The sequence below is a fragment of the Pseudarthrobacter defluvii genome (assembly GCF_030323865.1).
GTDB lineage: Bacteria > Actinomycetota > Actinomycetes > Actinomycetales > Micrococcaceae > Arthrobacter > Arthrobacter sedimenti.
The window spans coordinates 790,076-903,305 of the sequence record NZ_CP066362.1 but is presented as its reverse complement, the minus strand read 5'-3'; the positions used below and the strand labels follow the sequence as shown (position 1 = coordinate 903,305).

At 65.7% G+C, this 113,230-nt stretch carries 105 protein-coding genes, 1 tRNA gene and 2 riboswitches (2 of these 108 cut by a window edge); of the genes, 36 read left to right on the top strand and 70 right to left on the bottom strand.

From position 1 onward, the window contains the following. Positions 1-61: the start of an adenosine deaminase gene (locus tag JCQ34_RS04260; RefSeq protein WP_286402192.1), read on the bottom strand. It extends 1,001 nt beyond the left edge of the window; 61 of the gene's 1,062 nt are visible here — the first part of the coding sequence; it begins with the start codon at positions 59-61; the stop codon falls past the left edge of the window. Between the two features lie 309 nt (positions 62-370). Between JCQ34_RS04260 and JCQ34_RS04255 the strand changes: the two genes are divergently transcribed. Beyond that, a complete protein-coding gene (locus JCQ34_RS04255; protein ID WP_286402189.1) occupies positions 371-1,027 on the top strand; it encodes a transglycosylase family protein in 657 nt (218 codons plus the stop codon). A gap of 174 nt (positions 1,028-1,201) precedes the next feature. On the opposite strand, the gene JCQ34_RS04250 is transcribed toward JCQ34_RS04255, so the two are convergent. After that, positions 1,202-1,789: a hypothetical protein gene (locus tag JCQ34_RS04250; protein WP_286402187.1), complete on the bottom strand. Its 588-nt coding sequence runs from the start codon at positions 1,787-1,789 to the stop codon at positions 1,202-1,204. Between the two features lie 156 nt (positions 1,790-1,945). Between JCQ34_RS04250 and JCQ34_RS04245 the strand changes: the two genes are divergently transcribed. The 6 genes from JCQ34_RS04245 (at position 1,946) to JCQ34_RS04220 (ending at position 7,854) form a co-directional block, all read left to right on the top strand. Beyond that, positions 1,946-2,866: an MSMEG_6728 family protein gene (locus JCQ34_RS04245; RefSeq protein WP_286402185.1), complete on the top strand. Its 921-nt coding sequence runs from the start codon at positions 1,946-1,948 to the stop codon at positions 2,864-2,866. Positions 2,867-2,869: 3 nt separating this feature from the next. Then, positions 2,870-3,730 (top strand): SDR family oxidoreductase, encoded by an 861-nt coding sequence (locus JCQ34_RS04240; protein ID WP_286402182.1) that lies wholly within the window; start codon positions 2,870-2,872, stop codon positions 3,728-3,730. Between the two features lie 69 nt (positions 3,731-3,799). Then, positions 3,800-4,195: a DUF1622 domain-containing protein gene (locus JCQ34_RS04235; protein WP_286402180.1), complete on the top strand. Its 396-nt coding sequence runs from the start codon at positions 3,800-3,802 to the stop codon at positions 4,193-4,195. Positions 4,196-4,377: 182 nt separating this feature from the next. After that, positions 4,378-6,168, top strand: coding sequence for an HNH endonuclease signature motif containing protein (locus tag JCQ34_RS04230; protein WP_350310805.1), 1,791 nt, complete (start codon positions 4,378-4,380; stop codon positions 6,166-6,168). A gap of 35 nt (positions 6,169-6,203) precedes the next feature. Continuing rightward, on the top strand, positions 6,204-6,983 hold the full coding sequence (locus tag JCQ34_RS04225) for an isocitrate lyase/PEP mutase family protein (protein WP_286402175.1): 780 nt from the start codon (positions 6,204-6,206) through the stop codon (positions 6,981-6,983). A gap of 154 nt (positions 6,984-7,137) precedes the next feature. Next, a complete protein-coding gene (locus JCQ34_RS04220) occupies positions 7,138-7,854 on the top strand; it encodes a YqjF family protein (RefSeq protein WP_434738944.1) in 717 nt (238 codons plus the stop codon). Here the strand turns inward: JCQ34_RS04220 and JCQ34_RS04215 are convergent. Together JCQ34_RS04215 and JCQ34_RS04210 are read right to left on the bottom strand one after the other, a co-directional pair. Continuing rightward, a complete protein-coding gene (locus JCQ34_RS04215; protein WP_286402170.1) occupies positions 7,851-8,204 on the bottom strand; it encodes a hypothetical protein in 354 nt (117 codons plus the stop codon). The two genes, JCQ34_RS04220 and JCQ34_RS04215, sit on opposite strands and share 4 nt — an antisense overlap. 46 nt (positions 8,205-8,250) lie before the next feature. Further along, complete coding sequence (locus JCQ34_RS04210; protein ID WP_286402168.1) at positions 8,251-10,752, bottom strand: Tex family protein; 2,502 nt, start codon at positions 10,750-10,752, stop codon at positions 8,251-8,253. 131 nt (positions 10,753-10,883) lie between these two features. Between JCQ34_RS04210 and JCQ34_RS04205 the strand changes: the two genes are divergently transcribed. Further along, the gene (locus JCQ34_RS04205; protein WP_286404304.1) at positions 10,884-11,201 is read left to right on the top strand and encodes a hypothetical protein; all 318 of its coding nucleotides are present in this window, start codon (positions 10,884-10,886) and stop codon (positions 11,199-11,201) included. 233 nt (positions 11,202-11,434) lie between these two features. Here the strand turns inward: JCQ34_RS04205 and JCQ34_RS04200 are convergent, their stop codons facing one another. The 4 genes from JCQ34_RS04200 to JCQ34_RS04185 all read right to left on the bottom strand — a co-directional run bounded on the left by JCQ34_RS04200 (position 11,435) and on the right by JCQ34_RS04185 (position 16,164). Continuing rightward, a complete protein-coding gene (locus JCQ34_RS04200) occupies positions 11,435-12,505 on the bottom strand; it encodes an alkene reductase (RefSeq protein WP_286402165.1) in 1,071 nt (356 codons plus the stop codon). 110 nt (positions 12,506-12,615) lie between these two features. Further along, on the bottom strand, positions 12,616-13,062 hold the full coding sequence (locus JCQ34_RS04195; protein WP_286402163.1) for a PKD domain-containing protein: 447 nt from the start codon (positions 13,060-13,062) through the stop codon (positions 12,616-12,618). A 491-nt stretch (positions 13,063-13,553) separates the two neighbouring features. Then, positions 13,554-14,237, bottom strand: coding sequence for a DUF6318 family protein (locus tag JCQ34_RS04190; RefSeq protein ID WP_286402161.1), 684 nt, complete (start codon positions 14,235-14,237; stop codon positions 13,554-13,556). Positions 14,238-14,436: 199 nt separating this feature from the next. Next, a complete protein-coding gene (locus tag JCQ34_RS04185; RefSeq protein WP_286402159.1) occupies positions 14,437-16,164 on the bottom strand; it encodes a purine-cytosine permease family protein in 1,728 nt (575 codons plus the stop codon). Between the two features lie 190 nt (positions 16,165-16,354). On the opposite strand from JCQ34_RS04185, the gene JCQ34_RS04180 reads away from it, so the two are divergent. Both JCQ34_RS04180 and JCQ34_RS04175 read left to right on the top strand, forming a co-directional pair. Next, entirely contained in the window at positions 16,355-16,789 is a 435-nt protein-coding gene (locus JCQ34_RS04180) for a pyridoxamine 5'-phosphate oxidase family protein (protein WP_142130942.1), read from the top strand. Between the two features lie 19 nt (positions 16,790-16,808). Beyond that, the gene (locus tag JCQ34_RS04175) at positions 16,809-17,252 is read left to right on the top strand and encodes a very short patch repair endonuclease (protein WP_286402156.1); all 444 of its coding nucleotides are present in this window, start codon (positions 16,809-16,811) and stop codon (positions 17,250-17,252) included. Between the two features lie 128 nt (positions 17,253-17,380). On the opposite strand, the gene JCQ34_RS04170 is transcribed toward JCQ34_RS04175, so the two are convergent. Then, on the bottom strand, positions 17,381-18,607 hold the full coding sequence (locus JCQ34_RS04170) for a glycosyl hydrolase (RefSeq protein ID WP_286402155.1): 1,227 nt from the start codon (positions 18,605-18,607) through the stop codon (positions 17,381-17,383). A 228-nt stretch (positions 18,608-18,835) separates the two neighbouring features. Here JCQ34_RS04170 and JCQ34_RS04165 point away from each other — a divergent pair, with 228 nt between their 5' ends. Then, positions 18,836-19,246 carry an Hpt domain-containing protein gene (locus JCQ34_RS04165; protein WP_286402153.1) on the top strand — a complete coding sequence of 137 codons (411 nt, stop codon included), beginning with the start codon at positions 18,836-18,838 and terminating at the stop codon, positions 19,244-19,246. Here the strand turns inward: JCQ34_RS04165 and JCQ34_RS04160 are convergent. Then, positions 19,219-19,983 (bottom strand): response regulator transcription factor, encoded by a 765-nt coding sequence (locus JCQ34_RS04160; RefSeq protein ID WP_286402151.1) that lies wholly within the window; start codon positions 19,981-19,983, stop codon positions 19,219-19,221. The two genes, JCQ34_RS04165 and JCQ34_RS04160, sit on opposite strands and share 28 nt — an antisense overlap. A gap of 94 nt (positions 19,984-20,077) precedes the next feature. On the opposite strand from JCQ34_RS04160, the gene JCQ34_RS04155 reads away from it, so the two are divergent. Then, entirely contained in the window at positions 20,078-21,733 is a 1,656-nt protein-coding gene (locus JCQ34_RS04155) for a sensor histidine kinase (protein ID WP_286402148.1), read from the top strand. A 30-nt stretch (positions 21,734-21,763) separates the two neighbouring features. Here the strand turns inward: JCQ34_RS04155 and JCQ34_RS04150 are convergent, their stop codons facing one another. The 11 genes from JCQ34_RS04150 to JCQ34_RS04100 form a co-directional block, all read right to left on the bottom strand. Then, positions 21,764-23,017 carry a 5-methylcytosine restriction system specificity protein McrC gene (locus tag JCQ34_RS04150; RefSeq protein ID WP_434738932.1) on the bottom strand — a complete coding sequence of 418 codons (1,254 nt, stop codon included), beginning with the start codon at positions 23,015-23,017 and terminating at the stop codon, positions 21,764-21,766. Beyond that, a complete protein-coding gene (locus tag JCQ34_RS04145) occupies positions 23,004-25,235 on the bottom strand; it encodes an McrB family protein (protein ID WP_286402142.1) in 2,232 nt (743 codons plus the stop codon). The genes JCQ34_RS04150 and JCQ34_RS04145 overlap by 14 nt, the downstream gene beginning before the upstream one ends. Before the next feature lie 69 nt (positions 25,236-25,304). After that, entirely contained in the window at positions 25,305-25,607 is a 303-nt protein-coding gene (locus JCQ34_RS04140) for a PLD nuclease N-terminal domain-containing protein (protein ID WP_434738931.1), read from the bottom strand. Positions 25,608-25,699: 92 nt separating this feature from the next. Further along, a complete protein-coding gene (locus JCQ34_RS04135; protein WP_286402140.1) occupies positions 25,700-26,116 on the bottom strand; it encodes an acyl-CoA thioesterase in 417 nt (138 codons plus the stop codon). Positions 26,117-26,154: 38 nt separating this feature from the next. Then, positions 26,155-28,218, bottom strand: a complete 2,064-nt coding sequence (locus JCQ34_RS04130) for an ABC transporter ATP-binding protein (RefSeq protein ID WP_286402138.1) — start codon at positions 28,216-28,218, stop codon at positions 26,155-26,157. Further along, on the bottom strand, positions 28,215-29,948 hold the full coding sequence (locus tag JCQ34_RS04125) for an ABC transporter ATP-binding protein (RefSeq protein ID WP_286402136.1): 1,734 nt from the start codon (positions 29,946-29,948) through the stop codon (positions 28,215-28,217). Before JCQ34_RS04125 ends, JCQ34_RS04130 begins: the two co-directional genes overlap by 4 nt. 219 nt (positions 29,949-30,167) lie before the next feature. After that, entirely contained in the window at positions 30,168-32,384 is a 2,217-nt protein-coding gene (locus JCQ34_RS04120; RefSeq protein ID WP_286402134.1) for an MDR family MFS transporter, read from the bottom strand. Next, a complete protein-coding gene (locus JCQ34_RS04115; protein WP_286402131.1) occupies positions 32,377-32,871 on the bottom strand; it encodes a MarR family winged helix-turn-helix transcriptional regulator in 495 nt (164 codons plus the stop codon). The genes JCQ34_RS04120 and JCQ34_RS04115 overlap by 8 nt, the downstream gene beginning before the upstream one ends. Before the next feature lie 146 nt (positions 32,872-33,017). Further along, entirely contained in the window at positions 33,018-34,709 is a 1,692-nt protein-coding gene (locus JCQ34_RS04110; protein ID WP_286402129.1) for a thiamine pyrophosphate-binding protein, read from the bottom strand. A 4-nt stretch (positions 34,710-34,713) separates the two neighbouring features. Further along, positions 34,714-35,778, bottom strand: a complete 1,065-nt coding sequence (gene speB / locus JCQ34_RS04105) for an agmatinase (protein WP_286402127.1) — start codon at positions 35,776-35,778, stop codon at positions 34,714-34,716. A 242-nt stretch (positions 35,779-36,020) separates the two neighbouring features. Continuing rightward, positions 36,021-36,596: a helix-turn-helix domain-containing protein gene (locus tag JCQ34_RS04100; RefSeq protein ID WP_286402124.1), complete on the bottom strand. Its 576-nt coding sequence runs from the start codon at positions 36,594-36,596 to the stop codon at positions 36,021-36,023. A gap of 260 nt (positions 36,597-36,856) precedes the next feature. Between JCQ34_RS04100 and JCQ34_RS04095 the strand changes: the two genes are divergently transcribed. Next, on the top strand, positions 36,857-38,377 hold the full coding sequence (locus tag JCQ34_RS04095) for a sodium:solute symporter (RefSeq protein WP_286402121.1): 1,521 nt from the start codon (positions 36,857-36,859) through the stop codon (positions 38,375-38,377). A gap of 91 nt (positions 38,378-38,468) precedes the next feature. Here JCQ34_RS04095 and JCQ34_RS04090 read toward each other — a convergent pair whose 3' ends face one another. Further along, a complete protein-coding gene (locus tag JCQ34_RS04090; RefSeq protein ID WP_286402120.1) occupies positions 38,469-38,696 on the bottom strand; it encodes a hypothetical protein in 228 nt (75 codons plus the stop codon). 265 nt (positions 38,697-38,961) lie between these two features. On the opposite strand from JCQ34_RS04090, the gene JCQ34_RS04085 reads away from it, so the two are divergent. Continuing rightward, entirely contained in the window at positions 38,962-40,107 is a 1,146-nt protein-coding gene (locus JCQ34_RS04085; protein WP_376979113.1) for a VIT1/CCC1 transporter family protein, read from the top strand. Between the two features lie 40 nt (positions 40,108-40,147). Here the strand turns inward: JCQ34_RS04085 and JCQ34_RS04080 are convergent, their stop codons facing one another. Next, positions 40,148-41,284, bottom strand: coding sequence for an LOG family protein (locus JCQ34_RS04080; RefSeq protein WP_286402118.1), 1,137 nt, complete (start codon positions 41,282-41,284; stop codon positions 40,148-40,150). A 275-nt stretch (positions 41,285-41,559) separates the two neighbouring features. Here JCQ34_RS04080 and JCQ34_RS04075 point away from each other — a divergent pair, with 275 nt between their 5' ends. Both JCQ34_RS04075 and iolB read left to right on the top strand, forming a co-directional pair. Further along, a complete protein-coding gene (locus JCQ34_RS04075) occupies positions 41,560-42,300 on the top strand; it encodes a GntR family transcriptional regulator (protein WP_286402117.1) in 741 nt (246 codons plus the stop codon). A 17-nt stretch (positions 42,301-42,317) separates the two neighbouring features. Beyond that, complete coding sequence (iolB, locus tag JCQ34_RS04070) at positions 42,318-43,211, top strand: 5-deoxy-glucuronate isomerase (RefSeq protein WP_286402115.1); 894 nt, start codon at positions 42,318-42,320, stop codon at positions 43,209-43,211. Between the two features lie 6 nt (positions 43,212-43,217). Here iolB and JCQ34_RS04065 read toward each other — a convergent pair whose 3' ends face one another. Further along, positions 43,218-44,426, bottom strand: a complete 1,209-nt coding sequence (locus tag JCQ34_RS04065; RefSeq protein WP_286402113.1) for an MFS transporter — start codon at positions 44,424-44,426, stop codon at positions 43,218-43,220. Positions 44,427-44,594: 168 nt separating this feature from the next. Here JCQ34_RS04065 and JCQ34_RS04060 point away from each other — a divergent pair, with 168 nt between their 5' ends. Then, positions 44,595-45,044, top strand: coding sequence for a MarR family winged helix-turn-helix transcriptional regulator (locus JCQ34_RS04060; RefSeq protein WP_286402110.1), 450 nt, complete (start codon positions 44,595-44,597; stop codon positions 45,042-45,044). 78 nt (positions 45,045-45,122) lie between these two features. Here JCQ34_RS04060 and JCQ34_RS04055 read toward each other — a convergent pair whose 3' ends face one another. The 8 genes from JCQ34_RS04055 to JCQ34_RS04020 all read right to left on the bottom strand — a co-directional run bounded on the left by JCQ34_RS04055 (position 45,123) and on the right by JCQ34_RS04020 (position 54,855). Then, a complete protein-coding gene (locus JCQ34_RS04055) occupies positions 45,123-46,571 on the bottom strand; it encodes a sugar porter family MFS transporter (protein WP_434738930.1) in 1,449 nt (482 codons plus the stop codon). A gap of 222 nt (positions 46,572-46,793) precedes the next feature. After that, positions 46,794-47,807: a Gfo/Idh/MocA family protein gene (locus JCQ34_RS04050; protein WP_286402104.1), complete on the bottom strand. Its 1,014-nt coding sequence runs from the start codon at positions 47,805-47,807 to the stop codon at positions 46,794-46,796. A gap of 57 nt (positions 47,808-47,864) precedes the next feature. Continuing rightward, positions 47,865-48,776 carry a sugar phosphate isomerase/epimerase family protein gene (locus tag JCQ34_RS04045; RefSeq protein WP_286402102.1) on the bottom strand — a complete coding sequence of 304 codons (912 nt, stop codon included), beginning with the start codon at positions 48,774-48,776 and terminating at the stop codon, positions 47,865-47,867. 14 nt (positions 48,777-48,790) lie between these two features. Then, positions 48,791-50,305 carry a CoA-acylating methylmalonate-semialdehyde dehydrogenase gene (locus JCQ34_RS04040; protein WP_286402101.1) on the bottom strand — a complete coding sequence of 505 codons (1,515 nt, stop codon included), beginning with the start codon at positions 50,303-50,305 and terminating at the stop codon, positions 48,791-48,793. A gap of 32 nt (positions 50,306-50,337) precedes the next feature. Beyond that, on the bottom strand, positions 50,338-52,314 hold the full coding sequence (gene iolD / locus JCQ34_RS04035; RefSeq protein ID WP_286402098.1) for a 3D-(3,5/4)-trihydroxycyclohexane-1,2-dione acylhydrolase (decyclizing): 1,977 nt from the start codon (positions 52,312-52,314) through the stop codon (positions 50,338-50,340). A gap of 2 nt (positions 52,315-52,316) precedes the next feature. Then, positions 52,317-53,255, bottom strand: a complete 939-nt coding sequence (locus JCQ34_RS04030; protein WP_286402095.1) for a Cgl0159 family (beta/alpha)8-fold protein — start codon at positions 53,253-53,255, stop codon at positions 52,317-52,319. Then, positions 53,252-54,262, bottom strand: a complete 1,011-nt coding sequence (gene iolC / locus JCQ34_RS04025) for a 5-dehydro-2-deoxygluconokinase (protein WP_286402093.1) — start codon at positions 54,260-54,262, stop codon at positions 53,252-53,254. Before iolC ends, JCQ34_RS04030 begins: the two co-directional genes overlap by 4 nt. A 188-nt stretch (positions 54,263-54,450) precedes the next feature. After that, positions 54,451-54,855: a tautomerase family protein gene (locus tag JCQ34_RS04020; RefSeq protein ID WP_286402091.1), complete on the bottom strand. Its 405-nt coding sequence runs from the start codon at positions 54,853-54,855 to the stop codon at positions 54,451-54,453. Positions 54,856-55,008: 153 nt separating this feature from the next. Here JCQ34_RS04020 and JCQ34_RS04015 point away from each other — a divergent pair, with 153 nt between their 5' ends. Both JCQ34_RS04015 and JCQ34_RS04010 read left to right on the top strand, forming a co-directional pair. After that, positions 55,009-55,371: an ArsR/SmtB family transcription factor gene (locus tag JCQ34_RS04015; protein WP_286402089.1), complete on the top strand. Its 363-nt coding sequence runs from the start codon at positions 55,009-55,011 to the stop codon at positions 55,369-55,371. Further along, entirely contained in the window at positions 55,371-55,853 is a 483-nt protein-coding gene (locus JCQ34_RS04010) for an SRPBCC family protein (protein WP_286402087.1), read from the top strand. The genes JCQ34_RS04015 and JCQ34_RS04010 overlap by 1 nt, the downstream gene beginning before the upstream one ends. Here JCQ34_RS04010 and JCQ34_RS04005 read toward each other — a convergent pair. The 15 genes from JCQ34_RS04005 to JCQ34_RS03935 all read right to left on the bottom strand — a co-directional run bounded on the left by JCQ34_RS04005 (position 55,830) and on the right by JCQ34_RS03935 (position 71,224). Next, positions 55,830-56,630, bottom strand: coding sequence for a triose-phosphate isomerase family protein (locus tag JCQ34_RS04005; RefSeq protein ID WP_286402084.1), 801 nt, complete (start codon positions 56,628-56,630; stop codon positions 55,830-55,832). The two genes, JCQ34_RS04010 and JCQ34_RS04005, sit on opposite strands and share 24 nt — an antisense overlap. 30 nt (positions 56,631-56,660) lie before the next feature. Further along, positions 56,661-58,007 carry an MFS transporter gene (locus tag JCQ34_RS04000; protein WP_286402082.1) on the bottom strand — a complete coding sequence of 449 codons (1,347 nt, stop codon included), beginning with the start codon at positions 58,005-58,007 and terminating at the stop codon, positions 56,661-56,663. 101 nt (positions 58,008-58,108) lie between these two features. Then, positions 58,109-58,876 (bottom strand): SDR family NAD(P)-dependent oxidoreductase, encoded by a 768-nt coding sequence (locus JCQ34_RS03995; protein WP_286402081.1) that lies wholly within the window; start codon positions 58,874-58,876, stop codon positions 58,109-58,111. 58 nt (positions 58,877-58,934) lie between these two features. After that, positions 58,935-59,888: a 3-hydroxyacyl-CoA dehydrogenase family protein gene (locus tag JCQ34_RS03990; RefSeq protein WP_286402079.1), complete on the bottom strand. Its 954-nt coding sequence runs from the start codon at positions 59,886-59,888 to the stop codon at positions 58,935-58,937. Continuing rightward, a complete protein-coding gene (locus tag JCQ34_RS03985) occupies positions 59,885-60,379 on the bottom strand; it encodes a ribose-5-phosphate isomerase (RefSeq protein ID WP_236801208.1) in 495 nt (164 codons plus the stop codon). Before JCQ34_RS03985 ends, JCQ34_RS03990 begins: the two co-directional genes overlap by 4 nt. Positions 60,380-60,389: 10 nt before the next feature. After that, entirely contained in the window at positions 60,390-62,111 is a 1,722-nt protein-coding gene (dhaL, locus tag JCQ34_RS03980) for a dihydroxyacetone kinase subunit DhaL (RefSeq protein WP_286402075.1), read from the bottom strand. Positions 62,112-62,149: 38 nt separating this feature from the next. Continuing rightward, positions 62,150-63,148: a sugar phosphate isomerase/epimerase family protein gene (locus JCQ34_RS03975; protein ID WP_286402073.1), complete on the bottom strand. Its 999-nt coding sequence runs from the start codon at positions 63,146-63,148 to the stop codon at positions 62,150-62,152. Between the two features lie 140 nt (positions 63,149-63,288). After that, positions 63,289-63,978, bottom strand: coding sequence for a GntR family transcriptional regulator (locus tag JCQ34_RS03970; protein WP_286402071.1), 690 nt, complete (start codon positions 63,976-63,978; stop codon positions 63,289-63,291). Between the two features lie 109 nt (positions 63,979-64,087). Beyond that, the gene (locus tag JCQ34_RS03965; protein ID WP_286402068.1) at positions 64,088-64,864 is read right to left on the bottom strand and encodes an SDR family NAD(P)-dependent oxidoreductase; all 777 of its coding nucleotides are present in this window, start codon (positions 64,862-64,864) and stop codon (positions 64,088-64,090) included. Positions 64,865-64,873: 9 nt separating this feature from the next. Beyond that, positions 64,874-66,223: an MFS transporter gene (locus JCQ34_RS03960; RefSeq protein ID WP_286402066.1), complete on the bottom strand. Its 1,350-nt coding sequence runs from the start codon at positions 66,221-66,223 to the stop codon at positions 64,874-64,876. A gap of 183 nt (positions 66,224-66,406) precedes the next feature. Beyond that, positions 66,407-67,138, bottom strand: a complete 732-nt coding sequence (locus JCQ34_RS03955; RefSeq protein ID WP_286402063.1) for a FadR/GntR family transcriptional regulator — start codon at positions 67,136-67,138, stop codon at positions 66,407-66,409. Positions 67,139-67,324: 186 nt separating this feature from the next. Next, positions 67,325-68,227: a succinate--CoA ligase subunit alpha gene (sucD, locus tag JCQ34_RS03950; protein ID WP_286402061.1), complete on the bottom strand. Its 903-nt coding sequence runs from the start codon at positions 68,225-68,227 to the stop codon at positions 67,325-67,327. 10 nt (positions 68,228-68,237) lie between these two features. Beyond that, positions 68,238-69,407, bottom strand: a complete 1,170-nt coding sequence (gene sucC / locus JCQ34_RS03945) for an ADP-forming succinate--CoA ligase subunit beta (RefSeq protein WP_286402059.1) — start codon at positions 69,405-69,407, stop codon at positions 68,238-68,240. A 224-nt stretch (positions 69,408-69,631) separates the two neighbouring features. Further along, positions 69,632-70,342 carry a hypothetical protein gene (locus tag JCQ34_RS03940; RefSeq protein ID WP_286402058.1) on the bottom strand — a complete coding sequence of 237 codons (711 nt, stop codon included), beginning with the start codon at positions 70,340-70,342 and terminating at the stop codon, positions 69,632-69,634. Positions 70,343-70,546: 204 nt separating this feature from the next. After that, positions 70,547-71,224: an NADPH-dependent F420 reductase gene (locus JCQ34_RS03935; RefSeq protein WP_286402057.1), complete on the bottom strand. Its 678-nt coding sequence runs from the start codon at positions 71,222-71,224 to the stop codon at positions 70,547-70,549. Between the two features lie 132 nt (positions 71,225-71,356). On the opposite strand from JCQ34_RS03935, the gene JCQ34_RS03930 reads away from it, so the two are divergent. Then, positions 71,357-71,935: a TetR/AcrR family transcriptional regulator gene (locus JCQ34_RS03930; RefSeq protein ID WP_286402054.1), complete on the top strand. Its 579-nt coding sequence runs from the start codon at positions 71,357-71,359 to the stop codon at positions 71,933-71,935. A gap of 48 nt (positions 71,936-71,983) precedes the next feature. On the opposite strand, the gene pcrA is transcribed toward JCQ34_RS03930, so the two are convergent. Together pcrA and JCQ34_RS03920 are read right to left on the bottom strand one after the other, a co-directional pair. Next, on the bottom strand, positions 71,984-74,533 hold the full coding sequence (gene pcrA, locus JCQ34_RS03925) for a DNA helicase PcrA (RefSeq protein WP_376979207.1): 2,550 nt from the start codon (positions 74,531-74,533) through the stop codon (positions 71,984-71,986). Between the two features lie 72 nt (positions 74,534-74,605). After that, complete coding sequence (locus JCQ34_RS03920; protein ID WP_286402049.1) at positions 74,606-75,436, bottom strand: inositol monophosphatase family protein; 831 nt, start codon at positions 75,434-75,436, stop codon at positions 74,606-74,608. A gap of 32 nt (positions 75,437-75,468) precedes the next feature. Between JCQ34_RS03920 and JCQ34_RS03915 the strand changes: the two genes are divergently transcribed. Beyond that, a complete protein-coding gene (locus tag JCQ34_RS03915; RefSeq protein WP_286402046.1) occupies positions 75,469-76,095 on the top strand; it encodes a hypothetical protein in 627 nt (208 codons plus the stop codon). Here JCQ34_RS03915 and JCQ34_RS03910 read toward each other — a convergent pair. Beyond that, complete coding sequence (locus JCQ34_RS03910; RefSeq protein ID WP_286402043.1) at positions 76,092-76,859, bottom strand: DUF998 domain-containing protein; 768 nt, start codon at positions 76,857-76,859, stop codon at positions 76,092-76,094. The genes JCQ34_RS03915 and JCQ34_RS03910 overlap by 4 nt on opposite strands. A gap of 83 nt (positions 76,860-76,942) precedes the next feature. Here JCQ34_RS03910 and JCQ34_RS03905 point away from each other — a divergent pair. From JCQ34_RS03905 to JCQ34_RS03895, 3 genes are all read left to right on the top strand, one after another. Further along, positions 76,943-77,015, top strand: a tRNA-Arg gene (locus JCQ34_RS03905). Between the two features lies 1 nt (position 77,016). Continuing rightward, positions 77,017-77,505 (top strand): DUF6314 family protein, encoded by a 489-nt coding sequence (locus tag JCQ34_RS03900; RefSeq protein ID WP_286402041.1) that lies wholly within the window; start codon positions 77,017-77,019, stop codon positions 77,503-77,505. Beyond that, positions 77,502-77,921 carry an NUDIX hydrolase gene (locus JCQ34_RS03895; protein WP_286402038.1) on the top strand — a complete coding sequence of 140 codons (420 nt, stop codon included), beginning with the start codon at positions 77,502-77,504 and terminating at the stop codon, positions 77,919-77,921. The genes JCQ34_RS03900 and JCQ34_RS03895 overlap by 4 nt, the downstream gene beginning before the upstream one ends. Before the next feature lie 22 nt (positions 77,922-77,943). On the opposite strand, the gene JCQ34_RS03890 is transcribed toward JCQ34_RS03895, so the two are convergent. Then, entirely contained in the window at positions 77,944-79,857 is a 1,914-nt protein-coding gene (locus JCQ34_RS03890) for an ABC transporter ATP-binding protein (protein ID WP_286402036.1), read from the bottom strand. A gap of 2 nt (positions 79,858-79,859) precedes the next feature. Next, positions 79,860-81,521, bottom strand: a complete 1,662-nt coding sequence (locus tag JCQ34_RS03885) for an ABC-F family ATP-binding cassette domain-containing protein (protein WP_286402033.1) — start codon at positions 81,519-81,521, stop codon at positions 79,860-79,862. Positions 81,522-81,795: 274 nt separating this feature from the next. Here JCQ34_RS03885 and JCQ34_RS03880 point away from each other — a divergent pair, with 274 nt between their 5' ends. After that, positions 81,796-82,527, top strand: a complete 732-nt coding sequence (locus JCQ34_RS03880) for a hypothetical protein (protein ID WP_286402030.1) — start codon at positions 81,796-81,798, stop codon at positions 82,525-82,527. After that, positions 82,524-83,261, top strand: coding sequence for a hypothetical protein (locus JCQ34_RS03875; protein ID WP_286402028.1), 738 nt, complete (start codon positions 82,524-82,526; stop codon positions 83,259-83,261). The genes JCQ34_RS03880 and JCQ34_RS03875 overlap by 4 nt, the downstream gene beginning before the upstream one ends. 293 nt (positions 83,262-83,554) lie before the next feature. On the opposite strand, the gene JCQ34_RS03870 is transcribed toward JCQ34_RS03875, so the two are convergent. From JCQ34_RS03870 to JCQ34_RS03825, 10 genes are all read right to left on the bottom strand, one after another. Further along, complete coding sequence (locus JCQ34_RS03870) at positions 83,555-86,587, bottom strand: alpha-mannosidase (RefSeq protein WP_286402026.1); 3,033 nt, start codon at positions 86,585-86,587, stop codon at positions 83,555-83,557. 127 nt (positions 86,588-86,714) lie between these two features. Beyond that, a complete protein-coding gene (gene fdhD / locus JCQ34_RS03865; RefSeq protein WP_286402023.1) occupies positions 86,715-87,608 on the bottom strand; it encodes a formate dehydrogenase accessory sulfurtransferase FdhD in 894 nt (297 codons plus the stop codon). A 142-nt stretch (positions 87,609-87,750) separates the two neighbouring features. Further along, a complete protein-coding gene (locus JCQ34_RS03860) occupies positions 87,751-89,229 on the bottom strand; it encodes a molybdopterin molybdotransferase MoeA (protein ID WP_286402021.1) in 1,479 nt (492 codons plus the stop codon). Beyond that, positions 89,226-89,519 carry a DUF6457 domain-containing protein gene (locus JCQ34_RS03855; protein WP_286402019.1) on the bottom strand — a complete coding sequence of 98 codons (294 nt, stop codon included), beginning with the start codon at positions 89,517-89,519 and terminating at the stop codon, positions 89,226-89,228. The genes JCQ34_RS03860 and JCQ34_RS03855 overlap by 4 nt, the downstream gene beginning before the upstream one ends. Beyond that, complete coding sequence (gene mobA, locus JCQ34_RS03850; RefSeq protein WP_286402018.1) at positions 89,516-90,241, bottom strand: molybdenum cofactor guanylyltransferase; 726 nt, start codon at positions 90,239-90,241, stop codon at positions 89,516-89,518. The genes JCQ34_RS03855 and mobA overlap by 4 nt, the downstream gene beginning before the upstream one ends. Positions 90,242-90,297: 56 nt before the next feature. Then, the gene (locus JCQ34_RS03845) at positions 90,298-90,798 is read right to left on the bottom strand and encodes an HNH endonuclease (protein WP_286402017.1); all 501 of its coding nucleotides are present in this window, start codon (positions 90,796-90,798) and stop codon (positions 90,298-90,300) included. Between the two features lie 266 nt (positions 90,799-91,064). Further along, entirely contained in the window at positions 91,065-91,850 is a 786-nt protein-coding gene (locus JCQ34_RS03840) for an NlpC/P60 family protein (RefSeq protein ID WP_286402015.1), read from the bottom strand. A gap of 162 nt (positions 91,851-92,012) precedes the next feature. After that, entirely contained in the window at positions 92,013-92,618 is a 606-nt protein-coding gene (locus tag JCQ34_RS03835) for a C40 family peptidase (RefSeq protein ID WP_286404299.1), read from the bottom strand. A gap of 154 nt (positions 92,619-92,772) precedes the next feature. Continuing rightward, positions 92,773-92,950, bottom strand: a riboswitch (cyclic di-AMP (ydaO/yuaA leader). 128 nt (positions 92,951-93,078) lie between these two features. Further along, a complete protein-coding gene (locus tag JCQ34_RS03830; RefSeq protein ID WP_286404296.1) occupies positions 93,079-93,900 on the bottom strand; it encodes a M23 family metallopeptidase in 822 nt (273 codons plus the stop codon). Positions 93,901-93,911: 11 nt separating this feature from the next. Further along, positions 93,912-94,123, bottom strand: a riboswitch (cyclic di-AMP (ydaO/yuaA leader). Positions 94,124-94,262: 139 nt separating this feature from the next. Continuing rightward, on the bottom strand, positions 94,263-94,964 hold the full coding sequence (locus JCQ34_RS03825) for a metal-dependent transcriptional regulator (RefSeq protein ID WP_286402013.1): 702 nt from the start codon (positions 94,962-94,964) through the stop codon (positions 94,263-94,265). A gap of 325 nt (positions 94,965-95,289) precedes the next feature. On the opposite strand from JCQ34_RS03825, the gene serC reads away from it, so the two are divergent. After that, complete coding sequence (serC, locus tag JCQ34_RS03820; protein ID WP_286402010.1) at positions 95,290-96,420, top strand: phosphoserine transaminase; 1,131 nt, start codon at positions 95,290-95,292, stop codon at positions 96,418-96,420. 135 nt (positions 96,421-96,555) lie between these two features. On the opposite strand, the gene JCQ34_RS03815 is transcribed toward serC, so the two are convergent. After that, complete coding sequence (locus JCQ34_RS03815) at positions 96,556-97,101, bottom strand: DUF3027 domain-containing protein (protein ID WP_286402007.1); 546 nt, start codon at positions 97,099-97,101, stop codon at positions 96,556-96,558. A gap of 6 nt (positions 97,102-97,107) precedes the next feature. Further along, the gene (locus tag JCQ34_RS03810; protein WP_142131045.1) at positions 97,108-97,491 is read right to left on the bottom strand and encodes a cold-shock protein; all 384 of its coding nucleotides are present in this window, start codon (positions 97,489-97,491) and stop codon (positions 97,108-97,110) included. 227 nt (positions 97,492-97,718) lie between these two features. On the opposite strand from JCQ34_RS03810, the gene JCQ34_RS03805 reads away from it, so the two are divergent. From JCQ34_RS03805 to JCQ34_RS03775, 7 genes are all read left to right on the top strand, one after another. Then, the gene (locus JCQ34_RS03805) at positions 97,719-97,952 is read left to right on the top strand and encodes a hypothetical protein (protein WP_286402004.1); all 234 of its coding nucleotides are present in this window, start codon (positions 97,719-97,721) and stop codon (positions 97,950-97,952) included. Positions 97,953-97,962: 10 nt separating this feature from the next. Further along, entirely contained in the window at positions 97,963-100,440 is a 2,478-nt protein-coding gene (locus JCQ34_RS03800) for a helicase-associated domain-containing protein (RefSeq protein ID WP_286402001.1), read from the top strand. A gap of 13 nt (positions 100,441-100,453) precedes the next feature. Further along, a complete protein-coding gene (locus tag JCQ34_RS03795) occupies positions 100,454-102,100 on the top strand; it encodes a DNA repair helicase XPB (protein ID WP_286401999.1) in 1,647 nt (548 codons plus the stop codon). A 44-nt stretch (positions 102,101-102,144) separates the two neighbouring features. Continuing rightward, positions 102,145-102,645: a DUF427 domain-containing protein gene (locus JCQ34_RS03790; RefSeq protein WP_286401996.1), complete on the top strand. Its 501-nt coding sequence runs from the start codon at positions 102,145-102,147 to the stop codon at positions 102,643-102,645. A 73-nt stretch (positions 102,646-102,718) separates the two neighbouring features. Then, a complete protein-coding gene (locus JCQ34_RS03785) occupies positions 102,719-103,429 on the top strand; it encodes a response regulator transcription factor (protein ID WP_142131055.1) in 711 nt (236 codons plus the stop codon). Between the two features lie 2 nt (positions 103,430-103,431). Further along, complete coding sequence (locus JCQ34_RS03780; RefSeq protein ID WP_286401994.1) at positions 103,432-104,943, top strand: sensor histidine kinase; 1,512 nt, start codon at positions 103,432-103,434, stop codon at positions 104,941-104,943. Positions 104,944-105,051: 108 nt separating this feature from the next. After that, positions 105,052-105,339 (top strand): WXG100 family type VII secretion target, encoded by a 288-nt coding sequence (locus JCQ34_RS03775; RefSeq protein WP_286401991.1) that lies wholly within the window; start codon positions 105,052-105,054, stop codon positions 105,337-105,339. 36 nt (positions 105,340-105,375) lie between these two features. Here JCQ34_RS03775 and JCQ34_RS03770 read toward each other — a convergent pair whose 3' ends face one another. Next, positions 105,376-106,530, bottom strand: a complete 1,155-nt coding sequence (locus JCQ34_RS03770) for a ribonuclease HI family protein (protein WP_286401988.1) — start codon at positions 106,528-106,530, stop codon at positions 105,376-105,378. A gap of 273 nt (positions 106,531-106,803) precedes the next feature. Here JCQ34_RS03770 and JCQ34_RS03765 point away from each other — a divergent pair, with 273 nt between their 5' ends. Next, positions 106,804-108,123 carry an ABC transporter substrate-binding protein gene (locus JCQ34_RS03765; RefSeq protein WP_286401986.1) on the top strand — a complete coding sequence of 440 codons (1,320 nt, stop codon included), beginning with the start codon at positions 106,804-106,806 and terminating at the stop codon, positions 108,121-108,123. A 79-nt stretch (positions 108,124-108,202) separates the two neighbouring features. On the opposite strand, the gene groL is transcribed toward JCQ34_RS03765, so the two are convergent. The 5 genes from groL to JCQ34_RS03740 form a co-directional block, all read right to left on the bottom strand. Then, positions 108,203-109,837, bottom strand: a complete 1,635-nt coding sequence (gene groL / locus JCQ34_RS03760; RefSeq protein ID WP_142131065.1) for a chaperonin GroEL — start codon at positions 109,835-109,837, stop codon at positions 108,203-108,205. 290 nt (positions 109,838-110,127) lie between these two features. Next, entirely contained in the window at positions 110,128-111,396 is a 1,269-nt protein-coding gene (locus tag JCQ34_RS03755) for an ABC transporter substrate-binding protein (protein WP_286404294.1), read from the bottom strand. Next, positions 111,396-111,602 (bottom strand): cold-shock protein, encoded by a 207-nt coding sequence (locus tag JCQ34_RS03750; protein ID WP_286401980.1) that lies wholly within the window; start codon positions 111,600-111,602, stop codon positions 111,396-111,398. Before JCQ34_RS03750 ends, JCQ34_RS03755 begins: the two co-directional genes overlap by 1 nt. Before the next feature lie 6 nt (positions 111,603-111,608). Next, positions 111,609-112,244: a LytR C-terminal domain-containing protein gene (locus JCQ34_RS03745; RefSeq protein WP_286401977.1), complete on the bottom strand. Its 636-nt coding sequence runs from the start codon at positions 112,242-112,244 to the stop codon at positions 111,609-111,611. A 50-nt stretch (positions 112,245-112,294) separates the two neighbouring features. Further along, on the bottom strand, positions 112,295-112,624 hold the full coding sequence (locus JCQ34_RS03740) for a DUF3263 domain-containing protein (protein ID WP_286401974.1): 330 nt from the start codon (positions 112,622-112,624) through the stop codon (positions 112,295-112,297). Positions 112,625-112,719: 95 nt separating this feature from the next. On the opposite strand from JCQ34_RS03740, the gene JCQ34_RS03735 reads away from it, so the two are divergent. Beyond that, on the top strand, positions 112,720-113,230 hold the 5' portion of the coding sequence (locus tag JCQ34_RS03735; protein WP_286401971.1) for a uracil-DNA glycosylase. The gene runs 260 nt beyond the window's last position; the window shows 511 of its 771 coding nt (coding positions 1-511); it begins with the start codon at positions 112,720-112,722; the stop codon falls past the right edge of the window.

The following is a 113,230-nucleotide window of genomic DNA, read 5'->3' as shown; positions in this document are numbered from 1 at the left end:
CAGTTTCCACGGGTTCCATTTCGGTTTCGGGCATGGTGCTGCCGCCGGCAAAGTTCTCCATCCGGTCAGGATAGTGCCCCTCCCGGTTTCGCGCCTGCCCGGGAACCCGCAACCTCTGCGAACCACAGCGTTACGTGCTTCATGCCACACCCAACACGCCCACTCCAATCTCGATTTGATAACGGCCAGATGATGTCCTAGCGTGAAATGCATGCCCGTTCGGCGGGCTTTTTGATTGCCCGGTGCTGCCTCCACCAGAACTGCCCAGCGGCAGCCACCGATAGTGACCTCTATTCGTCAGGGGCGGGCAGTGGCGCGACGATCTCCGGGGACGGAGCCAGCGCCGGTGGCCTTCAGGAGCATCACCACCATGAAAATCACCAAATTCCGTACTGCCGCACGCCGCGGAGTCACCCTGGCCGCCGTCTCCGCGGCAGGTTTGGCCCTTTCAGCCACGGCGGCCAACGCAGCGACACCCACGTCCACCTGGGACGCGCTGGCCCAGTGCGAGAGCGGCGGCAACTGGTCCATCAACACGGGCAACGGCTTCTCCGGCGGCCTGCAGTTCACCTCCAGCACCTGGTCGGCCTACGGCGGAACCGGGTCTCCCCAGAACGCCAGCCGCGAACAGCAGATCGCGGTAGCCGAGCGCGTCCAGGCATCCCAGGGCTGGGGCGCATGGCCGTCCTGCTCATCCCAGCTCGGGCTTAGCGGTGGCGGCGGGGCCCCCGTCCAGAGTGCACCTGTCCAGAGCGCTCCCGTGCAGAGCGCCCCGGTCCAGAGTGCACCCGTCCAGGCCACGCAGGTCCAGAGCGCTCCGGTCCAGCTTCCGCCGGCCCCGAGGCACGCAACCTCCGTTGCCCTCAGCGGCGAGACCTACACCCTCCAGGCCGGAGATACCTTGAGCATCGTTGCCCAGAAGCTGGGCATCCAGGGCGGCTGGCAGCACCTTGCAGACGCCAACCTGGACACCATTGCAAACCCGAACCTGGTGTTCGCGGGCCAGGTCATCCAGCTTCCCGCGTAACAGCGGTCGGAGTACTAAAAGCGCCCCTTGGGCGCTCCGCCTTTCCAAGGCGACACAGACAGGTCGGCGATAGACAAATTCCGTTGACCAAATAACGACGCCGGCACACCCTTACAAGGGATGTGCCGGCGTCGTTCTTTAATTCCTCAGCCGCTGCCGTGGTGCGGCTGGCGGTCAGTTGGCGGGCAGCTCGCGGACGATGCGCACCTTCCAGGCGGAGTCGTCGCTGGTGTCCAGCAGCGCCACGGTGCCGTGCGCCAGGTTCAGGGCAACGCGCTTGACGGCGAGCAGCTCGAGGTAAAGGTGCTCGTTCATGCGGCTGGGGGTATCGATCATGTACTTCACGGCGTCGCGCACTTTGCGGTAGTTGACGCTGCGTTCGCGGTGCATGTGCAGCTCCAGCGCCGACCGTTGCTTGAGCCGCGGCTCGTGCCGGTTGAGCAGGGTTACTGCGGTGTGGACGGCAACGACCAGGGTGAGCGAAACGCCGTAGATCCACCAGCCGCTGGAGAGAAGGAACAGGGGTAGGTTGGCGATGGCTACCAGTGCGATGACCACGCGGAGGGCGGCAATGCGGCGGACCGTCCGGGCGACGGCGGCCATGCCGTCACGGAAGCGGTGCTGGTCCTTGCGCGCCGCGGCGGGATCGATGATGAATTCGTCGAGAACCAGGACGCCCCGGGCTTCGGGGCCGAGCATTTGTCCGTAGCGGGGCAGGGCAGTACGGGCGGGGGTGACGGCTTTGTCAGGTGTAGATGTCATGAGAGAGCTTCCAAAATGCGGGGGTGGTTGCGGTGATCTTAGTGGTTTAACCTGAAAGCCGTATGCAGGCGTCCATTATTTGGACACGAGCACTCCCCGCTTGTGGCCGCAGGCACAGCAATTGGCAGTTCCGCCGGGGACCGTCAGACTGAATGGATGCAAACCTTTCTCCCGTACCCTGACTTCCGCCAAAGCGCCGCAGCCCTAGACACCGCGCGGCTGGGCAAGCAGCGGGTTGAAGCGCTGCAAACCCTCCGCGCCCTGGTGATTCCGGGCTACGGCTGGCAGACCCACCCGGCAATCCGGATGTGGATGGGCCACGTGCCCGCCCTCACCATGTACGGGCTGGCGATGGTGGACGAATGGACTGAGCGCGGCCACCCTGACAACACCCGCGCCAACATTGCGGAGTTCGCACCGCAGGCGGCCCACCCGGACTATGCCGCCAAAATCGTCATGCCGCCGTGGCTCGGTGATCCGGACTTCCACCTGAGCCACCGTTCCAAACTGGTCCACAAGGAACCGAAGTTTTACACCTCGGTGTTCCCGGATGCGATTCCGGATATGGACTATGTCTGGCCCGAGCCCCGGCATGAGTTCCTGCCGGAGGAGCCGGAAGGGGACATCCTCTGGATACTCCGGGAACCGTACGACGACGTCGACCCCCAGTCCCTCACCACGGTGGCGCTTCCTCCGGTGAACCGCGCCGCTGCTGCCGCGGCAGCCATGTCCGCGAGCGACGACGGCTACTCCCCCGTTTATGTGGACGACGGCTCCCGCCGTCCGTCCCGCGCGCCCAAGAAGGCCCCACCCAAGCCCCAGGCGAAGAAGCCCACGCGCAAGCGGCTGGCACAGGAGGAAGCGTTCCGCACCCTTCCGGGAAAGACGCCGGTAGCGGTTCCGTTCGAGAACGGGGCCAGGTTCGCTGTGGGACAGGTGGTGGGCCGGCCCATCACACTCGATGACGGCCGCTTTGGCAGGAATTTCGAAGTCACGGAAATCATCGACCGGTCCGCGTTCACGTACCCGGCGTTGCTGCAGGACCCCCGCGTGTTCTTCCCGGTGGAGGCCCCGTAGGCCATGACGATTCTCCTGGCCGGGTGCGGCGACCTGGGTACCGAGGCGGGCCTGCGGTTCGCCGCATTAGGCCACCGCGTCGTGGGGTGGCGCCGCTCCCCCACGAAACTGCCCGCAGCCATCGAGGGTGCCGCGGCTGACCTGGCGTCTCCGGACCTGCCGCCGGTCCCGGCGGATACCTCCGCCGTCGTCATTGCCGTGGCTGCCGACTCCCCGACGGAAGAGGCATACCGCTCCGCGTATGTACGCGGAGTGGAAAATGTGCTGGATGCACTCGAACGCGATGGGGTGGTGCCTCGCCGCATCATTTTCGTCTCGTCCACCGCCGTATACGGCGATGCGGGCGGCGGATGGGTGGATGAAGCCACGCCGCCCCACCCCGGCGGGTTTTCCGGCCGCGTGCTGGTGGAGGCCGACGATCTCCTGCAGGCCAGGCTTGCCGGCACCGGTTCTGTGGGCATCTCGCTCAGGCTGGGTGGCATCTACGGGCCGGGCCGGACGCGGTTGATCGACCAGGTGAAGTCGGGCTCGGCCGTCATTCCGGAGGACGTGCGCTACACCAACCGGATCCACCGCGACGACGCCGCGGCGGCCCTGGTGCATCTGGCAACAATGGACGCCGTACCCGCTCCTGTATACGTAGGCGTGGACAACGAACCGGCCGATCTGGGAACCGTGTTGCGCTTCCTGGCGGCCGAACTGGGCCTTCCCTCACCCCGCGTGGGCGACGCCGGACCTGCCCGCGGGGGCAACAAGCGCTGCGGCAACCATCTCCTGCGCAGCACCGGGTTCACCTTCACGTTTCCCACCTTCAGGGAAGGGTACAAGGAGGTTATAGCGGGGAACGGCGTGCGCCATCCATGAGCGAGTCCGCCGTTCCTTGATCGCTGCCAGGCTGGCTATGGGGACGCCTGGCCCGAGTTGAGGCAGGGCATGGAATTCCGGCAAATCATTGAGACGGTTGGGCAGCTGGTCGACTTCGCAGGCGTTGCGGTCATGGTGATCGGGGCGGTGGTCTCCCTCCCGATGGCAATCCGCGGCCACCAGCCTCGGCAGCTTCCAGCGGGGGCGGAGAAGTTGAGCTTCTACCGCTCCTACCGCCAGCTGCTGGGCCGGTCCATCCTGCTGGGCCTTGAACTGCTCGTCGCTGCCGACATCATCCGCACCGTTGCCGTAACGCCGACGTTCGTAAGCGTCGGGGTGCTGGCCATCATCGTGCTGATCCGGACGTTCCTCAGCTTCTCGCTGGAGCTGGAAATTACGGGGCGCTGGCCGTGGCAAAAGGAGGCACCGCCGGCCCGTTCTGACTCCACCGCAACAGCACGCTAAGGCTCTTGACGGGGTTTTCCACATAGGGGTTTTGGGGTCTCTTGATTGTCGGTGGTGGCTGGCAGAGTTGGGTTATGGAGGCCATTGGGGAAGATCTGGGGAGGGCGTACGACGCCGGCAGTCGGCTGCCGCGCCCGGCCCGCCTTCGCCCGGTCCCCAGTGAGGATCCTCTGACAGGTCCTTTGCAGGCATCAGCCTCAGGGCCCGGTGAGCAGGACGTATTGGACCGGCTGGCCGCACAGCTGGCAGCCGCCGCCCTGGCCACCCCGGACCTGCTGGCAACGGCCTCTTATGTCGAGGCTGCCGATTATGCCGCCCAGGTCGAGGGCCTCGCCCGCTCCGTGGAGTACCTCCAACTCGTCTCAGCCGGGGCCGTGGACCGCACCCGCACCCAGGCCATCAACGACGCCGCCACAGCCAAGACCCGCGCAGGCCGGTCCCGCGCAGGCCGGTCCCGCGCAGGCGGGTCCACGGGCTGGATCACCGGGTGGGACGCCACCGGCTTTGAAACCCTGCGCACCGCCCCAGCAACAGCCAGCGGGACCGGTGTCGTGCGTGAGACCGACGCCAACTGGCCCGGGCCGCCCTCCACACGAGGCCTGATGCGCCCGGTGGTGGTGTCTCCGGCCGATGACGGGTGCCGGAACACCGCAGAGTTCCTCCGCCTGCGCCTGCAAATCCCCATCCGCGAAGCCCGGCGCCGCCTCGCCCTCGCCCAGCACGTCCTGCCCGTCACCACCATCACCGGCGAACCACTCCCGCCAACCCGGCCACACCTCGCCGCCGCCCTCACCCCCGCCACTGAACTCCACGCCAGCACCGAGGCCGGCGCCTGGCCCGGGCCGGCTCAGGGACCTGCGGTGTCCTCGCACGCCGCGACCATCATCACCGCCACCCTGGACCGGCTCCAACACCACACCACACAAGAAACCCTCGACACGATCGAGCACCACCTCACTACCGCCGCCACCAGCTGCGACCCCGACTTCCTCACCCGCCTGGCCCAACGCTGGACCGACACCATCGACGCCGACGGCACCGAACCCACCGAAGAAGCCCTCCGCCACACCCAAGGCGCCTTCATCCGCAAACCCCGGCACGGCCTGCACCGTGTCGAAATCTTCGCCACCGGCGACCAATACGAACACCTCCTCACCGTCATGAACACCGCCACCAACCCCCACACCACCACCCCCAACACCGGAACCAACAACACCGGCACGGGCACGGGCACTGCAGAGGGCACCGGCAGCGGAGGCAGCTGCAGCGGTAGCGGCAGCGAAGGCAGCACGCCGGCAGGCGATGCCAGGGGGCACATCGCCCTGCCGGACCTGGACCGGCGCACCCGCGCCCAAAAACAACTCGACGGCCTCGTCACCGCCGCCAAAGCCGCCCTCACCACCAACACCCTGCCCACCACCGGCGGCAACCGGCCCCAAATCATCGCCACCATCCACTACCAAGACCTCTTCCCCCACACCCAAGCCAACACAGCGGCATCCGCAGGAACCGGGACATCCGCAGGAACCGGGACCGGCACCTTCATGTTCACCGGACCCGTCGCCGCCACCACCCTGCGCAAAACCGCCTGCGACGCCGACATCATCCCCGCCCTCCTGGGCACCAACGGCGAAATCCTCGACCTCGGCCGCAAAACCCGCCTCTTCACCCCCGCCCAACGCCTCGCCCTCACCGCCCGCGACCAAGGCTGCGCCTTCCCCAACTGCACCATCCCCGCCCCCTGGTGCGAAGCCCACCACATCACCTACTGGTCACACGGCGGACCCACCACCACCAACAACGGCGCCCTGCTCTGCAGCCACCACCACCACCTCATCCACAAAGAACACTGGAAAATCACCACCACCCACGGCACACCCACCTTCATCCCCCCACCCCACCTCGACCCCACCCAAACACCCCAACAAAACCACTACTTCAAACCACCCCCACCACCCCACCCACGGGAATGAAACCTGCCCAACAGGCGTCGGGTTAGGCTTCACCCATGACTGAAACGAACAGTGCCAAAGCCTCCGAACTGCTCCGTCTCCACCAGGCCCCGGAGATTCTCCAGGTGGTCAACGTGTGGGATGCCATCACCGCCAAAGTCATTACGGATGTACCGGGAACCGCTGCCCTCGCAACGGCAAGCCACTCCATCGCCGCCACCCTTGGCTACGAGGACGGTGAGAACATCCCCGTCGACGAAATGATCAGCTTCGTGGGCCGGATAGCTGCGGCCACCCACCTGCCTGTGAGTGCCGATCTTGAATCCGGTTACGGCAATCCAGGCGAGACCACGCGCAAGGCGATTGGCGTCGGAATCGTCGGGGCCAACATTGAGGACCAGATGCGGCCGCTGACAGACGCCGTGAACCAGGTGGCAGCCGTTGTTCATGCCGGCGCTGCAGAAGGAATCGACTTCGTCCTGAATGCACGGACCGACGCGTTTTTGAAGGGCAAGGACCGTGCGTCTGAAGATGTACTTGCGGATGCCATCGAACGCGGCAAGGCATTCCTGGACGTAGGCGCCACCAATGTCTTTGTGCCGGGACTCCTGGACGAGCGCACGGTCACAGCGCTGGTTGAGGGCATCGGCTGGAACAAGATCTCGGTCATCAACGTCCCCGGTTCCCTGCCGCCGGCCAAGCTGCAGGAACTGGGCGTTGCCCGAATCTCATACGGCCCATGGACGCAGAGGGTGGCCTTGACAGCCCTCGCCGACGCAGCCGCAGAACTCCTCGCGGGCGGCCAGCTTCCTGAGAACACGCGGCCCTTGAACTAGGTGAAACCGCAGCGTGCGAACTGCAAATGTCAGCGGTTCGACTGAGGGAAGGAGTGGATGAACCTTGACGGGGAACTTGAGCGCCGCAGAACTGTGGCCGCGCCCGCCGGAATTACCTAGGCCGATATTTTCCGACCAGCGCTGGCTTGACGCCGTGTTCCTCCACTGGCGAATTCCCGAGGAATTGGCGGCCACGTTCATGCCGACGGGGGTTCAACCGGATGTGTTCGACGGCAGTTCCTGGGTCGGACTCATCGGTTTTCGCATGGTCCAGGCGGGAGTCGGACAGGGTCCTGGCATTCCCTACCTGGGAAGCTTCAATGAGGTCAACGTCCGGCTTTACTCCCGCGAGCCGGACGGGACCCGCGGGGTGGTGTTCCTAAGCCTGGACGCTAACCGACTCCCAGTCGTTGTCGCAACGCGGACGGTAGGAATACCCTACGTGTGGTCGCGGATCCGGCAATGGCCAGCCTTCCCAGGCAGCGATTGGAGAAGGCAGCATGATGGTCCCAGGACCGCTCCCGGCATCACGCGTGGACTACCTGTCGGCTATTCCGTGCACCGGTTCGGTGCCAACGCTGCCCGAAGCCACTTCGGCGTGGTGCCCAGACTGCATACCGTTGCCACCGATCCACTGTCGATCTTTCTTACCGCGAGGTTCGGCATGCATGGCCGCTTCGACGGCAGAACCGTCTACGTTCCGAATAGCCACCAGGAGTGGCCGCTCTTTGGCGCAGACGTTCACCGGCTCAGCGACCGATTGGTCCAGGCTGCCGGCATCAGCGTGAGCGGGCCACCGGAGTCGGTTCTCTACTCGCCGGGAGTCCGGACACGCTTCGGCAGGCCTCGCCTGCTGGGAACTGACGGCTAGAAGGTTGCGTCCTGGGGTTCCGGCGCCCCCGGGGCGTCCTGCCAGCCTTCGCCTTCGGTAAACGTGCTCACCAAGGTTCCCACTCCCGTTTGCAGGGAGTTGGACGGGTCGAAGTACAGGGATGCTGCCGATGCCCGGCTGTGGGTGATTAGCTGCTCAGCCTCGAGCTTCGCTTCTGGCACGGTTGCACCGATGATGCCGGTGCGCGCCGGGAGATCCGGCGTGTGCACTACTTCTGCGTTCGTCTGGGTAAGCGGGACCGTCTCGCCGGAATTGATCTCGTCGTGGGGGAACTCGAACTCGTCGTCACCAGGGGCGGCAGGAACGGTGTACTCCAGGAAATAGGTCATACCCCACCCTTGCAGAAAAGCCGGCCTTGCCAAAGTCCCCGGGGAGCTACTTGCCCAGCCCGGCCTTCCTCAAAGCCTCGGCCATTGCAGTGTTAATGGGTTGGGGTTTCGGGGTTGCACGGTTATTACCGCCGGCGGAACGCGGAGACTGATTGCCTTGCTGTTGCCGGTCCTGGCGTCCGGCCCGCTCAACCTTTTGGCTACCTGCTCCCCCGCGGTTGCCTTGCCGGTCCTGTCCGGCACCGTTCTGTCCCGCCCCAGGTCTTCCTGCACCGCCAGGTCCTGCAACGCCATGTCCTGCCCGCCGCCCGGAACCTGCACCACCGCCGGCTGGTTCGTCGTCGAGCCTCAAGGTCAACGAAATCCGTTTCCGCTCCGGGTCAGCCTCCAGGACCTTTACGCGGACCACCTGGCCGGACTTCACCACCTCGCGCGGGTCGGACACAAAGCGGTTGGCCAGGGCAGAGACGTGCACCAAACCGTCCTGGTGGACGCCCACATCCACGAAGGCGCCGAACGCCGCAACGTTGGTCACCGTTCCCTCAAGGATCATGCCCGGCCTCAGGTCCGAGATCTTTTCAATCCCCTCCGAGAAGGTGGCGGCAGCAAAGGCGGGCCGGGGATCCCGGCCCGGTTTGTCCAGCTCAACGAGGATGTCCTGGACCGTGGGAAGGCCGAAGGTGTCGTCCACGAACCTCTGCGGGTCCAATGAGGACACCGGCGCTGACCCGGCAGCAGCGCGAATCTTCCGCGCCACCGCGTAGGCCTCCGGGTGCACACTGGACGCATCGAGTGGCTCGGCTCCCCCGGTGATTCGAAGGAAGCCAGCGCACTGCTCGAATGCCTTGGCGCCCAATCGCGGCACCTTCTTGAGGTCGGTCCGCTTGTTGAAGGGGCCATGTTCGTTCCGATAGGCCACGATGTTTTCGCTCAGCAGGGGCCCGACGCCGGCCACCCGGCTCAACAGCGCGGGCGACGCGGTGTTGACGTCCACCCCCACGGCGTTCACGCAGTCCTCCACCACCGCATCAAGGCTCCGGTCCAGTTTCGACGCTGTGACGTCGTGCTGGTATTGGCCCACGCCGATGGACTTTGGATCGATCTTGACGAGTTCGGCGAGAGGATCCTGCAGGCGGCGTGCAATGGAAACGGCGCCGCGCAGGGAAACGTCCATTCCCGGCAGTTCGGCGGCGGCGAGCGCCGATGCGGAGTAGACGGAGGCACCGGCCTCGGACACCACCAGTTTCTGCGGTTTCCGGTCCACCTCCGACAGCTGCTTGATCAGTTCGGCAGCCAGTTTGTCCGTCTCGCGCGATGCCGTCCCGTTCCCGATGGCCACAAGTTCGACGGCGTGCTGCCGCGCCAAGTGCACCAGGGTGGCCAGGGCTTCGTCCCACTTGCGGGCAGGAGCATGCGGGTAGACCGTGTCAGTGGCCACCACCTTTCCGGTGCCGTCCACCACGGCGACCTTCACACCGGTGCGCAGCCCGGGGTCCAGGCCAAGGGTGGCGCGGTTTCCGGCCGGGGCGGCCAGCAGCACGTCACGAAGGTTGGCGGCGAACACCCGTACCGCTTCGTCCTCCGCCGCCGCGAACAACCTGGCGCGGAGGTCGGAGGTGAGGCGGGCCAGCACACGGGAGCGCCAGGCCACCTGGGCTGTTTGCATCAGCCAGGCGTCGGCGGGACGGCCGCGGTCGGCGACGCCGAGGAACCTGGCCACCGCGGACTCATAGCGGGCACGGGCGGCGGTAAGGGCGGCGTCGTCCGCGGGATCTGCTTCGGCGAGGTCCAACTCAAGGACGCCATCCTTCTCCCCGCGGAACAGCGCCAGCACCCGGTGCGAAGGCATCCGCTCCGGCGCCTGCGCGAACTCGAAGTAGTCGGCGAACTTCTGCCCTTCCGCCTCCTTGCCCTTCTTGACGCGCGACACCATCCGGCCCTGCGTCCACATCCGGTCCCGCAGGTTCGCCGCGAGATCCGGATCCTGGGCAACCCGCTCCACCAGGATGGCGCGGGCGCCTGCCAAGGCCGTGGCTGCGTCACCGATGGAGTGCTCATTGTTGAGGTACTTGGCGGCTTCGCGTTCGGGGTCCAGGTCCGGCCGCTTCAGCAGGGTGTCCGCGAGGGGCTCCAGGCCGGCCTCACGGGCGATCTGGGCCTTGGTCCGGCGCTTGGACTTGAAGGGCAGGTAGATGTCCTCGAGCCGTGACTTGGTATCCGCAGCCAGGATTGCCTTGCGCAGTTCCGGTGTCAGCTGCCCTTGCGCTTCAACCGCCTCAAGGACGGCACGACGGCGGTCCGCCAGCTCGCGGAGGTAGCGGAGCCGCTCGTCGAGGTTCCGGAGCTGGGTGTCGTCCAGCGTCCCGGTGGCTTCCTTACGGTACCTGGCGATGAATGGAACCGTGGAGCCGCCGTCGAGCAGGTCAACAGCCGCCTTGATCTGCCATGCCTTGACCCCTAGCTCGGCGGCGATCTGGGCAAAGACGGCGTCCTCCCCTGACGCGTGGGAAAGTGCGGAAACAGGGGAAGGTGCAGGCAGTTGAGTCACCAGAACATCTTGCCTTACCGGCCTGCCGGGCTCCACCGGAGGGTGTGTTCATGTGAATATCGCGGGGTTGGCAGAGGGTATTCCGTTGGGGCCTGCGAAGTGCTGTAGTGGACATGCCGTTACTGGTGCCGATGCTCGAGGAAGAGGCCATCATGCGGGAACTGCTTGTTGTTTTCCAGGAGGGGTTCGACGAGGCCAACATCACCGTGACTGTCAACGGCAAGGAGGTGCGCAGGGATCTGGGCATCTCAACGAATCCATTACTCGGCATAGCATCCGAGGTATCGGTGGAGTTGCCAGCCAAAGGCGCCCAAGTCGGAGTGGAGGTCACCAACCGGGGGCTGAAGGCGATCACCAAGGTCAGCGGCAAACCCAAGAGCGTGCTGGTATCCATCGAGGACGGGCGGCTTCTGATGAAGGAAGGCACTGGCCGGGAAGCTGTACTTTAGGCGGGTTAGCCGGCCCCGAAAATGGCTCTGGTAAGAGTCCATTCGTTGGAGTAGCATCTGATCACCGCCGGCTTCCGATGGAGTCCGGCGGGCCACATAAGTCTTCAGCCGGAGGTCGTCGGATGGCCTCCGGCGCCGCTGCCCGGGACCAGCACCCCAGACAGCCAACGACGGCGGCACCCAAGATGGGTGCCGCCGTCGTCGTTTGGTCCAGGAATGCCGGCGGGGCGCTTTTAGCCCTGGTACATCGGGTAGTCCGTGTAGCCGGTAGCGCCTTCCGCATAGAACGTGGACGGGTTGGGCTCGTTGAGCGGAAGGCTTTCCTTCCAGCGGCGGGCAAGGTCCGGGTTGGCGATCGCGGGCCGGCCCACAACTACGGCGTCGGCATGACCCTCGGCCACCAGGTTCACGGCTTCTTCCCGGGTGGTGATGACGCCGAAGCCGGTGTTGACCAGGAAGGTGCCGCCGAAGCGAGTACGGAGATCCTGGACAAGTTCACCGGTGGGTTCGTGGTGCAGGATGCTCAGGTATGCCAGGTTGAGCGGCGCGATGCTGTCCACGAGGACTTCGTAGGTGGCGCGGACATCAGCGGCGTCGGTCTCGGCGATGCCCTGGACGTTGTGCTCGGGGGAAATCCGCAGGCCCACCCGGTTCGCGCCAAGGGCTGCTACCACCGCGTTGACGGTTTCGATCACGAAGCGCGCGCGGTTTTCCGGGGATCCGCCGTAGCTGTCCGTCCGGATGTTGGAGTTCGGCGCCAGGAATTCGTGCAGGAGGTAGCCGTTGGCCGAGTGCAGCTCCACGCCATCGAACCCTGCCTCGATGGCATTCAAGGAAGCGTTGACGATTTCCTGGATGACCATGGGAAGCTCGTCGGTGGTCAGGGCGTGCGGCACCGGGTACGGCTGCTTGCCCGCAGGTGTCCGGACATCGCCGTCAATGGCTACGGCACTGGGGCCGACGATTGGCAAGCCACCAGTGATGTCTGAGTGGGAAACCCGGCCGCCATGCATGATCTGGGCGAACATGTGGCCGCCTTCGGCGTGGACCGCGTCAGTGACCTTCTTCCACCCGGCCACCTGTTCCGGCGTGACAATCCCAGGCTGTCCCGGGTAAGCCTGCCCCGCGGGCGTGGGGTAGGTGCCCTCGCTGACGATGAGGCCCAGGGAAGCGCGCTGGCGGTAGTGCTCGACGAGGAGCGGGCCCGGGATGCCCTTCTCACCGGCACGAAGGCGGGTCAGCGGGGCCATCACCAAGCGGTTGGGAAGTTCAAGTTCGCCGAGGGTGAGCGGGGAAAACAGCATGCGCAGTTCCTTTCGAAGGCTGAAGACGTACTGCCTTTGCCAACTGTGGGGCGCGTGCAACTATTCCAGAACCTTCCCGGATGCGACTGGGATCACAGTCCTGTCTGAACTTAGCGCATCCCGGCACCCGGGCAACCCTGGCCCTGCGGATTGGTGTGGCAGTCGTCCGCATAGTTGCGGGTAAGGGAGCGCCAGACGCTGATGGTTTGCGGGGGCGCACTGAATTGTCCCTGGCCCGGTATCGGCAGGGGTGGGCCAGAGTTCACGGAGTAGGTGCCCTGGAAGGTCGTGGTCATGACGACTTGGAAATCCCCGGTGGATGCGTAGGCGTGGCTGGTCCGGGTCTTTTCGCCCCAGCGGTCCTGCGGCAGGGCCCCTCCCATCGACGATTGGGGGCCGAAGACCGTGCCGTCCCCGTAGTTCCACGTGTACTGGACCGGTGTTGCCACCACGTGAACCTTTTGGCCGAACATGGTGATGTCGAACTGCTGTTCGACCGCTTCCGCGTAGAAGTTCGTCTCGGCGCCGCGGAGAGTGTTGGGACTGGGCTGCGCCACCACTTTCCCGGCGTTTACCGGAAGGTTCTGGAACTGCCGCTGGATATCTGCGGCGATGCGGGGCAGGAGGTCCTCGGGCTTGGCATCAAAGAAACATGTGGGACCTGAATGATATGTCCAAGTTGGGTTGGTGATTCCGGCCGGGGCTCGATACCAGACTACGGGGATTCCGTCCTCGCCCTTGGGACCCCCCTTACAGGTAAGCTCTCTGCCAAGACACGGAGTAGCGAATTCTCCTCCCTCTAGGTCACATTGGTATTCGTATTTGTACTGATAGGGATCAGTTACAGGGGTGCCGCCCTCATCCTGTTCAAAGAGGCCAGTCGAGGGGTTGGGTCGCCAACTTCCCCCTACCGTGGCGCCGTTACCGCCCCATCCTGACCCTATGGAGGGCGACTCGTCTTCAGCTGCAGCAGGAGACGGAGCGGAAACTAGTATCAAGCACCCCACAATTGCCAGCAGCGGACGAACCACCCCGTCAAGTGTCTTCATCACTTGACCATGTGCTCGACCGTTTGAGCCTTCCAACTATTACCGTTGTAAGTCGCCACGACTATGTCGGGTGTTGTAGGTAGCGCGGCGACGCGACCCTTTACGCTCCCATCGGACAAGTGGTAAGCAATAGCCTCCTGCTGGACCTGTGCAATAGCTTGATATGTGGAGGGTTGAGATTGAACGAAGTTGCTGTCGACAGCGTCAACAGAGACGCGACCACCTTCAAGCCAGCGGCCGCTGGAGTGCCAATCGATAACCTCTTGCTTGACCTTTTTGCAGCTTGCACATGTTGAACCCGAGACAGAATCAAGCGCATTGATATCTCCAGTTTCGTATGCGTAACTCAGCGCGGCGTACCAATACCGTGTAAATGCTTCGAGCCCTTCCTTCGTCTCCGTCTTCGCCACCTCGGGAAGCACGGGAACCGGGACGTTTTGGGCGGGTCCGGACGCGTCGGCGGGCTTGTAGACAGCACTCGGAGTTGGGGTGGGGGTGACCGTGGCGCTGGCCGTGGGCGTCTCGGCGGCCACTGGAGAAGAAGTGCCACCGGGACCAGGAGAATCACCCGGGTTGCAGCCAGACAAAGCCAGCGCAAGCCCAACAACAAGGGCGGCCACACCGGATTGCACAGTGCGTGACGAAACAAATGCGCGAGTCGAATGAAAGTTCTGCGATGTCATGGGCCGCTATTCCCCCAGTAGTTTCAAGACGGCTTGCTCCGGACAGTGACTTAAGGGTAGCCCACGTCACAATTTCACAGAGGAAGTTATCCACAGGCACCAGGCCCCCGATGCACTGTCTACCACCAGCAATCCGACAAACGAAGTCACAAAGAAAGCCGGCGCACCAAAGTGCGCCGGCTTTCTTGATCAAAAGACGTTACTTCTGGGCGGGCAGCACCAACTCCCCTGTCTTATCGGTAGACAGGGCGAGCGAAGAAACAAACTGCGGGCCGCCGTCGGACGCGTCTTGTGCCGAACGCACCATGTCCGGACGCTCGAACTCCAAGCCGGTCACGTGGCAGAGGAGCTTAACGTCGCTGGGGTTCCCGTCGGCGTCGAACATCGGCAGGTCGATCCCGTCGTCAAAGCGCCGAAGGTAATACCGCCCGCGGGTCAGCACGGCCAGGACCGGCGGCAGCACGAGCGCCAGGCCAACTGCGAAGATCGGCGAGTAGGGCTGGATGGCGGCACCGAATGCCCCGAAGAACACTGCGATGGAGACACCCGCAGACGCCAGCATGGACACAAACCCGACGGGGTTCACGGCGTACAGCATGCCACGGCGGAACTCCGGCACCTTGGGAGAGATCTTCAAAACGTACTTGTTGATGGCGATATCGGAGGCCACGGTGACCACCCAGGCCATGGCGCAGTTGGCATAGAAGCCAAGGATAGTGTTGAGGAAGTCGAACATGTTGGCTTCCATCAGGACCAGCGCGATCAGCAGGTTGACCACCACGAACACCATGCGTCCCGGGTATGTCTTGGTGATGCGCGTGAAGGAGTTGGTCCAGGCCAGCGAGCCGGAGTAAGCGTTGGTGACGTTGATCTTGATCTGCGAAATGACCACCAACACCACCGCCAGCGTCATGGCCAGCCAGGCCGGCATCATCTCCTGGTACACGCCCAGGAACTGGTGCACCGGCTCGTTGGCGGTGGCAGAGGCGGCGGGGTCCAACGAAGCGATCAGGTAGATGGCGATGAACAAGCCCACGATCTGCTTGATGGCACCGAAGATCACCCAGCCAGGGCCCGCCAGGATCACGGACCTCCACCAAGCGCCACGGTTCGCATCAGTGCGCGGCGGCATAAAGCGAAGGTAGTCGATCTGCTCGGCAATCTGCGCCATCAGGGACAGGCACACGCCGGCGGCGAGCATCACGGATGCGAGGTTGGGCCCGCCATCGCCGGTCGCCCCGGTATAGGCAAAGAAGCTGTCGATGCTCTCCGGGTGCGAGACCAGCAGGTAACCCACCGGTACCACCATCAGGAGCAGCCACAGCGGAGTTGTCCAGACCTGCAGTTTGGCCAGCGTGTTCATCCCGTAAATCACCAGCGGGATGATGATGACGGTGGACGCGGCATACCCCAGCCATTGCGGGATCCCCAGCCCCAGCTCCAGCCCCTGCGCCATGATGGAGCCTTCCAGCGCGAAGAAGATGAAAGTGAAGGTGGCAAAGATGACGTTGGTGACCACCGAGCCGTAGTAGCCGAAGCCGGAACCACGGGTGATCAGGTCCAGGTCGATGTTGTAGCGGGCAGCGTAGTAGGCCAAGGGAAAGCCCGTCGCGAAGATGACGACGGCGGCCACAAGGATTCCCAGCAGCGCGTTGACCGTGCCGTACGAGATCCCGATGTTGGCGCCGATCGAGAAGTCCGCCAGGTAGGCGATGCCGCCCAGCGCGCTGGTGGCCACCACCCCGGCGCTCCACTTGCGGTAGGAGCGCGGCGCGAACCGGAGAGTGTAATCCTCGAGGCTTTCCTTGGTGGCGTTCAGTGCCGCGCTGTTGCCCGCCGTCGAAATCGCCGGAGAACGTCCGACGACGGCGGCATCAGCAGGTGCCGCCGGTTCCAGCAGTTGCGTTCTGTCTGTGTCATTGCCCATTGGGTGCGTCGCTTTCTTTTCGCATTCAGCCGCCATGGCCCTGGGTGCGACGCTATCCAGCTGGAAAGACAACGGCGTCACAGGCCTGTTTCCGGTCTGTTAAGCATTGACGGAGCTGTCACAAAAGGCGCCGAGAATTGCGGGTACAAAGCCTCTGGCGCATTTCTACTTGAGGTAGAAGAATGGCGGCATGATGTTTGAACACGCGGACGGCAATCCCGTCCTGGAACTCGATGATGAGCAATCGTGGCGTCTTCTGGCGGCGACGCAGCACGGGCGGCTGGTGGTCTCGGTGGCGGGAGAACCGGATATCTTCCCTGTGAACTATGTGACCTCGAACCGGAAGGTCTACCTGCGCACCGCTCCGGGAAACAAGCTTGCGCAGCTGACCATCAACTCCAAAGTGCTGTTCGAAACCGATGGCATCCTGTCGCAGGAGGCGTGGTCCGTGATCCTCCGCGGGACGGCACGGGTCCTCAGCAATTCGGCTGAGCTTGCGGCCATCGAGGAACTTGGACTGAAGACCTGGGTTCCCACCCTGAAGGACTTTTACGTGGAGATCGAGCCGAAGTCAGTCAGCGGCCGCCACTTCGTGTTCGGCGAACAACCGGAACGGGAGATCTAAGGCCTCCTAGACTGGAGGAATGGCGGACAAGCCCACTGCAGACAAGCTCACTCCCGAGCAGCGCAGCTGGAACATGTCCCGGATCCGCGGCAAGAACACCAAGCCCGAACTGCTGGTGCGCCGGATCCTGCACGCCAAGGGCTACCGCTACCGCCTGCATGGCAGGTCCGGCGGCACCAAACTGCCGGGCAACCCGGATCTCGTCTTCGCCGGGCGGCACAAGGTGATCTTTGTGAACGGCTGCTTCTGGCATTTCCACGACTGCAGAGTGGGTTTGCACGCACCGAAAGCCAACGCGGAGTTCTGGGTTGCGAAGCGCACCCGGACCCGCGAGCGCGACGCCGGCCAGCGCCGCCAACTGGAAGACGCCGGCTGGGAAGTGTTGACCGTTTGGGAGTGTGAGCTGAAGGATCGTTCAGCCCTCGAGTCCCAGTTGGTCCACTTCCTCGAAGCCGGCGCCTGACAGATGAATCTTGAGGCAATCTTTAGCTGATTCCGCCACCGTCCTTGATCCTGAACGGACAAAATGGACGGGTTGCCGCGATCAGGCAGCCCACCACTGACGGCTTCGGAGCAGCTATCCCCTATCCCCTAGCTTCTCCGTGCCAGCAGTGCGGACTTGAAGGCTGACGCCGACGAGTCGCTGCTGTTGATGCGCCAGTCTGCTTCCTTCTGCATGTGGAACCAGACGAACCCCATCACGTCCGGCTGGGCAGCCAGGTAGGACACCAGGTCCGTGTTCCAGGATGCTTTGGAACCACCCATCTCGCTGGACGCTGTCTCGGCGATCAGGACCGGCTTGCCGGGCGCCAGGGCGCGGAGCTGGGAGATGCCGGGGGCAAAGAGGTCCACCGGGGAAACCCAGCTGCTCCAGGTTTGCGAGGTGCCCCAGTTGTAGCCGTCCAGGGCCACGACATCCACGTAGCCTGCGCCGGGGTACAAGCCGGCCAGGTCAGTCGATCCCCAGTAAGGCACGTTCGGCGACCAGACCCATTGGACGTTGCTGGCGCCCGTGGCGGCAACAACGTCGTGCACGTGCCGCCAGGCTGCCACGTATTCTCCCGACTGGTTGCCGTTAACGCCTTCGGCCCACGGATACCAGTTGCCGTTCATTTCGTGGGCGAAGCGCAGCATGACCGGCTTGCCCCAGGCCGCCAGGGACTGGCCCCACTGGCTGATGTACCCGTCGAAGTCCCCTGCAGTAATCCGGGACGGCGAATAGGCGGGCTGGTCCACGCCGCCTCCCCATGCCCACGGCTCCCACGTGACAAGGGGTGTGGCGCCGCGCGAACGGACAGCGTCCAACTCGCTGATCGGCGGGGCCTGCAGGAAGTCCTTGTAGCTCATCACCACGGACGGGACCTCCCCTGCCACGGTGGCCACCTCGTCCAGCTCAGTACTGGCCATGGGTCCCCCAGGCGTTGCCACCCCGAAGCGTAAGGGGGCGGAACTGATGGTTGGTGCCGGCGCAGGCGCAGGAGCCGCTTGGACCACGAACGTGGCTGACGCCTTGATGGACGATGTCTTGGCAGTGATGGTGAGGTTTCCGGTGGATGCCGCCGGAATGGTGATGCCGGTGCTGAAAGCGCCGGTCGATGTGGTTTGGAACGCGAAAGTGGTGGAACCCACAATCACAGTGCCAGTGGTGGCGGCTTTGAACCCGGTTCCGGTGACCGTGACCGCGGAGCCGGCCGGGCCGGAACCAGGATTGAGCGTGATTTGCGGTGTTGTGGCTGCGCTGGCCGGCTGGACGATGGACAAAGCCAGCCCGGCCCCGATTATGAGCGCGACAAATAAGGTCCTGAGTGTTCGGAACACGGCAATCTATCCCCAGGTTGAAAGGCGGCTATGGCCGCTGATGACGTCAATGCCAAAAAGCACTGGCATCGATTTTATTGCCCAGAAACCGCAGTCCCATCAAGAAAACCACAATTCTTCCCGAGTCTTCTGCGAGGTCGCAGGAACGGTCCTAACCTGAAACAGAACAAGATCCCCCGCTCAAACACCCGGTTTTCGAGGTCCCCAAATCCAGCAGAAAGGAGTGTCATGAGCACGTCGGATGATGCGCCAAGGCCGCTGGTGGACCAGTCCGTCCTGGACCGGCTTCGGGATGAACTCGAGGAGGAAGAAGGCTACAGCCGGGTCTTCGTCGGCAATTTCATCGACTACCTGCCGCAACGGCTGGGCCGGCTGCGGCTTGCCCTGACCACCGGTGACCTGGAGGGCTCCATGGACGCGGTCCTGAGCCTGAAGACGTCAAGCCAAATGGTTGGGGCCGAACGCCTGGCGGGACTGGCCCTGGAACTGGAAAACGAGATCCGTGCCGAGGCGCGCCAAGCTGATATGGCGGTGGCGTTGCCCAGGCTGGCCGCAACCTACCTGCGGCCCATCACCCAGTGCAGCAGGCAAACCATGCACCGGCTGCAGGCTCAGTGCTGCCCCGGCGCCAAACGGTAGCCCACGCCGCGGACTGTCTGCAGCCACCGCGGCTGCTGCGGCGAGTCACCCAGTTTCTTGCGCAGGTTTCCCATGTGGACCTCCACGGACCGTTCGTCGGCCTCGCTGATGTAGCTGCCGACGTCGTAATCCTCATCGCGGAGCCGCCGCACCAGGTCGGACTTGGTCCGGACTGTCCGCCCCGCTTCCAGGAGCGCGTACAGCAGCTCGAACTCCGTGCGCGTCAGGTTCATCTCTTTGCCGTCAACGGTGACGGTGCGTGAGGCGTAGCTGAGTTCCAGGCCGTTGTGGCTGAAGTTTCCACGCTCCGGGTGCGCAGCGCTGTCCGGGGAAGCATCAACGGCGACGTCGCCGGGATCGGGGACGGACCGCGGCCGGCGCATCATGGCAGCAACCCGCGCCCTCAGCTCCCGCGGGCGGAAGGGCTTGGTGAGGTAGTCGTCCGCGCCGGATTCCAGCCCGATGAGGGTGTCCAGTTCTTCTGTCCGCGCCGTGAGCATCACGATGTAAGCGTCCGAAAATTCGCGGATCTGCCGGGAAACCTCAAAGCCATCAATATCCGGCAAGCCCAGGTCCAGCGTAATGACATCCGGATTCAGGCTCTTGGCCATCAGGACGCCCTCGGCGCCGCCGCTGGCGACAGTGACGTCAAACCCAGCCTGGGTCAGCACAGTGCGAACCAGTTCCCGAATATCGTGGTCATCCTCGATGACCAGACCCACACGTGCCTCACTCATAGAGCCCCCTCAGTGCCAACGTCAGAAGTATAGCTGGCTGCGGATATCCTGCTGGTATGGTCTCGCACAGCCCGACGTCCGCGTCCTCCGCGCCATGAGCAACCCCCCGGCTTGGTCCTCCGGACGGCTGCGTTTCTTCAAGCGGCCCTTCCATGAATACCGGCTGACCGACCGCGTGGCCATGAGCCAGATGCCGCTGTTCGTGACCACTATCCTGACGGCCCTGCTGATGTGGGCATTCTTCCCGGTCACCATGAGCAACCCCCTGTTCGTCGCGTTCCTCGTTTCTCAGCTGGCCATCATGGTGCTGTGCTACGTCATTCCCTGGGAACGGCTGCCCTACACCAGCTTCCTGGCCATCCCCTTACTGGATTTCGTCTCCATCTCGGCGGGCAGGGAAGGCGGCCAGGAAAGCCTCACCGGGATCAGCCTGCTGGCGGTGTTTCCGGTCATCTGGCTTTGCGCCTCCGGGTACTACCCACGCACTGCCCTGTGGCTGTCCTTCCTGGCACCGCTGGCGATCATCTGGGTTCCGCTGTTCCTGAAGGGCAACTTCACCCCGCAGGACTTTGCCCGGTCCCTGCTGCTGCCCGTCATGATGCTGGGCATTGGAGTGTCGGTCAGCGTCCTGACATTGAGCATGATGCGCCAGCAGCAGCAGTTGGAGGACAAGGACGAGCAGCTGCGGGCCAACCTGCGCACCAGCAAGCGCCAGGAATCGCTGCTCAACACCATCCTGGACACCGTGCATCTGGGCGTCCTGGCAGTGGACGCCGACGGCCACGACGTCCTGATGAACCGCAAGCAGCGCGCCAACCACGAGCTGGCCCGGCCCAAAAATATTGCGGATCCCAACGAGTCGCAGCTGTTGGTCTACGGGGCGGACCGAAATACCCTGATCCCCGTTCAGGAGCGTCCCGTGCGGCGCGCCGTCCTGGGCGAAACCTTCACCGACTACCTGGTGTGGCTCGGTGAGGGGAACGATCAGCGGGCACTGGTGACCACGGCGCGCGCCATGAAGGACTCCGACGGCAAGTTCACCGGCTCGGTGATCGTCTTCAGCGACGTCACGGACCTGGTGAACGCGCTCACCGCCAAGGACGACTTCGTTTCCAGCGTCTCCCATGAATTCCGCACCCCGCTGACCTCCATCCTCGGTTACGTGGAAATCCTGCTCGCCGACGAACCGGACGAGCCGCAGCGCGAAATGCTGGAAATCATCCGCCGCAATTCCGAGCGGCTCCTGACCTTGGTATCGGACCTGCTGTCCAGCCGGAACGGCCAGCTGGTCGTCACGCCGCACGCCGTGGATGTCGCCGACCTTGTCCGGAGCAGCGTGTCATCCGCGATGCCCCGGGCGGCCGCAGCGGGCGTCGAGCTGCGGGCAGAAACCCCGGAGCAGCTGGAGGCGCACGTGGACAGCGCGCGCATCTCGCAGGTCCTGGACAACCTGGTGTCCAACGCCATCAAGTACTCACCGGACGGCGGCAAAGTGGTGGTGTCGCTGGCGCGGGAGGACGGCCACGTGGCCTGCCGCGTCACGGACACCGGTATGGGCATGACTCCCGAGGACGCGTCAGAGGTTTTCGCCAAGTTCTTCCGCACCAGCAGCGTCCGGCGCACTGCCATTCCCGGCGTGGGCCTGGGGCTGCCCATCAGCAAGGCCATTGTCGAAGCGCATGGCGGCACCATCGATGTCGAGAGCACGCTGGGCAAGGGAACGACGTTCACCTTCCGCGTGCCGGTCTGAAAGGACGACGACGGCGGGCGGCCGGGCGCGTCAGCCGTTCCGGGTTTGACGGACCACTTCGCCCCACGACTGGCGGGCGAGTTCCTCGACTGAGGCAAGGATGGCCGACGGAGGCTGGCTGAGGTCCAGCGGAAACTCCACGATGTCGATGTCGGTGTTCAGGATGCGGCGGAGTTTCACTTCGCCCTGGCCTGCGTAGACCAGCCAGGCGGTGGGCACGGCGAGCGCGGTGCAGTGGGCCAGCATCTGGTAATGGTCGGCTGTCAGGGACGCACCCGCGTCCGAGGCCGCCCGGTACTTGGCGTTGTAGGCCACCACGGGGCGCCCGCCCAACAGGTGGACCGCATCCGGCCTGACGGACAGTCGGTCGGAATCCCGCACGGCCTCGCTGAGGAGGGCGTTGTACCGCAGCCTGAGCTCGCCGGGATAGGCCGCCATGGCACTGCGCAGTGCGGTTCCCACGAAGTCCTCGAACACCTGCGCCATGTCCACCACGAACGAGGCCGTCTGCTGCCTGCCCTCACCGGCTTCCGCGGACGCGTTCCGCAGGATCAGGTCGGCCAGGCGCAGCACTGCCTGGTAGCGCAGGTTCATCCTGGTGGGCTTCCAGGGCGGCACCGGAGCGCCGGCTGGAAGGCGCGTGACGCCGTCGAGCTTTCCCTTCAGCTGGCGGAGCCGGCCCAGCACTTCGGGCCGCACCCCCGGCACCTGCCCCATCCGCTCCAATGCGGCGCGCAGGATGCGGTTTTCGGCGATGTCCTCGGTGAACTCGTCGTAGGAGACCTCCAAGGGAACCAGCATGCCCGGGCGGCGGGAAATCTGGTCCGAAATCCGGATCCGCCCCTTGACGGTCCGCAGGGACTCGTCCACGGTGAGGTAGCCCTGCAGGACGCCGCGGCCCAGTGCCCGTTCGGCCAGTTGGGCCAGCGACTCGGCCAGCGCGCTCCACAGGTCCCGGTCCTCGCTGGCCGCCACCAGCTCCGGCCGGAAGCCCTGCTCCCCCGCGTAGCTGAGCAGGAACAGGAGCCGGCTCAGTCCCAGCCGGTCCTTGGGCCGGACATCCAGCTGGACCGTGGCTGTCCGAACGGAGCCCACCTTGCCCACGGGCTCGATCCGGTACAGCCCCATGCCCATCGGGGAAGCTTTGGCCAGGCCGCTGGAGTTCAGGGCAGAAGCACTGGGTGCATCCAGCCGCTCCACGAGGCCGCCGGAGAGCTCGTCGAGAACCAGGTGCTGCACGGGGCCTCGTGAAGTGCCGGGCGGCCGGGGATCAGCGCGCTGCAATGCGTCCCAGCAGCTGATCCAGCCCGAAGCGTTCCTCCAGCTGGGCCCGGGTCAGCTGGCCGTGGTAGTGCTCCTCCAGCAGGGGCATGAGCTCGTACTTCCAGATCCGGCGCAGGCCGGCGGGCGTCTGGGCGGCCGGCTTCATGAAGTAGGAAGGCCCGATCATCAGGTCCCGGTCCCACTCATCGATGGCCCCGTTCAGCTCATCCAGCAGCAGCGCCGGCGTTGGATCAAGCTGCTTGGCCTGCAGGAACCGGGCCAGGGAACCCTTGACCGGTTCGGTCTGCGGGTGCAGTTCGATGAAGGAGAACCGGCGGCGGATGGCAGCGTCCATCATGGCAATCGACCGGTCCGCGGTGTTCATGGTGCCGATGATGTACAGGTTGTCCGGCAGCGTGAACGGCTCGTTGGGACTGTATTGCAGGTAGATCCGGTCGTCCCGGTATTCCAGCAGGAAGTACAGCTCGCCGAACACCTTGGCGAGGTTGGCGCGGTTCATCTCATCGATGATCAGGAAGTACGGCTTCTTTTCGTTGCCGGGCTTGGCGGCTTCCTCTGCCAGGCGCCGCAGCGGGCCGGCCACCAGTTTGAAGGACACCTGCCCGTCGTCGGTCTTGTCCGGCCGGTAGCCCTCGAAGAAGTCCTCGTACGCGTAGGACGGGTGGAACTGGACCAGCTTCACGCGCTCGTCAGTCGTGTCGTCCGCCAGTTCGGCCGCGAGGTGCTTGGCCAGGTAGGTCTTGCCGGTGCCGGGCGGGCCGTAGAGGACCAGCTGCCGGTTCTCCTCCAGCAGGTCGGCGATCTCCTGCAGAGGTTCCAGCTCCATGTGCAGCGACGCGGCGAATTCCTGCGTCAGCGGACGGAAGCCCTCCTGGGCAGGGAGGACGACGGCGGCACCGTCAGCATCGGCGTCGGGCTCGTTTTCCGCTTCGGCGGGCAACAGCGCCTGCAGCGCCTGCACCACCCGGGTGGCATCCACCACGATGCCGGGCGTGGCCAGCTGCCGCTGGACGTGACGGGGAAGGCTGGTGGTGGTGTGCCCGTCGTCGAACCAGCGCACCTTGCGCCGCAGCCGGCGGTTGTCGTCGTTGTACTCGGGCTCCCCCAACACGCCGCCCAGCCGCACCGTTCCGGCGTGCTGGTAGAGCACCAGGTCCCCGGGCTTCATGACGGTGAGGAAGGCGAACACCGCGGTCTTGGTGTCCTCGCGCTCCACGTAGCCGAGGTGCTTGTAGTCCTCATCCACCGCGTGCTGCACCACGCCGGCGGTAACGCCGGGTTCCAGCAGGCGGAGGTGTTCCACGTCGAGCGTCACCTTTTCCTCGCCGTGCCACGTGGTGAGGAGGTCGGCGTGGTCGCTGTGCGTCCGGAGCAGCCAGGCACGCCGCCCGGGGTCGCCCACTTTGCGCCACTGGCTGACCAGCTGGCGGGAGTACCAGTCGATCCGCTGGCCCGCCTGTTCGTCCAGGTGCAGCCGGATGCGGTGGATATCGGCCGTGATGTCCTCTTCGCTGTCCCCCTTGGCACCGCCCACGAGGGAGGCGAAGGCGTCCCGGATTTCCTGCCGTTCCACGTCCGCCACCACCGGCTCGAAGTAGCTGGGCCAGGCCAGGAACTCGATGCTGCGGCGGATGGCGGGCTGGTCATCGGGCGTCGATGCGGCGAGGCGGTGGAACTGCAGCGGATCCTTGATGGCTGCCTGCACCACACTGGCTGGCCGCTGGGCCACGTTGCGGACGAACCGGCACAACCACTTGAGGTGGTCCCAGATGGTCCAGTTGAATTCGGCGGTGCGGTCGCGGATGACGCCGTGGTCCGTCATGCCGGCATACAGTTCTTCGGGCAGTTCCAGCGGCGGCTCCAGCCATCCCGCGGCCTCCGCCACCCGGGCGCGCTTGACCTTCAGCGACTTCACCTCGTGTGCCAGCGGAAGGGACTGCAGGAAGAGCAGCTCCACGGCCAACTGCTTGGCCCCGCGCGTGGCACCGTCCAGGTTCTCGCGGAGGTTGGTCATCATCGGCGCCTTGGAGTCAGCGATGCCCCGTTCCAACCGGTCAAGCAGCTCGGCGGCAGCCGGAACGGACCACGTCCTGGTGCGGCCGTCCAGGGGTGACGCCTTGCCCTGCAGACCGGGCCCCAGGACGAACCACGCCGCATCCTCGATCTCCTTGGAGATGCCGAGGGCGCGGGTCATGGCAACAGTGGCAGTGGGGGTCATGCCCCCAAATTTACAGGGTCTGGCTGGGCGCACGCTCCACGGTGGCCGAACCGGGCACCGCCAGGCCGGCTATTTTCCGGTGGCGGAGTGCTTCCTTCCGAAGATGAAGTAGCCCATGGGCCCAATGAAATTAACGAAGGACGCTGCCCGCCACGCAGCTTTCGGCCCGTTGATCAGCTCAGCAGGCCTGCGAGAGATATCGCGCTGGGCGGCAACCAGCAGGGACACCTGCATGATGGCAGTGACGATGGTGCCCACCTTGCCGGCCGGGGACATCTCCTTCCAGGTCTTCTTTTTCCTGCCACCATGCATCTTGTTCTTGCGGCTCATGTCGTGCGCCTTCTTGTTCAGGGCCTTCTTGTTCCTTGCCATCAGGCTTCCTTTCGCTGTGGGTCGTGATTCCAGCCGGGTGTTTGCAGTCAGGTGTCTACAGTCCAGCGTTACGTGCAGCCCTGACCAGAGTCTTAGTGCCTGTAGGGAGCCATCCGCTCTTTTTGCTCCGGGGTGAGCCGTTGCACCCGGCCCGTGGCTTCATCCACGAACGCCAGGTGGCTGCTTGCCTGCACGCAGTTCTCCCGGGTGACGGGGTCCTGGACAACGTAGTGGATGTCAAAGCTGGCTCCCTTGACGGCGCCGATCCAGACCTGGACTACGGCCGGAACGTTGCGGTACTCCAGGGTCCTGACGTAGCGGATCTTGTGGTCAACAATCAAAGCAAGCGTGCCCTCGGGGACGTCGTTGAACAGCGACACCGGTGGCTCGACGCCAGGCAGGCCCGCGCCCCGTGGTGGCCCGAAGGCTGCGATCCGCGCTTCCTCCAGCATCCGCACGATCTGGACGTTGTTGATGTGGCCGTAGGCGTCCATGTCGCCCCAGCGCATCGGTACCTGGACCTCGATGCGCTGGCCACCGTGCGCGCTCAGCTGCGCACCGCCGTCGAATCATCAACTGCCGTTTCCCCGGCGTCCGCACCTGCGAACTGTGACATGTAGAGGCGGTGGTAGGCCCCGCCTCCGGCGAGCAGCACCTGGTGGTTGCCTTGTTCCACGATTCGTCCGTTTTCCATGACCAGGATCGTATCGGCATCACGGATGGTGGAGAGCCGGTGCGCGATCACAAAGCTGGTCCGGTCCGAGCGCAGCGCCGCCATGGCTTTCTGCACCAGCAGTTCCGTGCGGGTGTCCACGGAGCTGGTGGCCTCATCCAGGATCAGCAGCGAGGGGTTGGCCACGAAGGCGCGGGCGATAGTGATCAGCTGCTTTTCACCCGCGCTGACGTTGTTGCCTTCCTCGTCGATCACCGTGTCGTAGCCCTCCGGCAGGGCCCGGACGAAACGGTCCACGAAGGTGGCCTTTGCAGCTGCGATGACCTGTTCTTCGGTGGCGTTGAGGTTGCCGTAGCGGATGTTGTCGTAAATGGACCCGCCGAAGAGCCACGCGTCCTGCAGCACCATGCCCACCTTGGAGCGCAGCTCGGAACGGCTGAGGTGGGTGACATCCACGCCGTCCAGCATGATGGAGCCCGAGTTGAGCTCGTAGAAGCGCATCACCAGGTTCACCAGGGTGGTCTTGCCTGCCCCCGTGGGCCCGACGATCGCCACGGTATTGCCAGGCTCTGCCGTGAAGGACAGGTTCTCGATCAGCGGCTTGTCCGCGGTGTAGCTGAAGGTCACGTTCCGGAAGTCCACGTGGCCGTCAGTCTTGGCCGGAAGGTGTTCGGTGGCGGTTTCGGCGTCCTGTTCGTCGGCGTCCAGGAACTCGAAAACGCGCTCCGAGGACGCTACGCCGGACTGGAGCATGTTGGCCATGCCCGCCATCTGGCCCAGGGGCTGCGTGAACTCGCGGGAGTACTGGATGAACGCTGTGGCGTCACCCAGGGACATGGCGCCCGATGCCACGCGGAGGCCGCCCACCACCGCGATGCCCACGTAGCTGAGGTAGGACACGAACTGCATGACGGGGAAGATGATCCCGGAGACGAACTGCGCGCCAAAGCTTGCCCTGTAGAGTGCCTCGTTGCGTTCCTCGAACCGTGCCAGCATGTCCGCGTCACGGCCGAAGACGCGGACCAGGTCGTGCCCCGAGAAGGACTCCTCGATCTGGCCGTTCAGCGAACCGGTGTTCTTCCACTGGGCGGCGAACAGTTTCTGGCTCCGGGCTCCGATGAGGCCGGCGGCCACCCCGGAGAGCGGAAGGGCGATCAGGGCGATCAGGGCAAGCTGCCAGGAGACGATGAACATCATGATGACGATGCCCAGCACGGTGAGCACGGAGTTGACCAGCTGCGCGAACGCCTGCTGGAGAGCCTGCTGGATGTTGTCGACATCGTTGGTCACCCGGGAGAGCACGTCGCCGCGCTGCCGGGTATCGAAGTAGTTCAGCGGCAGGCGGTTGAGCTTGTTCTCGGTGTCGTCACGCAGGCGGCGGATGACCTTCATGACGATGCGGTTCAGGACGTAGCCCTGGAGCCACATGAAGATGTTTGCCACGAAGTACATGAGAAGGACGATGGCGATGAGGGTGGTGAGCTTGTCGAAGTTGATGCCGGTACCGGGCACCAGTTCCATGCGGGCCACCATGTCCGCGAAGTTGTCCTGGCCCTGCTGGCGAAGCCCGGCTACGAACTGCTCCTTGCTGGCTCCCGCGGGCAGCTGCTTTCCCACCACGCCGGCGAAGATGACGTCCATGGCCTGGCCAAGGATCTTGGGCGCAATGACGTTGAGGACCACGGAGACCACCACCAGGCCCACCACGGCATAGATGCCCAGGGCTTCGGGCTTCAGCAGGCCCATGAGCCGTTTGGCGGATGGCCAGAAGTGCTCGGCTTTTTTGGCGGGCATGCCGCCAAACATGTCCCCGTCCGCCTCGGAGGGGGTGAACTCCTCCTCAAGGAAGTCGTCGTCCTCAAGTCCGGCGCCGGCAGTCACTGCGGATTCCGGGGCTGTCTCTTCAACGGCGGTGGAGTCCTTCTTGCGGGGGCTCATGCCACTTCCTCCACACTCAGCTGGGATTCGACAATTTCCTGGTAGGTGGGCGAGGTTTCCAGGAGTTCCTCATGCGTGCCACGATCCACGATGCGTCCGTTGTCCAGCACTAAAATCTGGTCGGCCTCGGTAATGGTGGAGATCCGCTGGGCAACAATGATGACGGTGGCATCCCTGGTGATGCCCTTGAGTGCCGTACGGAGCCTGGCATCAGTGGCCACGTCCAGGGCGGAGAACGAGTCGTCAAAGAGGTAGACGCGGGGTTTTGTCACGAGCGCACGCGCAATGCAGAGTCGCTGGCGCTGACCGCCTGAGACGTTGGTGCCGCCCTGCGAAATCCTTGCGCCCAGCCCGTTCTTCTTCTCGCGGACAAAGGACTCACCCTGGGCCACCCGGAGGGCATCCCACAGTTCCTGGTCTGTTGCCTCGGTCTTGCCGAACCGAAGGTTGTGTTCGATGGTGCCGGAGAACAGATAGGGGCGCTGTGGCACCAGGGCAACCCTCTTGGTGATCTCGGCACGGTCCAGCTTGTCCACCGGGACACCATCCAGCAGCACCTGCCCTTCCACGGGGTCATACAGCCGCGGGAGGAGGGACAGCAGGGAGGTCTTGCCGGCACCTGTGGATCCGATGATGGCGATGGTCTGCCCGGGACGGGCGGTGAAGCTGATGTTGCTGAGCACCGGTGACTCGGCGCCCGGGTAGGCGAAGGTGACGTTACGGTATTCCACTACCCCGGTGAGCGCGGCCGGAGCCTGCGGCTGCCGGGGGTCGTGGATGGAGGGTTCGACGCCGAGCACCTCGCCGATGCGGTCTGCGCAGACGGAGGCGCGCGGGATCATCATGGCCATGAAGGTGCCCATCATGACGGCCATCAGGATCTGCAGCAGGTACTGCAGGAACGCGGTCAGCGAGCCCACCTGCATGGCGCCGTCATCGACCCGCTGACCGCCAAACCAGAGCACCGCTGCCGTGGACAGGTGCAGGATCATGCTGATGGCCGGGAACATCAGGACGAACAGTGCGCCGATGCGGAGCGAGACGTCCGTCAGTTCCTTGTTGGCCACGCCGAACCGTTCGGTCTCAAACGGCTCACGCACGAAGGCCCGGACTACACGGATACCGATGATCTGCTCGCGCAGCACCGCGTTAATGCGGTCGATTTTCCGCTGCATGGACCGGAACAGCGGCATGAGCCGGACCACCAGGTACCCCACCACCACAGCCAGCAGGGGAACGGAAACCCAGACCAGCCAGGACAGGCTGATGTCCTCGCGCAGCGCCATGATGATCCCGCCGATGCACATGATGGGGGTGGCCACCATGAAGTTCAGCCCCATGAGGAGGAGCATCTGCACCTGCTGGACATCGTTGGTGCCCCGGGTGATCAGCGTGGGCGCGCCGAACGCGTTGACATCCTTGGCGGAGAAGCTGGTGACCTTGCGGAACACCGCATGGCGCAGGTCCCGGCCCACGGCCATGGCAGTCCTGGAGCCGAAGTACACGCCGGCGATAGCCGCGGCCACCTGCGCGAAGGCCACCACGAGCATCACCGCACCGGTGCGCCAGATGAAATCGGTGTCGCCGCGTGCCACGCCCTGGTCGATGATCTGCGCGTTCAGGCTGGGCAGGTACAGCGCAGCGATGGTGGCAGCGAGCTGGAAAATGACGACAGCCAGGATGTACGGCAAATACGGTTTGGAGTAGCGCCGTATAAGGGTGAGGAGCATGGACTCAACTCTAGTGATGGGCACCGACATTGGGGCCCCCTCGTCGGCATCTTTTCCACCGGTGACGAGCATGCTGAAAAGGGCATCGAGCCGGGGCAGTACGAGGCGGGTACCGCCAACAGAAAAGCCGCAGCCCGCTCCCGGAGGTCCTCCGGGAGCGGGCTGCGGCTTTGAACTTGCCTTGGCTTTAGCCGCGGCTGGGACGGACTGCCGTCCCTGCTACTGTCCTTGGCCCGGTTCAGAACCGGCACCGGCAGACGGTGCGTCCAGCGGGGCGGCGGCGCTGTGCCTGCCGTGGCCGACCAGGTAGAGCGCGGCTGCTGCCTGGATTTTGCGTTCCTTCAGGAGCTTGCGCTGCAGCCTGCTGAGCTCTGCCGCGGTGGCGGCCTGCTTGGCAGCCAACTCCTGCTGCGAACGGTGCTGTTCCTGGACGTCCAGCAGCATGTTGCCCAGTGCTGCCTGCTGGCGGGCCAGCAGGTGCTGGGTTTCCTGCAGCTTCTGCAGGGTGGCGGCGGCACTGGCGATGGAGTCGGCTACCTTCTCCGCGTTGTCTGCGGACCGCAGGTCCAGGTTTTCGGAGCTGAAGCTCCGCGCAAAGACTTCCTCGAAATCCTCCGTGGCTACCCGACCGGACGCTGCCGCTGCAGCGGCAGCACCGCCGTCGTACCTTTTGGCGGGGGCGGAACCTGCACGTGATGCACTCGGCGTGCCCATGCCCGGCCCTGCGGGGATGTCCCGGTCCGGGGCGTCACTGGAGACCATGGGCAGCTGCCCGGTCATGGTGGCAGTCATGCCCGCTTCACCGGCGGCGTTGGCCTCAAGTGCCTTCTCGGGGGCGATGTCCACGGTTTTGCGGAGCGGCACCTCCTTGATGAAGATGACGGCGATCAGGGCAACCACGGCCACCACGGCGGAGATCATGAAGATCGCGGCGGTGGCGTCGCCGTAGGCGGCCCGCATGACGTCGGCGATCGGGGCTGGCAGGTCCTTGAGGTCCAGGCTGGCGCCGCCGCCGTCACCCGAGGCCTGGATGCCCAGCTTGGCAAGGCCGTCGGTAGCAAGGTCCTTGACGTGGTTGGACATGACGGCACCCAGGACGGACACGCCGATGGCGCCGCCGAAGGAACGGAAGAAGGCAACCGACGCACTGGCCGAACCGATATCCGTGGCGCGGACGGTGTTCTGCACGGCGAGGACCAGGTTCTGCATGAGCATGCCCAGGCCAACGCCGAAGACGGCGGTGTAGATGCCTGCCTGCCAGAGTTCGGTGGTGTGGGTCAGGGTTCCGGCCATCGCCAGGCCGCCGATCAGCAGGATGCTGCCGCCAATCAGGAACCGCTTCCACTTGCCGTAGCGGCTGATGAGCTGGCCGGAGACCACCGAACCGACCAGGTTGCCGGCGATCATGGGCAGGGTGAGCAGGCCGGCCTCGGTGGGCGTGGCGCCACGGGCCACCTGGTAGTACTGGCCCAGGAATGTGGAGGAACCGAACATCGCGATGCCGACGGCCACGGAAGCGACGATGGCCAGGGCGGTGGTGCGCTCGGAGATGATCTTGAGCGGGATGATCGGTGCGGAGACCTTGGACTCCACCAGCACCAGCAGTGCCAGCAGGAGGATGCCGCCGCCCACCATCACCAGGGTCTGCCAGGACCACCAGTCGTAGTAGTCGGGGTTGCCGGCGAAGGAAACCCAGATCAGGAGCAGGCTCACGCCGCTGGTCAGCAGGATGGCACCGAACCAGTCAATCTTGGCCGGGCGTTTGATGTGCGGAACCTTCAGCGTGATCTGGAGCAGGATCAGGGCGACGACGGCGAGCGGCACGCAGACGAAGAACGTCCAGCGCCAGCCAAGTGCGCTGTCCACGATGAAGCCGCCGAGCAGCGGGCCGCCGGCGGTGCCGACAGCCATTACGGCGCCCATGTAGCCGGAGTACTTGCCGCGTTCACGCGGCGGAATGATGGAGCCGATGATGGCCTGGGCCAGGGCGGTGAGGCCACCCATGGCGATGCCCTGGATCACGCGGGCCGTAAGCAGGAACGGGATGCTTTCGGAGAAGCCTGCCATGACCGAGCCGGCAACGAAGATCACGATGCTCAGCTGGACCAGGAACTTCTTATCGAAGAGGTCGGCGAGCTTGCCCCAGATGGGGGTGGTGGCTGCGTTGGCCAGCAGCGCCGCCGTGATGACCCACGCGAAGTCCGTCTGGGTGCCCTTGAGCTCGGACATGATGGTGGGCAGCGCGTTCGCCACGATGGTGCTGCTGAGGATCGCGGTGAAGAAGGCAGCCAGAAGGCCGGTCAGGGCCTCCATGATCTGCCGGTGGTTCATGGGCGCGCCGGGCTCGTGGCGTTTGGATTGCCGCGACTCCTGTTTAGCGGTGCGCTGGCGCTGGCGCTCCTGCTCCTGGTCCGCGGCGGCGGTGACGTTAGCCATTAATGGACTCCTGCGTTTTCTGTTCGTTGGTGGTTCCGGCCGCCCTTGCCCGGATGGAATTCTTCAGGGATGTGGTGAGCTTGTTCAGCATCGCGGCTGTTGCGGCTGCGTCATCCTCGTTCCAGTCGGAGAGGTAGGCCTGCAGCGTTTCGGCCCGGTGCCGCACCAGCTCTGCCAGCTTCTCCTTCCCGCGCGGGGAAAGCGCCAGCAGTTGGGCCCGGCCATCATCCGGGTCCTGGGTGCGCACCACCAGGCCCGCGTCCGCAAGTTCGGCCACGTGCCGACTGAGCACCGGCGGACTGACCCCCAGTCGTTCAGCCAGGTGCGCGGCCCGGGTCTCCCCCTCGCCGATGAACTTGAGCACGCCCTGCAGGGCGATGCCGGTGTCCTGCCCTTTGATATTGATCATGGTGACGCAGCGCAGTGCGCGCTGGAGGTCATAGATGTGGCTGACGAGGTCGGCTGCAGTGGCCGGTGCGACAGACATGATCCTCCCTAAAGAATTAGTTGCTGCAAGCAACTGTATCAGAAAAAGGTTGCTTAGGGAAACGAACTTGTGCGGGAGGAAGGTTAAACAGAAGCTCCCCCACTTCCAGCAGGAAGTGAGGGAGCTCCAGATCAAAAGGGTTACGGTCAGTCGCGCAGGTGGGTGGGGCTGAACATCTTCAGGAGCGTTTCAACCACGACGACGTTGGGACCGTCCGCGGCGAATCCCGCCCTGAGCGCGTCCCCCACATCCTCCGGGGCCACCCGGGTGGCCGGCACACCGAAGGATTCCGCGAGCTTCACGAAGTCCGGCCGGGCAAGTTCGGTGGCCGTGGCTTTGCCGAACGCACCCACCATGTACTCGCGCAGGATGCCGTAGCCGCCGTCGTCCACGATCAACCAGGTGACCGGCACGTTGTGCTGCTTGGCCGTGGCCAGTTCGGCGATGGAGTACATGGACGAACCGTCGCCGGAGACAGCCAGTACCCGGCCGGGCTTTCCCAATGTTTCCAATCCCACGGCGGCACCGATGGCCCCGGGAAAGGCGTAGCCCAGGCCGCCGGCGCCCTGGGCGGAATGGAACTGCCCCTGCCTGGCATCCCAGCAGGACCATCCCCAGTAGGCGGCGATAGTCATATCCCAAAACGTTTGCATGTCCGCCGGCACGGCGTCGCGGATATCGGCCATGAACTTCAGTTCCTTGGCCAGATCCTGCGATTCCAGCCGTGCGCGGACCTTGGCGAGGGACTCCCGCACCAGCTCTTCCGGACTGCTGCCATGCCAGTCCGGCGCCCCGGTCCTGCCGGGGTCGAGCGCCTCATCGAGGGCCGCGAGCGCCTGGCCGGCGTCGGCCCGGATGCCCAAGCCCGGCCGGTTGGACTCCAATACCCGTGGCTCGGCGTCGATCTGGATGATCCTGCCGCGCGGCTCGAAGGTGAAGTAGTTGGAGGTGACTTCGCCCAGGGACGAGCCGACCACCACCAGCACGTCCGCGTCCTCGAGGACGTCGGTCATGTACCGGTCCTCGATCCAGGACTGCAGCGACAGTTCGTGGTTCCATGGGAACGCGCCGTTGCCGCCGGGGGTGCAGATCACCGGCGCGCGCAGCTTCTCGGCAATCGAGAGCAGCGATTTCTCCGCCTTGCCGCGACGGGTCCCGCCGCCGGCAATGATGGCCGGGCGTTTTGCTGACTCCAGCCACTTCACGGCCTCGCGCACCAGCTCAATGCGGGGCGGGTTGTCCGCCGCCTCGGCCAGGGCGTCCTCCACCGGCGGAACCATGATCGGGTCCAGCAGCACGTTTTGCGGGATCTCCAGCCACACCGGCCCCTGCGGGGACGAGATGGCCTCGGTCCAGGCGTCCTGGATGGCAGACGGAATGCCCGACGCGTGCTGGATCAGACGCTGGCTCTTGGTGACGTTTGCCGCGGAGGCTTTCTGGTCATCGAGCTGGTGCAGCATGCCCTTGCGCCGCGCGCCCAGGCCTTCCAGGGGAATCTGGCTCGCCACCACCACCATGGGCACACCTGTGGCGTAGGCCTCCTGCAGGCCGGCCAGCGAGGTCAGTGCCCCGGGACCGGTGGACAGGAACAGCACGCCCACCTCTCCGGTGGCACGGGAGTACCCGTCCGCCGCGAAGGCGCTGTTGTTCTCCACCCGGGAGGAGACAAACTGGAGGTTGCCGCGGCCCATGGCGTCGAAGAGTCCCAGGGCGTGCTGGCCCGGGATACCGAAGACGGTCTTGGCCCCCAGCGCTTCGAGGGTCTCGACGACGAGGTCCCCACCGTTGCGCACACCGCTCCCCCGCCCCGGGACGGGGGCGGCGCCGACGTCCGTCACGGCCCTACTCCTTGGCGGCGGCAGCGAAGCCTGCGGGGCGGCGGGCTTCCTGGCCAAGAGCCTGCGCCGCGTATCCGGTGTCCGCGCCGAAACGGTTTCCGGGTGCGGCATTGTCCGCCATGAGGGTCACCAGTTCGTACGCCACATGGCTGGCGGCAACGCCGGTGATCTCGGCGTGGTCATAGGCAGGAGAGACTTCGACGACGTCGGCGCCCACCAGGTTCATGCCGCGGAAGCCCCGGATGATCTCCAGGAGTTCACGGCTGGTGATGCCGCCGGCCTCGGGGGTGCCGGTGCCCGGAGCATGGGCCGGGTCCAGGACGTCGATGTCCACGGAGATGTAGAGCGGGCGGTTGCCGATCCGGTCCCGGACCTTGGCCACTGTCTCCAGCACGCCCTGGTAGTAGACGTCTGCGGAGGTGACGATGCCGAACCCAAAGCGGTGGTCGTCGTCGAGATCCTTCTTGCCGTAGAGCGGGCCGCGGGTGCCGATGTGGCTGATGGCCTCGGTGTCCAGGATGCCTTCCTCCACCGCCCGGCGGAACGGCGTGCCGTGGGTGTATTCGGCGCCGAAGTAGGTGTCCCAGGTGTCCAGGTGGGCGTCGAAGTGGAGCATGGCAATAGGTCCGCCGGCCCGCTCGGCCGCAGCGCGCAGCAGCGGCAGGGCGATGGTGTGGTCCCCGCCCAGGGTCAGCAGCTTGCTGCCGGCCGCGGTCAGGTCCAGCGCGTTCTGCTGGATGGTCTCGATGGCCTCGTTGATATTGAACGGGTTTACCGCCATGTCACCGGCGTCGGCCACCTGGATGTTTTCGAACGGGCTCACATCCCACGCCGGGTTGTAGGGACGCAGCAGGCGGCTGGCTTCCCGGACGTGGTTGGCCCCAAAGCGGGCGCCCGGCCGGTAGGAAACACCCGAGTCGAAGGGGACGCCCACTACGGTGACGTCGGCCTTGTCCACCTGGTCCAGGCGCGGAAGGCGGGCATAGGTGGCAGCTCCGGCATAGCGGGGAATCCGGGATGAATCGATGGGGCCAAGGTTGCCGTTGGCTTCAATGCGCAGCTCTTCCAATGGAGGCCTCTCCTTCGAGGAGGTTGGGGACTTCTGTGACTCCCATCATACACCGTGGTTTTCCAGCAAGCACCAGTTGTTTACCGAAAGGCTTGTTCCGCGGGTAGGCTCGTCACGCACAGCAGGTTTTGGGCACGGGGCAGTGACTGGAAGCCCGTATTTTCAGGGGCGGCCCCTCCGACCTTCAGGCGAAGCCTGCTCCGCGTGACGCAGGACCAAGAATGCGATACTCCGGCAGAGGGTCAGCGGCTGGCCGCGGGGACCAGGACCCAGAGCACCTCGACCGGCTTGTCCGTGGGATTGACCCACGTGTGGGGTTCCCGGCCCGGGAAAGTGACCGTGTCGCCGGTGCTGAGGTCGTACTCCTCGTTAGTGAGGATGAGCTTGATGGAGCCCTTGACCACGTGCAGCACATCGACGTCGCAGTCCACCGCGTAAAGCTCGGACTCGCCACGGCCGTGGGGTTCGATGACCGCCTGGATAATCTGGACCCGGCGTTCCGAGCGGGCGGTCAGGAGCCGTTCCACGATGCCCTGGCCGCCCAGCGAGATCCGCGGGCCGTCGTTTCGCTTGGTCAGATGGGTTTCCGGTGCAGCAAAAAGATCGCCAATCGAGATGGACAGCACCTGGCACAGTGTCACCAGGGAGGCGACGGACGGCGACGTCAGGTCCCGCTCCACCCGGCTCAGGAAACCCTTGGTCAGCCCGGTGGCGTCGGCTACCTGCTCAATGGTGAGCCGCTGGGACTGCCGGGCGGCCCGGATCCTGGAGCCGATGGCAACCGGGACGTTGCTGGGCTCAACTGGCAGTGCCTTCATCTACGAACCTTTCATGGCCGGCAGCCCGGCTCCGCTCTGGAGTCATACTAGTGGCCGCCGCTTATGTGACGCGCGGAAGCCACACGGGCAATCCCCAGCCGCTCACGCCCTTGACTGTTGCAGCCGTCACACTCTAGTCTGTGGAAACTCCTGTTGCCTATAGGGCAATTTCAGGAGCCGTCTCAGTTCGTCCGCGGCGGTTCCGGGCGCCGTCGCCCCCGGTCCCACACCCGGCGCCCAACAGCTCCAAGGAGCCATCTATGGATGCAAGTGCCATCAACATCGCCATCGTGATGGTGTACCTTCTCGCAATGCTGGCCTTCGGCTGGTGGGGCAAGTCCCGCACCCGGAACAACAGTGATTTCCTGGTGGCCGGCCGCCGCCTGGGGCCCTTCCTCTACACGGGGACCATGGCCGCCGTCGTCCTCGGCGGAGCCTCCACCGTTGGCTGCGTGGGGCTCGGGTACAAGTTCGGCATCTCCGGCATGTGGCTGGTGGTGGCTATCGGCGCGGGCGTCCTCCTGCTGAGCCTGCTCTTCGCCGGAACCATCCAGAAGCTGAAGATCTACACGGTGTCCCAGATGCTCACCCTCCGCTACGGGAGCAGGGCAACCGAAGCCTCGGGCATCGTCATGCTCGCTTATACCCTGATGCTTTGCGCCACCTCCACGGGCGCCTACGCCACCATCTTCGTGGTGCTGTTCGGCCTGGACCGGGCGCTGGCCATCGCCATCGGCGGCGCCATCGTGCTGGTGTACTCCACCATCGGCGGCATGTGGTCCATCACCCTGGCGGACCAGGTCCAGTTCGTCATCAAGACCGTGGGTATCTTCTTCCTGATGCTCCCCTTCACCCTGAACGCGGCCGGCGGCATGGACGGGATCCGCAGCCGGGTGGACGCCAGCTTCTTCCAGATGGATGGCATCGGCGTCCAGACGATCATCACCTACTTCGTGGTCTACACCCTGGGCCTGCTGATCGGCCAGGACATCTGGCAGCGCGTATTCACCGCCAAGACCCCCAAGGTTGCCCGCTGGGGCGGCGCGGCGGCCGGCATCTACTGCATCCTCTACGGCGTGGCCGGAGCACTGATCGGCATGGCCGCCAATGTGGCCCTGTCCAACGTCAAGATCGCCGCCAAGGATGATGTCTACGCCGAGGTGGCCCAGAACCTGCTCCCCGTCGGCATTGGCGGACTGGTGCTGGCGGCCGCCGTGGCCGCCATGATGTCCACCGCATCCGGCGCCCTCATCGCCGCGGCCACCGTTGCCCGCGCCGACGTCCTGCCGTTCGTGGCAGGCTGGTTCGGCAAGAAGGTCAACACCGGCGACACCGAGAACCCTGAGCACGACGTCAAGGCCAACCGCATCTGGGTTCTCGCCCTGGGCATCGTGGCCATCGTCATCGCCATCATCACCAAGGACGTGGTCGCGGCCCTGACCATCGCCTACGACATCCTGGTGGGCGGGCTCCTGGTGGCCATCCTGGGCGGCCTCGTGTGGAAGCGCGGCACCGGCCTGGCCGCCGCGGCCTCCATGGCGGTGGGCTCCGTGGTGACCCTGGGAACCATGATCATCCTGGAAATCAAGGCCAAGGCACCCCTGGACGGCGTTTATGCCAACGAGCCCATCTACTACGGCCTGATCGCCTCGGCCGTCGTCTATATTGCGGCGTCACTGCTCACCCGGCCAACGGACCCCGCCGTCATGCAGGCCTGGCAGCGCCGGGTTTCCGGGCAGGAACCCGAAGACGCCCCGGAGGAAGTCCTCGCCGGCCGCTGACCCTGAAAAGCTGAAGCCTCCAAAGAGATAACGCACGACGGCGGCACCTCCCTTCGCTTTACCGCGAAAGGAGGTGCCGCCGTCGTAAGTCCTACTCCCCTGTGTCGCGGGGCTCGTCGTCATCCAGCGGGACCTCGCGGTCCTCGGCGTCGACGACCACCGGCGGCGGCTGGACCACCGGTTCTTCCTCATCAATCAACGCGTCCTCCGCGTCCCAGTCCGCATCGTCTACCGGTGCATCCTCGGCGTAATCGTAGGCGGGGTCCGCTTCCACGGCGTCCAAGTGCGGCATGTCCGGGTGCTGTCCGGTGGTGCTCATGATTCAACCTCCGTAGGTTCGCCTGACGTGCTCTTTCAGGAGGGCGCAGCCTGCGCCACACCTTCATCACAGCACCGGCCGGGCGGACGGGTCAATAGCCACCGCGGCTTGGGGAAAAAGCCCCAAAAGACGGCCGCAGCAGTCCGTGTTTTAAGGCAAACCGAAACTTTCCAGCGAGGTTTGCCAGCCAAAAAACGCCGGAAAACCGCAGTAGGCTGGCAGGGCAAAGGCGCGAAAACATGCCCTTTCCAGCCCAGGAGTACCAGTGCCGCAGCACGCCCAATCCAGTTCCCATGCCCTGCCCCAGGAGGCCTCCACAACCGTGCAAGCCCAGCCCTCGCCATCGAACATCAAGCGGTGGCGCCAGTACCTGGCCGATGAGCGCGCCGAAGCCGCCGTCTACCGTGACCTCGCCCAGAACCGTGAGGGGGAAGAGCGCGCCATCCTCCTTGCCCTGGCGGAGGCCGAAGGCCGGCACGAAGCACACTGGCTGGCCCTGCTCGGTGAGCACGCCGGCAAGCCCAGGCGGGCCTCGGCACGAAGCCGGTTCCTGGGATTCCTGGCCCGGCACTTCGGCTCCGTGTTTGTGCTGGCCCTTGCCCAGCGCGCGGAGGGCCGCTCCCCTTACGCCAAGGACCCCAACGCCACCCCCGCCATGGCCGCGGATGAGCAGATCCATGAGGAAGTAGTCCGTGGCCTGGCCACCCGCGGCCGCAACAGACTGGCCGGCACGTTCCGGGCCGCGGTTTTCGGTGCGAACGACGGACTGGTCAGCAACCTGTCCCTGGTGATGGGCATGGCCGCGTCCGGCGTGGCCAGCAGCGTGGTGCTGCTCAGCGGCATCGCCGGACTCCTGGCCGGCGCCATGTCCATGGGCGCAGGGGAATTCATCTCCGTCCGCTCCCAGCGCGAACTGCTCGCTGCCACCCGTCCGACCCAGATCACCCTGGCGGCAGCGCCCAAGCTGGACCTTGAGAACAACGAACTCCTCCTGGTGTACCTGGCCCGCGGGATGTCCCGGGAAGCGGCGGAACACCGGGTTGCCGAACGCACCGGCCAGCTGTCCTGCGACTGCGATCCCAGCCTGTCGCTGCAGCCTGAACTCGCGGAGGAAGAAGACCGGCACGAGGCTGTGGGCACGGCGTGGGGGGCCGCATTGTCCAGTTTCTGCTTCTTCGCTTCCGGCGCCATCATCCCCATCCTGCCGTTCCTGTTCGGCATGACCGGCGTCGCGGCCCTCGTTGTCGCAGGGGCCCTGGTGGGCATTTCCCTCCTGGCGACCGGCGCCGCCGTCGGCCTGCTGTCCGGCACCTCCCCGCTGACCCGTGGCCTGCGCCAGCTGGCCATCGGCCTGGGCGCGGCCGCCATCACGTACCTGCTGGGCCTGCTTTTCGGCACGGCGGTGGGCTAGCAGCAGGCAGCGGCTTCCAATGGAGGTCCTTCGGTAACGTTCAACGTTTCCGGAGGACCTCCACTGCTTCGTCCACCGTGTCCACCAAGTGGATGTAATCCGCCATGGCCCGGCCGGCTGCAAGGCTGCGCAGCATGGGCCAGGCAGGGTACTCCTGCTCCCAGTGCTGCCGCCCCACCAGGACCATGGGAGCCACCTTTTCGCGGGCTCCGTAGTAGTTCTCGCAGGCGTCCTGGAAGATCTCCTGGACGGTGCCGGCGGCGCCGGGCAGGAAGACGATTCCGCCGTGGCACAGTTCCAGCAGGATGGCCTCGCGGATGGCGTTGGCGAAGTATTTGGCGATGTGCGTGGCGAAATAATTGGGCGGTTCGTGCCCGTAGAACCAGGTGGGGATACCGAGCGACGGCGTCCCGCCCGGATGGCGCTCGACGACGGCGGCGGCCGCACGCGCCCACCCCGACACCGAGGGACGGAACCCGGGAACGACGGCGAGCGTGGCGAGGGCCGCCTGCACGTCGCCGTCGGACGCCTGGCTCAGGTACGCCCCCATGTTGGCCGCCTCCATGGCACCCGGTCCGCCGCCCGTGGCCACCGAATGGCCTTCGAGGGCCAGCAGCCTGCCCAGCCGCGCTGCCTCCGCAAACTCCCGGCTGCCGCGTGGCGCGGCGTGCCCGCCCATGACGCCGACGATGGACCGGCGGGTCCACGTTCCGGAGCGGGTCAGCTCATCCAGCGCGTCCCCGATGGCATGGTCGTGCAGGGCGGAGGCCAGGGTTGAGTCAACGCGGTGCCGCTGGCCGGGCTGGATGCTCCAGTGGTAGATGCGGGCGTCCGGCACCTCCTCGTACGGGGACGTCGCCAGTCCGGCATACAGCTCGGCCGGGGAATACAGTGCGGCCCGGTAGGGATCGAACGGGACACCTTCCAGCCTTGGGAAGATGAGGGCCCCACGGCTCCGGAGGTAGCCCTCCATGCCGTCGTCGAAGATGCAGCCCAGGAACATCGCGCCCTCGACGCTCACGCTTTTCAGTGCGGCCGAGCGGCCCCGCAGGTCCAGCGACTGCGCATGCCAGCCGTGCAGGTTGACGGCGCCGCCGGACACCAGGCGGTCGAAGCTGGCCAGGTCCTGGACTTCCAGTGTGCGCGGGCGGGGACCAAGGCTTCCGGCGAAATTCATGATTGTTGTCCTGCGGCCCACATCATGGTGTCAGCCTAGCCACCCAACGCAAACGCGGGGCCGGAAGAGGCGTCCTTCTCCCGTGCGTCTCTACAACAGGACGACCCTCCGCCCCTGTATCGCAGCAGCCGTGATGCACCTTGACCCTCCCGGTGCGACTGCTACGATCGATTAGGGACTATGTCCTATCAAACGAACATATAGCGGCAAAGTGCCTGCAGGCGCCCCTCTCCCGACCGGACGGCGCACATCGACGATAGACAAGGGAACGCATCGTGGCGAACAACCTGGGACTCAGCATCGACCGTTCCTCCCCCGTGCCCTTGTACCACCAGGTGGTCCAGGGCATCGAAGCGGCGATCTACAGCGGAGCACTGGAGCCCGGCAGCCGGCTGGACAATGAGATCGACCTCGCAGCCCAGCTCAACCTGTCCCGTCCCACCATGCGCAAAGCCATGGACGAACTGGTCCGGTCCGGACTGCTGGTACGCAAGCGCGGTGTAGGCACACAGGTGGTTTCCAGCCAGGTGCGCCGCCCGCTGGAGCTGTCCAGCCTCTATGACGACCTCACGAATAACGGGAAGAAGCCCACAACCGAGGTCCTGAGTTTCTCGCATGTGGAGGCCGATGACGCCACCATCGCCACCCTGCAGTTGCCCGCCGGCTCCAAGGTGTACCACTTCACCCGGCTCCGCAAGGTGGGCGGCAAGCCACTGGCCCTCATGGAGAACTGGGTGCGCGACGACATTGCCGACATGGATGAGGCCATGCTGCAGGCCGAAGGCCTCTACTCCATCCTTCGCCGTGGCGGCGTGAACTTCCGGCTGGCCAACCAGCGCATCGGCGCCAAGACCGCCGACGACTACCAGGCCTCCATGCTGGACACCGCGGCCGGATCTGCGCTGGTCACCATGGAGCGCACCGCCGTGGACGATACCGGCCGCAGGGTTGAAACGGGCCAGCACGTCTACCGCGCGGATTCCTACAGCTTTGAAATGACACTCGTACAGCGATAATCCAAGGAGCCAACTCCATGACCAACTGGGTCTACCCCCTGGGCACCGCAGCCGACGGCAAATGGGACATCTCGATCGGAACCTCCGATTCCTCCCTCAGCGTTGAAGGCTGGGCCCATACGGGACTAAAGGTGGCCACCCTGGCCGCGGGCGCCGCCGTCGAGCTTCCCGCCGCGGATGAGGAACGGATTGTGGTACCCCTTACCGGGTCCTTCACGGTTAGCGTTAAGGGCACGGATTACCCGCTGGCGGGCCGGGCGTCCGTATTCTCCGGCCCCAGCGATGTGCTCTACTCGGGCACCGGGCGCACCGTAAGCATCAGCTCCAACGACGGCGGGCGGGTTGCCGTGGCCACAGCGCCGGCCAAGGCCTCCTACCCCACCCGGCTGGTGTCCGCAGCCGAAACCCCGGTGGAACTGCGCGGCGCCGGCAACTGCTCGCGCCAGGTCCACAATTTCGGCACGCCGGCAGCGCTGGAAGCCGACCGCTTCATCGTGTGCGAGGTCCTCACCCCCGCCGGCAACTGGTCCTCCTACCCTCCGCACAAGCACGATGAGGAGAAGGACGGCGAGACCTCCCTCGAGGAGATCTATTACTTCGAGACGCAGGTGACGGCCGGTTCAGGCGCTCCCTCCGACGCCGACGCCATGGGCTACCAGCGTGTCTACGCCTCCGACGAGCGGCCCATCGACGTGACGGCCGAAGTGCGCACCGGCGACGTCATCCTGGTTCCCTACGGCTGGCATGGCCCGGCCATGGCGGCTCCCGGATACGACCTGTACTACCTGAACGTCATGGCGGGACCCGGTCCGGTGCGGGAGTGGCTGATCAGTGACGACCCACACCACGGCTGGGTCCGGCAAACCTGGGAGAACCAGGACATCGATGCGCGTCTGCCGTTCCGCCCCTGAGCCTGGCTAGGACCGGACAAGCCCAGGCATGTCAGTGGATGCCGCCACTAACTTGTGCTGCTTCTCGCTCCGCTTGGCGCCGGCCGCGGCGAAGGCCATGACGGCAAGGCCCGCAAGGGTAATCACTGCGCCGGCCCAGATGGGCGAGGTGTAGCCGAGCCCGGCGGTGATGGTGACGCCGCCCAGCCAGGCGCCCAGGGCGTTGCCCACATTGAAGGCACCGATATTGGCGCCGGAGGCCAGCGTGGGCGCCCCGGAGGCGTACTTCATCACGCGCATCTGCAAGCCCGGTACGGTGGCAAAGCCGAAGCCTCCCATCAGCACCAGGGAAATGACGGTGAGGACCGGGTTGGCGGCTGCCAGGGCGAAGGCCACGAGAACCGCGGTCAGCGCGGCGAGCACTACCAGGAGCGTGCGGTCCACGTTCCGGTCTGCGGCCTTGCCGCCCACAGTGTTGCCCACGAAGAGACCCACCCCGAAGACGATGAGCAGCCACGGCACGGTTGACACCGCGAAGCCGGAGACCTCCGTGAGCGTGTAGGCGATGTAGGTGAACGCGCCGAACATGCCGCCGTACCCGAGGATGGTGACAACGATGGACAGCCAAACCTGACCGGACCGGAAGGCTCGAAGTTCGGAGCGAAGGCTGCCGGCTTGCTCTGCCGCACCTGCCGATTTGGGGACCAGCGCCAGGATCCCGGCGAGCGCGGCCACGCCAATTGCTGTGATCGCCCAGAACGTGGCACGCCACCCTGCGGCCTGGCCCAGCAGCGTTCCAAACGGCACGCCCAGGACGTTGGCCGCGGTGAGGCCGGTGAACATCAGCGCGATCGCACCGGCTTTCTTGCTGGGCGGGACCATGCCTGCCGCCACCACAGCGCCGATGCCAAAGAAGGCGCCATGTGAGAGGGCGGCGATGACGCGGCCCAACATCATGGGCCAGTATCCCTCCGCAGTGGCCGAGAGCAGGTTTCCTGCGATGAACAGCACCAGCAGTGCGGCCAGGACCGGCTTACGCTGGAAGCGCGTGACGGCAGCAGTCAGCCCCAAGGCGCCCACCACCACGGCCAGCGCGTAGCCGGAGATGAACCAACCGGCCGAGGCCTCACTGACGCCGAAGTCCGCCGCGACCTGCGGAAGGAGCCCGGCAATGACGAACTCGGTAAGTCCAATGCCAAACCCGCCGAGGGCGAGTGCTATCAAGCCAACAGGCATGCGAATGCTCCTTTGAGCTATAGGTGTGGTTGTTCCCCTGACGGGATAGCGCCTAAGATAGTTGCAGACGCGGTATTTATTGTTGCACATGCAAATATACCGCGCAAGCAACTATCTTCGACCGCAGCTAGTGGTCGGGTTGCCGACCTTCTAATAAGGAGTAAAAGCATGGGCATCAAGGACGACGCCGTCGAGGTCCGCGCCCAGGGCTGGCGAACCCTTGCAGCCCTGCACGGGCTGATTGAAACCGAACTGGAGCGCTCGCTGCAGGCAGAGTCAAAACTCTCAGTGGTGGAGTACACGGTGCTGGATGCCCTCAGCCGGCAGGATGGATGGCACATGCGCATGCAGCAACTGGCCCGTGCCACGGCATTAAGCCCCAGCGCCACCACCCGACTGGTCAACCGGCTGGAGGACCGCGGCTTGCTCACCAGGATTTTGTGCGACGACGACCGGCGCGGGATCTACACCGAGTTGACTTCCAGCGGGAGCAGTTTGCTCGCGGAAGCGCGGCCGGTGCACGACGCCACCCTGGAACGTGCCCTCGATGAGGCCATGGCCATCCCGGAACTGGCGCCGCTGGTGGATGCCCTGCCCCGGTTGCACGCCGGCACCTAGAGCCCGCCGCACGCGCCGCAACGCCCCTGGGGATTCCCTCGGGGCCGTTGCGGCGTGGAACAGGTGCGCCTGTTTGGGTCAGGAGAGCTGGGCTTCGGTGGTTGGGGCCTTGCTGCCCGCCACGTTCTTGAAGTAGTGCTCCAAGTCCTCGAGGCTCTTGTCCTTGGTCTCGGGAACGTACTTCGCGGCGAAGGCAATGGCGGCGACGCCGAGGACTGCGAACACGAAGAACGTGTTGGAGATGCCGATCGCCGCCAGCAGCTGCGGGAAGCCGAACCCGATCAGGAAGTTCACGATCCACAACAGAAAGGCCGACGCCCCCATGCCCAGGCCGCGGATCTTCAGCGGGAAGATTTCCGAGAGCATCAGCCAGGTCACCGGTGAGATGGCGCCCTGCTGGAACGCCAGGAACGTGACGGTGAGCCCCAGGATGACGAAGCCGCGGGCTGTGCCTTCCGGCAGAACCAGGGAGAAGAGCCCAATCAGCAGCAGCGCCGTGGTGGTTCCCACCTGGCCCGTAATCAGCATCCTGCGCCGACCCACCTTGCCAAGCAGCCAAATTCCCACGAACGTGGCGAGGACTGAGATCACACCGTTGGCGATGTTGGCCGTCAGCGCCGCTTCACGGCCAAAACCGGACTGGGAGAGAATCTGGGTCCCGTAGTACATGATCGAGTTCACGCCGGTGATCTGCTGGATCACCGCCACGCCAAGGCCCACGAAGAAAATCCGGCGAAGCCACGGGATGCCAAGGTCCTTCCAGGACCCCATCTTGGACTTGTAGTCCTCCACGGCCATGGCCTTGACTTCCTCGAACTCCCTCCGCGCCTCTGCCTGTGACCGGATGCGCTTCAGGACGCTGAGCGTCTCCCCGAAGCTGCCCATGGAAGCCAGCCAACGGGGGCTTTCGGGCATGTAATTCATCCCGATCCACAGCGCGACGGCCGGGAGGGTGGCGATGACCAGCATCCAGCGCCAGATGCCGTGGGACTCACCGAACGAGTTGCCGAGGTAGGCGTTGAAGATAAATGCCAGCAACTGCCCTGTAACGATCATGAGTTCGTTTTGGGTGACAATGCGTCCGCGCCGGTTGCTGGGCGATACCTCGGCCAGGTACACCGGAACAGTCACCGATGCCCCGCCCACGGCGAGCCCCAGGATGAACCGCGCGGTGATCATCACTTCCGTGCTGGGTGCGTAGGTGCAGCCCATAGTGCCCGCGAGGAAGATGAGAGCCAGCACCATGAGCATCCGACGGCGGCCGTGACGGTCCGCCAGGCGGCCGCCGAACAGGGCGCCGAAGGCGGCACCAAACAACAGGGACGAGGTGACCAGGCCCTCGGTCAGTGGTGTCAGGCCCAGGTCCTCCTGCATATAAGGCAGCGCCCCGTTGATCACGCCGGTGTCGTAGCCGAAGAGCAGGCCGCCCAGGGTGGCGGTGATGGTGGCAGTCCGCAGAGCCCACTTGTGGTTCCCCGGCTCCCTTCCTGCCGTCCCACCGTGAAGCGAGGTCACGGGCGTCCCCATTGGACGCACCGTTTTCCTGCCTCCGGCTGGTAGCGGAGGACCTTTGCTCTATTCTCGTTTTCGGCACAGACGCTGGACACCATCTCAGTATTCTGCCCGTCCGGGACGGCGATCTCGTTCCAGTTCCCGGGGAACGCGTCTGGAATCACATCCACGTCGCCGGTGACCGGGTGTGAGAGGACGGCCGGCTCCTCCCCTTTCCCGCAGCCAACTGGTAGCGGCCTACTTGTAGAGGTCGGGCTTGGGGTTCAGCTTCACGGTGACCTTTTCGCCGTTCTTCTGCGCCTCGACGCCCGCCTCGCAGCACGCGGCAGTGGCATACCCGTCCCAGGCGGAGGGGCCGCCGATGTCGCCCTTGACTGCCGCGTCCACCCATGACTGGACTTCGACGTCGTACGCCGGGCCGAAACGTTCCTCGAAGCCCGGGGTGACGTTGCCGCCCCAACGGCCGGCGCTGCGGGTGTACGGGCCCTTGTCGCCGCCGATGCTCACGATGCCGTCCTCAAAGGAGGCCTGCGTGGCCACCTCGTAGCCAAACTTGGCGTTGACGTAGATCTCGACGTCGGCCAGGACACCCGACTCGGTTTCGATCAGCACGTGCTGGGGATCGTGCTGGCCGTTCGGGGCATTGCGGGTGGCCTTGCCCAGCCGGACCTGGACGCTGGTGATTTCCTCGCCGGTGAAGTATCGGATGGCGTCAAACTCATGGACCACGGAGTCGTTAATGAGCATCTCGTTGGTAAAGCCCGGGGGCGTGTTGGGGTTGCGGTGCTGGTGGTGCAACATCAGCAACTCGCCCAGTTCGCGGTTGCGGATGATCGAGCCCAGGGTGGCGTACTCGGCGTCGAAACGGCGCATGAAGCCCACCTGGATGCGCTTGTGCCCAAGTGCCACCTCGGCTTCGACAATCTTCCAGGAGGATTCGGCGTCGGGCGTGAGGGGCTTTTCGCACAGGATCGGGATGTCCCTGGCTAGAGCCTTCAAAAGGATGTCCTGGTGCAGGAAGCCGGGGGTGGCAATCAGGACGGCATTGACGTCGCCGTTGTCGAGGGCCTCTTCGGCGTCCGCCAGGGCTACTGCGCCCGGGATGCCTTCGACGGCGGCCTGGGCGCGGGCGAGGTCGACGTCGACGACGGCGGCAACCTCGGCTCCGTGGATGCGCTGGTTGAGGCGCTGGATGTGGTCTGCGCCCATACGGCCTGCGCCGATGACGGCAACGCGGAGGGTTTCAGTCATTGTTCTGGTCCTTTGGGTGTCTGGGACGGTGCCGTGCTGGCTGTCAGTGCTGGTCCGTCAGCTGACGGTCGTACGGGAACCACAGGACAGCAGGTAATTGCGGGTCCGCTTGGCGATGGGCATGGGAACGTCGAAAGCCACGGGGTACATATCCTGCTCCACGATGCCGAAGATCGGCCGGTCCAGGGCTTCCACGACTTCGATGACCGCGCGCAGGTCCGGCAGCCCGTTGGGCGGTTCGGTCATGACGCCGGCCAGGTTGGCTGCTGCCCAGGTCATGTTTTCCTCGTTGACCTTCTTAAGGATCTCCGGGTTGATCTGCTTCAGGTGCAGGTAGCCGATCCGGTCCGGGTAGTTCTTGATCAGGTCCAGGCTGGAGGCGCCGCAGTATTCGGCGTGTCCGGTGTCCAGACAGAGGTTCAGGTACTGCGGGTCCGTGGCGCCCAGCAGCGTTTCGATATCCGCCTGCGCGCCGACGTGGGAGTCCGCGTGCGAGTGGAACTGCTGCTTCAGGCCGAAGTCCTCAAGAAGCGTCTTGCCCAGCCGGTTGTGGCCGGCGAACAGGTCATCCCAGGCCTTTGGGGTGAGGGTGCCGCTCTCCACCGCCTCGCCCGTGACGTCGTCGCGCCACATGGCTGGGATGACCACGATGTGCTCCCCGCCCATGGCGGCCGTCAGTTCAGCGACCTTGCGGGCTGGCTCCCAGGCAGTTTCCCACTGGTCCAGGCCGCGGTGGAACGCAGTGAAGACTGTTCCGGCGCTGACTTTGAGGTCGCGCTGCGCGAGTTCCTCCGCCAGGCGGCTGGGGTCTGTAGGGAGGTAGCCGTAGGGGCCCAGTTCGATCCACTTGTAGCCGGACTCGGCGACTTCATCCAGGAAGCGTTCCCACGGAGTCTGCTTGGGGTCGTCCGCGAACCAGACGCCCCAGGAGTCCGGCGCCGTGCCGATGATCAGCTTGTTCTCAGTCATGACTGCGGTGCCTTTCAGTTGGAGGGGAAGTTGTAGGAGGCGCCGGAGGCGTGGTGGGTTTCGGGCCAGCGGGAGGTGACCACCTTGCCGCGGGTGTAGAAGCTGACGCCCTCGGGTCCGTAGATGTGCTTGTCGCCGAAGAGGGAGGCTTTCCAGCCGCCGAAGGAGTGGTAGGCCACCGGCACCGGGAGGGGAACGTTGATGCCGATCATGCCCACGGTGACGCTGCGCTGGAACTTGCGGGCGGCGGCGCCGGAGGAAGTGAAGATCGCGGTGCCGTTGCCGTAGGGGTTGGCGTTGATGAGCTTGATGCCCTCTTCGAGGGTGTCGACGCGCACCACCACCAGGACGGGTCCGAAGATTTCCTCTTTGTAGGCGGTCATTTCGGTCTTGACGTGGTCCAGGACGGTAGGACCTACCCAGAAGCCGTTTTCGTGGCCGGGGACCACCAGGTCGCGGCCGTCCACCACCATGGCGGCGCCAGCGGTTTCGGCCTCGGTGACGATCTTGACGATTCGTTCCTTGGAGGCCGGGGTGATGACCGGGCCCATTTCGGCGTCGGGTTCGGTGCCGTTGTTGACCTTGACCGCTTCGGCGCGTTCCTGGACCTTTCCGACCAGGGCGTCGGCGGCTTCTCCGACGGCGACGGCGACGGAGATGGCCATGCAGCGTTCGCCGGCGGAGCCGAACGCGGCGGCGGCGAGGTGGTCAGCGGCGTTGTCCAGGTCGGCGTCGGGCAGGATGATGGCGTGGTTTTTCGCCCCGCCCAGGGCCTGGACGCGCTTGCCGTGCTTGGTGGCGGTCTCATGGACGTACTGTGCGATCGGGGTGGAACCAACAAAACTAATGCCGTCCACGTCCGGGTGGGTCAGCAGCCCGTCGACGGTTTCCTTGTCGCCGTGCAGGACCTGGAATACGCCGTCCGGCAGCCCGGCTTCCTTCCACAGCTTGGCCAGCAGCAGCGAGGCGGAGGGGTCGCGTTCGGAGGGCTTGAGGATGAACGCGTTGCCGGTGGCGATCGCCATCGGGGCCATCCACAGCGGCACCATGACGGGGAAGTTGAACGGGGTGATGCCCGCGACCACGCCGAGGGGCTCGCGGAAGGAGAAGACGTCGATGCCGGTGGAGACCTGGTCCGAGTAATCGCCCTTGAGCAGCGTGGGGATGCCGCAGGCGTACTCCACCACCTCCAGGCCGCGGCCGATCTCACCCTTGGCGTCCGAGAGGACCTTGCCATGCTCGGCGGTGACCAGCTGCGCGAGCTCGTCCACGTGCGCGGCGACCAGTTCACGGAACTTGAACAGCACCGCGGTGCGCTTGGCCAGGGAAATGTCGCCCCAGGTGTCGGCGGCCTTGCGGGCGGCGGCGACCGCGGTATCCAGGTCGGCGCGGTTGGCCAGGCGCAGCTCGCCGGACACGGCACCGGTGGCCGGGTTGTACACGGGCGTGGTGCGGTCGCCTTCACCGGCGGTCTCGGTGCCTCTGATGAAGTGGTTGATGACAGTGGCTTCGGTGGTGGTGGCAGTCATGGGACTCTTCCTTGAGTAGTGAAAAAGTGTGGTTAGCCCAGCAGTTTGCGCTGGCGTGACTTGTGGTCGACGTAGGTCTGGAACGCCTGCTTGGTGGATTCCAGCTCGGAGACCTGGGAGACGGGAACGTCCCACCAGGACTCGGAGGACGGGGCGTCCAGCAGGGGGTCGGATTCGACGTGGATCAGGATCGGTCCGCTGTTTTCCGGGGCGGCCTTGGCGTCGCGGATGGCCTGCTCCAGTTCAGCGATGACCTTCTCCCCCGGTTCGATCCGGATGACCTTGACGCCCAGGGACTCGGCGTTCAGGGCCAGGTCCACGGGCAGGGTCTCGCCCTCGTCGAAGCTGTGCTGCTCCTCGTTCAGCGCCCGGTACCGGGTGCCGAACCGCTGCGAGCCCAGGGACTCGGAGAGCGAGCCGATGGAGGCGTAGCCGTGGTTCTGGATCAGGACCACGATCAGCTTGATGCGTTCGGCTACGGCGGTGACAAGTTCGGTGTGCATCATCAGGTAGGAGCCATCCCCCACCATCACGACGACGTCCCGCACCTGATTGCCCGACGCGCCTGCCGCCGTCGTGCTTTGCGCTTCGGCGATCGCTGCACGCTTGACGCCCAGGCCGCCCGGGATTTCGTAGCCCATGCAGGAGTAGGCGTACTCCACGTGGTAGCCGAACGGGTCCCGGACCCGCCACATCTTGTGCAGGTCACCGGGCAGCGAACCCGCCGCGCAGATGACCACGTCGCGGGCCTCCATCGCCCGGTTGGTGGCGCCGATGATCTCGTTCTGGGCCGGCAGCGGCGTGAACCTCGTATCAAAGGCTTCATCGACCGTGGTGTTCCAACGCTTCTTTTCAGCCTCGATCTTCTGCTCCAGGTCGGCGCCGACGCGGTAGCCGCCCAGGGCTGCGTTGAGCTTGACCAGGGCCTTGCGGGCGTCTGCGACGATGGGCAGCGTGGTGCCGTGCTTGTACGCGTCGATCGGGGCGACATTGATGTTCACGAACTTGACGTCCGGGTTTTGGAACGCGGTCCGGGACGCGGTGGTGAAGTCCTCGTAGCGGGTGCCGATGCCGATGATCAGGTCAGCCTCGGCAGCGATGGCGTTGGCCGCCGTCGTGCCGGTGGAGCCGATGGCGCCGAGGGAGAACTTGTGGTCCCAGGGCAGGACGCCGACGCCGGCCTGCGTGTTGCCCACCGGAATCCCGGTCAGCTCAGCCAGTCTGGCCAGTTCCTCGTTGGCGAAGGCGTAGAGGACGCCGCCGCCGGCGATGATCAGCGGACGCTTCGCGGCGCGGATGGCTGCGGCGGCGCGTGCGATGTCCTCGTCGTCCGCGTCGGGGCGGCGGATCCGCCACTCCCGCTCGGCCAGGAACTCGACCGGGACGTCAAAGGCCTCGGCCTGGACGTCCTGCGGCAGCGAAATCGTGACTGCGCCGGTCTCGGCCGGGTCGGTCAGGACACGCAGGCCGTGGTGGAATGCGGAGAACAACTGCTCGGGCCGGGTCACCCGGTCAAAGAACTTGGACAGCGGCCGGAACGCGTCATTGACGGTGATGTCGTATGCGTACGGCTGCTCAAGCTGCTGCAGGACAGGGTCCGCGGCGCGGGTGGCGAACGTGTCCGACGGCAGCAGCAGCACCGGCAGACGGTTGGTGGTGGCCAACGCGGCACCGGTCAGCAGGTTGGACGAGCCCGGGCCGATCGAGGTGCTGACAGCGTAGGTCTGCCGACGGCGGGTATGCCGGGCATACCCGACGGCCTGGTGGACCTGGGCCTGTTCGTTCCGGCCCTGGTAGTACGGCATCAGGGTGGGATCCTGCTGCTGGTACTGCTTCAACGCCTGGCCTACACCGGCCACGTTGCCGTGCCCGAAAATACCGAACGTGCCCGGGATCAGCCGCTCACGGTAGTCAACGCCGCCCACCGAGTCCACGGTGTACTGCCTGGAAAGGTATTCGACGACGGCCTGCGCCACCGTCATTCTGCGCGTTCCTGGTGTTGTGCCCATTGCTAGTTCTCCGGGATTTCTGTGGTGTGGTGCAGGAGCGAGGCAGCCGCGGCAACAGCGCCGGCGACGTCCCCGTCAGCGGGATAGAGCAGGGTCCGGCCGACCGTCAGGCCCTGCACGCCGGGCAGTGCCAAGGCAGTACCCCAGGTGGCGAAGACCTCGTCCTGGGACCCGTCAGGGTCACCGCCCAGGAGCACGGTGGGCATGGTGGTGGCGGCCATGACGCGGTCCATCTCCGCCACCACGGGAAGCTTCATCCAGGTGTAGGCGCTGGTGGAGCCCAGGCCCTCGGCGATGGCGATGGATTTGATGACCGCGTTGGTGGTCAGGTCGTTGCGGACCCGGCCGTTCTCGCGGACCGACAGGAACGGCTCCACCATGGCGATCAGCTTCCGTTCGGCCAGGGAGTCGATGGCCCTCGCGGTTGCCTCAAGGGTGGCAACCGTGTCCGGGTCGCCCAGGCAGATGCGGGTGAGCATTTTCCCGCCGTCGGCGCCCAGTTCTTTCAGGGCTGCGGCGGTGTGGCCGGTGAACCGGTCATCGAACTCGTTGACCAGCCCGGACAGCCCACCCCGGTTCATCGAACCGAACACCAGCTTTCCGTCCAGCGCACCCAGCAGCAGCAGGTCGTCCATGATGTCCGGGGAGGCCAGGACACCGTCCACCGCCGGGTTGGCGAGCGCGATCTGCAGCCGGTCCAGCAACTGGCGCCGGTCTGCCATGGCCACGGGGTCGTTACCGACGGCCAGGGCGCCGCGGGCCGGGTGGTCGGCGGCGACGATGAAGTTCTGCCGCCCTGCTTTCACGCCCGGGTGGCGGCGGCGTGCCTTCGCAGCGCGGGCGACGGCGTCCGGGTCCTCGAGGCGGATCGTGCTCAGGTGCTCGTAGCGGCGGGGATCATCATCCACGGCGTTGTTTGAGGCAAGGGGTGTGAGGGTCACAGTGCTGCTCCTTCGGTGGCAAGCTGAGCGGTGCCGGGAACCGGGCGTCCGCGTTCGGCCAGCAGGGAGGTGACCTCGTCCGGCGTCGGCATGGCATCGGCGCAGGAGAGGCGGGAGGCGACGATGGCACCCGCGGCGTTGGCGTAGTCCAGGACCTGGGCCAGGGGCCAGCCGGACAGCAGCCCGTGGCAGAAGGCGCCGCCGAAGGAGTCGCCGGCCCCCAGGCCGTTGAGGGTTTCGACGGGGACGGGGGCGGAGACCACGCGCTCGGTGCGGGTCTTGGCCATCACGCCGTCCGGCCCGAGCTTGACGACGGCGATTTCCACGCCGGCAGCCAGCAATCGGTCCGCCTGCTCCTCAGGCGTCCCTTCACCCACGGCGACGGCGCATTCCTTGTCATTGCCGATGGCGACGGTGACATGCGGGAGGATCTTGGCCACGTCGGCGCGGGCCTCTTCCTCGGAGGACCAGAACATCGGCCGGTAGTCCAGGTCCAGGATGGTGAACTGCCCCTCGGCCAGGCCGGTGCGGGGACGGGCCTCATGGGCAGCGAGGTGTGCTGAGCGCGAGGGCTCCTGACAGAGGCCGGTCACGGTGGACCAAAAGATGCCGGCCCCGCGGATGGCGTCCAGGTCCAGCTCTTCAGCCTTGATCTGCAGGTCCGGTGCGGTGGGAAAGCGGCCGTAGAAATAGAGCGGGAACTCATCGGTCGCCGGCTTGATTGCACAGAACGTCACGGCCGTGGGCCAGTCTTTGACCGGCGTCACGAAGGTGTCGTCCACGTTGAACTTGCGAAGCTCGCGGTGCAAGTAGGCCCCGAACGGGTCGTCCCCGGTGCGGGTAATGACGCCCGTCCGGCGCCCGTGGCGGGCAGCAGCAACAGCGACGTTCGACGGCGAACCGCCCAGGTACTTGCCGAAGGAATTGACATCCTCCAGGCCGACCCCAATGTCGTTCGGGTAGATATCAACGCTGATGCGCCCGATCGTAAGAAGCTCGTGGGTCACGGGAATCGTGGACCTTTCTGGTGTGGAACTCGAGTCCTTTGAGGGGCAGGAGTTCCGGAACTGGCAGGCCGTGGTGTGGGCCACAGGCACTACTTTGCCCTAGATCAAATGTCCTGTCAAAAGTTTGTACTGACATACTTACAACTACGCTTGAATGGCGCCCATCCCCCAATTGATGGGCGCGGAGGCTACTTCTTCGGAACGGCCAATTCGCCCGTTACGTACTGGGCCTTGCCGAAGCCGAACGACCAGTCACCGGCAGTGTTTTCGACGTAGCCAATGAAAACGTCCTCACCGGCAACGCCCACTGCGGCGAGCTTTTCGGCAACTGCAGCGAACAGCCGCTGCTTGGCCTCCTGCGAGCGTCCGCCTTGGGTGAAGATCTGGATCATCACTACTCCCCCGGTGCGCTCGAATCCCAACCCTGCATCCTGGGCGAAGATCTGGCCCTGCGGGTGTTCGGTGAGGATGTGGAAGTAGTCGCGCTCCGGAATGCCGTACTCGGCGAGGATGGCGTCGTGAACTCCGCGGCTGAGCTGCTGCAGGTCCTCCGCGGTGCGCCCTTTGTTGACGTCGATGCGTACCAGTGGCATAAGGTTTCTCCCTTGCTAGTTTGTATTGACATACTAACAAAGCGGTTTCCGAAGAAACAAGGCCCCTTGCGCCGCGGACGCGGCAGGCCTAGCATTAATCAACCGAAAGGTTGATAAACAAGTAAGTTGATTAGGATTCGAGAGGCTGGCACGATGTCCGACGACATGGCTCTGGATGCGGCTTTCATGGCCCTGGCAGACCCTGTCCGCCGCAGCATCATCGCCCGGCTGAGCAGGGGTCCTGCAACCGTCAATGAATTGGCGGACCCGTTCGAGATTTCCAAGCAGGCAGTCTCGAAGCACATCCAGGTACTCGAGCAGGCGCAACTGGTCACCCGCAGCCGGGATGCCCAGCGCCGGCCCGTGCACCTGAACCCGGCACGGCTTGAGGCACTTACTGCGTGGATTGACCAGTACCGCTTGGTCCGCGAAAGTCAGTTCCGCAACCTCGACGCCGCGCTGGCATCAGCATCACAGGCGGCCGCGAGCGGCGGCCAATCCTCCAAGGAGTCATGATGAGCAATTCCCTGAAACTCAGCGTTCCTGAGGGCGTTCCCTTTATCGATTACGAGCGAGGGTTCGATTTCCCGGTGGCGGATGTGTTCCGCGCACACAAAGAGCCGGACCTGATTGTCCAGTGGCTGGGCCCGCGGGGCATGAAGATGGACATGGACCACTACGATTTCCGCACGGGCGGGAGCTACCGGTACATCCATACCGGTCCCGACGGGGTGCCGTACGAGTTCCGTGGCATCTTCCACACGGTGCGCGAGAATGAGTTCGCCCTGCAGACCTTTGAGTTCGGCGGGTACCCGGATGTGGTCAGCCTGGACTTCATGACGTTCGAGGACCTGGGCAACGGGCGAACCCGGTTGCGGGGGCATTCGGTATACCCCAGCCAGGAGGCGCGCGATGGCATGGCCCAGTCGGGAATGGAAGGCGGCTTGAGCGAAGGCTACGAGCGGCTTGAAGAATTACTGGCGGGCGCGCGGGTCTGAGCCGCGGGTCTGGGCAAGGACGAGGGCTTCGTCCAGGACGCGGCCCAGGTTGGCGGCGTCGTGGGCAAAGCGGCCCAGGAAGAGTCCGTCCGCGCCCGGTAGTTGGGGAAGCAGCCCGGGGCCGGCGCTGCCGCCGTAGATGAGGGGACAGTCCGGGCCCAGTTCGGCACGGATCTGCGCCAGGACGGCGTTCACGTGCTGCGCCGGCGCAGGTTCCTGTGCGCCGATAGCCCAAACCGGCTCGTAGGCCAGGACCAGGCGACTGAGCAGTGCGGTATCGCCGCCCGTGGCGGCCCGGACCTGCTCGACGCAGAAGGCGGCGGCAGCTCCGGCGTCGAGCCTTTCCGGCTCACCAATACAGAGCAGCGGGGTGAGGGAATGGCCGACGGCGGCGCGCACCTTGCGTGCCACCGTGGCGTCGTCTTCGGCGAAGAGTTTGCGGCGTTCGGCATGGCCGATCTCGACGAGCGAGACGCCGAGTTCGGCGAGCATCCCGGGGCTGACTTCTCCAGTCAGGGGCCCGTCCCCCCAGGCGCAGTTCTGCGCTCCAAGCAGCACGGGTGAGCCGGCCAGGATCCGAGTGGCGGGCTCCAGGACCGGGAAAGATGGGATGACGAAGACCCGGACCGGCGGATTACCAGCCAGTGCCGGCCTGTCATCCACAATGGAGCGCACCTCCGACAGCCAGCGCAGGCTTGCCTGGTAACCCAGGTACATTTTGGTGCTGACACCGACGTAGATGGTGCCGTTGCCTGCGTTGCTGCCGGAGGTGCTCATGGTTTCCTTGCGTGGATGGTGCAGACCTGCTCAGTCGAGCAGGTCGTCGGCCTTGTTCTTGAACCGCCGGGTGGCGAACATCATCGCCGCCGCCACGAACGGCAGGACACCCAGGGCGTAGACGCCCATGGAACCCGTCGGGGAGCCGGTCGCTTCGTTGACGGCGGTCCGGAGGATCGGCGCCACGAAGCCGCCCAGGTTACCCAGGGAGTTGATGAGGCCGATGCCGGCGGCAGCAGCTGAACCTGCGAGGAACGCGGTGGGATAGGCCCAGACCACCGGGCCGACGGCCAGGAAGCTGCAGACTGCCAGGGTAATGAAGATCATGCCCAGCACCGGCTGGTGGTTGGTTCCCGCCCAAGCCGACCCGAAGATGCACAGGCCGGTGGAAATGAACAGGATGGTGCCGAACTTGCGGCGCTTGGCTACGGTGTCCGCGGCCTTTCCGATGAAATAGCAGGAGAAGATGCCGAAGAACCACGGGACGGCAATCAGCAGGCCCACGGCGAGCCCCACCTTCTGCCCGGTCAGCGAGGACACCTGCTGCGGCAGGAAGAACGTCACGCCATAGACGGCGACCTGCAGGCAGAAGTAGATGATGGTGAAGTACCAGACGCGGCCGTTGCGCAGCGCCGCCAGGATGCCGCGCGGGCCGTGCTCGTCCTTGACGGTGTCTTCCAGGGCCATGACTTCCTTCAACGCGTATTTCTCGTCGTTGCTGAGGAACTTGGCCTTCTCCGGGCCGTTGATCAGGAAGAAGAACGCCGCAATGCCTGCCAGGACGGCCAGGAGGCCTTCGACGAAGAACATGACCTGCCAGCCGCGCAGGCCGGGCACTTGGTCGCCGATGTTGATCAGCCAGCCCGACAGCGGGTTGCCGATCATCTGGGAGAACGGCTGGGCCAGATAGAAAATGGCGAACATCTGCACGCGCACCTTGTTGGGGAACCATTCAGCCAGGTACATGATCACGCCGGGGAACAGGCCGGCTTCAGTCACGCCCAGGAGGAAACGCAGGATCACGAACGACGTCTCGCCCTGCACGAAGGCGAAGCACGCCGAGACGATGCCCCAGGTGATGGCGATGCGTGCCAGCCAGATCTTGGCGCCGACCTTCTTGAGCAGCAGGTTGCTGGGGATCTCGAAGATCGCGTAGCCAATGAAGAAGATGCCCGCGCCCAGGGCGAAGGCTGCGGCGGATACCCCCTTGTCCGTTCCCAGCGCCGCCTCGGCAAAGCCGACGTTGGTGCGGTCCAGGAACGAAACGACGTACAGGATGACCAGCATCGGCATGAGCCGGCGGGCCGCCTTGAAGATCGCGGACTTCAGGACCGGACGGGCCAGAAGCTCCTTGGATGTTGCGGTGGTTTCGGACACAACACTCTCCTTCGAGTGGTGATGTTGGTGATACCCGCGGGCCGGCGGCCCGCGGGCTTTGTGATGGCATTCAGCTGTGCGGTTGGCGGTAGCTGGTGCCGTTAGTGCATGTACAGCCCGCCGTCGACGTTCAGCGTCTGGCCGGAGATGTAGCCGGCGTCCTCGCCGATGAGGAAGGAGATGGCCGCGGCGATGTCGCGGGTGGTGCCCACCCGGTTCACCACCAGGTCCTTGACCAGCTCATCCTTGCGTTCCTCGCTGAGGGTGCCGCCCATGATGTCCGTGTCGATCGGACCCGGTGAGATGGCGTTGACCGTGATGTCGTACTCACCCAGTTCGCGGGCGGTGGCCCGGGTCAGCCCGATGACGCCGGCCTTGGCCACCGAGTACGGGGTCTTGCTGAAGGTTCCGCCGCCGCGCTGTGCGGAGACGGAGGAGATGTTGACGATCCGGCCCAGGCGGTTCTTGGCCATCGATTCGGCGGCCCGGCGGGTGGCGTAGTGGACACCGTTCATGTTGATGTTGATGACGCGGTCCCACTCGGTGCTGTCGAGTTCCAGGTAGGGCACCGGTGAGCTGACCCCGGCGATGTTCGCCAGGGCCACCAGCTGCGGCAGTTCGGCTTCGATCTCGTCGATGGCGGCCCGGACCGACGCTTCGTCGGCCACGTTGGCGCCGGCGCCGTGGGCCTTGACGCCATGCTTTTCCGCCAACTCTTTGGCCACTGCTTTGCAGGCGGCGTCGTCGAGGTCGATCACGCCGATGTTCCAGCCGCGTTCAGCCAGGTAGTCGGCGGTGGCACGGCCGATGCCGCGCTCGGAGACCGCCCCGGTGACGATCACGGTGCGGTCTGCGGGGAATGCTGTCATGAAGTGTTCCTTCTAAAGGGGGTGGTGTGGTCCCGGAAAGCGCTGCTGTCCTGAGAACTCAGGACAGCGGGGCGGGGCCCAGTTCCTCGATGAGCTTCTGCATGGCGACGTACGCCTTGTTCCGGTAGGCAACCAGGGCTGCGGTGCGGTCGGCGGGGACGTCGAGGAACCCGGAGCCGGTCTTGGTACCGAGCTGGCCGGCGTCGACCTTTTCCTGCAGGATCTTGGGGGTGGCGAACCGTTCCGGGAAGCCGGTCTGCAGCGACTTGTAGCAGAAGGCGTAAACGTCCAGGCCCGCCATGTCGGCGATGGCGAACGGCCCGAAGAACGGCAGCCGGAAACCGAAGGTGGTGCGGACCAGGGTGTCCACGTCCTCCGCGCTGGCGATGCCTTCCTCTACCACCTGGGCGGCCTCGTGGAAGAGGGCGTACTGGAGCCGGTTCAGCACGAAGCCGGTGACGTCCTTGACGGTGGCGGTTTCCTTGCCGGTCTCCCCCACGATGGTGCGCGCAGCCTGCACGGTGGCCTCGGAGGTTCCCTCGTGCGGGATGACTTCCACGCCGGGGATGAACGGTGCCGGGTTGGAGAAGTGGACGCCCAGGAAGCGCTCCGGGTTTTCCACTACCTCGGCCAGTTTGGCGATGGAGATGGTGGAGGTGTTGGAGCCAATGATGGCGTCGGGGCGGGCTGCGGCGCTGATCCTGCCCAGGGTGGCGTGCTTGATCTCGAGGACTTCCGGCACGGCCTCCTCAATGTACTCGGCGCCGGACACTGCTTCTTCAATGTCCTTGGCTGCCCAGAGGTTTTCCTTGAGCAGGTCCGTGGCGTTGGCCGGGAAGAGGCCTGCGGCGACGAACTCGTCGGATTCCTTCAGCAGCCGCTCGTAGTTGCCCTGGGCGATTTCGGCGGAGACGTCGGCGAGCGCGACGCGGGCTCCTGCGAGTGCCAGGACCTGGGCGATACCGCCGCCCATGTAGCCTGAGCCGACGACGGCGATGTTACGGGTGCTCATTTGTCCTCAAGTCCTTCCGACGCGTCCTCGTAGGAGGAGATGGCGTCTACTTTTGCCGCGGATGCGGAGTTTTCGTCGAAGCGGTAGTCCAGCCATTCGCCCACGAGCTTCTTGGCGAGTTCCAGGCCGATGACGCGCTGGCCCATGGTCAGCACCTGGGCGTTGTTGGACAGCACGGAGCGTTCCACGGAGTAGCTGTCGTGGGCGGTGACCGCGCGGATGCCCGGTACCTTGTTGGCAGAAATGGCCACGCCCAGGCCCGTTCCGCAGATCAGCAGGGCGCGGTCCGCCTCGCCGGCGGCCACCTTGCGGGCGGCGGCGACGGCCAGGTGCGGGTATGCCGTGGCGTCGTTGGAGGCCACTCCCACGTCCTCCACCGATGCGACGCGGGGGTCCGCTTCGAGCAGTTCGCGCAGGGCGTTCTTGTATTCGACGCCGGCTTCGTCGTTGCCAACGACGATGCGCCAGCCCGGCTGGGTATTCTCGGTCATGATGTTCTCCTTAGGAGCTTTCGATGGTGGCGGCGTAGTCGGCCACCCTGCGGGCGATGAGTCCGAAGGACACGGCCCCGGGGTCCGGGTGGCCCAGGCTCTTTTCCGCCAGCGGCCGGGCCCGGCCCTTTTTCGGGCTGAGCTCTGCAGTTGCGTCAGCGGCCTTTGCCGCCGCCTCCGCTGCTGCACTGAGGCTGGCAGCCAGGCTGCCGCCGTCGTCAATTGCCTTGCTGAAGGTGTCGGCGAACGGAAGCAGCGCGTCCACCATGGTCTTGTCCCCTGCTTCCGCCTTGCCCAGGGTGACGATGGCGTCACGGAGGGCGTTGACGGCTGCCGCTGCGTCCGCGGCAGTGTAGGAGTCCTTGCTGCCGAGGGTCTTTCCCACCGCGGTGACGGCCGCGCCCCAGAGGGCGCCGGAGGTGCCGCCCGCGCGCTCGGCCCACTGTTCCCCCGCAGCGGCGAGGAGTTCCTCTAGCCCCGCGCCGGCAGCGTGGGACTTTTCGGCGGCGGCAACGGCGGCATCAACGCCGCGGCGCATGCCAATGCCGTGGTCACCGTCCCCGGCGATGGCGTCCAGCTTGCCTAGTGTTTCCTCGTGTTCGACGACGACGGCCTGCGCTTCCTTCAGCGCGTCCAGGGCCGTGGCGGCCAAGGCAGTCGACGCAGGGGTGGCGGCCAGCACCGGCGCCGTTCCGGCCTCGGCCAGGGACTCCACGGAGCGTGCGCGGCGGGGAGCCAGGTTGCCCTTGCGGAAGGCGGGGGTGTCAGCCGGCGCAGACCAGAACTTCTCCAGTTCCCCGTCCAGCCAGAACAGCGTCAGGGACAGGCCGGACATATCCAGGCTGGTGACCAGTTCACCGCATTCGGGCTCGACGACCTCAAGTCCGGCAGCGGTCAGCAGGGCCTCGATCTTGCCGAACAGCAGGAACAGTTCGTCGTACTTGACGGTTCCCAGGCCGTTGAGGATGGGCGCCACCCGGCGGCCGGCAATGTCCGGCTTGTCCTTCAGCAGACCGTCCACCAGCAGCTGGGCAAGCTCGCTGGCGGTGGGCAGGGGCTGTTCGGAGATGCCCGGCTCGCCGTGGATGCCCAGGCCCACGGACATCATGCCTTCGGGCACCGTGAACAGGGGCTCGTCGGCTCCGGGAAGGGTGCACCCTGCGAAGGCCACACCGAGCGAACGGGTGTGGTGGTTGGCCTTGATGGCAAGCCGCTCCACCTCGTCCAGGTCCAGGCCCGCTTCTGCTGCCGCCCCGGCCACTTTGAAAACGGTGAGGTCTCCAGCGATGCCCCGGCGCTTGCCGATCTCTTCGAGCGGCGCGCTGGCGATGTCATCGGTGACCAGGACGGTCCGGGTTTCGATGCCCTCGGCGTTAAGCTTCTCCTGCGCCTGGCCGAAGTGGAGCACGTCACCGGCGTAATTGCCGTAGCTCAGCAGGACGCCGCCGCCGGACTGGGACGCCTTGGCCACCCGGTAAACCTGCCCCGCGGAGGGGGAAGCAAACATATTGCCGCAGGCGCTTCCGGCAGCGAGGCCGGCGCCCACCAGGCCGGCGAAGGCCGGGTAGTGGCCGGATCCGCCGCCGATGACCACTGCCACCTGGCCCTCCGGTGATTCGGTGGAGCGGACCACACCACCGTCAACGCGGGCCACGTACTGGCGGTTGGCGGCGACGAAGCCGTCAAGGGCGTCGTCTGCGAACTGCGCTGGATCGTCAAATATCTTTGTCATGATTCCTCGTCGAACCGGTTGTCGGTTGGGATGCCGGGTTAGCGGGCCGGGACTGCCGCCGGGGTCTGCCGGCCCTGGGCCACCAGGCTGGTGCCCAGGGCGTAGCCTTCGCGCTTGGGCAGGACCTGGCGGCGCAGGTAGTCCTGGTTGGCGGCGGTGACGCTCAGGCCGTCGCCACCGTAGTGTTCGGTGCAGATGATGCCCTGGAAGCCAACGGAGATGGCGAACTGGAAGGCCTCGCGGTAGCTGATGAGGCCGGATTCCATGGGGGCCGGCATGGCGACGTACTGGTCCCGTGCCTGGTCCTCATCGCGGATGTAGTTCTTGACGTGCCAGTAGTTGGAGTACGGCAGGGTCTTGTGCACCAGTTCGCGCCAGTCCTCGATGGGACGGTGAAGGCGGATCAGGTTGCCCAGGTCCGGGTTGAGGCCGACGTTGGGCAGGTCGATGTCCTGGACGAGCTGCACGGAGGAATCCCCCGTTCCCAGGTAGGTGTCCTCGTACATCTCCAGCGACACCAGGAGGCCGAGTTCGGCGGCGTGCTTCCCTACTTCGCGGATGCGGGTGACGGCGTTGTTCCACGCTTCCTTGTCCCCTGCCGGATCCTTGTGGCCTTCAACAGTCCAGAACCACAGCTGCTTCTGCTGCTCGGGGGTGATGGCCTGGTGCAGGCCGATCGAGACCACTTCGCACCCGAGGTGCGCTGCCGCCTCCAGGGTGCGGTGGGTGTAGGCCAGGTTGTCTTCCCAGTTTGCTTCTTCGATCACGCTGCGGCGGATCGCGGAGATGGAGGGCAGGCCCAGGCCGGCCGCGGTGGCGGCGGACTTCAGTTCATCCAGCCGGGCGGCCGAGAGGTCGCCGGGGCGAACCCAGCTGTCGGTGAGATCGGCGTTGGTGAAACCGGCGTCGGCCACTTCTTCGAAGACCTTCTGCCAGTCGCTTGCGGGGGCGTCCTGCACGGTGGTTCCATCCGGCCTGGTTCCTGGGAACTGCAGCAGGGCGGCGGCGATGGGCCAGTTTTCAGCGGTGTACGGCATTGTCACTCCAGATCTAAATCGCATTTCCTATAGGATCTACGCTGCTCATGTTCCCTGTCAAGGGCCTGTTTGTTATGCCTGCTCAGAGCAGGCATGGGTACGGCGGCAGCTGGACGGAAGCGCGCGGCAGGGCGGAACTGCTAGCTGCGAATTTCGCTGTCGTGCTGTGAGCGCTGCTTGACGCCCTCGATGTGGTCGATCATTTTCTGCCGGGCGAGCTCGGCGTCGCCGGCTTCAAAAGCCTTGAGGATCTCGGTGTGCTCCGCGATGGCATAATCGGCGTCGGTCACGCCCAGTCCGCCGAAAAAGCGGAAACGCTGCACCTGGCCGCCCAGCGCATTGTAGGCGGACAGCAGGAACTGATTGTCCGCGAATTCTGCAATGAGGCGGTGGAAACGCTCATCGGCTTCCCAGTAAGCGCGGAATTCGGCGAAGGACGGACCGCGCGGGGCTGCCTTCAGGTCTTCGATGGCCTGTTTCAGCTGCTGGGTCAGTTCCGGATCCGCGTGCTTGCAGGCCATGAAGGCGTTGGCCGGCTCGATTACCAGCCGGGCGTCCATGAGGTCTGCCAGCTCTTCCGGGGAAAACAGGGGCGCCACCCGGTAGCCGCGCAGGGCCATCCTCCGGACCATTCCGGTGGCTTCCAGCCGGGCGAGCGCCTCGCGGACGGGTGTTGGGGAAACGTCCAGTTCCCGTGCCATTCCGTCGATACTGACGGGCGTGCCGGCCTCCAACCGGCCGTCCATGAGGGCAACTAGAAGCGCTTCATAAACGTGGTCGGCGAGGACCTGCCTGCTCACGCCGCCGGAGGCTTGCTTCTTGGTTGCCATGTAGAAATCCTATAGCCGGAAGATGCTCGCAAACGCGAGTGTGAAGGACACAGCGCCTTGAAGGTGCCGGGCCGCCGGTGGGCAGCACGGCACCTTCAGGCTGGTGGCCTTAGGAGACCTGCAGTCCGCCGTTGATGTCATAGGTGGCGGCCGTAATGTAGCCGGCGTCCGCGCTGAGAAGGAACGCAATCAGCGCGGCCACTTCCTCGCGGGTTCCCACCCTGCCCATCATGATCCCCTCGGACATCTGGGCCTTGCGCTCTTCGGTCAGGGTCCCGCCCATGATGTCGGTGTCGATCGGGCCAGGAGCAATGGCGTTCACGGTGATGTTGTGCTCGCCCACTTCGCGGGCAAGGGCACGGGTGAACCCGAGGATGCCGGCTTTGGAAGCGCTGTAGGCAACCTTGGAGTAGGTGCCGCCGCCGCGCTGGGCGGAAATCGAGGAGATGCTGACGATCCTGCCCAACTCCCGGTCAATCATGCCCTTGAGGACCCGCTGCGACACCACGAAGGTACCGCGCATGTTGATGGCGAACACCTTGTCCCATTCCGCCACCGTGGTTTCCATGAAGGGGGTGGGCGAGCTGATGCCGGCGAGGTTCACCAGTCCAACGATCGGCGGAAGCGCCTGCTCGATCTCCGTGATGGCACGGTCCACGGATGCCTCGTCCGACACATCGGCTCCCACACCAATGGCCTTGACGGCCCGGTTGGCTCCGATTTCCGCGGCGGCGGCCTGGGCGTCTTCGGCATTGATGTCCAGGATGGCGATGGACCATCCCTCGCCGGCCAGGCGGTCGGCCGTTGCGCGGCCGATGCCGCGGGCTGAAGCGGCTCCGGTGAGTACTGCGGTGCGTTCTGCGGGGAATGCGTGCTGGGTTGTCATTGGTATGTCCTAGTGGGTTTCGGCGGCAGGAACGGTGGCACCGGGGGCGGAGACACCTTCGGGCCGCTTGCGTGCGTAAAGGTAAGTGGCGGCGGCGGTCACGGCCAGGCAGGCGGCCAGGAAGACCAGGCCGGTCTGGGAGTTACCGGTGGCATCCTTGAGGATGCCCACGATATAGGGGGCGACGAAGCCGCCCAGGTTGCCGAGTGAGTTGACCATGGCCAACCCTGCGGCGGCAGCAGCACCGGTGAGTGCGGCGGAGGGCATGGCCAGGAACGGGGCGATCGCCGAGTAGATGCCCATGGCCGCAAGGGTCAGGAACACCATGGCGAGCACCGCGTTGACCGGCAGCAGGAAGCCTGCGCCCAGGAGGCCGACGGCGGCGAGCACCATGCTGATGCTGGCGTGCCAAACGCGGTTGCCGGTGCGGTCCGAGCGCTTGCTCCAGAAGTAGACGAAGACGGCTGCGATGGCGTACGGGATGAAGACGATGAACCCGACCTGGGTTGAGTCGAACGTTCCGAGCGCCTTGACGATGGTGGGCAGCCAGAGTCCCAGGCCGTAGATGCCGCAGACCAGGCCGAAGTACAGCGCGGAGTAGGCGATGGTTCGGGGGTCCTTCAGGCCTGCCAGGAAGTTGTGGTTTCCGGCTTTCTGCTTGTCAGCCAGCTCCGCGCTCATGGTGGTGGAGAGCCATTCGCGTTCTTCCGGCTTGAGCCACTTGGCATGCTCGGGGCGGTCCGTCATGACGAAGGGCGTGATGATGCCCAGGATGATCGCGGGGATGCCTTCAAGGATGTAGAGCCACTGCCAGCCGTGCAGGCCGGCGACGCCTTCCAGGTTCAGGAGCATGCCGGACACGGGAGCGCCGAGGGCGTTGGAGATGGGCTGGGCCAGGATGAAGATGCCCAGCACGGTCACGCGCTGCGCTGCCGGGAACCAGAGGGTCAGGTAGAAGAGGATGGCGGGGAAGAAGCCGGCTTCGGCCGCGCCAAGGAGGAAGCGGATGACGTAGAAGGTGGCTTCGCCGTTCACCAGGAACATGGCCGTGGCGAAGATGCCCCAGCTGATCAGGATGCGGGCAATCCATTTGCGGGCGCCGAAGCGGTACATGCCGCCGTTGCTCGGGATTTCCAGCAGCGCGTAGCCCAGGAAGAAGATGCCTGCACCCAGTCCGTAGGCAGCCTCGGTCAGGCCGATGTCGCCCTGCATGCCGAGCTTGGCGAAACCCACGTTGTTCCGGTCGAGGTAGGCAATGAAGTAGAGCAGGACGATCAGGGGCATGAGCCTCCGGCGAACCTTGCGGAGGGTGGTCTCGCCCAGTTCGCTGAGTGCGGGGGCTGCGGCGCGGGAGGTCATCGTGTGCCTCCCGCTTTTGTCTGGGGACCCTTGAAAAGGGAATGCGCGCGCATGAAGACTCCTTTGGCTGGCGGCATTTTTGCGGGGATGCTGATATCAGATGTCTGATGTCTGACTGAGATTGTAGTCACAGGGGAAGGCGACCGTCAACACAGAAGAGGGGGTGAAGAGCGAAGGGACTTTTCAGCCGGCGGTGGCTTCAGAGCGGCTGGACATGGCGAGGAACTGCTCGTAGTCCTCGAAGGTCTGGGTGATGTGCGCGTCCATGGTGGAGCGGGCAGTGGCAGGATCGCCGGCGGCTATGGCAGCCAGGACCATTTTGTGGTGGTGGATCGCGTGGCGCTGGACGTCCGGGAATGCCGATGTTTCCCGCCGCATGGCATATAGCAGCGTGGACAACTGGCCCAGCAGGGCGGGCACGAAGGGGTTGCCGGAAGCGCGCAGGACTGTGTCATGGAAGGCGATGTCCGCCACGGTGAGGGCATCAACATCGCCCGCCTGGTGCGCCGCTTCCATCCGGTCCACGCTTTCCTGCAGGGCGGCGAGATCTGCCGGCCTGTGGCGTGAGGCGGCGAGTTCAGCGGCCCCGGTCTCCACCATGCGGCGGACTTCCAGGAGCCGCAGCGCCACCTGGTCCGAGGCCACTCCCCTGGAGGCTGCCTGCATGATGGCATCCATGCCGGTCCATCGTTCCGGAGGATTGACGAACGTGCCAAGCCCGCGTTTTACGTAGACCACGTTTTGGGCCTTCAGGACGTTCATCGCTTCACGTGCCGTCAGCCTGCTGACCCCGGACTCCTTGGCAATATCAGCTTCAGGCGGAAGGGCGTCGTCGGCCTTAATCTCGCCGCTGAGGATGTGTTCCAGGACTTTATCCACGACGGCGTCGACCAGGCTGCGTCGCTTTTCTGCCATCGTCCATCCCCTGCCTGGGCGCGCGGCGCCCCCTGATTTGCCTTACTCAACATTACTCGACGCCCCCGGTCAGCCGCCCGCCGTCGTCCCTTAGCTAGGTGGCCGTGTTAAATAAGCAAACGCGGGGCCTCCCCGTGCCGGCCTCCTTGAAGACCGGGCTGGGGTGACCCCGCGCCCTGCGTACTGCTAGAGGGCTGAGTAGACCTCGCGGAGCAGCTTGGCGGTCTCGGAAGGCGTCTTGCCAACCTTCACGCCGGCAGCCTCGAGTGCTTCCTTCTTGGCCTGGGCGGTACCGGCCGAGCCGGAGACGATGGCGCCTGCGTGGCCCATGGTCTTGCCTTCGGGAGCGGTGAAGCCGGCCACGTAGCCGACGACCGGCTTGGTGACGTTGGCCTTGATGAAGTCGGCTGCGCGCTCTTCGGCGTCGCCGCCGATCTCGCCGATCATGACGATGGCCTTGGTCTCGGGGTCAGCCTCGAACGCGGCGAGGGCGTCGATGTGCGTGGTGCCGATGATGGGGTCGCCGCCGATGCCGATGGCGGTGGAGAAGCCCAGGTCGCGCAGTTCGTACATCATCTGGTAGGTCAGCGTGCCGGACTTGGACACCAGGCCGATGGGGCCCTTGCCGGTGATGTTGGCGGGGGTGATGCCAACCAATGCTTCGCCGGGGGTGATGATGCCGGGGCAGTTCGGGCCGATGATGCGGGTGACCTGGTTGCCGTCGGCGTCCACCTTGGACTGGGCCAGGGCCCAGAATTCGGCGGAGTCCTGGACGGGAACGCCTTCGGTGATGACTACCACCAGGCCGATGCCGGCCTCGATGGCTTCAACCACGGCGTTCTTGGTGAATGCCGGCGGCACGAAGACGATGGAGACGTCAGCACCGGTTTCCGCCATGGCTTCCTTGACGGTGCCGTAGACGTTAATTTCCTTCTCGCCGTGCATGACCGTGGTGCCGGCCTTGCGGGCGTTGACGCCGCCAACAATGTTGGTGCCGGCCTTGAGCATCAGGGCGGTGTGCTTGGTGCCTTCGCCGCCGGTGATGCCCTGGACGATGACCTTGGAGTCCTTGTTGAGGTAGATAGACATGGTGCGTCCCTTACTTAGCTGCGTTGGCGAGCTCGGCGGCCTTGTCGGCGCCCTCGTCCATGGTGGCGGCCAGGGTAACCAGCGGGTGGTTGGCCTCGGTGAGGATGCGGCGGCCTTCCTCGACGTTGTTGCCGTCGAGGCGGACTACCAGCGGCTTGTTGGCGGAGGTGCCCAGCTCGGCCAGTGCACCGACGATGCCCTTGGCGACGGCGTCACAGGCGGTGATGCCGCCGAAGACGTTGACGAACACGGACTTGACCTGCTCGTCGCCCAGGATGACGTCCAGGCCTGCGGCCATGACCTCTGCCGAGGCTCCGCCGCCGATGTCCAGGAAGTTGGCGGGCTTGACGTTGCCGTGGTTTTCGCCGGCGTAGGCAACGACGTCGAGGGTGGACATGACCAGGCCGGCGCCGTTGCCGATGATGCCTACTTCGCCGTCCAGCTTGACGTAGTTGAGGTCCTGCTCCTTTGCCTTGGCCTCAAGCGGGTCTGCTGCGTCCTTGTCCTCAAGCTGTGCGTGCTTGGGGTGGCGGAAGTCGGCGTTCTCGTCCAGGGAGACCTTGCCGTCGAGGGCCAGGATCTCACCGTTGCCGGTCTTGACCAGCGGGTTGACCTCCACCAGGGTGGCGTCTTCCTTCTTGAAGACGTCCCAGAGCTTGAGGATGACGCCGGCAACCTTGCCGCGCAGTTCCTCGGCGAAGCCGGCTGCTGCGACAATTTCGTCGGCCTTGGTCTGGTCGATGCCCACGGCGGGGTCGATGGCGATCTTGGCCAGCGCTTCGGGGCGTTCGACGGCGAGCTGTTCGATTTCCATGCCGCCTTCAACCGAGCACATGGCCAGGTAGTTGCGGTTGGCCCGGTCCAGCAGGACGGAGAAGTAGTATTCCTCGGCGATGTCTGCACCCTGGGCGATCATCACCTTTTTGACGGTGTGGCCTTTGATGTCCATGCCCAGGATATTGGAGGCGTGCTCAAATGCCTCGTCGGCGGACTTTGCCACCTTGACGCCGCCGGCCTTGCCGCGGCCGCCTACCTTGACCTGTGCCTTGACAACGGTAACGCCGCCGATCTTCTCGGCAGCTGCCTTTGCTTCTTCTGGGGTGTACGCCACGATGCCGGCAAGCACGGGTACACCGTGCGCCTCGAACATATCGCGCGCCTGGTATTCAAACAGGTCCACGGTTTAGTGTCCTTCTACGTCGAAGTAGTTTCGGTACAGTCGGGCACCATCGAAAAGACGATGACCGGGCTGCGGATTGCACGCACCGGCGGCCTGTCTGGAAACGAGCCACGCGGCGTAATGCTCCATGGGGAACTCTAGTCCTTTGGAGGGACCGGGCCGTCCCAGACTACCTCTTATGTGAGTAAGCACACTATTCTATGGAGTGTAGAAAAACCGCGGATTTACGGGGTTTTTGGGGCCTCCGGCTGGGGACTTGGACCGCTTGCGGGCGGGCCGGCGATCAGTTCGTAACGTTCGGGGGAAACGAAGAATCCGACGCCGGCGGAGACGTTTCCGCACGCCACGCCGCCGTTGTAGGCGGAGCAGCGCAGCCCGTTGCGTTCCAGCGTCTGTCCGTCCGCGAGCACGGGCAACTGGGCCAGTGGGCCCGCTTTGGTTCCCTTGGGCCCATAGGCTGCTTCCATGGATGTGACGCCGGAGCGGCATGCCCCGTAGCGGGCGGTGTCCGGGGCCAGCAGCGCAACTCCGCCCAGGTATCCCAGGTGGGTCCCGGCGCAGTCATCCTTAATGTCGCCTGGTTGCGGCGCCGGGTAGGTGGCCAGCTCGCAGTGCGCCACCGGAATGATTGGCAGCTTGTTGTTGGCGGAGTCGGTATAACGGTTCTGCTCATAGGGAAGGTTCAGGTGCTCCCCCCGGGCAGAGGTGAGTGAGCAGGCGACGGTCCGGTCCGCGGTGATGAAGGAGAGGACGTCGGTGCCGCTGGAGAACGACTTGGAATCGGCCAGGGGCGCCTTTTCCAGCTGCTCCATGGGCTTCAGCGGGGCGGGCGGGACGTAGCCGGGGTCCTTTGTGGTGACGCTGCACCCCGTGGCAGTGATGCAGAGAAGAAGGGCCGCGAGCATCCCCCAGATAGTCCGTCGCATGGCCTCCATTATGCCCGGCCACCTTCGGCCGCAGGCGCCCCGCAGTCCTCCGTCGACCGCGTTGCAGGGCAGGGGCCCACGCGCCTGGCCTCCCAGGGCTGCAGGCACGGGCGAAAGCAGGTTCCGGAAGCGCTGCGCGTGTGCCGCCAGTTCCGCTGGGCCGCCCGGCGGGCCCGTGCACAATAAGGGGTTCGGCCTTCTCTCAGTGCCGGCTCAGCGCACGATCTTGAAGTTGAACGTGGGTTTTCCGAGGGCACCCCAAAGACGGAGCCATACGGGCAGGAGCATTTCAGTTCCACGCGCTGTAGTGATGTCGCCGAGGTCGATGACATCCTGGTGGCCAAAGTCCTGCAGCAGGCCACTGACGATGGCCTTGGCCTCGGCGTCGTTGCCGGATACGAAGACCGTGCCCGGGTCGGCCAGCTGTCCCGGCCGGGCCATGAGGTCGGCGTTCATGGTGTTCAGCGACTTCACTACGCGGGCTCCGGGGAAGGCACGCTGGATCTGCTCACCCAGCGAGTCGGTGTCCTTGACGAACAGGGTCGGGGGCATGCCGTTGCTGAAGTCGAGGGGGTTGGCGATGTCGAGGATGATCTTGCCGTCGAGATTTTCCGGCCCGGCCTGAGCCAGCACCTCAAGTGACGCGCCGCCGTTGGTGGCGTTGACGATAAGTTCCGCCCCCACTGCGGCGTCTGCGAAGCCGGCAACTTTGATGGCGGGGTGCTGATTGCCCCAGTCGGCGAAAGGCGGTGTGCCCATGGCGTCGGCCTCGCTCCTGGCCAGCGTTACCTCCGGATCGCGGGTGCCCAGGGTTACAGCGTGACCGAGCTCAGCAAGGCGTGCGGCGATGGTACGGCCAACCATGCCTGTTCCGAGTACTGCTGCTTTCATCAGATTCTCCTGCTTCTTATCGGGCTGTGCCCAAAACTCAATGTGACGGATCGTTCTCAAGTTTGTGACGGATCGTTCCGTCTGTCAAACTGAAGCAAGTAGGCATCACGGATATAAAAGAGGAGTGGTTTGATGGCGCGCAGGACGGGCGAGGAAAACCGCCGCAACATTCTCACAGTGGCTACGCGCCTGTTTTACACACGGGGCATCAGGGCTGTGGGGATGGATACGGTCGTCAAGGAGTGCGGGGTGGGCAACGCCACTGTGTACCGCCAATTCCCCACCAAGGACGCCCTCGCCACCGCCTACGTCGAAGGCCGCGCGGACGCCTGGTTTGCACGCATGCGCGAAGCTGCCGGAGAACATGAGGATCCACGGGCCAAGCTCATCGCCGTCTTCGAGGTACTCGCCACGGACTGCGCCGGCAGCAGCTACCGGGGATGCCCCATGCTGAATACCAATACTGAGTTTCCCGAAGGAAAGCATCCTGCCCACTTGGTGGCAGTGACCCACAAGCAACAGGTCCGCGACTGGTTCTGCTCCCTGGCGGTTAAAGCCGGGGCGGAGGACCCCGACCGGATCGCCGAGGAACTCCTCATCGTCCTAAACGGGGTCTACGCCACGGCAGCCGTCCTGGACGGTGGAACGTACGGAACACGCGGCGTAGACATGGCCAGAAGGCTCATCGCCGACGCCTGCCCGGGTACCTAGCGCTGCCGTGCATGCCGGGCAGGGGCGCGGCAACGGCAGGGGCGTCTCCTAGGCGTCCAGCTTGGTCAACGGCGCGTACCGCAGCAGCAGCCGCTTCTCGCCGACGTCGAACTTGACCTTGGCTACGGTCTTGTCCCCCGCACCTTCCAGCGCCAGGACGGTCCCGTTGCCGAAACTGGTGTGGTTGACCTTGTCCCCCACGCTGACGGCGATGATTTCCTTTTGCGGCTGCACCCGGTTTTTGGCGATGAAGGCCGGAACATCGGCGTTGAAGCCGGCAGAGGAGTCCGCCGCTGCGCCGCGGGCCGTGCCGGCACCCCAGAAGGACCCGCTGTAGCGGCCGGACCCGATGGAGCCGCCGCCCCAGCCGCCGGCCTGCCTGCTGGTTCCCTCCCGCTTCCATTCCAGGAGCTCCGCGGGGATTTCCTCAAGGAACTGGCTGGCGGGGTTGTACTGGCTCTGGCCCCACATGCTGCGGACCTCGGACCGGGTGACGTACAGCCGCTTGCGGGCACGCGTGAGGCCCACGTAAGCCAGCCGGCGTTCCTCCGCCAGTTCCTTGGGGTCGGTGGCGGATCGCTGGTGCGGAAAAAGCCCGTGCTCCATGCCGGTGAGGAACACCACCGGGAATTCCAGGCCCTTGGCCGTGTGCAGTGTCATGAGCGTCACCACGCCCAGCCGCTTTGCCTCGGCCACGGCTTCGTCGATGTCCGCGCCGGGGGCATCCGGGATCTGGTCGGCGTCCGCCACCAGAGACACCTGTTCCAGGAACGCGGCCAGCGACCCTTCCGGGTTCTCCTGTTCGTACTCGCGCACCACCGCCACCAGTTCGGCCAGGTTCTCCACGCGGGATTCGTCCTGCGGATCCGTGCTGGAGCGGAGCGCGGCAAGGTAGCCGGTCTGTTCCAGGACGGCTTCGAGTGCTGCGGCAGCCCCGGACCCGGCGGCTACCTCGGCAAGGTCGTCCAGCATTTTCACGAAGCCCAGGACGGCGTTGACGGAACGGGTGGCCATCGCCGGTGCCTGGTCCGCCCGGCGCGCCGCGGCCATGAAGGATGTCCGCTCCCGCTCGGCCAGGGCTGCGATGGCTCCTTCGGCGCGGTCGCCGATGCCCCGCTTTGGCTCGTTCAGCACCCGGCGGAGGTTGACGTCGTCGTCCGGGTTCACCAGGACGCGCAGGTACGCCAGGGCGTCCTTGATTTCCTTGCGCTCGTAGAAGCGTGTTCCGCCCACCACCTTGTACGGCAAGCCCACGCGCACCAGCACGTCCTCGATGGAGCGGGACTGTGCGTTGGTGCGGTAGAAGATGGCGACGTCGCCCGGGCGCAGGTTCTCCTCGTCCTGGAGCCTGTCGATCTCCTTGGCAATGAACTGCGCTTCGTCGTGTTCGTTTTCGCCGACGTACCCGATGATCTTGTGGCCTTCACCCTCGGCTGTCCACAGCCGTTTCTCCGGCCGGTTGGGGTTGCGCGAGATCACCGAGTTGGCGGCGCTCAGGATGTTCTGGGTGGAACGGTAGTTCTGTTCCAGCTTGATGGTGCGGGCTTCCGGGTAGTCCTTTTCGAACTCCACGATGTTCCGGATGTCCGCGCCGCGGAACGCGTAGATGGACTGGTCCGAGTCGCCCACCACCGTGAGTTCCGAAGCTCCCGGCCCTTCACCCACAATCTCCCGCACCAGCGCGTACTGGGCATGGTTGGTGTCCTGGTACTCGTCCACCAGGACGTGGCGGAACCGGCGCCGGTAGGACTCGGCCAGCGCCGGGAAGGCCCGGAACATGTAGACGGTCTCGGCGATGAGGTCGTCGAAGTCCATGGCATTGGCCTGGCGAAGGCGCTGGGTGTACCCCTTGTAGACGTCCGCCACAGCGTGCTCGAAGGGATCGTTGTAGTTGGCCGCCGAGGCAAAGGAATCGGCGTCGATCAGTTCGTTCTTCAGGGCCGAGATCTTGTGCTGGATGGCCTTGGGCGCAAACTTCTTGGGGTCAAGGTCCAGCGCCTTGGAAACCTGGGTGACCAGCCGCAGGGAGTCGGCGGAGTCGTAGATGGAGAAGTTGGACTTCAAACCGACGTTGGCCGCTTCCTGCCGGAGGATGCGGACGCAGGACGAGTGGAACGTGGAGATCCACATGATCTTGGCGCGCCCGCCCACCAGGGCCTCGATACGTTCCCGCATTTCCGCTGCCGCTTTGTTGGTGAAGGTAATGGCCAGGATCTCGCCGTGGTGGGCACGGCCGGTGGCGATCAGGTACGCAATCCTGTTACTGAGCACCCTGGTCTTGCCCGACCCTGCGCCGGCAACGATCAGCAGCGCCGACCCGCCGTGCTTGACGGCCTCCTCCTGCTGTGGGTTCAGCCCCTCCAGCAACTGGGCAGCGTCGGGGCGGCGGCCGCCATGGTGGCTGCCGGCATCGTGCCGGTTCCCGCCGTTCTGGTTGGCCTGCTGCCAACCGCCGGACTGGTGCTGCCCAGCCATGCCGGAGCCCGGCATTCCGCCCGGCCCGGCCGTGGTGGCAACCCCCTCCGGCCCCGTCCTGGTGCGGGCGGTGGCGGCGGGAGCGGCCTTGAACGGTCCGTCAGAGTACGGGTCAAACAACATATCCATGGTGCCTACAAGTCTAGGCGGTGGGACCGACAACGCCTTCCAGCCTGTGGATTACCGCTGTCATGCCTAGCCCACCGAGGCTGACTCCAGGGCCGCTCGCAACTCGCGCACCGCCGTCGTTCCTCCCGCTATGAACCACTCGAGCCCGTTGACGCGGACGGTGTCCACGGCACCTCCGGCGGCACGGACAATCGCCTTGCCCGGCAGCCAGTCCCATTCCGGGCAACTGTGCTGGAACCAGCACCCCAGCTGCCCGTCCGCCACCCTGCCCAGGTCGCAGGAACCGGAGCCGAGCATCCGGAGGGACGCCGCGGAGGTGGCCGCAGCGTGCCAAGGCATGGCGCACATGGGGTCCATCAGCCAGGTCGGGTGAATGTAGGTGGCCGCCCCGAGTTCCGCAACACTGATGCTGTTGCGCTTGCCGCCGCCGTCAGAAAAGGAGGTCAGCGCTTCGCCATTCAAGGTGGCACGCCGGTCATGCCCACCCATCCACAACTTGTCCTCCTCAGGCTGGAAAACCGCGCCCAGCAGCACGTCTTGCCGGTCCTTCAATGCGATGGCGGAACACCAATAGGTGGAGCCGTGCAGGAAGTTATAGGTGCCATCCACGGGGTCGATCACCCAAGTACGCCCGCTGCTCCCCTGGACGGAGGCGCCCTCCTCGCCCAGGATGCCGTCATCCGGCCGGCAGCGCCGCAGCTGCTCCAGCACGTAGGCCTCGGCGGCGTGGTCAGCCTCAGTGACCACGTCGGAGACGGATGTCTTTTGTTCCGACTCAAGTCCGGCCATGCGCATGAGGAGCGCCAGCTGTCCGGCTTCGCGGACAAGCGCTGCTGCCAGTTCGTAGTCATCCAATGAGGGGTCAAGAACAGCTGCGCTGTGTCGGCCAGTGGTCATGGGTTCAGTTTATGGGGCGGGATAATGGTGCAATGGCCAAAACCCCTGCCCAGCGGATCAAGAAGCACGGCGCCAACGCAGCCGTGCCGCAGCATCACCTGCCACCGGTGGTCAACCCCACCACGACGCGCACACCCGAGAAGGCCCAAGGCAACAGCAACCTCATTGTGATTGCCGGAGTGGTGGCCAGCCTGTTCCTGTTCTGGTACCTGCACCTGCTGACCCTGAACCAGATGACGCAGCTTTCCCAGGATATGGCCATGCCGGATTCACTGGTGGGCGGGTTCGATGCCGGCTATATCGGCCGGCTGCAGGGAGCCATGAACGGCGACGCCCTGGGCCAGCTGAGCTACGTCCACAAGACCGCCGGGACGCTTTTCCCGCTGATCTTCGGCTTCACATGGCTGCTGCTAATCGGCACCAACGTGGCGAAGAAAGCGTTGCGGTGGGCCCTCTGGGCGCTCCCCATGCTGTTCGTGGTGGTCCGGTTGTGGGGCAACGTGGCCATTGACGCCATGATGGGCACGCCAGGTCCCGACGCCGGCCAGGTTGCCTTGGCGTCCGGACTTACAGTTGCAGGCTGGGTGCTTTTGGTGCTGAGCCTGCTGGCCGGCGCTGCGGCAGTGTTCCTCAACAGCCGGAAGCGGAAAGAGCGCTAAACGGCAGCTGTCCGCGCGGCTACTGCCCGCCGTTCCTTCCGGTGCCGGTGCACCCGCTGCGCTATGACCAGGCCTGCGGCAGCCATGCCCACAGTGACCGGATAGCCCATCAGCCGTTCCAAGGTCCCCGGTTCGGGGACCATCATGCGCGTGAGGCCGCCGGTCGCCGTGGCTGCCAGCGACACACCCCCGCACACTAGGAGGAACCACGCCATGGGGGTCTTGCGCAGCCAGAGCAGGCCGAGCAGCAGCAGGGCGGCCCCGCCGGTGATGAAGTACGTGATGGCGCCGGCGTAATGCCAGGGCGATCCGAGGTCTTCCGGGACCAGCCCCACCACCACGGTGCCCGCTCCGGCGGCTCCGGTGAGCAGCCGTACCGCCGTCGCTGCAACCCACGGTTTCCGGCGGCGCCAATCCACGCGGGTGCCGGGCCTGGCCGCGACGCGAAGCAGCCCCGAGGTCAGCAGCACCGCTCCCGCCAGCAGCCCCACGCCCTGGACTACGAACGAGGCATTCATCAGCCAGTTCAAGGGAGAGCAGACATCCCTGCCGGAATAGGCGCCGCAGTGGAGCGCACCCAGGTCGCTGATGTACCCGGTCCGCAGGTCGTAGGGACGGGGGCCGGCCCAGGCCAAAGCCACCACCGCCTCCGCCAGGAAATACTGCAGCACGCTCAACACAGCCCAGGCCCCGATGTAATGCCGGGTGGACGCAACGTTCGGGATGAAGGCGGCGGCGGGAGCGGCAGTGGCGGCTGGACTCATGCCTTGAGCGTAGTACGGCCGTGCACCTTGTATGCTTGTAACCGTGTCCGGACGGACCGGCCCAGCCGAACCACCGGATGCCCGCCCTCGTAGCTCAGTGGATAGAGCACGGCTCTCCTAAAGCCGGTGTCGTTGGTTCGATTCCAATCGAGGGCACTTGAACTCTCCTTCCCCGGAGCCCAGCCTCCGCGCCTACCTCCTCGGCAGCCTGGCAGCCAGCCCCGAACGCGGCGCCGGACATGCAGCCCGCTGGCGGGTGGAGCGGGACCTGCTGGACAGGTCGGACGGCACCCAGGGGACCTTTTCCGGCGTCGTCCTTTTCACTCCAACGCACGACGGCGGCCTTGCCCTTCGCGAAGAAGGCACCATGCGCTGGCCTGCTTTCACCGGCCCCGCCTCCCGGGAGTACGTCCTAAAGCCCGCCGAACGGCCTGACGCGCTGGACGTGTTCTTCCCCGACGGCCGGCCGTTCCACCGCATGAGCTTCACCCCTGACGCCAACCTCGACACGCACTGGTGCGATCCGGACACCTACCGCGTGTCCTACACCCGCCAAGGAGCCGACGCGTTCAGCTACAGCTGGGATGTGAAGGGCCCCCGCAAGGACCTGCTGCTGGTCTCACGCCTGGAAAGGACCCCCGAATGAAGCACCGGATTGTGGTGTCCGCCGTCTGTGTCTTCGACGACGCCGGACGGCTCCTGACAGTGCGGAAACGGGGAACGGCCATGTTCATGCACCCCGGCGGCAAACCGGAGCCGGGTGAAACAGCCGTCCAGGCCGCCGCCCGCGAGCTCGCCGAAGAAGTGGGAATTGTCCTGCACCCGCAGGAACTCGAGCTCATGGGGGTCTGGATCGCCGACGCCGCCAACGAGGCCGCCACCGACATCGAAGCCACCGTCTTCATCGCCCCGGGCACCTGGCAGGCCAGCCCCGCTGCCGAAATCGCGGAAATCCGCTGGCTGGACATCACCGGGCCCGCCGAGGACCAAGACTTCCCACAGGACCTGGCACCCCTGCTGACGGACCACATCCTGCCCCTGTTGGCGGCGCGGGCGGTCTGAGAAACAGACTGAGGCCGGGCCCCTAGAACTCGGGTACAGACTCCTGCGCAACCGCCGTGGCCTCGGCAAACTGCGTCCTGTACAGCTCGGCGTAGCGGCCGTCGGCTGCCAGCAGTTCGGTGTGTGTACCACGTTCCACGATGCGGCCACCCTCCACCACCAGGATGGCGTCCGCCGCGCGGACGGTGGAGAGCCGGTGCGCAATCACGACGGCGGTCCGGCCCTCGAGTGCGGCGCCCAGGGCTGCCTGCACGGCGGCTTCGTTCGTGGAGTCCAGTGCCGCAGTGGCCTCATCGAGGATGACGACACGGGGCTGGGCGATCAGGAGCCGGGCGATGGTCAGCCGCTGGCGTTCACCGCCGGAAAGCCGGTAGCCGCGCTCCCCCACCACTGTCTCCAGCCCGTCCGGCAGGGACCTGATCATGGTTTCCAGCCGGGCCTGCCGCAGGACGTCCCACATGTCCTCATCGGTTGCGTCGGGACGGGCCAGCCGGAGGTTGGAGGCGATGGTCTCATGGAACAGGTGGCCGTCCTGGGTGACCATGCCCAGGGTGTCGCGGAGCGAATCGAAGGTGGTGTCCCGGACGTCCAGCCCGGTCCCCGGCGCGGTGCCGCCTAGACGCACGGCGCCGGAGTCGACGTCGTACAGCCGCGACAGCAGCTGCGCAATGGTGGACTTGCCGGCACCCGAGGAGCCCACCAGCGCCACCGTCTGTCCCGGTTCCACCCGGAAGCTGACGCCGTGCAGCACTTCCTCGCCGCCGCGGGTGTCCAGGGTGGAGACCTCCTCCAGCGAGGCCAGGGAGACCTTGTCCGCCGAGGGGTAGGCGAACCGGACGTTGTCGAACTCCACTGATACGGGTCCGGCCGGAACGGGCACGGCGTCCGGCTTCTGCTGGATCAGCGGTTTCAGGTCCAGGATCTCGAAGACCCGTTCAAAGCTGACCAGTGCGCTCATGACTTCCACGCGGGCGTTGGACAGCGCCGTGAGCGGGGCGTAGAGCCGGGTCAGGAGCAGCGCCAGGACCACCACGTCGCCGGGCGCGAGCTGGCCGCCCAGGGCGAGCCAGCCGCCCAGTCCGTACACCAGCGCGAGCGCGAGCGCGGACACCAGGGTCAGCGCCGTGACGAACGTGAACTGCAGCATGGCCATGCGGACGCCGATGTCACGGACGCGGCCCGCGCGGGCAGCGAACTCGCGGGATTCCTCATCCGGGCGGCCGAAAAGCTTCACCAGCGTGGCGCCGGGCGCGGAGAACCGCTCCGTCATCTGGGTGCCCATGGCGGCGTTGTGCGCAGCGGCTTCACGGCGCAGGTCCGCCAGTTTGGAGCCCATGCGGCGGGCCGGGATCAGGAAGATCGGCAGCAGGACCATGGCGAGCACTGTGACCAGCCAGGACTTGTTGAGCATCACGACCAGGGTCAGAATCAACGCCACGGAATTGCTCACGACGCCGGAGAGGGTTCCGGCGAACGCGGACTGCGCCCCGATGACGTCGTTGTTGAGGCGGCTGACCAGCGCTCCTGTCCGGGTCCGGGTGAAAAAGGCGATGGGCATGCGCTGCACGTGGTCGAACACCCGGGTGCGCAGGTCCACGATGACGCCTTCGCCGATGGTCGAGGACAGCCAGCGGGTCAGCAGCCCCACTCCCGCTTCGCCCACGGCCACGATGGCGATCAGCACGGCCAGCCAGATCACCGTGCCGGCGGCGGCCTTATCGATGATGGCGTCCACCACCTGGCCGGCGAGCACCGGGGTGGCCACCGCCAGGAAGGCCGCCGCGATGGAGGAGAGCACGAAGGCGATGAGCTTGCCCTTATGGGGAGCGGCGAAGGCCAGCACCCGCTTCAGGGTTTCCTTGGAGAACGGCTTGGAGCCGCTTTTGGCGGTGCTGATGTTGTAGAGCGAGCTCCAGGCCACGCGGTCCATGCTCATGGTTATTTCTCCTGGCTTGCAGTGTGGTGGAGCTCCTGGACCGTGCCGTTGTCCAGGTGCCACCGGTAGTCGAGTCGTACATTTTCGAGCAGCCGGCGGTCGTGGGTTACCAGCAGCAGCGCTCCGTCGTAGCTTTCAAGGGCCTCTTCCAGCTGCTCGATGGCGGGCAGGTCAAGGTGGTTGGTGGGTTCGTCCAGCACCAGCAGGTTCACGCCGCGCGCCTGCAGCAGCGCCAGTGCTGCCCGCGTCCGCTCCCCCGGCGACAGGGAATCAACGGTCCGCGCGGTGTGGTCCGCCTTGAGGCCGAACTTGGCCAGGAGCGTGCGGACATCGGCGCCGGTCCAGTCGGCCAGGACTGCTTCGACGGCGTCCCCCAGCGGCAGCCGGCCGTCAAGGAGTCCGCGGGCCTGGTCAATTTCACCGACGGCGACGGAGGCACCCATGGAGGCGTCGCCGTCGTCCGGTGCCTGGGTTCCCAGCAGCAGGCGCAGGAGGGTGGACTTGCCGGCCCCGTTGGGACCGGTGATGCCCACGCGCTCCCCGCCGTTGAGCTGAAGGTTGACCGGGCCCAGCGTGAAATCACCTTGGCGTGCCACTGCATTGCGGAGGGTGGCGACGACGGCGCTGGAGCGGGGTGCCTGGCCGATGCTGAACTGCAGCTGCCATTCCTTCCGGGGCTCCTCCACCACGTCCAGGCGCGCGATGCGCGACTCCATCTGCCGGACCTTCTGTGCCTGCTTCTCCGACGACTCGGTACTGGCAGCGCGCCGGATCTTGTCGTTGTCCGGGTTCTTCTTCATCGCGTTCCGGACGCCCTGCGAGCTCCACTCGCGCTGCGTCCGTGCGCGGGACACCAGGTCAGCCTTGGTGGAGGCAAACTCCTCGTACTTCTCGCGGGCGTGCCGGCGAGCCACGGCCCGTTCCTCAAGGAAGGCGTCGTAGCCGCCGTCGTAAACTGCCACGGTATTTTGCGCCAGGTCCAGCTCCACCACGCGGGTGACGCAGCGGGCCAGGAACTCGCGGTCATGGCTGACCAGCACCACTCCCCCGCGCAGCCCGGTCACGAAGTTTTCCAGGGTGGCCAGGCCGGCAAGGTCAAGGTCGTTGGTGGGCTCGTCGAGCAGCACCACATCGAAGCGGCTCAGCAGGAGGGCGGCCAAGGCCACGCGTGCTGCCTGACCGCCGGAAAGGCCCGTCATCAGCGCGTCGGGGCCCGCGTCCAGGCCCAGGTCTGCCAGCACCGCTGGGATGCGGTCATCCAGGTCGGCGGCGCCGGAGGCCATCCAGCGGTCGAAGGCACGGGAGTAGGCGTCATCCGATCCCGGAGCGCCCGAGCCTAAAGCTTCCGCCGTGGATTCCATCTCCGCTGTCGCCTCGGCACAGCCTGTCCGTCGGGCGATGTAGGCGGCCACCGTTTCGCCGGGGATCCGCTCATGTTCCTGGGGAAGCCAGCCGACAAAGGCATCGGAGGGGGCAAGGCTCACCGAGCCTTCCTGTGGCTGGTCGACTCCGGCAAGGAGGCGCAGCAGCGTGGACTTCCCTGCGCCATTCGCGCCCACGACGCCCACCACGTCGCCGGGCGCCACTGTCAGCGAGAGCCCGGAAAAAAGCGTGCGGTGCCCATGGCCACCGGAGACGTCCTTGGCAACAAGGGTTGCAGTCATTGATTCGTCCTTTCGCCGCTGCCCGGACAGCCGTCGACGGCCGGCAGAGGCGGCGAAATTGCGGGCCGCGGCGCCGCTGGGGCTGCAGGACATAGAAGAACCCGCTGGTCCGGACTTGGGGGGTGTACGGACCAACGGGCTCGACCATCAACTATAGACGAATCCGGGTCGCAGGCAAAATCGGCCATACGGCGCCTGCGCGATGTCGACAGGGCGTCTACCCGCGGCGGCACGATAAAATCGTCCGGACCACCCATTCTGCAGAGAGTCCTCCATGACCCTTTCCGCCAAGGCGTTCCAGCGCTGGCTGCACAGCATCGCACCCGATGCCAGCACCGCTGACGTCTGCCGGGTCTCGGGGATCAAGCGGACCACCCTCGCCCAGCAACTGGTCCGGGGCAAGGTCTCCGTGAGTACCGTGGTCAGCGTCAGCCGCGCCTACAACATCAATCCTGTTGCCGCGCTGGCCGGTTTCGACGCGTACAGCGTCCTTTCCGGCCCGCAGCGCCCGCCCACACGCAGCGAGTTGGTAAGCCAGATTTCCACGGCAGACCTTCTGCGTGCGCTCCTGGCGCGGCCGCCCATGGAGCCCGCACGGGGAGCGTCCACCACCGCTTTGGGCCCCACCCCGCACGCCACCTCGGTGAAGAACTGGGTTGATGCAATTGACGACGGCGAGGTCCGGCACCGCGTTTCGACTACCACCGGGGTGGCCCCGCAAAATTACTCGGCCCAGTTGACGGCAAACCGGCTGTCCCCCGAGCTCGCCGTGGCCACGGCAGTGGCGGCCGGGGTTGGACCGGCCGGCGGCCTGGTGGCCACCGGGATTATCACCGAAGAGGAGGCGGGCTGGCCGCCGGGGGCGCGGCAGGCGGCCCTGGACAGCCTCTCGGACGGGGAGCTCACCGCACTGGCCGGGGAACGGCTTCAGGCATTGGGGAAAGTCCTGCGCCGGCAGGAGCAGGACCAAGCACAGACAGAAAAGATATGGGAGAACCTGGGATGATCGAAACGCTTCAGTGGACCACGCTGGCGGTTTGCGCCCTCGTCTCGGCGGCCCGTATCCCCAGCACCCTCCGTGGCGAGAACCGGTCCCTGTTCGGCATCTTTGCCTCAATGACGCTGGCCATCCTGCTGAGCATCAAGGGACCCTACCTGGTGATCGACCAGGCACTGGGCGGCATCAACCTGGCCAACCTGCTGCTGCGGTTCGTTATCTTCGGTGTCATCTTCTTCATGGGCATCCGCATTTCCAGGGGGTTCAGCGCCGACAGCGCCCACCGGCACATCACCGGAAAGACCGGCATGCTGGTCCTGCTCTTTGTCTCTGTGGTCATGGTGGCACTGTTCTTCTCCATGGACACCGCCGGCTCCTCGGCGGGACTCCAGGCCATCTCCGCCAAGGACGCCCGCCACTTCGCGCTGGTTGAGTACTACGGGGCGGCCGGCCGGGCCTACCCCGCCTACGTAGCCTTGGCATTGGTTCCGGCCTTGGTCCGGGCTGCGCAGGAACGGCTACCGGTACTGGTACGCATCGGCGCTGCGTTGCTGGCCCTGGGCGGCGTAGCGGTTGCCTTGACGCTGCTCTTCCCGGTCATTCCGCCCGAACTCGGTCAGATTGAGTTCGTCATCAACTACACGGCCATCCTGTGTTTTGTCATCGGACTGGCCCTGATCTGGGCTGCACGGGTGGTCAACAGGCGCGGCGCAGCCCCTCAAAAGACATCTACCGAAACGTAACCTTCTGCAGCTTTCACAAAATCATTAGAATGTGAAACAATCATGAATGTGTGAAGGCGGGGCCGCTTGGCGTTTTCGAACGGGGATAAATTCTGAAATGCCGGCCGCCCGGGGGCCTTTGCACACATTGGGGGGATGAGTGGTGGCGGATCGTTGGGGACCGCCCCCACTCAGCCTGTTTAACGGCTCCTTCGCGGAAGCATACCTCCACCCGGCCCTGTGAGTTCCCGGGCAGATACAAGGACTTCCACGCTTCTAATATCCCTGTACCTGCCCAAGAACCTTCCGGGCCGCTACTTCCGGGCAAACCTCAACGTCACCAACTGGAACGGCCGCAGCCTAAGATCGGCCCCTCTGTCGGAGGGAGCGACCCCGGGAGCCTCAGTAATGCGTTCCAGGAGGTCCGTGGCAAGAACGTTCCGCACTGGGAAATTGGCGGTAATGCTTCCAGCGGAGCGCTGTCCCAGCGACTCGTAGAGGCGGACCACAACATCTCCTGAACCGTCCTGCGCCAGTTTCACGGCTTCGATCACCAAGGCGGGATTACTGACGCTGAAGAGCGGCTCCACCGGAGAGGCACCCCGGACCAGCCGCGGTGCCAGGTTGGTCCGGTACCCCTCCTGGACTGCGTCCGCAATATCGGCGCCTGGCCGGATGGCAACCGTCAGTTCATGGTGGCCTCGGTCGGCATCCGGGTCGGGGAACTTCGGCGCCCGCAGCAGGGAGAGCCGCACCGTGGTGGTGGTTCCGCCGTCGGATTCCCGGACGCTCCTGCCCACGTCGTGGCCATACGTGGATGAGTTGGAAACCGCCACGCCGTAGCCTGGTTCGCCCACATGGATCCAACGGTGGGCGCAAATTTCGAACTTCGCCGCCTCCCAGGACGTGTTGGTATGGGTGGGCCGGAAAACGTGGCCGAACTGCATTTCGGCAGCCGACCGGTCTGCCCGCACATCCAGGGCGAAGCCAAGTTTCAGCAGCTTTTCGCGCTCCTGCCAGTCCACGGTCGTGGTGATTTCCAATGACGGGCTACCAGGGGCCAGGGTGATCCGCTGCGTCAGCTTCGACGTGCCTGCCGACCGCTCCACAACCACCACTGCAGTGCCGCCTTCATTGGCAAGGCGGACCGACTCTGCCTGGACCAGCGGCGTGACGTTGCGCCGATAGAACTCATCGATGTCCCAGGCATCCCACTCATTGGGGGTGTCCCGGTGCAGCTCCAGCAGGTTGCCGCGCTGGCCGGGAGCGATCGCTTCGCGGCCGCTGGCGCGGTCCCACAGGGAGGACAGAAGACCGTCGGAATCCACCACCGCCCGGATGACCCCGTTGTCCAGGATGTAGCCCCCGTCCTCCGGCGTGGCATGTGCCGGTTCCTGGAACGCCACGGGTTCAGCTGCGGCCAGCGCGGGGACGCCATCCCGGGCGTGCGGAGCTGCGTTCAGCAAAAATTGCCGGTCACCGGAACCAAGCATCGCGGCAGCAGCCTGGCCGATCAGTGCCTCGAGGGCAGTTTCGATTGCCTGGTAATTCCGCTCCGCGTCGTGGTGGACCCAGGCGATGGAGCTGCCGGGAAGGATGTCGTGGAACTGCTGCAGCAGGACCAGCTGCCAGAGTCGCTGAAGCTCGGCTCCCGGGTAATCGTAGGCACTGCCGGCGCGGACGGCGGCCGTGGCGCACCACAGTTCCGCTTCCCGCAGCAGGTGCTCACTGCGCCGGTTGCCCTTCTTGGTGCGGGCCTGGCTGGTGTACGTGCCGCGGTGCAGCTCCAGATACATCTCCCCCACCCAGACGGGCAGGGCCTGGTACTCTGCCTCGGCCTGCCGGAAGAAGCTCTCGGCCGAGCCGATCCTGACCTTTGGTGATCCTTCCAAGTCCGCGGTGCGGGCGGCAGCGGCGAGCATCTCCCGGGTGGGGCCGCCGCCGCCGTCGCCGTAGCCGAACGGCACCAACGACACGGAACCGCGGCCGTGGTCCCGGTAGTTACGTTCGGCGTGCGCCAGGTCCCTGCCGCTTAGGTCCGAGTTATAGGTGTCCACCGGCGGGAAGTGGGTGAACAACCGGGTGCCGTCGATCCCCTCCCAGTTGAAGGTATGGTGCGGCATACGATTGGTCTGGTTCCAGGAGATTTTCTGGGTCAGGAACCAACTGCTGCCGGCAGCCTTGACGATTTGGGGCAGGGCGGCACTGTATCCGAACGAGTCCGGCAACCAGGCTTCCCGGCACTCGACGCCAAACTCCGCCAGGAAGAAGCTTTTGCCCTCCGCGAACTGCCGGGCCATGGCTTCGCCACCGGGCATGTTGGTATCCGACTCCACCCACATGCCGCCCACGGGGACGAACTGTCCAGCCTGCACCTTTTCCCGGATGCGGCTGAACAGCTCCGGGTACAACTCCTTGATCCAGGCCAACTGCTGGGCGGACGAACAGGAGAAGACAAAGTTTGGGTCTTCGTCCATCAGGGCCACCACATTGGAAAAGGTCCTGGCGCATTTGCGGATGGTTTCCCGGACCGGCCACAGCCATGCAGAGTCAATGTGCGCATGACCCGTGGCAACCAACTGGTGCGCCGATGCGTAGGCCGGCCTGCCGAGGACCCCGGCGAGCGCCTGCCGTCCCGCCGCAGCGGTCCCGGCAACATCGTCGGGATCCATTACGTCCATCATGCGTTCGAGGGCCCGGAGGATTTCATGGCGCCGTGGAAGCTCCAGAGGGAGTTGTTCCATGAGCCCGGACAGCGTCCAGACGTCCTGCTGGAGTTCCCACACGCACTGGTTGAGTTCAGCGATGGCGATGTTGCCCAGCCGGTACTGGGGCGCTCCCCCTGCGGTAGCCTTGTCACCCAGCGGTGTGGCGGCGAAGGTCCAGCCCTGTGCCATGTCCGGGTTCGCGGCCGCCTCCACGTAGAAGTCCACCGCCATGCCGCTGCCCAGCAGTTTCAGGGGGATGTACTGGTTGCGGGGAGAAATGGCCTTGATGATGGTGCCGTCGGGCCGCCAGGCAATGCCCTCGCACTGGAAGCCGGGCGCTTCGGTGGTGAACCCCAGGTCCACCACCACCTCCACCGTGGTGTCCGGGCCGCCGCCCCAGGATTCAGGAACCTCCCCTTGCAGCCGCAGCCAGGTGGTGCCCCAGGGCCGGCCCCACGCGGCGCCGTGCTCCTGCGGCCGGAACTCCTGCCGCATCGCTTCGAGCGCGGGGACCGGTTCGTCCGGGACTTCCCAGCTGCTCAGGGCAAGCGGGACGGACCTGCTGTAGACGGCGGGGGCGATGCGCTCGCGCACAAACCTTGCCAGGCGGACTTCCGTGATCCTGCGGTCGTCATGCAATATATGTCCTCTTTAGGCGTGTGACTGGATCATCGTGTCCATTCGATGGACAAATCTACCCGCTGGCGGCACTGCAACCAACCCCTTTTGCAGTTATCCGGCGGTTGTCCGGACCCTGCAAGCGGGCCTATGCACCGGGCCCCTGCGCTGCGGGCAGGGCCGGTTCGGGCCGCAGGATCCGTGAGTTCCCGGCGTAGACGTTAAAACTGGTGCCCCGGCTGAATCCGGCCACGGTCAGCCCGTTGGCCTCAGCGAGCTCCACGGCCAGGCTCGAAGGGGCACTGACGGCCGACAGGACAGGAATGCCCGCCAGGGCCGCTTTCTGCACCAGTTCGAACGATGCCCTGCCGGAAACCTGGAGGACCGTCCCGGCCAGCGGCAGGAGACCTTCGCGCAGCGCCCAGCCCACCACTTTGTCAACCGCGTTGTGCCGCCCAACGTCCTCGCGCAGGCAAAGGAGCCGCGGCCCGCCGTCATCCTCAATCTTGAACAGCCCCGCCGCGTGAACGCCCCCGGTATCGTCAAAGACGCGCTGGGACTTCCGCAGCAGCGCGGGCAGGGAAGCCAGGACTTTTGCGTCCACCGTCAACGGGTCCGCCTGCGGGCTGAAGTGGGACGATTTCCGGACTGCCTCGATGGAATCCGTGCCGCAAATGCCGCAGGAGCTTGATGTGTAAACCTTGCGGCCGGTATCGGGAAGTGGGACGTCCGGCCGCAGCTGGGCCTCCACCACGTTGAATGTCTGGACCCCGTTCTCGTCCTCGCCGGCGCAGAACCGCAGCGATACCAGCTGTTCGGGCGCCCAGATGACGCCCTCGGACACCAGGAACCCAGCCACCAGGTCAAAGTCGTCCCCCGGCGTGCGCATGGTGACCGAGTAGGAAAGCCTGCCCAACCGGATTTCGAGCGGTTCCTCCACGGCCAGGACGTCTTCGCGGTGCCGGACCGGGTACTCCAGGGCGGCCGGCGAACCGTCCAGGACATACTTGTGCACCTTGCGGCGCTGGGTTACGCGTCCCATGTTCCACCCTGCCTGTTCATAACTCCATCATGGCACCAACGGGGCCTGCCCCAGTCCAGAGCCCCAGGAGCCCCGAGCCCACAGCCCAGGGACCCAACGCAGCAGGGCGCGGGAGTTGCCCGTGCACCTGAAACACGGGCCCTCAACCCAACAGCGCACTCCAGTCCACGGGCCCGTTGGATCCCGGTTTGCCTTTGGGCTGGCCGGCCCGTGCGTTGCTTCTCGGTTTGGCTTTGGCCGCCCCTTCCTTGGACGGCGGAATGGGTGGGCCCCAAGGCAGCGCGAAAGCGGGCACCGGTTCGCCCAGCTGCACGCCGTGCGGCGGCACCACCAGCACACCGTCGGCGGCGGCCAGGCCGCGCATCATGCCTGGGCCTGTGTGCTGCGCAGGGGAGGCCATTCCGTACAGCAGCCGGAAGGGCATCAGGCGGGTGCGTCCAGGATCCGCTTCGATCATGGTCCCGCACGGTACTTCCTGCACGTGCGGCATGGCCCGGTGCCCCAAGGCGGCGAACAATGGGGCGCCGACGGTGGACAGGGCCATCATGGCCGCAAGCGGATTGCCGGGGAGCCCAAGGACAAAGCGGCCGTCCCGCAGTTCGGCCAGGACGGCCGGGTGGCCGGGCCGCATTGCCACGCCGTCGATGATGAGCCGGCCGCCAAGTTCGGCAACAGCCCGCCGGAGGTGGTCTGTGCCTGAGCGCCCGGTGCCTCCGGTGGTAATAACGACGTCGGCCGGCAGGTCGGGCGCGTCCGGCGCCTCCGGCAGCACGTCTTCGAGCGCCGCAAGCCATTCCGCATACGAATCGCCGATCCGCTGCTGCCCCGCATGGATACCCCCGAGCATGGCGACGACCGCCGGCAGTTGCGGGCCGAACGTATCGCGCACCTGGCCGGGAGCCGGCGTACCGCGTTCCACCACCTCGGATCCGGTCAGCACCAGACGCACCACCGGCTTTCCCTGGACCTGCACTTCGTCGTAGCCTGCCAGTGCCGCAAGGGCCAGGTGTGCCGGGTTGAGTTCCACCCCGGCCTTGACCAGGATGTCCCCTTCAACGGCTTCCTCCCCGGCCTTCCTGATGTGTTCACCCGCGCGCGGTTCGCCCGGCCGGGCCTTGCCTCCCACCATCACCACCGGGCCCTCATCGTCCTGGCCCAGGACTGCGCTTTCGGTACGGAGGACTGCCTTGCCGCCCACGGGGATCAGGCCACCCGTGGCAATGGGACTGGCCTGGTGCGGCGCCAGCCGGGTGCCCGGCTCCACCGGAATCCAGGGCCCGCTTCCATTGACTGCCCAGCCGTCCATGGCCGAGGACGCATAGTGCGGCATGTCTTGCAGGGCCACGATGTCCTGGTCAAGTTTTCGGCCCAGGGCAATGTTCAGGGCCACAGGGCCGGGCGGAATCGGGGTGGCCGCATCGTAGGCAGCCTGCCGGGCTTCTTCCCACGTGTGTGCCAGGTGATGGTGGTGGGAGCGCCCGGGTTCGGCTTCGCCCGGCTCCGTGGTGCCGAATTCGGCGTCAGCCGTACCGCTTTCTTCCCGGGCGGTTTCTCCCGGGCCGGCGTCCTCGGGGCCGGTACCGGGCGGCGCCGCCGGATCGCTCCGGGTTTCTGCAGTCATTCGCCGGGAGTCCCGGCGGCTTCAGCGTCGTAGTCAGCTGCCAGGGAACGGGCAACGGCCAAAGCCGCGTCCATGGAGGCTGCGTCCATCTCCCTGCCGGGAGCGGCAGCCAGGCCTGCGGCAAAGCCGGCAATGAAGGTGGTAAGCGGAGCGGCCGGCCGGACAACGGCATGGGCGGCAACACCGGCGAGTGCCAGCACTGCGTTGATGTCTACCTGGACGTCCTCAAGCTTGTAGGCCTGGAGAAGGGACCTGCACCATTCTTCCAGCGTTTCGTCCTGGCTTTTCACGACTTGCCTCCCACGTTAGTTCCGCCCGTGCTCGGGTCCTTGCTTTCACGCTGGCTCTCGGCGGCAATCCCCAGCGCGGCAGCATCGTCCCAGGTATCCACATCGGAGGTGGACCCGGCGGGGACTGTGACAAGCTGCACGTCCAGACTAGCAAGGAGAGCCCTGACAGAGCCGTTGACCAGCGCGTTGCGGGCAGCCAACTCCGCGCACGCTTTTTTTAACCCGGGCGTGCTGTAAAAAGCCGCCAACGGCTGCGCCCTTCCGTCGCCGGACCGGGCCATCACGCCCCCTCCGCCACCTTCCCCGGGGCGGGTGGGAGACGCGAAAAGCGCCTCCCGCAACACAGCGACGGCCCCAGACGCAAGCGGCATGTCGCAGGCCAGCACCAGGGTAAAGGGCGCATCTCCCCCATATTCCTCCAGGGCGTGCAGCCCGGTGCCGATGGCAGCCGCGGGCCCCGCGAACGGCGGCTCCTCCCGGCACGTGAGAACACCGGGCGGCCAGCTGGCCTGGGCTACCGGGTGTGATGCTGTGCCCTGGGATGACAGGAAACCGGCGTCGCCGACGACGACAGTGCGGCGGGCACCGGCTGCAGCAGCCAGTGCCCGTTCCAGCAGCGTCTGGCCGCGGAAGACAAGGGACTGCTTGGGTACGCCGCCCAGCCGCGATGACCGGCCGCCGGCCAAGATCAGGGCATTAAAAGCCAAGCTGTTCTCTTGCACTCCCCCAGCCTAACCACCGGCCGGCGCAGGAATCACGCCGCTTCCCCAGGACGGGGTCAGGCAGCGCGTTCGGGAAGAAGGAACGGATCCCACGCGGGGGTGGGCTTCTCCAGTTCCTTGATCTGCCAGATAGTGCCGCGCGGAGGCTCGGGCACGAACCGAAGGGTCCAGCCCATCTCGGTCGGGGTGTGGTCGCCCTTGACGTTGTTGCAGCGGAGGCAGGCGGCCACCAGGTTCTCCCATGAGTCAGCCCCACCCCGGGATTTGGGGTGTACATGGTCAATGGTGTGCGCCGCCTTGCCGCAGTACGCGCATTTATGGCCGTCGCGTCTGAGCACACCCCTGCGGCTGACAGCCGTGGAGTGGTTGTATCGGGGCCGGATGTACCGGTTGAGGAGGATCACGGACGGACGGCCCAGGACGTCGGTGGGCCCCACCACGGGGTCATCCCCTTCGGCCACGACGCTCGCCTTGCCTGTGAGCACAAGCACCAGCGCCCGGCGGAAAGTAATAACCGCCAGCGGTTCATATCCAGCATTCAGAACGAGAGTGCGCATGCACTTACCTCTTCACGGCCGCACCCGTCAGGGGCACGAGGGCCGGCTGCCCTCGGCATGTCCGGGCTATGGATCGACATCACAAGAGTAAACAGAGAAGTGCAAAATCAGGTAATCGCCGCCCGGATGCCGTGCCGGAAAAGGCGACGCCGGGCAGTCATCCCCGGCCGGCCTGGAGCTGCTTTAAACGCAAAGGACCCCCGCCGGGAGGGCGGGGGTCCTTTGACGGTAGGCACCGGCTGTTGCCTGTGCCGCACGCGGGGTGCTTACCTGACGTGGATGAAAACCGGTCCGGAGCCCACGTTTGCGCTGAAGACCACGGTGTCGTTGCCGTTGAAGCCGCCATGGACGGCCATGCCATTTCCGGCGTAGACAGCGATGTGTGCCATTCCTCCACCACCATCGGCGTAGTAGATGAGGTCTCCGGGCTGGGCCTGGGAGGCAGGCACCGTGTCACCGAGGGAAAGGTACCCGGCGGGCCAGTCATGGAAGTGGATGCCGACGGCGGCCAAGGCGTTGGTCACCAGCATGGTGCAGTCCTGGTGGACACCGAGCTGGGCGTAGGCGGCGGAGAGGATTGCGGCACCCTTGCCACTGGCGGAAGCCTGCGCCGCAGGAGCGGCCGGGGCAGCAGCGGTGGCAACCTTGGCCGTGACCTTGGGAGCGGCAACGGGCTGGGCAGCGGGCTCCGCGGCGGGAGCAGGGGCAGCTTCCTGCACTTCAACCTGCGGCTCCGGCTCGACGACGGGCGCCGGCGTGGTGGTCACGGCGGGCTTCTCGAAGCTGATGGCGATGGTGGAAGCTGCGGAAATCGGGGCGTCGACCGCGGATTCAACTTCCAGCGCGGAGGCGGGAGCAGAGTCGCGCTTGACGTTCGCGTCGGCGGCATTCGCGGCAATGCCGCTGGTCAGGACCAGGCCGGAAGCTGCGGCAATGACCGCGGCCTGGCGGCCCATGCCGCCGGCGTTGTCGCTGACAGCCTTGGCAATGACTGCGATCGAGTTGGTCTTGGTGACCTCGGCGCGGTGCCGTGCGGTAGCACGAGTCGTCATCAGTTCTCTCTTTCGTTTTCCTTGCGACCGCATGTAGGCAGGCAAAGGGTGGTAGACGCGCCGGCATCTTGGGGGTACGCCGGCGCGTCCCGAACGGGGATGTGGTTTCTAGCGAAGAAGCTTTGGGCAAAGAAATAGCCCTTGGAGCATGGAGCCCAAGAACTATTTGTTGAGGTGGTAGTACGACGAGCTACCGGTGGCTGCAGGCGAGTGGAGCAGCGTGCCCTGTGAGGGGTTGAGTGCGCTGATCATCATGCCGTTGCCGACGTAGATGCCGACGTGCGCTCCACCGTTCTGGACAACCAGGTCACCGGGCTGCGGGGTGGAGGTGGGGCTCATGATGGTCCACGCGTTGGTGCGGGGAATGCTGATGCCGGCCTGGGCGTACACCCACTGCACGAAACCGGAGCAGTCCCAACCGGTGACGGGGCTGGTGCCGCCCCAGACGTACGAGTGGCCGATGCCGGTGTAGGCGATGGCTGCGATGCCTGAGGTGGACGCGGAGGACACGGTCTCGGCGGTCTTGGTGACCGGGGAGGCGTCCTGGCCGGCGGCAGCGGCAGCAGTGGCTGCGCCGTTCGCCGTGTCGGTGGACTGGGTGCGCACCGCTTCCACCTTCGGAGCAGCGGTGGTCTTCACCACGGGGCGCTCGAAGGAAACCGTAGCAGTGGGGGCAGCGGTGACGGCGAGGGCCGTCTGGGCCGAACCGGACTCGGTGGACGCTGAGACACCGGCAGTGGTGTCGGCAGCGGTGGCCGGCAGTCCCATGCTCAGGATGAGGCCCGATGCGGCTGCCACAACGGCAGCCTGGCGGCCTACGGTCCCGGCATTTGCACTTACGGCCTTGGAAACGGCATCCAAGGGGCTGGTGCGAACCGTTTGCGCACGGTGGCGCGCAGAATGATGGCGTGAAGACACGAAGGTAGCCTCTCCCAATGCCTGCGAGGTGAGCTGTCGGATTCGGATGGGAGTCACCCGGCCACGCTGCTTCCTGGGAAGCTTGTGACTTAACCCCAAGACCTTCTGGAAGAAGGCCGAAATTGGTTCCCCCGCCCCTGCCAGACGATGAAATGCGAACGGACCTTGAGCGGTGGCAGAGTTAGGCAATCCACTCAAGAGCGTCAACTTCGGAAAAGTTGACGCGAGTTAGACGGTACAGCAGTTTTGTTTCAATGTCACATTCAGGTCACGGCGAGTCACGGCGATCTGAGAGTGGACAATCATTCGGTTACAACCAGCCCATGGGATCGACCACTTCGCCGTTGACCTGGACCTCGAAGTGCAGGTGGCAGCCGGTGGACGCGCCGGTGGTGCCGCTCAGGGCCACAACGTCCCCGCGGGACACGGTCTGGCCCACCTTGACGTTGAAGGATGACAGGTGGTTGTACGTGGTTTCCAGCCCATTTCCATGGTCAATAACCACCCGGTTTCCGCCGCCGAACTGATGCCAGCCGGCGAAGGTCACGGTACCGGTGGCGGCCGCCAGGACGGAGGTCCCGCATTGCGCCACAAAGTCCTGGCCCCTGTGGAAGTCGCCCGAGCCCCCGGTAATGGGACTGACCCTGTAACCGAAGGGGGAAGCGGTGACAAGCGAGGCCAGCGGTGCGGCCAGGGTGCCGGCTGACGCGGCACGCGTCACGGAGCCGGCCGACTGGGCACTCAGGAGTTGCTTCAGCTTTCCGTCCGGATCGGCCTGGGTCACCACTGCCGAGCGGCTGAAGTCGATCTGGGCACCGATATCTGCTGAAATCTGGGGCTGGGGCGTGACGGAGGAGGCTGCGACCGGGGCGCTGCCGGCGGCGTCAGTGGCCATAACGGGACCTGTGGCGGGCACAGTCACAGTCAGAACCAGGCCGGTGGCAGCAAGGGCCATGCCGGCTTTCTGGCCTATGCCGCTGGCGGCTGCAAACTCCGTCATCTGGCGGAATGGACCCCGGCGGCGGCGGGCGTCGCGATGGAGGTCGCGGGGGCGCTCCGCTGCGGCATCTTCGACAACCCGCGGTGCCGAAGGGGGGCCGGCAGCACGGCGGCGTCCCCGGGGGGTCTGCATGGTCAAGAAGGGTTTCCTCTCTGGAGAAGCCTGCGGAGTTAGCTGTCGGATTCGGGTCAGAGAGATCAAAGACCCGGCCCGCCAAGGGCAAGCTTCTGCGCAGGGATATTCCCGGAAGAATCCTTCACTGGAGAGGCTTGCTGCTGACGGACTTCACCCCAAGGCAGTCCCCCGCTGCCGATTGTGGTTCCCCCGCCTCTGCCAGTAACGACTCGTGCACCTGACCCGCTGGCAGAGCTCGGCTCCGGATCAGGTAACGCTTAAGTTTCAACGACTGGTTCTACTATAGGGGCTTAAGACCCTTGGTAACAATTCCGTTATCTTTGCGTGGAAGGGCAGGCCCGGGGTATGGAAGTCCCGCTTCAGCCCTGCTTGATGGCCACGAAGACATGCGCGGCCACCTCGGGCGGAAGCTCCAGCGCTCCTTCAATCCCGGTCACCCGCACCGAGATGTAATCGCCCACGCGTTCCAGGGTCACGGCAGCGCCGGGCCGGATTCCGCCTTCGTCCAACTGCGCCAGCAGTTCGGGCTCCACCTGGATCGGTTCCGCGAGGCGGCTGATGGTCACGCCCGACGCAGGCCCGTAGCTCTTCATCGCCTCCACCAGGCTGATGGCCCCGTCACCAAAGCCGGGGGCCGGCTGGCCGCCCAGCGCGGCAAGGCCGGGGATGGGGTTGCCGTATGGGGACTCGGTGGGGTGGTCCAGCATCTCGTAGATGCGCCGCTCCACCCTCTCACTCATCACATGTTCCCAGCGGCAGGCTTCATCGTGGACGTAGGCCCAGTCCAGCCCAATAACGTCCGCCAGCAGGCGTTCGGCGAGCCGATGCTTGCGCATCACTTCGGTGGCCCGCTTGCGGCCGGTGTCCGTGAGTTCCAGATGCCTGTCGCCGGAGACCACAACGAGCCCGTCGCGCTCCATCCTGCCGATGGTCTGGGAGACGGTGGGGCCGGAATGGCGCAGGCGCTCGGCAATACGGGCCCGGAGGGCAACGATGTTTTCTTCCTCAAGCTCCAGGATGGTCCTGAGGTACATCTCCGTAGTGTCGATCAGATCCGTCATCCAGCTCAGCTCCTCGGGCGCAGTACCTTGCGTTGTCCCACCGTATCGCCTCTTCCCGCGAGGTAGTCCGGGGGAAAGCTTAGCCTATTTTGACTTTGTCCGAATAGCCGCGACCCCACAGGGAACCGCACCAGGTGCATGCATGGAACACTTGCACACGCGCCGCATTGTCTCAGTGTCTGGACTTTGCCGCTGCCGGTTCCCGCCCGCCGCTGCTGTTCAGGCAGAATGGGGAAGGCCTATGGCACGGCCGCCGCCCGGCTGCCGGCCACCACAACCCGTCCGTCCGGACCAAAACGTTCGTCCCCGCCGAATTGGAGCACCTGTGAGCGACACCAGCATCACGATTCCCGCCGACCTCCTGCCCAAGGACGGACGGTTCGGCGCCGGCCCGTCAAAGGTCCGGCAGGAACAGATCGATGCCCTCGCAGCCGCATCCAAAACCATCCTGGGCACGTCGCACCGGCAGGCACCGGTCAAGAACCTGGTGGGGTCCGTCCGTGAAGGGCTGAGCCAGTTCTTCCGTGCCCCCGAGGGCTACGAGGTTGTCCTTGGCGTTGGCGGCTCCACTGCTTTCTGGGACATCGCCAGCTTCGGCCTGGTGGAGAAGAAGGCCCAGCACCTCTCCTTCGGCGAGTTCGGATCCAAGTTTGCTGCGGCCACCAACAAGGCCCCTTTCCTGGAATCCTCCTCCATCATCAAGTCCGAGCCCGGCACGCGACCCACGGCGCAGGCCGAGGCCGGCGTGGACGTTTACGCGTGGCCGCAGAATGAGACCTCCACCGGCGTGGCAGCCCCGGTCCAGCGGGTTGCCGGAGCCGACGAGGGATCCCTGGTCCTGGTGGACGCCACCTCGGCCGCAGGCGGCCTGGACGTGGACGTTGCCCAGAGCGATGTCTACTACTTCGCACCGCAGAAGAACTTTGCTTCCGACGGCGGGCTCTGGCTGGGCCTGTTCTCCCCCGCCGCGCTGGAGCGGGCCGCCCGCATCAAGGCCAGTGGACGGTGGATCCCGGACTTCCTGGACCTCCAGACCGCCATCGACAACTCCCGCCTGAACCAGACCTACAACACGCCGTCGCTGTCCACGCTGGTGACCCTGAACGCGCAGGTCCAATGGCTCAACTCCAATGGCGGCCTGGATTTTGCGGCCGGACGCACTGCCGATTCCGCCGGACGCATCTACAGCTGGGCCGAGGCTTCCGATTTCGCCAGCCCGTTCGTGGCCAAGCCGGAGGAGCGTTCCAACGTCATCGCCACCATCGACTTCGACGAGTCTGTGGACGCCGCCGCCGTAGCCAAGATCCTGCGCGCCAACGGAATCGTGGACACCGAGCCCTACCGGAAGCTGGGCCGCAACCAGCTGCGCATCGCTACCTTCGTGGCCATCGAGCCCAGCGACGTCTCCGCCCTGCTCGCCAGCATCGACTATGTGGTGGGCGAGCTGCGCAAGTAGGCCCTGCCCACACTTGGGCCCTGTCCACAGGCAGGCACTTTTAACGTACGACGGCGCCGCCCGGGTTTGTCCCGGACGGCGCCGTTTTCGTTGCGCCCGGCAGAGGGCGGGGCCGGTCTCCCGGCGAAGGTGCGGCTAGGCTCCTGCCTGCGCTCCGTCGTCGTCCGCTGGTTCCCCTTGCTGCCCTGAATCCTGCCGGCCTTTGTCACTTGCCGCTGTTTCCTGCGCTTCCGGCTCTCCGACCTCCGCTTCGTGCCCACCAACCTCGGGCTCCTGCGGCTGTTCGTCCTCGGGGCGGACCCGTTCGGCCCACGGCACCCACTCCGGAGCGAGGATCGAATCCTCGGACGGCAGCAGGCCCAGTTCGTTGACGGTGACCACCTTGGAACGTGAGTTGCGGGTCAGCACCGCGTACCACTGCCAGCCTGTGTATCCGGCCAAGCGGGACTCGAACAGGTGTGTCACCAGCCGGTCGCCCTCGCTCTTGGCCGCAAGGTGCGCCCCGATAGTGGCGGCCGGCGTGATGCTCTCCACCGCCGTCCGGGCCGTATCAACAGCCGCGGCCAGGAAAGCGTCAGGCTTGCCCGTACGCCATACGGGCACGCCTGCCTTGCGTGTGGGCGGAGTCTTGGCAGCCTGCTCCTGCACTGGCGCGCCCGGCTGTTCAGATTGGGGATTCATGGGCGCCTAAACGTCCAGCTCGTCGGCAACCTTGCGCAGGGCGGCGGCAATGGCCTTGCCCTTATTGCCCTCCGGGTACTTGCCCTTGGACAGGGTCCCGGACAGATTGTCCAGGACGGTCACCAGGTCCTGCACCAGCGGGGCGAGGTCCTTGGCACTGGGGCGCTTGGCCTTGGCAATGGACGGGGTCTTGTCCAGCACCCGCAGGCCCAGTGCCTGGGCACCCTTGCGGCCGTCCGCCACACCGAACTCCACCCGGGTGCCGGCTTTCAGCTCCGTTACCCCTTCGGGCAGCGACGACTTGGGCAGGAAGACCTCCTGGCCGTCTTCGCCCGCGAGGAACCCAAAGCCCTTGTCCTTGTCATACCACTTGACCTTGCCGGTAGGCACGTAATCAACCTTCTTCGTTCTGCTGTCATGAGACACGGCCGCATACCACCGCATCCGCATTGTTGTGCGGGTTCAAGGTATGGCATGCGCAAACCGTGTTGGTCTGTATCCTTCAAGGTTATCCTGCCGGATGCCTGATTACGCTTCCTGCAGCACCGTTCCGCCGCAGGCGCAAGGGCGCCGGGAGCGTTTAACCGCACCAACGGAGCCGCTGTAGCGTTACGTCCATGACTCCCTCGCGTTACCGGCGGCCGCTGATGGTCCTCGCCGCTGTTATTGCCGTGCTGTCCCTCATAGCCGTGGGGACGGTCATGGCGCTTGCCTTCGCTGGGTCGGTGGCCCCCACCTGGGTCACGTACTCCGCGCTGTACGGCCTCCCTGCGGCCTTCATCCTGATGCTCCTGCTGGTCCTGGACGGCGTTGCCGCCCGGCGGCGCGCGGGAAAGGCCGGGCGGCGGTAACGTTGGACTGATGTCCCTCATTCGCGCGCTCGGCATGGAACTGGAGGCACGCAGCGATGATTCGCTGCGGGCGTTGTTCGCCGCGCGGCCGGACCTCATTTCCCCCTCTGTTCCGGACTTCGCGGCGGTGGCGGCGCGCGCCAGTTCCCGTGTCAGCGTCCAGCGCGCCCTCGAACGGCTCAACCGGCCCCAGATGCAGGTCCTGGAAACCCTGCACCTCTGCACCAACACCGATACCGGGCACAGCGCCTCAGCGGAAGGCCTGCACCAGCTGATCCGGGGTTCGTCGCTGGCCGTGGTTGAGCAGATCATCGGCACCCTGCAGGAGCTTGCCCTGGTGCATCCCGCAGCTCCCCCGCACGGCACCCCGCCCCCGGCGGCCAGCCAGCCGTACTACCTTCCCGTAGGTTCGCTCAAGGATGTGGTGGGAATCTACCCCGCAGGCCTGGGGCGCAGCTATACCGAGCTGGTCCGCCTCCAGCCGGCTTTCGCCCAGCGGGCGGTGCAGCTGGTCTCCGAACTGCACCGCAGCGGCTTCGCGATCCACGGCGCCACCACGCCCATGGAAGCGGCACTGGCGCTCCAGCACTGGACATCGTCCCCCGAAGCCCTGCGGGACATCCTTGCCGGGGCCCCGGAACGGACGACGGCGCTGCTCGCCAAGTTCCGGAACTGGGCCATGGGTGCCGTCCCCCAGGCGCAACGGAGAGCCTCGGTCACTACGGAAGGCGCCGACGTCGGGCCCGTGGACTGGCTCCTTGCACGCGGGCTGCTGGTGCCGCTGGACGCGGCGCACGTCGAGCTGCCGCACAGCGTGGGGATGGCCCTGCGCGGCGGGGCGATCATCAACGACTTCACCCTTGCCCCGCCGGTTGCCGAGCTCGGCAACACCACCGCGGCGCTGCGGAGGAACGCAGCCCTGAGCGCTATTTCGGAAACCCTCCGGCTGGTGTCCGAACTGTTGCATGCGGTAGAGGCCCAGCCACTGGCCACGTTGCGGAGCGGGGGCGTGGGGGTCCGCGAGCTGCGGCGGCTGTCCGAACAGCTGCGCGTTGACCAGGGCGCTGTGGGCCGGCTGCTGGAACTGTGCGGCCTGGCCGGCCTGATCCGCCTCGACGTCGATTCGTCATCATGGGTGCAGCCGCCGGAGCTGGAGTGGCTGGTCCTTCCGCGGCAGGAACAATGGCTGTGGCTGGTGAACGCCTGGCTGGCCAGCGAGCGCGTGCCCTCCATGGTGGGCCAGCCCGTCAATTCAGCGCCGGGAGCAGCGGCCGCCCGGTCTGCCGCCGGGACCACCATTGCTGCCTTGTCTGCCGGGGCGCAGCGCCCCGATGCCCCGGTGGTCCGCAAACGCATCCTGGAAATCCTGCTTGAGCTGACGCGGGAAGCCGACGATGGCGACGGCGGCGCGCCCGTCCTCGATGCCGCTGCGGTGCTGCAGCGCGCCGAATGGTCCCAGCCGCGGATGGCCCGGCGGTTCAGTTCCCTGATCCGGGGCGTCCTCGCCGAGGCTGAAATGCTCGGCCTGGTGGGCTCTGGTGCCCTGAGCCAGCTGGGGAGCGCCTTCGCCGAAGACCGCCCCGACGCCGCCCTTGCGATTCTGGGCAAGCACCTGCCCGCGGCCCTAAATCACGTGCTGCTGCAGGCTGACCTGACCGCTGTCGCTCCGGGCTACCTTTCCCCTGCGCTGACGGAGCAGCTCCTGGTCATGGCCGACGCCGAGGGGCAAGGTCCTGCCACCATCTACAGGTTCTCCGCGGAGTCGGTAAAACGCGCACTGGACCGCGGCCATGACGCCGCCGGGCTGCTGGCGTTCCTCCGGGAGCATTCGGCCACGGCGGTTCCCCAGCCGCTGGAGTACCTGGTGGAGGACACCGCTTCCCGGCACGGCAGGCTGCACGTGGGCCAGGCTGCGAGCTTCATCCGTAGTGAGGATGAAACCGCACTCACCGATCTGCTGGCGGGACCGAAGGCCGCCCAACTGGGCCTGGTCAGGCTGGCCCCTACGGTTGTGGCGTCGTCGGCGCCGCCCCGTGAGCTTGCCGCCGTGCTCCGCAGCCTGGGCCTCTCCCCGTCCGTGGACGGCGCCGAACCCGCCGCGCACCTCCGCCGGCCTGCCGCGCCGCAGGAGAGCCTGCGCCCGGTGTACACCGCCCCGCGGATGGCGCCCGCGGCGGAGGAGGTGGAAGCCCAACTGGATGTCCTGCGGCAGGCCGGCGCCGCCGTCGGGCACCACCCCGGTGCCACCACCGGCAGCGAGGTTGCCACCCAACTGGGGCTTGAGGCGCTGCAAAGGGCCATCCGGCTGAAGCAGCGGATCAACATGAACGTGGTGGACAACCTGGGGAATGCCAGCCTGGAAGTTGTTGTTCCGCTATCTGTGAGCGGGGGCAGGGTCCGCGTGTTCGATCCCGCCAAGGACACTGAACGGGTCCTGTCCGTCCACCGCATCATCGACATCGAGGCCGCAGAGGAACTGCGCCAGTAAAGGATTCCCCCGCGTGACCGACGGACCCCTGATCGTCCAAAGCGACAAGACCATCCTCCTTGAGGTGGACCACGAACTGGCCACCGAGGCCCGGCACGCCATTGCACCCTTCGCCGAGCTGGAACGTGCACCCGAGCACATGCACAGCTACCGGCTGACCCCGCTGGGGCTGTGGAACGCCCGCGCCGCCGGGCTGGACGCCGAAAAGGTGCTGGACGCCCTCCTGAAGTACTCCCGCTTCCCGGTTCCGCATTCGCTGCTGATCGACATCGAGGAAACCATGTCCCGGTACGGCCGGCTGCGCCTCGAAAAGGACCCGCGCCACGGATTGGTCATGCGGACGGACGACTACCCGGTCCTGGAGGAAGTTATCCGGGCCAAGAAGATCGCCCCGCTGCTGGGGCCCAGGATCGACGGCGAGACCGTAGTGGTGCACGCCTCCCAGCGCGGCCAGCTCAAGCAGCTGCTGCTGAAGCTTGGCTGGCCGGCGGAGGATCTGGCCGGTTACGTGGACGGCACCCCGCACCTGATTTCGCTCAATGAAGACGGCTGGCAGCTCCGGCCGTACCAGCGCCTGGCCAGCGAAAACTTCTGGGCAGGCGGCAGCGGAGTGGTGGTCCTGCCCTGCGGCGCCGGCAAAACCCTGGTGGGGGCCGCGGCCATGGCCACCGGTTCCACCACCACGCTGATCCTGGTGACGAACACGGTGGCCGCCCGGCAGTGGAAGGACGAGCTGATCAAGCGCACCTCCCTGACCGAGGACGAGGTGGGCGAATACTCCGGTGCCCTCAAGGAGGTGCGGCCGGTGACCATTGCCACCTACCAGGTGCTCACCACCAAACGGGGCGGCATCTATCCGCACCTGGAGCTGGTGGACGGCCACGACTGGGGACTGATCATCTATGACGAGGTCCACCTCCTTCCGGCACCGATCTTCAGAATGACCGCAGACCTGCAGGCCCGGCGGCGCCTCGGGCTGACTGCCACCCTGGTCCGGGAGGACGGCCGCGAGGGCGAAGTCTTCAGCCTGATCGGGCCAAAACGGTACGACGCACCCTGGAAGGACATCGAGTCCCAGGGCTACATCGCGCCGGCGGACTGCGTGGAGGTCCGGGTGGATCTGCCAAAGGATGAACGTGTTGCCTATGCCATGGCTGATGACGCGGACAAGTACCGGCTGTGCGCCACCTCGGAGTCGAAAACCCAGGTAGTGGAGGAGCTGGTGGCCCGGCACGCGGGTGAACAGCTGCTGGTGATCGGCCAGTACATCGACCAGCTGGATGAGCTCGGCGAGCGCCTGCAGGCACCCGTCATCAAGGGCGACACATCGGTCAAAGTACGGCAGAAGCTCTTTGATGCATTCCGTGCCGGGGAGCTGCAGACCCTGGTGGTGTCCAAGGTGGCCAACTTCTCCATCGACCTGCCTGAGGCCTCGGTGGCCATCCAGGTCTCGGGCTCGTTCGGTTCCCGGCAGGAGGAGGCCCAACGGCTGGGCCGGCTGCTGCGGCCCAAGAAGGACGGGCGGGCGGCCCGCTTCTACTCCCTCGTGGCACGCGACACCCTGGACCAGGACTTCGCGGCCAAGCGCCAGAGGTTCCTGGCCGAGCAAGGGTATGCCTACCGGATCATGGACGCCAAGGACGTGGCCGCAGCGGACTAGGAATCCCCTGTGCCGGTTGCGCCTGCGGAGTGCACACTGGAGGCATGAGAACACGAATGGTCCCGGTGGCGCCCGGACCCGGGCAGGAATCGGTGTGGGACTATCCCCGCCCGCCCCGGATCGAAGCCAGCAGCGAGCGCATCCGCATCGTCCTGGGCGGCGAAGTCATCCTTGACACCACAGATTCGCTCCGGGTCCTCGAGACCAGCCATCCGCCGGTGTACTACATCCTCCAGTCAGCATTTGCCGCCGGCGCACTCGAGCAGTCCTCGGGCAGCAGCTTCTGCGAGTTCAAGGGCGCGGCGAAGTACCTGACAGTCCGCGGCGGCGGGAAGGAAGCGGACAGCGCCGCATGGTCCTACCCGGAGCCGGCGTCAGGTTTTGAGGCACTTGCTGGCCGGGTGGCCGTCTATCCAGGCCGAATGGACTACTGCGAGGTGGATGGTGAGCGGGTCACTGCCCAGCCCGGCCGCTTCTATGGCGGCTGGATCACCAGCCGGGTAGTGGGGCCCTTCAAAGGTGAACCCGGGACGATGGACTGGTAGGCCCGAGCGGACCACCACCATGCTCACAACAAATATCCAGACAACTCCCAGAGTCTGGGAGCATGATGGGAGCATGAACAAGAACGGTCCAGAAGCCAGGCTGCTCGTCGTTGATGATGAACCCAACATCCGCGAGCTCCTCTCCACGTCACTGCGGTTCGCCGGCTTCGAAGTGGTCTCTGCAGCGAACGGACGGGATGCCCTGGCAGCGGCCGATACCCACGCCCCGGACCTGGCCGTGCTGGACGTCATGCTCCCCGACATGGACGGGTTCACCGTGACCCGCCGGCTCCGCGCCTCCGGAAAACACTTCCCCGTCCTCTTCCTCACGGCAAAGGACGACACCGAGGACAAGGTGACCGGGCTGACCGTGGGCGGGGACGACTACGTCACCAAGCCCTTCAGCCTGGACGAAGTGGTGGCCCGCATCCGGGCGGTGCTCCGCCGGACGCAGCCCCTGCTGGACGACGACGCGGTGATCCGCGTTGACGACCTGGAACTCGACGACGACGCGCACGAGGTACGGCGCGGCGGCACGGTCATCGAACTCTCCCCCACCGAGTTCAAGCTGCTGCGCTACCTCATGCTCAATCCCAACCGCGTGCTGTCCAAGTCGCAGATCCTGGACCACGTCTGGGAGTACAACTTCAACGGCGACGCCTCCATCGTGGAGTCTTACATCTCCTACCTGCGCCGGAAAGTGGACATCGACCCCGACGCACCGGCCCTGATCCAGACCAAGCGCGGCGTGGGCTACGTCCTGCGGACGGCTGAAAAGCGCTGACCTTGCTCAAGCGGTGGAAGTCGGCCTCGCTCAGGTCGCAGCTGGTGGCCATGATCATGGCCCTGCTGATCGTGGCCCTGACGGTGACCGGCGCGGTGACGCTGACCTTGCTCCACAGCTACCTCCAGGGCCAGGTGGACGACAAACTGAACGCCGCCGTCGACTCTGCCCGGAAACAGCGCTCGTTCACCCAACTGCAGGCACCCAACCCCATCCCCACCGACTATTCCCTGATGCTCTTCACCCCGGGTGAGCAGCCGTACACCTTCGGCGGAGACCCGGACGACCACCCCGACATCAGCAACATTTCGGTGGAGCAGGCCCAGGCGCTCCAGCTGGTTCCGTTCCAGGTCCGCGGGACGGACGGCGAAAACTGGAGGGTGGTGGCGGTGACCGTCCAGAACGGCCCCACCACGTCCGTCGTGGTGATCGGGCTGCCCTTGGAGAGCGTCGACGACGTCCTAAAGCACGCCACCCTGGTGGTCACCGGCGTCGGCCTGCTGACCCTGCTTCTCGCCTCGCTCATAGCCAGCTGGACCGTCTCGCGCGCCTTCCGGCCGCTGGCCAGGGTGGAAAAGACAGCCGCCGCCATTGCCGCCGGCGACCTCTCCCGGCGTGTGGAAGTCGAAAACCCTGCCACGGAGCTGGGCCGGCTGAGCAGTTCCCTGAACGCCATGCTGGCGCACATCGAGACCGCCTTCGCGGCGCGGACCGCCTCGGAAGCAAGGATGCGCCGCTTTGCCGCTGATGCGTCCCACGAGCTGCGCACACCCCTGGTGACCATCCGCGGGTTCTCCGAGCTCTACCGCCACGGCGCCCTGGCCACTGACGAGGACGTGGCCACCGCCATGGGCCGCATCGAAAGCGAAGCCAAACGCATGGGTTCCATGGTGGAGGACCTGCTGCTGCTGGCCCGCCTGGATGAGCAGCGGCCGCTGCAGCAGAAGCCGGTGGACCTGCAACTGGTTGCCCATGACGCGGTGGTGGACACCCAGGCCAGCGACCGTTCCAGGGCGATCACGCTCACCGGCCTCGACGGCGGAGCAGCGGCCCCGGCCCCGGTCCTTGGAGATGAGGCCAAGCTGCGCCAGGTGGTGGGCAACCTGGTGGGCAATGCCTTGCGCTACACGCCGGAGGGCAGCCCCATCGAACTGGCCGTCGGGGTCCGCCGGACCGACGGCGGCGAACGGTCCGTCATCGAAGTACGGGACCATGGGCCGGGCATCTCCGAAGACGACGCCGCCAAGGTCTTTGAGCGCTTCTACCGGGCGGACACCTCCCGGACCAGGGAGACGGGCGGCAGCGGCCTGGGGCTGGCCATCGTGGCAGCAATCGTCGGATCCCACGGCGGCACAGTGCGGGTGCAGAAGACCGACGGCGGCGGCGCCACCCTGGTGGTCAGCCTCCCGCGGCGGGACGACACGCCGGGCAGTAACAGCGACGACGGGGAAGACGCCGCTGACGACAGTACCGCCCCCGCGGCGGGCAGTGACGGATCGGTTATCCACATATAGCCACACCGCCGTGGCTTCCGCCTGGTGCTGCTCCATAGGCTCGTCCCAGCAGCCCGGATCCCCCGGGCGCAGGACCCTTAGGGACCCGCCGTAGCGAAAGGCACAGCGATGAGCATCATTTCCGTCGACACCGAATTACTGCAGTTGAAGTCCGCCAACGTCCAGGCCACCGTGGACCGGATCAGCGCGGACGTGCAGACCATGAAGCGGGGCCTGGATGAGCTGCAGGGCTCATGGCGGGGTTCGGCAGCCACCAACTTCCAGGCACTCATCACGGAGTGGACCATCACGCAGGGCCGCGTGGAAGCGTCGCTGGCGTCCATCAATGGCGCCCTCGCGTCAGCGGCCGCAACCTACGCCCACGCGGAGCAGGGAAACACGCAGCGGTTCAGCTGAGCCGGCCCTGCGGCAGCACGTTCCCCGCTTCCCCCTCTAGGCTTCCGGGGTTCCCTGGTGGAACCGCAGCCGCCACCGGCCGCCGTCGAGGACCCACAGCGAGCTGCGAAGCGTCGTGCCGGACCTGGCAAAGCTTCGGTACGTCAGCAGGACCGTGCTGGGGCCTATGCGGTCAGCGCCCAGGATTTCAATGTCGGTCCGTTCGCCGGGATCCTCCTCGAGGGCCATCATCATAGCGTCCCGGGTCCACACCCGGCCCGAGCTGCCGATCTCCACAAAGTCCGGGTGAAGAAGGATGGCGGTCCGGCCAATGTCCCCCCGCACCAGCGGCCCCAGGAGCTCGCGTTCCAGCTCCTCAACCAGTGCCTCTGGCGGGATGGAGCCTGCCCGCTGCGTTGCCTCGGCCACTTCAAGGGCTTCATCGTCCAACTCGCTGAACAGGTCCAGTTCATCGAAAGCCGATACAGGCTGGGGGGCTGCCCTGCGCTGGTCGCCCGCGGCCGCAGGAACACCCCCGCTGGATGCTGCCGGGCGTCCCGCTCCCCCGCCTTCTGCACCCGTTCGCGCTGATTCCCGGCGTACTGCCTGCGTTTGTGCGGGGGCAGCAGCCGGAATGTCCAGGGTGGCCGGCGGCAGTCCCACACCGGAAGGCGCCGGTTCCTCCAGGGCACGTCCGCGGCCGCCCTGGCCATTGGAAAGATCGTGGTGCGCGCCGGGGTGGTGTCCGCCGGGGAATCCCGGGCCGGAGCGTGCTGCCACTCCCTGCTGGTACGCGGTGGCCGCGGCCCTGGCCCGCTCGTCGGCGGCCTCGTTGAGGTCGTGCCCGGCGTGGCCCTTGACCCACTCGAACGTGTAGGTTCGCCCGGCCAGTTCGCGGTCGAGTTCCTTCAGCAGCTCCACATTCAGGACAGGCTTCCCGTCAGCCTTGCGCCAGCCCTTCCGCTTCCACCCCGGCATCCACTTGGTAATGGAGTTGATGACGTACTGGCTGTCACACAAAATGCGCAGGTCCTCCCCGGGGAGGTGCGCCGTGGCGCGCAAAAGGTCTAGGACAGCCATCAGCTCCCCCTGGTTATTGGTCCCGTGCGGCCAGCCTCCGGCCCGCCAGCAATCGTCATTCACATACCAGGCCCAGCCCGCCGGGCCAGGGTTTCCCAAGGCCGAACCGTCAGCCGCTGCAGTAATCGTCACCAATCCATCCTGCCAGAAGCAGCTGACAATGGGCTGCCGCGGAGGTACTGCAGCCCATCCTCCTGTTTCTGCCGCAGGCTCGGGCTGCGCGTCCGGCTCCTCCTCCAGCTTTCCCAATGAAATTTTCGGAAAACGCTTACCGGATACCCTTGACGGGGATGCCGTCGCGCGAAAGAATCGCAGCACACCAATTCAGAAAACGGTTTCTCGAGACGAGATCCTTGGTCACCTAAGGCTGCCACGGAGCGAAGAAACCAACCGAAGGGAACATCAATGACGATTCCAGTAGTAAGCCGCCGGAGGTTTCAGCTTGGCGCTGCGGCTGTGGCTCTATCCATCCTGGCCACGGGCTGCGGCGCCGCCGGCGGATCCGGCGGGTCCGGCGACAACGGTCAGGTGACCCTGCGGTTCACCTGGTGGGGCAACGAATACCTGAACGGACAGACAAACAAGGTCATCGCCGCGTTCGAAGCATCCCACCCAAACATCAAGATCAAGACCGAGCCGGGCGAATGGTCCAGCTACTGGGACAAACTGGCAACCAAGACCGCCGCCAACGATGCGCCCGATGTCATTCAGATGGACCAAAAGTACATTGCCGAATACGGCGGCCGCGGCGCGCTGCTGGACCTGTCCAAGCAGAACGGGATCGACACGTCGAAGTTGGACAAGGAGGCACTCGCATCAGGCCAGTACAGTGGCGCGCAGTACGGACTGAGCACCGGTCAGAACGCCTATGTCATCATGGCCAACACCAAGGTGTTTGAAGCGGCGGGCGTTCCCCTTCCCGACGACAAGACCTGGACATGGAAGGACTTCACGGACACGGCCGCGAAGATCAGCGCCGCCGGCGACGGTAAGAACTATGGAGCGGCATACGGCAGCAACGAGGCCGACCTGATCATTTGGCTCCGCCAGCACGGCGAGAACCTGTACTCAGAGGACGGCAAGCTCGACTTCCAGGCCGCCACGGCTGCCTCCTTCTGGGAGCGGCTCAAGGACCAGCGCGACTCAAAGGCCAGCCCACCGGCCAACGTCGCGACGGAAGACGCAGGGGCGAGCCTCGAGCAAAGCCTCTTCGGCACCAACCGGGTGGGCATGGCATGGTGGTGGACCAACCAGCTGGGCTCGCTTGAAGCCACCACCGGAAGCAGCATCAAGATGCTGCGCGCCCCGAGTGTGGACGGAGCTTCGGCCAAGAACGGCATGTACTACAAACCCACCATGTTCTGGTCCGCTTCCTCCCGTTCCAAGCATCCCAAGGAGGCAGCAGAGTTCATCAACTATCTCACCAACAGCCCGGAGGCCGGCGCAATTCTCATGACGGACAGGGGTGTGCCCACCAACAGCGAAATCGTCGCCGCCATCACGCCCTCGCTGAAGCCGGCTGACACCACGGTGGTCAACTTCCTGAAGGACATCGCCCCGGATATCAAGGATGCGCCGCCGGTACCGCCGGTGGGCGCGGGCAGCGTCCAGAACGTGATCAAGCGCTACACAGATGAAGTGCTGTATGACCGGCTGACGCCCCAGGCGGCCGCCGAAGCCTTCACGAAGGAAGTCCAGGGAATGCTGGATTCAGCCAGAAAGTAATCCGCAGCAAAAATGCGGCCCCCTCACCAGGAGGGAGCCGCATTTTTCTGTTGGCGGGAGGGAATCCCGGCCGGGAAGCTTAGAAGCCGCCCATGCCGCCCATGCCGCCCATGTCGTCGCCGCCGGCAGGAGCAGCAGCCTTCTCCGGCTTGTCAGCAACCACTGCTTCGGTGGTGAGGAACAGGCCGGCGATGGAAGCCGCGTTCTGCAGGGCAGAGCGGGTCACCTTGACGGGATCGTTGACGCCGGCTGCCAGCAGGTCGGTGTATTCACCGGTTGCTGCGTTGAGGCCGTGGCCGGCGGGCAGGCCGCGGACCTTGTCGACAACCACGCCGGGCTCCATGCCGGCGTTGAAGGCGATCTGCTTCAGCGGGGCGTCGATGGCAACGCGGACGATGTTGGCGCCCGTTGCTTCGTCGCCGGACAGCTGAAGGTTGGCGAACGCCTTGGCGCCGGCCTGAATCAGGGCCACGCCGCCACCGGCGACGATGCCTTCTTCAACTGCAGCCTTGGCGTTGCGCACAGCGTCTTCGATGCGGTGCTTGCGTTCCTTGAGCTCAACCTCGGTTGCGGCACCGGCCTTGATGACTGCAACGCCGCCGGCCAGCTTGGCCAGGCGCTCCTGCAGCTTCTCGCGGTCGTAGTCAGAGTCGGAGTTCTCGATCTCGGCGCGGATCTGGGAAACGCGGCCGGCGATCTGGTCGGCGTCGCCGGCACCTTCGACGATGGTGGTCTCGTCCTTGGTGACAACAACCTTGCGGGCCTGGCCCAGGAGCTCCAGGCCGGCGTTCTCCAGCTTGAGGCCAACTTCCTCGGAGATGACCTGGCCGCCGGTGAGGACGGCGATATCGGCCAGCTGGGCCTTGCGGCGGTCACCGAAGCCCGGAGCCTTGACGGCGACAGACTTGAAGGTGCCACGGATCTTGTTGACGATCAGGGTGGCCAGGGCCTCGCCCTCGATGTCCTCGGCGATGATCAGCAGCGGCTTGTTGGACTGCATGACCTTTTCCAGGACAGCAACCAGTTCCTTGACGTTGGAGATCTTGGAGTTGACGATCAGGATGTACGGGTCCTCGAGGACAGTTTCCTGGCGCTCGGCGTCGGTGACGAAGTAGGCGGAGATGTAGCCCTTGTCGAAGCGCATGCCTTCAGTGAGCTCGAGCTCCAGGCCGAAGGTGTTGGACTCCTCGACCGTGATGACGCCTTCCTTGCCCACCTTGTCCAGGGCTTCGGCGATGAGGGCACCGATCTCGTCGTCACCGGCGGAGATGGACGCGGTGGCGGCGATCTCTTCCTTGGTTTCGATTTCCTTGGCGGAGTTCAGCAGCTCGGCGGTGACGGCGTCAACGGCCTTCTCGATGCCGCGCTTGAGGGACAGCGGGTCGGCGCCGGCGGCAACGTTGCGCAGGCCTTCCTTGACCAGCGCCTGTGCCAGGACCGTGGCGGTGGTGGTGCCGTCACCGGCAACATCGTCGGTCTTCTTGGCAACTTCCTTGACCAGCTCGGCGCCGATCTTTTCGTAGGGATCGTCCAGCTCGATCTCCTTGGCGATGGAAACACCATCGTTGGTGATCGTGGGGGCGCCCCACTTCTTTTCGAGGACGACGTTGCGTCCACGCGGGCCGAGGGTGACCTTAACGGCGTCGGCGAGGGTGTTCAGGCCACGCTCAAGGCCGCGGCGTGCCTCTTCATCAAATGCAATGATCTTGGCCATAACGGCAGTAGTCCTTTCGGGACAGTCGTTAAGAATGAACCTTCGCTGCAGTGCCCGCGACGGACGATCCTTTGACGGCGGCCTCTGTATGCCTCCGCGTGGGGATCTCACTGAAGTGAGGTGTTTCTTTCGCTCCTCGACCGGTGCAGGGCGCCGCCGGCCGAAACCAGGCTTTGCTTTAGCAGTCGGTACGTCAGAGTGCTAACTCAATAATTAGCACTCCCCAGGTGAGAGTGCAAGCGATAAGACGCCGGACAAGGCGCTGGCCGCAGCCGCTTCGCCCAGGGCGATCAGCCGGAGTGTCCAGCTGTTTCGTGCCCCGTGGGGCTGGGGTTGTTGTCAGCCCCGTAGGTGAAGACGGAGAAGGCGGCCGTGGTGATGTCCCCGTTGGTATCGAAGGCAACCGGGCCGGATTCGCCGTCGTAATTAATGTCCGGGCCGGCGGCGAGGCCGCCGAGGCACTCCTTGTAACTCAGGCACGGAGCCTGCGGCGTGCCTGCCCCGGAGGTCGCCGTTCCGCCGGAGACCGGAATGAGGTTCGCGGCAATGGACCGGCCCGCGTCATCCTGCGCCCGGGCCGCTGCGAGGGCCGCCAGCGTAACTGCGTCATAGGTTTCGGCAGCGTAAGAGACGTCCTTCAGGGAGGGGTCCACCGCCAGCAGTTTGCCCTGGAAGGCTGCCGTGGGGAGCTGGCCCGGGATGACGGCGCGCGCGCCTTCGAGGGCCCGGGACGGCAGCGCGGATCCGTAGCGGGCGAAGGCACCGTCGCTGAGGATGACCTTCGAACCGCTGACCCCTGCATTGTGGAGTTCGGCCAATGCGCCCTGCGCGCCGTCGCGGGCCACCAGGACGACGGCGTCCGGCGTGGCTTTGGCGGCAGAGCGCGCGGCTTCGGCGCCATCCCCCGGATTGAAGCCCGTCCCGGGCAGGACCTTGAGTCCGGACTGTTGGGCAGCTTCGGTGACGGCGGCCGACAGGTCCTTGCCGTAGGCACCCTGCTGGTACAGCACGCTGATGCTGGCGGCACCGGCGTCCTTGGCGAGCTTTGCCAGCACGGGCCCTTGTGCGACGTCGGCTGCGGCCGTCCGGAAATAGTAGCCTCCACTGGCGCTTGTGGAGAGGCCGGCAGCGGTGTTGGCCGGGGAGATGAGCGGCACTTGGGCGCGGGACAGGATGTCCACGGCGGGGGTTGCATGGCTGGAGTCGGTGGGTCCAATGGCAACGTCCGCCTTGGCAGCCGCCAGGTCCTTGGCCTGGGCTGCGGTGTCCTGGTCCGGGTGCACCGGAAGCAGCTCCACGGGCCGGCCCTTGTGTCCGCCGGCGGCGTTGATGTCCTGGATGGCTGCCTTGGCGGCCGCCAGCTGGGGTGCGTTGAGGAAGGCGTTGTCGCCGGTGTTGTCAAGGATCAGGCCCACCCGGAGGACGCCGTCGCCCGAAGCCTCCGCGGGCTCTGTCCTGGCGTTGCCGCCGGTGCCGGCGCAGGCCGTCATGGAAAGGAGGCCCGCCAGTGACGCGGCAAGCGCTGTGCGGACGCGGACTGGGGAGTGGTGAGCCGGCATCATTGCGCGGGCCGGACGTTTTCTGCCTGCGGGCCCTTTTCGCCCTCGCCAATGTCCAACTGCACCCGCTGGCCCTCAGCCAGGGCGCGGTAACCCTCCCCCTGGACCGCGGACCAGTGGACAAAGACGTCATCACCGGAGCCGTCAACGGTGATGAAGCCGTAGCCCTTCTCAGCGTTGAACCACTTCACGGTTCCCAGTGCCATGCGCGGCTACCGGTAACCCGGGCCGAGCACAACCACGAGCGGTACCTGGAATTCGGTGCTGTTCACCACGGTGGGAATGTTCAACAGTCCTGCAAGCTCCTGCGCGCTGGCCAGTTGCTGCGGGCCGGCATAGAAGATCACGGAGGACTTTTGCGGGGCGCCGGACCAGTTGCCTACCTGGCCGAGCCGCCAGCCGTCAGCCTGGACCGTGCCCCCCACGCGGCTGGCCAGCCCTGCCGTGCCGGCAGCGTTGTAGACGGCCACTGCCTGGGTCTTGTCGACGACGGCCTGCTGGCTGGCGGAAGCGGTGGGCTCGGGCTCGCTGCTTTGGGTTGGTACGGCCGACGCGGACGGCACCGGGACGGACCCCGGTGCAGACGAGGACTGGGTGGGCGAAGGGGTGGATCCGGTTCCGGCCAGCGGGGCTGATTCAACGGTTGCCGACGCCTGGCTGGCGGTGGTGTTGAAGCCGAGCTTGGGAAGGATCAGGAAGGAGACCAGTCCAATGGCCAGGGCCGCAACGCCCACCGCAAGGATGGGCCACAGCCGCACGCGGGACGGGGCCGTAGCCGTCCGGTGGACACCTTGTCGCGACGCGGCCTCCGGGACCTTGTCGAATTCATCGCGGGCGTATCTGGTCATGGTGGAAGGACATCCTTGTTGATTGCGGCTGTTGTCCCGGCCTGGGGCGTCTAAGCGTCGGATCCCAGGCGCCGGGCGGTGCGTGCACGGTGGCGCGACGTACGTAGTCTACGCAATCTCTTCACCAGCATGGGATCGTGGGCCAGGGCATCCTCGCGGTCGATCAGCGCGTTAAGGAGCTGGTAGTAATGGGTTGCGGAGAGATCGAACAGCTCGCGGATAGCCTGTTCCTTGGCCCCCGCATACTTCCACCACTGCCGTTCCAGGGCCAGCATCTGCTGTTCGCGCTCGGAAAGGGAGGACTCGCGGAGGGTGAAATCCGCCAGGAGGGACTTCCCTGGATCCTGCTCCGGCAGGTGTTCCCGGGCCGGTTCCGCCACGGCGCACTCCTTCGCTGGTTACGGCCAATGTCTTACACCCATGCTACCGGCCGAATAACACGGGTGTCATTTGCAGTGCCTGCAACAATGGAACGATGTTTGAATCGGATGCGCTGTTCGAGCTGCAGCAGGAACCGGCGGACGCCATCAGCTTCGCGGACCTGGCCGAGCTCCCGCTCGCGGAGCTCATGGCAGCCGACTGGGCCGCGGCCCTCCACGGCGTGGAAGGCCAACTCCGGAAGGTGCTCACTTTCGTTGCTGCAGAGGAGGCCGCCGGGCACCAGATCCTCCCGCCGCCGTCGAACGTCCTGCGCGCCTTCCGCCAGCCCCTGGCGGATGTGAAGGTGCTCATCGTCGGGCAGGACCCCTACCCCACGCCGGGACACGCCGTCGGGCTGTCGTTTTCCGTCGAGCCGCACGTCCGGCCGCTTCCCCGCAGCCTGGTGAACATTTACCGGGAGCTGGAATCGGACCTGGGCATTCCGCCGCGTGTCCATGGCGACCTGTCGGCCTGGACGAACCAGGGCGTACTGCTCCTGAACCGGGTGCTCACGGTCCGGGCGGGGGCGGCGGGTTCCCATCGCGGCAAGGGCTGGGAGGAGATTA

Bases quoted from the DNA above. Each gene is read 5' to 3' on its own strand.
- JCQ34_RS04115 (WP_286402131.1), bottom strand. From the start codon at position 32,871: ATGTCTGTCGCACCGGCCACTGCAGCCGACCTCGTCAGCCACATCTAT.
- JCQ34_RS04180 (WP_142130942.1), top strand. From the start codon at position 16,355: ATGATGTTTGAACACGCGGACGGCAATCCCGTCCTGGAACTCGATGAT.
- JCQ34_RS03940 (WP_286402058.1), bottom strand. From the start codon at position 70,342: ATGGAGGCCATGCGACGGACTATCTGGGGGATGCTCGCGGCCCTTCTT.
- JCQ34_RS04250 (WP_286402187.1), bottom strand. From the start codon at position 1,789: ATGACATCTACACCTGACAAAGCCGTCACCCCCGCCCGTACTGCCCTG.
- JCQ34_RS04160 (WP_286402151.1), bottom strand. From the start codon at position 19,983: ATGAGTGAGGCACGTGTGGGTCTGGTCATCGAGGATGACCACGATATT.
- JCQ34_RS03885 (WP_286402033.1), bottom strand. From the start codon at position 81,521: ATGACTGCAACCCTTGTTGCCAAGGACGTCTCCGGTGGCCATGGGCAC.
- JCQ34_RS03835 (WP_286404299.1), bottom strand. From the start codon at position 92,618: ATGGGACTGCCGGCCACCGCTGCCGACACCACTGCCGGTGTCTCAGCG.
- JCQ34_RS04125 (WP_286402136.1), bottom strand. From the start codon at position 29,948: ATGCTCCTCACCCTTATACGGCGCTACTCCAAACCGTATTTGCCGTAC.
- JCQ34_RS04190 (WP_286402161.1), bottom strand. From the start codon at position 14,237: ATGACATCGCAGAACTTTCATTCGACTCGCGCATTTGTTTCGTCACGC.
- iolB (WP_286402115.1), top strand. From the start codon at position 42,318: ATGACCAACTGGGTCTACCCCCTGGGCACCGCAGCCGACGGCAAATGG.
- sucD (WP_286402061.1), bottom strand. From the start codon at position 68,227: ATGTCTATCTACCTCAACAAGGACTCCAAGGTCATCGTCCAGGGCATC.
- groL (WP_142131065.1), bottom strand. From the start codon at position 109,837: ATGGCCAAGATCATTGCATTTGATGAAGAGGCACGCCGCGGCCTTGAG.
- JCQ34_RS03965 (WP_286402068.1), bottom strand. From the start codon at position 64,864: ATGACAACCCAGCACGCATTCCCCGCAGAACGCACCGCAGTACTCACC.
- JCQ34_RS04045 (WP_286402102.1), bottom strand. From the start codon at position 48,776: ATGACTGAGAACAAGCTGATCATCGGCACGGCGCCGGACTCCTGGGGC.
- JCQ34_RS03915 (WP_286402046.1), top strand. From the start codon at position 75,469: ATGGCCAAAACCCCTGCCCAGCGGATCAAGAAGCACGGCGCCAACGCA.
- JCQ34_RS04005 (WP_286402084.1), bottom strand. From the start codon at position 56,630: ATGAGCACCTCCGGCAGCAACGCAGGCAACGGCACCATCTACGTCGGT.
- JCQ34_RS03930 (WP_286402054.1), top strand. From the start codon at position 71,357: ATGGCGCGCAGGACGGGCGAGGAAAACCGCCGCAACATTCTCACAGTG.
- JCQ34_RS03935 (WP_286402057.1), bottom strand. From the start codon at position 71,224: ATGAAAGCAGCAGTACTCGGAACAGGCATGGTTGGCCGTACCATCGCC.
- JCQ34_RS03755 (WP_286404294.1), bottom strand. From the start codon at position 111,396: ATGCCGGCTCACCACTCCCCAGTCCGCGTCCGCACAGCGCTTGCCGCG.
- JCQ34_RS03895 (WP_286402038.1), top strand. From the start codon at position 77,502: ATGAAGCACCGGATTGTGGTGTCCGCCGTCTGTGTCTTCGACGACGCC.
- JCQ34_RS03875 (WP_286402028.1), top strand. From the start codon at position 82,524: ATGATCGAAACGCTTCAGTGGACCACGCTGGCGGTTTGCGCCCTCGTC.
- iolD (WP_286402098.1), bottom strand. From the start codon at position 52,314: ATGGGCACAACACCAGGAACGCGCAGAATGACGGTGGCGCAGGCCGTC.
- JCQ34_RS04010 (WP_286402087.1), top strand. From the start codon at position 55,371: ATGAGCAATTCCCTGAAACTCAGCGTTCCTGAGGGCGTTCCCTTTATC.
- JCQ34_RS04205 (WP_286404304.1), top strand. From the start codon at position 10,884: ATGCTCGAGGAAGAGGCCATCATGCGGGAACTGCTTGTTGTTTTCCAG.
- JCQ34_RS04090 (WP_286402120.1), bottom strand. From the start codon at position 38,696: ATGAGCACCACCGGACAGCACCCGGACATGCCGCACTTGGACGCCGTG.
- JCQ34_RS03890 (WP_286402036.1), bottom strand. From the start codon at position 79,857: ATGAGCATGGACCGCGTGGCCTGGAGCTCGCTCTACAACATCAGCACC.
- JCQ34_RS04225 (WP_286402175.1), top strand. From the start codon at position 6,204: ATGACTGAAACGAACAGTGCCAAAGCCTCCGAACTGCTCCGTCTCCAC.
- JCQ34_RS04065 (WP_286402113.1), bottom strand. From the start codon at position 44,426: ATGCCTGTTGGCTTGATAGCACTCGCCCTCGGCGGGTTTGGCATTGGA.
- JCQ34_RS04235 (WP_286402180.1), top strand. From the start codon at position 3,800: ATGGAATTCCGGCAAATCATTGAGACGGTTGGGCAGCTGGTCGACTTC.
- fdhD (WP_286402023.1), bottom strand. From the start codon at position 87,608: ATGGGACGCGTAACCCAGCGCCGCAAGGTGCACAAGTATGTCCTGGAC.
- JCQ34_RS03750 (WP_286401980.1), bottom strand. From the start codon at position 111,602: ATGGCACTGGGAACCGTGAAGTGGTTCAACGCTGAGAAGGGCTACGGC.
- JCQ34_RS04200 (WP_286402165.1), bottom strand. From the start codon at position 12,505: ATGCTGTTTTCCCCGCTCACCCTCGGCGAACTTGAACTTCCCAACCGC.
- JCQ34_RS03830 (WP_286404296.1), bottom strand. From the start codon at position 93,900: ATGCAGACCCCCCGGGGACGCCGCCGTGCTGCCGGCCCCCCTTCGGCA.
- JCQ34_RS04245 (WP_286402185.1), top strand. From the start codon at position 1,946: ATGCAAACCTTTCTCCCGTACCCTGACTTCCGCCAAAGCGCCGCAGCC.
- JCQ34_RS04155 (WP_286402148.1), top strand. From the start codon at position 20,078: ATGAGCAACCCCCCGGCTTGGTCCTCCGGACGGCTGCGTTTCTTCAAG.
- dhaL (WP_286402075.1), bottom strand. From the start codon at position 62,111: ATGACAAAGATATTTGACGATCCAGCGCAGTTCGCAGACGACGCCCTT.
- JCQ34_RS04080 (WP_286402118.1), bottom strand. From the start codon at position 41,284: ATGAATTTCGCCGGAAGCCTTGGTCCCCGCCCGCGCACACTGGAAGTC.
- JCQ34_RS03790 (WP_286401996.1), top strand. From the start codon at position 102,145: ATGAGAACACGAATGGTCCCGGTGGCGCCCGGACCCGGGCAGGAATCG.
- JCQ34_RS04255 (WP_286402189.1), top strand. From the start codon at position 371: ATGAAAATCACCAAATTCCGTACTGCCGCACGCCGCGGAGTCACCCTG.
- JCQ34_RS04240 (WP_286402182.1), top strand. From the start codon at position 2,870: ATGACGATTCTCCTGGCCGGGTGCGGCGACCTGGGTACCGAGGCGGGC.
- JCQ34_RS04060 (WP_286402110.1), top strand. From the start codon at position 44,595: ATGGGCATCAAGGACGACGCCGTCGAGGTCCGCGCCCAGGGCTGGCGA.
- JCQ34_RS04135 (WP_286402140.1), bottom strand. From the start codon at position 26,116: ATGCGCTGGGGCGACATGGACGCCTACGGCCACATCAACAACGTCCAG.
- pcrA (WP_376979207.1), bottom strand. From the start codon at position 74,533: ATGTTGTTTGACCCGTACTCTGACGGACCGTTCAAGGCCGCTCCCGCC.
- JCQ34_RS04145 (WP_286402142.1), bottom strand. From the start codon at position 25,235: ATGACCCCCACTGCCACTGTTGCCATGACCCGCGCCCTCGGCATCTCC.
- JCQ34_RS03920 (WP_286402049.1), bottom strand. From the start codon at position 75,436: ATGACCACTGGCCGACACAGCGCAGCTGTTCTTGACCCCTCATTGGAT.
- JCQ34_RS03985 (WP_236801208.1), bottom strand. From the start codon at position 60,379: ATGACCGAGAATACCCAGCCGGGCTGGCGCATCGTCGTTGGCAACGAC.
- JCQ34_RS04215 (WP_286402170.1), bottom strand. From the start codon at position 8,204: ATGACCTATTTCCTGGAGTACACCGTTCCTGCCGCCCCTGGTGACGAC.
- JCQ34_RS03995 (WP_286402081.1), bottom strand. From the start codon at position 58,876: ATGACAGCATTCCCCGCAGACCGCACCGTGATCGTCACCGGGGCGGTC.
- JCQ34_RS03845 (WP_286402017.1), bottom strand. From the start codon at position 90,798: ATGCGCACTCTCGTTCTGAATGCTGGATATGAACCGCTGGCGGTTATT.
- JCQ34_RS04130 (WP_286402138.1), bottom strand. From the start codon at position 28,218: ATGAGCCCCCGCAAGAAGGACTCCACCGCCGTTGAAGAGACAGCCCCG.
- JCQ34_RS03860 (WP_286402021.1), bottom strand. From the start codon at position 89,229: ATGACTGCAGAAACCCGGAGCGATCCGGCGGCGCCGCCCGGTACCGGC.
- JCQ34_RS04165 (WP_286402153.1), top strand. From the start codon at position 18,836: ATGAGCACGTCGGATGATGCGCCAAGGCCGCTGGTGGACCAGTCCGTC.
- JCQ34_RS04095 (WP_286402121.1), top strand. From the start codon at position 36,857: ATGGATGCAAGTGCCATCAACATCGCCATCGTGATGGTGTACCTTCTC.
- JCQ34_RS03805 (WP_286402004.1), top strand. From the start codon at position 97,719: ATGACTCCCTCGCGTTACCGGCGGCCGCTGATGGTCCTCGCCGCTGTT.
- JCQ34_RS04175 (WP_286402156.1), top strand. From the start codon at position 16,809: ATGGCGGACAAGCCCACTGCAGACAAGCTCACTCCCGAGCAGCGCAGC.
- JCQ34_RS03785 (WP_142131055.1), top strand. From the start codon at position 102,719: ATGAACAAGAACGGTCCAGAAGCCAGGCTGCTCGTCGTTGATGATGAA.
- JCQ34_RS04185 (WP_286402159.1), bottom strand. From the start codon at position 16,164: ATGGGCAATGACACAGACAGAACGCAACTGCTGGAACCGGCGGCACCT.
- JCQ34_RS04040 (WP_286402101.1), bottom strand. From the start codon at position 50,305: ATGACTGCCACCACCACCGAAGCCACTGTCATCAACCACTTCATCAGA.
- JCQ34_RS04120 (WP_286402134.1), bottom strand. From the start codon at position 32,384: ATGGCTAACGTCACCGCCGCCGCGGACCAGGAGCAGGAGCGCCAGCGC.
- JCQ34_RS03960 (WP_286402066.1), bottom strand. From the start codon at position 66,223: ATGACCTCCCGCGCCGCAGCCCCCGCACTCAGCGAACTGGGCGAGACC.
- JCQ34_RS04050 (WP_286402104.1), bottom strand. From the start codon at position 47,807: ATGACTGAAACCCTCCGCGTTGCCGTCATCGGCGCAGGCCGTATGGGC.
- JCQ34_RS03825 (WP_286402013.1), bottom strand. From the start codon at position 94,964: ATGACGGATCTGATCGACACTACGGAGATGTACCTCAGGACCATCCTG.
- JCQ34_RS04100 (WP_286402124.1), bottom strand. From the start codon at position 36,596: ATGAAGGCACTGCCAGTTGAGCCCAGCAACGTCCCGGTTGCCATCGGC.
- JCQ34_RS03910 (WP_286402043.1), bottom strand. From the start codon at position 76,859: ATGAGTCCAGCCGCCACTGCCGCTCCCGCCGCCGCCTTCATCCCGAAC.
- JCQ34_RS03775 (WP_286401991.1), top strand. From the start codon at position 105,052: ATGAGCATCATTTCCGTCGACACCGAATTACTGCAGTTGAAGTCCGCC.
- JCQ34_RS03800 (WP_286402001.1), top strand. From the start codon at position 97,963: ATGTCCCTCATTCGCGCGCTCGGCATGGAACTGGAGGCACGCAGCGAT.
- JCQ34_RS04140 (WP_434738931.1), bottom strand. From the start codon at position 25,607: ATGGCAAGGAACAAGAAGGCCCTGAACAAGAAGGCGCACGACATGAGC.
- JCQ34_RS03765 (WP_286401986.1), top strand. From the start codon at position 106,804: ATGACGATTCCAGTAGTAAGCCGCCGGAGGTTTCAGCTTGGCGCTGCG.
- JCQ34_RS03970 (WP_286402071.1), bottom strand. From the start codon at position 63,978: ATGGCAACCAAGAAGCAAGCCTCCGGCGGCGTGAGCAGGCAGGTCCTC.
- JCQ34_RS03880 (WP_286402030.1), top strand. From the start codon at position 81,796: ATGACCCTTTCCGCCAAGGCGTTCCAGCGCTGGCTGCACAGCATCGCA.
- JCQ34_RS04020 (WP_286402091.1), bottom strand. From the start codon at position 54,855: ATGCCACTGGTACGCATCGACGTCAACAAAGGGCGCACCGCGGAGGAC.
- JCQ34_RS04055 (WP_434738930.1), bottom strand. From the start codon at position 46,571: ATGGGGACGCCCGTGACCTCGCTTCACGGTGGGACGGCAGGAAGGGAG.
- JCQ34_RS03990 (WP_286402079.1), bottom strand. From the start codon at position 59,888: ATGAGCACCCGTAACATCGCCGTCGTCGGCTCAGGCTACATGGGCGGC.
- JCQ34_RS04015 (WP_286402089.1), top strand. From the start codon at position 55,009: ATGTCCGACGACATGGCTCTGGATGCGGCTTTCATGGCCCTGGCAGAC.
- JCQ34_RS03745 (WP_286401977.1), bottom strand. From the start codon at position 112,244: ATGACCAGATACGCCCGCGATGAATTCGACAAGGTCCCGGAGGCCGCG.
- JCQ34_RS03975 (WP_286402073.1), bottom strand. From the start codon at position 63,148: ATGCCGTACACCGCTGAAAACTGGCCCATCGCCGCCGCCCTGCTGCAG.
- JCQ34_RS03815 (WP_286402007.1), bottom strand. From the start codon at position 97,101: ATGAATCCCCAATCTGAACAGCCGGGCGCGCCAGTGCAGGAGCAGGCT.
- JCQ34_RS03840 (WP_286402015.1), bottom strand. From the start codon at position 91,850: ATGACGACTCGTGCTACCGCACGGCACCGCGCCGAGGTCACCAAGACC.
- JCQ34_RS03955 (WP_286402063.1), bottom strand. From the start codon at position 67,138: ATGGCAGAAAAGCGACGCAGCCTGGTCGACGCCGTCGTGGATAAAGTC.